Source organism: Chthonobacter rhizosphaerae, from assembly GCF_013839525.1.
Taxonomy (GTDB): domain Bacteria; phylum Pseudomonadota; class Alphaproteobacteria; order Rhizobiales; family Pleomorphomonadaceae; genus Chthonobacter; species Chthonobacter rhizosphaerae.
On the sequence record NZ_JACDIS010000004.1, the window covers coordinates 341334 to 438655 of the forward strand.

Here is a 97322-nt window from a genome sequence, read left to right on the forward strand (position 1 = left end):
GCGCATGATGGTCTCCTCGGGCGCGGTCGGTCCTAGAGCGGGCCTGTCGGCCCGCGCGGAAAAACGGGCCTGTTGGCCCGCTTTTGAAGCGGGCCCATGGAGGCTCGCGAACGGTCGGGTAGGGAATGACGGCGGCGGCGATCCGTTCCAGCGTCCGGGGGGCTCGCGGGCGAAATCCACCATGCCGCCACCCGGCCGTCTGAGGGCCGCCGTTCGGGTGAACGAATCCTTACCGGCCCGTCCCGGTCCGAGGCGGTGAAGGCGCCGGCCCATGAAGCCGTCCGCGTGCGCCGGTCAGCGGCGCGGGCCGCGGCGACGCTCCTCGGTCTCGGCCACCGGGCGGCCGGGCGGGTTGCGGTAGACCGGCAGGCTCCAGCCGTGGAGAAGCGCGCCGCCCCGGATCGCGAAAGCCGTGAGCCCGCCGGCGAGCGCCGACAGGGCGAGCGGCGCGCCCGCCTCCGCGGCGCCCACGAACACAGCCGCGCCCGCGATGGCGGCCGTGATGTAGATTTCGCGCCGGAGGAGGACCGACGGCTCGTTCGCCAGGATGTCGCGGATGACCCCGCCGAAGCAGGCGGTGAGCGCCCCGAGCATCACCGCCGGCACGGGCGGCGCGCCGGCCTCGGTGGCCTTGGCGGCGCCCATCACCGCGTAGGCGGACAGGCCCACCGCGTCCGCCCAGAGGAGCAGGCGGTAGCGCGACCAGGTCTCGTGGAAGACGTGGGCGGAGAAGAAGACCAGCGCCGCGGCGGCGACGGCCACCACCACATAGGTCTGGTCGATGATCCAGAACACCGGCAGGGCGCCGAGCAGGATGTCGCGCAGCGTGCCGCCGCCGACGCCGGTGGCGACGCCGAAGAAGCAGAAGGCCACCAGGTCGAGCTGCTTGCGCGAGGCGGCGAGCCCGCCGGAGACGGCGAACACCGCGACGCCCAGATAGTCCAGGAGCGGCAGAACCCACGCCGTCGCCATCCGCGCCCTCCCCCGCCGCCCGGGCCGTCACGACCGGAGCATAGCGCCGGCCGCCGCTCCGCGACAGCCGCCGAAAGAGGGCTCCGGCCGGGCCGGTCTCCCACCCCGGCGCCGGAGCATCCTCCGATCAAGTTGCACGACCTGATCGCCGAGAATGCTCCAGCGTCTTGAACCTTGAGCGATGTCCGGTCGACCGGACGGTTCCGTCGGGTCGGAAGGCGCTCCAGGCCGCCGTCCGTCAGACGGTCCTGTCCACCTTCGGCTCGGTCGCCTCGGCGGCCGGGGCCGCCTTCGGGCCGCCGCGACCGACGCCCACCATGGCGGGGCGCAGCACGCGCTCGCCGATCACGAAGCCGGACTGCACCACCTGCACCACCGTGCCGTTCGGCACCTCCGGGTTGGGCACCTCGAACATGGCCTGGTGGAAGTTGGGGTCGAACTTCTCGCCGACCGGGTCGATCTTGCGCACGCCGTGCTTCTCGAACGCCTTCAGAAGCTCGCGCTCGGTCATCTCCACGCCCTCCAGGAGGGCGATCACCGCCGGGCTCGCGCCGTCGCGGGCGTCCGCCGGCAGCACCTGGAGCGCGCGGGACAGGTTGTCGCCCACCTGCAGCATGTCGCGGGCGAAGCCGGCGACGGCGTAGGAGCGGGTGTCGGCCACCTCGCGCTCGGTCCGCCGGCGCAGGTTCTCCATCTCGGCGAGGGTGCGCAGGAGCTGGTCCTTGAGCCCCGCCACCTCGGCCTCGAGCGCCGCCACGCGATCGTCCGCCGCAGCCTCTGCGGCGGGCGCGTCCACGGTTTGCGGAGCGTCGGGTCGGATGTCGTCGGTCATCGTGAGGTCCTTTTGGGAAAGGCGTTCGGTTGGGACTTGGCGATCTGCCGGGGCGGCGGGCGCTGTGTCGCGCCGACAGCCGCGTCGGCTCGGGATTTGAGGGTTCCGGACGGGAAAATCAAGGCGAAGTGATCCGGCCGCGCGGCGCGCGGAGCCGATCCGGCCCGCGCGCCGCCGGGCAAGCGCCGGCCCGCACCGGTCGCCGCGGCCGCCGCCGGCCGGCCGCTCATCCCAGCAGCCGGCCCACCAGCTTGGCGGTGTAGTCCACCATCGGCACCACGCGGGCGTAGTTGAGCCGCGTCGGCCCGATCACCCCGACGACGCCGATCACCCGGGCGTCCTGGTCCCGGTAGGGCGAGACCACCAGCGACGAGCCCGACAGGGAGAAGAGCTTGTTCTCCGAGCCGATGAAGATCCGCACCCCGTCGCCCGCGTCCGCGAGGCCGAGGAGCTGGATCAGGTCCTTCGAGGTCTCCAGGTCGTCGAAGAGGAGCCGGATCCGCTCCAGGTCCTCCATCACCCGCAGGTCGTCGAGGAGGTTGGCGCGCCCGCGCACGATCAGCGTCTGGGGCCGCTCGCCCGGCACGTCCGCCCAGGAGGCGAGGCCCGCCTCCACCACCTTGCGGGTCAGGTCGTCGAGCGCCTGCCGCGCCTCCCTGGTCCGCCGCTCGATCTCGGCGCGCACCTCCGACAGGGTGCGGCCGCGCACGTGGGCGTTCAGGTAGTTGGAGGCCTCCACCAGCGTCGCCGTCGGCAGACCCGGCGAGACGTCGATCAGCCGGTTCTCCACCATGCCGTTCTCGCCGACCAGCACGACGAGCGCCCGCGCCGGCTCGATGCGGACGAACTCGATGTGCTTCAGCCGCATGTCCGACTTCGACGTCACGACGACGCCCGCCCCGCGCGACAGGCCGGAGAGCATCTGGCTCGCCTCGGTCAGCACGTTCTCCACCGTCTTGCCGGCGCCGGCGTCGCGCACCTTGGCCTCGATGGAGGTGCGCTCATCGCTCGTCAGGTCGCCGATCTCCAGGAGAGCGTCCACGAAGAAGCGCAGGCCCTGCTCGGTCGGCAGGCGTCCGGCGCTGGTGTGGGGGGCGTAGATCAGGCCGGCCCGCTCCAGGTCGGCCATGACGTTGCGCACGGAGGCCGGCGACAGCGGCGTCGTCAGCAGCCGCGCGATGTTGCGGCTGCCCGCCGGCTCGCCGGTCTCCAGGTAGCTGTCCACGATCCGCCGGAAGATCTCCCGCGACCGCTCGTCGAGGTCGCGAAGGCTTCCGGACCAGGTCTCCAAGGTCACGTGCGGTCCCACCTTCTCCTCACCCGTCGCACCCGTCCCGTCCGTGCGCCCGCCCGGGCCGAACCCGGACCCGGACCCGGACCCGAACCCGGCCCCGGTCCGGCCGGTCGTCCGCGCCCATCGGGCCGATCCTCGATTTTGCACGGAAGACCGTGCGCTTCACAAGACGGCCTTTACGCCCGAAGCCGCCCGGCGCTACAAGAGCCGCCACGTGCCCCGGGTTCCCGCGCGCGGACGCTCTCCGGCCCTCGTCCGGCCCCGTCCGCCCGCCGCCCGCCTGTTCAAGGATCCGCCCCATCATGCGTCCGTCCCGCCGCGCTCCGAACGAGCTGCGCCCCGTGTCCCTCCAGCGCGCCGTGTCGCGCCACGCGGAGGGCTCCTGCCTCGTCAAGTTCGGCGACACCCACGTCCTCGTCACCGCCTCGCTCGACGAGAAGGTGCCGCCGTGGCTGCGCGGCGGCGGCAAGGGCTGGGTCACGGCCGAATACGGCATGCTGCCCCGCGCCACCCACGACCGCACCCGCCGGGAGGCCACCTCCGGCAAGCAGTCCGGCCGCACGCTGGAGATCCAGCGCCTGATCGGCCGCTCCCTGCGCGCCGTCGTCGACCCGATCGCCCTCGGCGAGAAGCAGATCGTGATCGACTGCGACGTCCTCCAGGCCGACGGCGGCACCCGCACCGCCTCCATCACCGGCGCCTTCGTGGCCCTCCACGACTGCATCGAGTGGATGCGCGCCCGCAACATCATCCCGGCCGGCGCCAAGGTGCTGAAGGACCACGTGGCCGCCGTCTCCTGCGGCATCTACGAGGGCACGCCCGTGCTCGACCTCGACTACCCGGAGGACAGCGCCGCCGAGACCGACGCCAACTTCGTCCTCACGGGCGGCGGCGGCATCGTGGAGATCCAGGGCACCGCCGAGGGCGCGCCCTTCACCGAGGCGGAGTTCGCCGCCCTCCTCGCCCTCGCCAAGGCCGGCATCGCCGACCTCGTCGCGCTCCAGAAGCAGGCGCTCGCCTGAAGGATACCGCACCCATGACGACCCGCGTCCTCACCCGGCCCCGCCTGCTGGTCGCCAGCCACAACAAGGGCAAGATCCGCGAGCTGCAGTTCCTGTTCGACGGCTACGACCTCGACCTCGTCACCGCCGGCGAGCTCGGCCTGCCGGAGCCGGAGGAGACCGGCACCACCTTCGTGGAGAACGCCCGCATCAAGGCCCTCGCCGCCGCCACCGCGGCCGGCGAGGTGGCGCTCGCCGACGACAGCGGCCTCTGCGTCGACGCCCTCGGCGGCGCTCCCGGCGTCTACACCGCCGACTGGGCGGGCGTGCCGCGCGACTGGGACGTCGCCATGGGCCGCGTGGAGGACGAGCTCCGCAAGGCCGGCGCCCTCGATCCCGCCGCCCGCACCGGCCGCTTCGTGTCGCTCCTCTGCCTCGCCTGGCCGGACGGCCACACCCAGGAATATCTCGGCGAGGTGGAGGGCACGCTCGTCTGGCCGCCCCGCCGCGGCCCGATCGCCTACGGCTACGACCCGGTCTTCATGCCGAAAGGCTCGGCCCGCACCTTCGGCGAGATGGACGCGCAGGAGAAGCACGGCTCCGTCTGGGGCGAGGCGCGCTCCCACCGGGCCCGTTCGGCCAAGCTCTTCGCCGAGGCCGTGCTCGGCGCCATCCCGCTGAAGCCGCGCGCCGGAGCCGCGTCGTGACCCCGGCCGCCGACGCCGATCTCCTCGCCGGCATCGCGCCGGACGCCTCCGGCACCCCGGCGGAAGGTTTCGGCGTCTACCTGCACTGGCCCTTCTGCGCGGCCAAGTGTCCCTATTGCGACTTCAACAGCCACGTCCGCCACGGCGGCGTCGACCAGGAGCGGTTCACCCGGGCGCTCGTCCGCGAGATGGACGCCATGGCGACCCTCACGCCCGGCCGCACGGTCACCAGCGTCTTCCTCGGCGGCGGCACGCCCTCGCTCATGGACCCCGGCACGGTCGCGGCCGCGCTCGACGCGGTCGCCCGCCGCTGGACCGTCGCGGCCGACGCGGAGATCACCCTGGAGGCCAACCCGTCGAGCGTGGAGGCGTCGCGCTTCCGGGGCTATCGGGCGGCCGGGGTCAACCGGGTCTCCCTCGGCGTCCAGGCGCTGAACGACGCCGACCTGAAGACCCTCGGCCGGCTGCACGACGTTTCCCAGGCGCTCGCCGCCATCGAGATCGCCCGCGCCACCTTCCCGCGCCTCTCCTTCGACCTCATCTACGCCCGCCCGGGCCAGACGCCGGACGCCTGGGCGGCGGAGCTGACCCGCGCGATCGGCCTCGCGGCCGACCACCTGTCGCTCTACCAGCTCACCATCGAGCCCGGCACCCTGTTCGAGGCCATGCACCGGGCCGGCAAGCTCACCGTTCCGGACCCGGACCTCGCCGCCGAGCTCTACGAGGCGACCCAGGCCGTCACGGCCGCCGCCGGCCTGCCGGCCTACGAGATCTCCAACCACGCGGCGCCCGGGGCGGAGAGCCGCCACAACCTGGTCTACTGGCGCTATGGCGAATATGTCGGCATCGGCGCCGGCGCCCACGGCCGGATCGCCCTCCACGGCGGCCGCGCCCGGCTCGCCACCATGACCGAGCGCGCCCCGGAGGCCTGGGCGACGCTCGTAGAGGCGCGCGGCCACGGCGTCACCGCCACCGAGTTCATCGCCGGCGAGACGGCGGGCGACGAGATGCTCCTCATGGGCCTGCGCCTGAAGGAGGGCATCGACCCGGCCCGCTACGAGGCCCTCTCCGGCCGCGCCTTCGACCAGCGCCGCCTCGCCGACCTCCTCGCCCACCACATGATCGAACGCCTCCCCGACGGCCGCCTCCGCGCCAGCGACCAGGGCTGGTTCGTCCTCGACGCCGTCGTGGCCGACCTGGCGGCGTGACTTGGCGACGCGAGTTGGCGGCGTGACTTGGCGACGCGAGTTGGCGGCGCGACCGGGCGACTTGATTTGGCGGCGCGACCGGGCGGCGCGACCGGGCAACGTGACTTGGCGGCGTGACCGTGCGGCAGGCACCCGTCCGTCCGGCGATTGGCCCGTCATGGTCCGCGCAGGCGGACCACCCACGCCTTCCCCCAACCGGCCGACCGCGTGGACGGTCGGCCACAAGCCGACCATGACGGCTTTCGGTTCCGACCGAATTGGAGCACCTGGCCCTCCCCTGGGGAGCGCGCGCCTGCGCCACTCCACCCGGGAACCGTCATCCCGGCGAACGCCGGGATCCAACCGTCGCCCCCGCAACGCCACCGCAGCTCCCGTTCCCACCGTCGGCTGGGCCCCGGTTTTCACCGGGGTGACGTCACGGAACGCCCGATGGCGCTCTCACATGCTCTCGCGCGTCGCCCCACCCGGCCCGAATGCCAGGATGGTTGGCTGCTCGCCAATCATGACGGCTTTCGGTTCCGACCGAATTGGAGCACCTGTCCCTTCCCTGGGGAGCGCGCGTCTGCGCCACTCCACCCGGGAACCGTCATCCCGGCGAACGCCGGGATCCAACCGTCGCCTCCGCAACGCCACTGCCGCTCCAGTTCCCGCCGTCGGCCGGGCCCCGGTCTTCACCGGGGGAGCGCCCCGCGACGCACGACGTCGCGTAAGGCGCGACGACGGCCATAGCCCCGACGGCGCGCGCTCCGCCTGTCCCACCCTCGCCCGTCATGGTCCGCGCAGGCGGACCACCCGCGCCTTTTCCAGGCGCCCCTCGCGTCATTGGCCGGCCACGGCCCCACCGCGACGGCGGTCGTCTCCCCCGGCCCCGCCCGGCTCAGAACCCCGTGAACGCCCGCGGCGCCGGCTGCACCAGCCGGGGAGCGGCGCCGGTGACCTCGTAGACCGCGAGGCCGCGGTCGTTGGTGCCGTCGGCGTTGAACCGGAACAGGCCGTTGACGCCCGAGATGAAGCCCTCGGGGCTGGCGATCACCGAGCGCTGGAAGCGCTGGCTGCCGGCGGCGCGGACGAGGCCGGCGGCGAGCACCACCGCGTCGTAGGCGAGCGTGGCCGTCAGCGGCGGGGCCGCCCCGAAGGCGATCTGGTAGCGGCTGGCGAAGCTCTGGAAGCCGGAGATCTCAGGCGCCGGGAACCAGCCGCCCGCCAGCAGGGCGTTGCCGTAGACCGCCGGGTCGTTCCACTGGCCGGAGCCGATCATCCGCACCCGCCGGGTGTCCACGCCGGCGTTCACCAGCGCCTGGGCGATCTGCGGGGCGCTGCCCGGACCGTCCGGGATGAAGACCGCGTCGATCTGCGCCCGGTTGGCCGCCACCGCCGCCACCTTGGCGGCGAGGTCCGGCTGGGTGAAGCGTTCCACCTGGACGATGCGGATGCCGTAGCGGGCCGCCGACTGGCGGAGCGCCGCCTCGGCGAGCGTCCCGTAGGCGCCGTCGGAGATGATGGCCGCGATGGAGCGCAGGCCCGCGCTCGACGCCTGGGCCATCATCTGGCGCACCTGGTCGTCGACCAGGAAGCCCATCACGTAGACGCCCGACGAGGCGACGCTCGGGTCCGACGAGAAGGACAGCACCGGCACGTTGGCCTGGAGGGCGACCGGCCCGACGCCGCGCACCTCGGCGGCGAACACCGGGCCGAGGATGGCTTCGGCGCCCTCCGCGATGGCCGCCTGCGCGGCCGCCGCCGCCGTCTGCTGGGTGCCGCCGGAGTCCTTCACCAGCACGGTGAGATCCGCGCCGGTGAAGTCGCGGATGCCGAGGTCGGCCGCGTTGCGCATGGAGGAGGCGAGCGAGGCGGCGTTGCCCTGGGCCGTCCGCGGCAGGAGGAGCGCCACCCGCACCGACCCGGTGCCGATGGTCTCGCCGGTCGGGGCGGTCGGCTCCGGGGTGAGAAGGGTCTGGTCCGGGAACGGCCGCGAGGAGCTGGTCGGCGAGCAGCCGGCCGCCGCCAGCGCCGTGCCGCCGAGCAGCGCCAGCACGGTCCGCCGGGTCGCCGCTCCGCTCCGTCCCGCGGACGCGCCCGCCCCCGTCTCCCGTCCGTCCGCCTCGATGCGCTGCGTCTCGGTCTCGCTCGTCATCGTCACACCTGCCGTCGCCGCTCGGAATGAATGGGCCTCGTTCCGAGTGCATAGCAAAACGCGGGCGCTCTTGCAGACAAGAAATGGCTCGACAAACGGCCAGTCTGCGCCTCAAGTCGGCACCGTGTCCCCGATGCGTCGGTCCGGCCCGCGCGTCGGGCCGCCGCGGATCGTCAAGGCTCGGTCGGCCCCGCCGCCCGCGGCGGCCGGCGCTCCCGGTGGTCGCCGGCGGTCGCCGACGTACGGGGGCCGGCGGCGCGCCCGCGCGCCGTTCCCCGTCCGCCCCATCCTCTTCCGCCCATCCTCTTCCGCCCATCCTTTTCCGCCCATCCTTTTCCGCCCATCCTTTTCCGCAGTGTGTCCCCGCGAATGTCTCCCACCGACCAGCCCGCCCCGCCCACGTCCGGCTATTCCATCGACGGAACCGCCTTCCGGGCCCGCCCGATCGAGCCCGGCCTCTACGCGGTGGCGACGCCCATCGGCAATCTCGGCGACGTCACCCTCCGGGCGCTCGAGGTGCTGGCGGGCGCCGACCTGATCGTCTGCGAGGACACGCGGGTCACCCGCACGCTTCTCGACCGCTACGGCATCCGCAAGCCCATGGCGGCCTACCACGACCACAACGCCGCCCGGGAGCGGCCGAGGCTCCTCGCCATGCTCCTCGGCGGCAAGACCCTGGCGCTCGTCTCCGACGCCGGCACGCCGCTCGTCTCCGATCCCGGCTACAAGCTGGTGGACGAGGCGCTCGCGGCGGGCGTGAAGGTCATCCCCATCCCGGGCGCATCGGCGCTGCTCGCCGCGCTGGTCGCCGCCGGGCTGCCCACCGACGCCTTCACCTTCCTGGGCTTCCTGCCGCCGAAGTCGGCCGGCCGGCGCGGCCGCCTCGGCCAGTTCAGGACCGTGCCGGCGACGCTCGTCCTCTACGAGTCGCCCCACCGGGCCGCCGAGACCCTCGCCGACATGGCCGCCGTGCTCGGGCCCGATCGGCCGGGCGTCCTCGCCCGCGAGCTCACCAAGCGGTTCGAGGAGGTCCGCCGCGGCACCCTCGCCGAGCTTGCCGAAGGGGCGCTCGCCGATCCGCCCCGCGGGGAGATCGTTCTCCTCGCCGGCCCGCCGGTGGACGTCGAGGCGGCCGACGACGACCTCGACGCCCTGCTCCATGCGGCGCTCGCCACGCAGGGTCCGGGGCAGGCGGCGGCCGAGATCGCCAAGGCCACCGGACGTCCCCGCAAGGAGGTTTATGCCCGCGCGCTCGCGCTCCGGTCCGCGATCGAAAGCCCGGATTCCGATGTCGCCGACATCGGGGCCGATGTGGCCCGACAGTCGCCCGGCCCGGACGACGACACCCCCGACAGCGGCGACGGGACCGGCGGCGGCTCCGGGGACGGCTCCGGCGAGGAGGATCGGTGACCCGGCCGGACCGCGTGCGCGCCTATCGCCGCGGGCTTTTCGCCGAGGCGTTCGCCGCCTGGCTGCTGCGGCTGAAGGGCTATCGGATCATCGCCCGGCGGCATCGCACGCCCGTCGGCGAGATCGACCTGGTGGCGCTTCGCGGCCGGGTGGTGGTGTTCGTGGAGGTGAAGGCCCGCCACGACGAGACGGCCGCCGGCGAGGCCGTGACGGCGGAATCCCGGCGGCGGATCGTCCGGGCCGCGGGCGTGTTTCTCAATCGGAACAGGCGCCTTGCCGGGCGCGAGCGCCGGTTCGATGTGGTCGCCGTCCTGCCCGGCCGCTGGCCGCGCCATCACGTGGACGCGTTCCAGGATCGCGCCGACTGAGGGCCTCGGCCCATGGACATTCGGCGGCCGAGCCTTTCTGATGCCGGGACCACGTCGTCCTCGTCTCTTGTTCGGAAGCCTCGCCATGCCGCTCTCCGTCGCCGTCCAGATGGACCACATCGCCTCGATCCGGATCGCGGGCGACAGCACGTTCGCGCTCCTCCTGGAGGCCCAGCGCCGCGGGCACCACCTCTTCCACTACACGCCCGACAGGTTGGCGCTCCGGTCCGGCGCCGTGTCGGCGGCCCTGGAGCCGCTCACGGTGGCCGACGCGGCGGGCGCGCACTTCACCCTTGGCGAGGCGGAAAACGTCGATCTTTCAACAATGGACGTGGTGCTCCTGCGCCAGGACCCGCCGTTCGACATGGCCTATGTGACGACCACGCACCTCCTGGAGCGGATCCACCCGAAGACGCTCGTCGTCAACGACCCGGCACACGTGAGAAACGCGCCGGAAAAGCTGTTCGTGATGGATTTTCCACACCTCATGCCGGAGACCCTGATCACCCGCGACCCCGCGGCGATCCGGGCCTTCCGGAAGGAGTTCGGCGACATCGTCATGAAGCCGCTCTACGGCAACGGCGGCCAGGGCGTGTTCCGGGTGAAACCGGAGGACGAGAACTTCGGCTCGCTGATGGACCTCTTCACCAGCCAGTTCCGGGAATCCTGGGTGATCCAGCGCTATCTGCCGGCGGTGCGGGCTGGCGACAAGCGGATCATCCTCGTCGATGGAGAGTTCGCCGGCGCCGTCAATCGCGTCCCGGCGCCGGACGATCTGCGCTCCAACATGGTCCGCGGCGGCGCTGCCGAAACCACCCAGTTGACCGATCGGGAGCGCGAGATCTGCGAGACAATCGGGCCCGAATTGAAGCGCCGCGGCCTCCTGTTCGTCGGCATCGACGTGATCGGCGGATATCTGACCGAGATCAACGTCACCTCGCCGACCGGCCTGCGGGCCATCCGCCGCCTCGGCGGCCCGGACATCGCGGCCCTGATCTGGGATCGCATCGAGGCCCTGCGGGCCTGATCCATCCTTGCCAAATCGTCAAAAGAGGAACGGAAACCCCGCTTTCGTTCCTCTCCCGTTCTTGACGCGCCTCCGGATTAACGTCAATACTGCCTTAAATCGGGGGTTGCGGCGATGGTTGCGCGAGTCAGGACGGTGTGCTTCCAGGGCGTGGACGTCACGCCCGTGAACGTTCAGGTCCACATGGCGGCGGGCAATCCGACGTTCACGGTGGTGGGCCTCGGCGACAAGGCGGTGGCCGAAAGCCGCGAGCGGATCCGCGCCGCCCTGACCGCGTCGGGCCTCGCCTTGCCGGCCCGTCGCATCACGGTGAATCTCGCGCCCGCGGACCTTCCGAAGGAAGGATCTCACTACGACCTCCCGATCGCCCTCGCCCTCATGGCCGCCATGGGGGCGGTGCCCGCCGATGCGCTGGAAGACCTTGTTGTTCTTGGCGAATTGGCTCTCGACGGCACCCTGTCGGCGGTCTCCGGCGTGCTGCCGGCCGCGATCGCCGCCAACGGCGAGGGGCTCGGCATCCTCTGCCCCAAGGCCTCCGGCGGCGAGGCGGCCTGGGCGGACCCGGACATGACCGTGCTGGCGCCCTTCAGCCTCGTGGCGATCGTCAATCATTTCAGAGGCATACAGGTTCTGTCCCGGCCGGAGCCGCGCACCGCCGAACCCGGCGCGCCGCTGCCGGATCTCGCCGAGGTGCGCGGCCAGGAGAGCGCCAAGCGCGCCCTCGAAGTGGCGGCCGCCGGCGGCCATTCGGTGCTGATGAGCGGTCCGCCGGGGGCCGGCAAGTCCATGCTCGCCGCCCGCATGCCGTCGCTCCTGCCCCCGCTCACGCCTCGCGAACTCCTTGAAATCTCTATGATCGCGTCGGTCGCCGGCACGCTGGTGGACGGCCGCCTGTCGTCCCGGCGGCCCTATCGGGCGCCCCATCACTCCGCCTCCATGGCGGCTCTCGTCGGCGGCGGGCTGCGGGCCCGCCCCGGCGAGATCTCGCTCGCCCACAACGGCGTCCTGTTCCTGGACGAACTGCCGGAATTCCAGCCGCAGGTGCTCGACGCCCTCCGCCAGCCGCTCGAGACCGGCGACGTGGTGATCGCCCGGGCCAACGCCCGGGTCACCTATCCGGCCCGGTTCCAGCTGATCGCCGCCATGAACCCCTGTCGCTGCGGCCTCGCCGGCATGCCGGGCCACACTTGCAAGCGCGGCGCGCGCTGCGCCGCCGACTATCTGGCGCGCCTGTCCGGGCCGCTTCTCGACCGGTTCGACCTCCGGCTCGAGATCCCCGCCATGTCGGCGGCCGACATGATCGCCCCGACGCGGACGGGCGAACCCTCCGCTGTCGTGGCCGAGCGGGTCGCGGCCGCCCGCGCGATCCAGGTCGCGCGCTATGCCGCGCTCGGACGGCCGGACATCACCACCAATGCCGGCGCCAGCGCGCCCATGGTGGAGGCCGTCGCCACGCCGGACGCGGCCGGCATGCGGCTCCTGCGGGAGGCGGCCGACGTCCTCCGGCTCAGCGGCCGCGGCTTCCACCGGGTGCTGAAGGTCGCCCGCACCCTGGCGGATCTCGACGCCTGTCCGACCGTCGGCCGACTTCATGTGGCCGAGGCCCTCGCCTACCGGTCGCGGGAGGAGCTGAATGGCGCCGTCGCAGCCTGATCCCGTCTCCCGGCACCCCGTGTTTTCGCGGATCCCAACAAGGCTTTGGCAACCGTTGGGCGCTAGGCTCCGGTCGGGCCGGATGCCGTCTCCCCATCGGATCCGTCCTCGGCTGGCCCGCTCCGCGGCCGTCCGCCCGCCTGCGGTCGCGTCCGCGGTGCCGTGGCGGGCCGCGGTCCCGCCCAGGTCCGGCCGCCGTCCTTGGATCGAACGGAATGCCGCCTCGCCGATGACCGCCGCCCCTCCTTCCCGCCCCGGTCAGGTCCCGTACGACGGACCGCCGAGCGCGTCGACCGAATGGCCGGCGCCGGCCGCCGTGGCGGACGCGCCACGCGGTCCGGCAGGCTTGCTGGCCGGCCGGCTCGCCCCGGCCGCCGGCGCCGCGGCGGCCGTCGTGATGCTGGCCCTTGCGGTTCTTCTCGTCCGGGCCGGGGACATGGCCGTCGCCGCGCTCGCCGCGATCGCAGCCGCCGGTTCCCTGGCGGGTGCCACGTCGGGCGTGCTGCGGCGTGGCCGCCGAAGCTCCGTCCCGGTCGCCGCGGGGGTGCCCGAGCACGTGGAGGCGGCCGTCGACGAGGCCTGGAGCCTCCGCGACCGGCTCGACCAGCTCGACGAGATCCTGGACGGCACCGGTGACCTGGTGATCCGGACCGATGCGGACGACAGGGTGTCCTATGTGAGCCCGGCCGTCGCCGAGGTGATCGGCCGGCCCGTGGCCGACCTCGTCGGCATCCGCTTTTCCGCGCTCGCCGATCTCCTGCCGGTGCGCGGCCGCCCCGCCGCCGCCCCTGCCGTTCCTCGCCACGAGGCCGGGCCGGACGACCCCTGGCACGCCATCCGGTCGCGGCTCACCCTGACGTTCGGGGGGTTCGACGTCGCGTCGGCCGAGCCGCCGCCGCGCGATGGCCCGCCCGGGGACGAACGGCCGTCCTGGCTTGACGGCGATATCCCGTTCGAGACCCCGTCGGGCCCGCGCTGGTTCGCCTTCGCGGACCGCCCGATCCGGAAGAACGGCGCGGTCATCGGCATCCAGACCATCGGTCGGGAGATCACGGCCCGCAAGGCCATGGAGGACGCGCTCTCGGAAGCGAAGGACCAGGCCGAGGCTGCAAGTGCCGCCAAGTCCCGCTTCCTCGCCATGGTGAGCCACGAGATCCGCACGCCGCTCAACGGCGTGCTCGGGATGACCGGCCTCCTCCTGCAGACGCCGCTCACGTCCGAGCAGCGGACCTACGTGCGCGCGGTCGAGACCTCCGGCGAGGCGCTGCTTCTCCTGATCGAGGACCTTCTCGATTTCGCCAAGATCGAGGCCGGGCGGATCGACCTGCAGCCGCGACCGGTGCCCCTTGCCGAGACCATCGAGGAACTGGTTGAACTGCTGGCGCCCCGCGCCTCCGCCAAGGGCATCGAACTGGCCGCCTATGTGGACCCGTCGCTTCCGGCCGTGGTGTCGGCCGACCCGATGCGCCTGAAGCAGGTGCTGTTCAATCTCGCCGGCAACGGCATCAAGTTCACGGCGGAAGGCGGCGTCGCCATCGAGGTGACGCCGGCCGGCCCGGTACGGCCGGGGGCGCCGGTGTCCGTCCTCTTCCAGGTGCGCGACACCGGGATCGGCATCGCGCCGGACGACGCGGAGCGGATCTTCGGCGAGTTCGAGCAGGCGAACCCCGGACCGGCGCGCAGCCATGGCGGGACGGGCCTCGGTCTGGCGATCGCCCGACGCCTGGTGCGCCTGATGGACGGCGACATCCGCCTCGACACCGCCCCGGGCGCCGGAGCGTGCTTCTGGTTCGTGGTGTCGTTCGGGACGGACGCGGACGACGTGCCGGCGCCGGCGGTCCGGGATCCGGAGCCACCGCAGGCCGAAGAAAATGCGGACATGGGCGCGGCGATCGGCGCCCGCGCCGCCCAGGCCCTGCTCGCGGCGCGGTTCGGCGGCTCCCCCGGCGCCGCGGCGTTTTCCTCGCCAGGCGCGCAGCCGGCGGGCGCCGCCAACGGGTCGCTCGCGGGCCGTCGGCTCCTCCTCGTCTCGCACGCGCTGATCGAGGCGCCTCTCGTCGTCCGGCGGCTCTTCGACGAAGGGGCCGACGTGACGCTCCTGACCCAACGCGACCTGGAGCACGGCCTGTCCGGCACGTCTCCGGTCGACGCCGTCCTGCTGGACGCGGGCGCCGGCGACCCGTTCGACCTCCTCGACCGGATCCGGATGGTCTCCACGGCGCCCGTCGGGATCCTGATCGAGCCTCGTCAACGGCCGCTCCTGCCCGACCTCCAGGCTGCAGGCTTCGACGTCTATCTCGTCAAGCCCGTGCGGGCCCGCTCTCTACTTGCCGGCGTGCAGTCCCTGTTCGGCCAGCCGGTGTTCGCCGGACCGGATACCGAACCGGCTCCGGACGGCGACGGATCGGCCGCGACGCTCGCGAGGCCGCTGGAGGTTCTCCTCTGCGATGACAACGAGATCAATCTCCTGCTCGGCCGGGGCATCGTGGAGAAGCTCGGTCATCGCGTGACCAGCGCCGAAGACGGCCGGCGGGCGATCGCCGCCGTGGAACAGCGGCTGGCCGACCGGACGCGGCCGATGTTCGACGTCATCCTGATGGACCTCCACATGCCGGAGATCGACGGCGCGGAAGCAGCCAGGCGGATCCGATCGGCGCTCGCCGACGCGGACCAGGCGATGCCCGGGATCGTCGCCCTGACGGCCGATCTCAGCCCGGAGACCCGGGCCCGTTGCGACGGCCTGCTCTTCGACGGCTGGCTGACCAAGCCCCTGATGCCGGACGCGTTGCGCAAGGCGCTCCACCAGACCGCGGCGGACCCGTCGCCCTGACGGGCGCGGCACGGAACCTGGGCCCGAACATCGATGGGCCGGCATCCGGCGCACTCCCGGCTTTCGATGCGGTCGGCCTTGCCTTAGGGTCGCCGGGCAGAAAGGAGATCGCCCATGGGTTCCCCGACCCTCTTCGTCCCATTCGACCTCTCATCGATCGAACCGGAGGACGGCTCCCCCGATCCGGACCGGATCGTCAAGGGCGAGCCGCGCACCCGGACGTGGGTGGTGGAGGAGCATGACGACGGCGCCACCGTCACGGGCATCTGGGAATCGACCCCCGGGTCCTGGCGGGTCTCCTATGACGAATGGGAGTTCTGCTCGATCCTGTCCGGGGTGACGATCCTCCACGAGGACGGCGCCGTCACGCCCCATGTTCTGCGGGAGGGCGACACCTTCGTGATCCGTCCCGGCTTCAGCGGCATCTGGGAGGTGGTCGAGACCACGCGCAAGATGTTCGTGGTGCGCCTGCCCTGAACCGGCGGCCGTACCGATCGCGGCGTTGTACCGTCGGGCCGCTCGGGTCTAAAAGGGGTGTTCCGCCGTCGTCCGGCGGCGGAGGAGAAGGTTCGACATGCAATTGGACAGGATCGAAGACGCGGTGGCGGCCATCGCCGCCGGCGAGCTGGTGGTGGTGGTCGACGATACGGACCGGGAGAACGAGGGCGACCTGATCATGGCGGCCGCCCGCGCGACGCCCGAGAAGATGGCCTTCATGATCCGCCACACCAGCGGCATCATCTGCGTGCCGATGACCGGCGACCGGGCCGACCGCCTGAACCTGCCGCCCATGGTGGCGAACAATCTCGATCCGCTGCGGACGGCCTTCACGGTCAGCGTCGACTACCGGGTCGGCATGACGACGGGCATATCGGCAGACGAGCGCACCAACACGGTGCGGGCACTCGCCAACGACAACACCGCCGCGACGGATTTCCTGCGGCCGGGTCACATCTTCCCGCTGATCGCGCGCGCCGGCGGCGTGCTCACCCGCTCCGGGCATACGGAAGCCGGCGTGGACCTCGCCCAGATGGCCGGCCTGCCGCCCGTGGGCGTCCTCGCCGAGGTGGTGAACGACGACGGCACCGTGAAGCGCCTGCACGAGCTGGTGCCCTTCGCCCGCGAGCATGGCCTGAAGATCGTGTCGATCGAGGACCTCATCGCCTATCGGATCCGCACCGAGCGGTTCGCCGAGAAGGTGGTGTCCCGCGAGATGACGATCGGAGGCCTCAACGCCAAGGTCTGCGCCTATCGAACCCCCTTCGACCCGATGCAGCACGTGGTGGCGGTGTTCGGCGACGTGGCTGCCGGGGACGACGTGCCCTGCCGGATCCACCGGGAGCAGCCCGCCCTCGACCTCCTCGACCGGATGGAGGGGCAGCGGACCTGGGTGGACGCGGCGGTGGACGTGTTCAAGCGCGAAGGCGGCCGCGGGATTCTGATGTTCCTGCGCACGCCCGTGGTGGAGGACCTCCTGGACGACGCGGAACCCAAGAAGGACGGCGTGGACGGAGAGCGGCACGGCAGCGCCATCCGGCGCATGCAGCGCTGGCGTGAGATCGGGATCGGCGCCCAGATCCTGCGGGACCTCGGGATCCGCTCCATCGCCATCGTGTCCACCCGCGAGCGGAGCTATGTGGGTCTGGCGGGCTTCGGCATCGAGGTCAGCCGCACGATCATGGTGTCGGATTGAGCAAGGCGGTGGCTCGCGCCCGTCCGGGCGGCGCGCGCGGCGCCCGGACGTGAGGACGCCGCGCGGAGGGATCCCGCGCGACGTCGCCGCGTTCGCGGCGGTGGGTTCCGGCCCGGCGCTTCGAGGCGGCGCCGATAGCCTCAGGCGGCCAGCAGCTGCGCCACGAAGCGCTGGAGGCCGGCCTTGAGCTCGCCCGCCTCGCGGCCGAGGGACCGGGCCTGGTCCACCACGCGCGCGGCCGCCTCGTCGGTGGTGCCGACGGCGGAGCGCACGTCGGAGATGTTCACGCTCACGGTGGAGGTCCCCTGCGCGGCGTTCTGGGCCGACCGGGCGATCGCGCTCGTGGCGGCCGACTGCTGCTCGATCGCCATGGCGACCGAACTCACCGCCTCGCCGATCTCCCCGACCACGCCCCGGATCCGGGTGATCGCGTCCACGGCGGTGCCGGTGGCGCTGCGCATGGCGGCGATCTGGGCGCCGATCTCCTCGGTGGCCTTGGCGGTCTGGCCCGCGAGGCTCTTCACCTCGCCGGCCACCACGGCGAAGCCGCGGCCCGCATCGCCCGCCCGGGCGGCCTCGATGGTGGCGTTGAGGGCAAGGAGATTGGTCTGCTCGGCGATGGACTGGATGATGTCCACCACCGTGCCGATCCGCGTGGCGGTCGCCGAGAGGGACTTCACGATGTTGGTCGTCGACTGGGCGTGACGGTCGGCATCGCCGGCGATCTGCCCGGAGCGGCCGATCAGGTCCGACACCTCCCGGATGGACGCGAAGAGCTCGTCGGACGACGCCGCGACGGACCGGACGTCGCCGCTGGCCGCCGCCGACGCATCCGCCACCGTGCCGGAGCGTTCGCGGGCCTGCTGGGCGAGCTTCGCCATGTGGCCGGCAGACTGTTCAAGGTCGTCGGCCGCCTCGGCCACCTTGGCGACCACCGAGCCGACGCGCTCCTCGAATTCGCGGGCGAGCGACTCGGTCATGGCGCGCCGCTCGGCTTCCCGCTGGCGCCGCTCGACCTCGGCCACCTCGGCTCGCCGACGGGCCTGCTCATGGGTCATCTCGCGGATCTGCTCCACAGCCCGGGCGATCTCGCCGATCTCGTCCTTGCGATGACGCCCGGCGATCTCCTCGTCCACCGTGCCGCTGGCCATGCCGCGAAGCGCACCGGTGAGGGTGGCGATCGGGGCCGTGATGGACCGGGCCACCAGCCAGCCGAGCACCACGGTCGCGAGCGCGATCACCGCGGCGGCGAAGATGAGCGACCGCTTCATCTCGGCCGCCGCCGCGAAGGCCTCCTCGGTGGCCTGGATGGCGTAGACGGTCCAGGCCTGCCCGAGGAAGGTGACCGGCTTGCCGAGCGCCATGTGCGTCCGGCCATCCTGGGTGACCTCGACGAGGGCGCCGGCCGCGTCGCGCCCGACCTCCAGGCCGAGCTCGGAGGCGGGCGAACCGGCCTTGACCCGGCCGAGCGGCGGGTTGGACCGCAGCAGGCCGTCGGGACCGACCGCGAAGGTCTCCCCGGTCGCGCCGAGGCCGCTGCGGACGGACATGACCGTGTCCAGGATGGCGGGCGTCAGGCGGATCACCACGTAGCCGGCGCGCAGGGTCTCCTGCGCGGCGTTCATGGCGGCGTTGCTCCTGCGGAACACGGCGTGGCCGAAGAAGGCCGAGGTCTCGCCGCCGGCAGCCGCATAAGGGGCGAAATCGACGAAGCTTTCCGAGCCGTCGCCGGCTTTCAGGGCACTGAAGAGCGTCTCCAGGCCGCTGCCGGCCAGGGTGGGGGCGCTCAGGGGAGCGGCGAAGTCGGAGCGCTTGGCGACCGAGTAGATCACCCGGCCATTGGGGTCGAGCAGCAGGATGTCCGCATAGCCGCCACGCTCCATGGCGTCCACCATGGACGCGTGGACCTTGGCGTGGCGGAAGCCGTACATGGTCTTGGAGTCGCCGCCGTCGCGGGCCATGCGTTCGGCGTCGGTGCCGGAGGCGAAATAGGCCTTGGTGGCCTCGAACTCATTCGGGTTCAGTTCGAGGTTCTTCTCCAGCTCCGGCAGGCTGGAGGACACGACCGGCGTGGTCGCGAGGGTGTCGAGGTCGGCGCGGATCCGCTCCACGGTGAGCGCCAGGAGCCCGGCCCGGGCGTCGGCGGCCAGGGACAGCCGTTCGACGGCCGCCTCGTCCAAACCCTTCTGGGCGCCCATCCAGCCGATCGCCCCCATGACGGCCGCGCAACCGAGCGCGAGGCCCACCAGGGCCACGGGCAACCGCATCTTCAACGTCGACATCATGTCCCCACACCCGACGCTTGGAATTTCTATGTCGCGCCGAGTATGGGACCCGTTCCCTTGAGAAGGGCTTAATGGAATCGCGCTTTCCGATCCGTGCGCGATCTGTCGCGGCAGTCTTGTTGGTTGTAGGCGGGCTCTGGCCATGATCTCGTCGAGGATAGGCGCGCGCGACGCCTTGGATATGCCTGCCTCATACGTCAAAAAGCCGCAGCTGGCATTCACCGGCTGCGGCTTTCATCTTGATCTGTTCTTCAGCGACGATCAGTCGAGGACGCTGATCTGGACCGCTTCACGCCCCTTCGGGGTTTCGACGATCTTCATCGAGACGCGCTGGCCATCGGCGAGCGGGCCCATTCCGGCAGCCTGGAGCACCGAAATGTGCACGAACACGTCCTTGCCGCCGTCTTCGCCGGCGACGAAGCCGAAGCCCTTCTCCGGGTTGAACCACTTGACGACGCCGTCGAGCGGGATGGCGGAGGACATGTCCACGGACCGGCGCGGCGGGCGCGGGCTGCCGAAGCCGCCGCCACCACCACCGCCACCGCCGAAGCCGCCACGGTCGCCGTAGCCGCCGCCACCGCCGAAGCCGCCGGCGCGGGGCGCGGCCGGACGCGGACGGAACTGCTGCGGCTGAGCGGTGGTCTCGTCGACCTCGACGACCTTGACGACCTGCTTGCCCTTGGCGCCCTGGGCCACCTGGACCTTCAGGGTCGCGCCCGGGGGCACGCTGTCACGGCCAATGGCCTGGAGCTGGCCGATGTGGAGGAATGCGTCGCCCGACCCGTCGGACAACGACGTGAACCCGAAGCCCTTCTCCGGATTGAACCAGGACACCGTGGCGTCGACCACGGGACCTGCCGGCGGCGCACTGTCGAACGGCGACGGACCGCCGAACGAACGCGACGGACGCTCAGGCCGTATGTCGAAAGACGGCATCACGTCGTCATCAAATCCGCCGCGCCGCCGCGACGGGCGGAAGTCCTTACCCTTACCCATTCTGCTCTTCTCGTCTCCGCCAATGTAAAGCTCGGAAACGACGTCTGCGGAGCATACGTCGATCCAGTGTGTTTCCAGAGCCTTCTGCGCCGATTTCGTATTCTTTAAAGCCCGGCTTCAAACCTTGACGGGACTCAACGCCCGGGCTCGACCGCATTCCAGAACCGCTCCTACCCTATAGTCTTAGCACACTCCGGCCGCGAAGAGCCCACGGTTTTTTGAGGACTCGCCGCCACGGCGCGGTTTTTTTTGAGCTGCGCAGGCTGAAAGCGCACTCTGTGCGGCGCACCGCCTTGCATTCGCCACAGCGGACGCGATTCGGCCGGACGATTGTATGCACTTCCCGCGACATTCCTGACGCAATGATCGAACGATCGGCGGCCGCGGCGAACCTCCATGCGGCCGCCTCGCGAGAACCGGGCGGCCGGCGCCTCCGGCGGCCGGCGCCGGGGCGTTGCGCCTGACCGCTCGAGCCTCCCCGAGGCGGCGGGAGCGAGGGCCGGCGGCGTCTTTGACACCGCAGCCAAAGCCTATAGGCTGGCCGCTTCCCTTTCCGTGTCGCGAGGTTCCGTCATGTCCGTCGTCGCCATCAAACCCGGCATCAGTGACGCCGAATGGGCCGCGCGGGTGGAGTTGGCCGCCTGCTATCGCCTGCTTGCCCACTTCCGGATGACCGACCTCATCTACACCCACGCCACCGTGCGCGTGCCCGACGAGCCCGGGCGCTTCCTGATCAACCCCTATGGCTGGCGATGGGACGAGATCACGGCGTCGTCGCTCGTGAAGATCGACGTGGACGGCAACAAGGTGGAGGACCGCACGGAGCGGGTGAACCCGGCCGGCTTCACGATCCACAGCGCCGTCCACATGAGCCGCCACGACGCCGCCTGCGTGATTCATACGCACACGCGCGCCGGCATGGCGGTGTCGGCCCTCAAGGAGGGCCTGCTGCCGATCAGCCAGATCGCCATGCAGTACCACGGCCGGGTCGGCTACCACGCCTATGAGGGAATCGCGCTGGACCTCGACGAGCGCGAGCGGATCATCGCGGATCTCGGCGAGAAGCCGGTCCTCGTCCTGCGCAACCACGGCCTGCTGACGGTCGGCCGCACGGTCGCGGAGGCCTTCAGCCACATGTTCTACGTCAACCTCGCCTGCGAGGTGCAGATTTCTGCCCAGTCCACCGGCGCGGAACTGGACGTGCCGCCGCTCGCCGTGGCCGAACGGGTCGGCCGCCAGTTCGACCAGATGGCGTTCGACGACGGCGACCTGCTGCTGGAGTGGGCCGCCCACCTGCGGCTCCTGGACAAGCTGGATCCGAGCTACAGGACCTGACGCCGGCAGGGGGGCCGTCCCGGCGCTGACGGACGAAGACGGGGCGGCTCCGGATGGGGCCGCCCCTCTTCGTCGCCGACGCCGGAGTTGAGCGCGATCAGGCGGCCGCGACCTTGGCCTTCTGCCGCCGGCGCAGGATCTCATAGCCGACGGCGAACAGGATGGTGACGACGATCAGGATGAGGGCGAGGGCGTTGACCGCCGGCGTCAGGCCGGTGCGCACCTTGGAGGCGATGTAGACCGTGAGGGTCGTTTCGGTGCCGCGGGTGAAGAGCGTCGTGTTGTAGTTCTCGAACGACTGGAAGAAGGCCAGCACGGCGCCGGCCAGGATGGCCGGCCGGAGATAGGGGAACAGGATCTTGCGGAAGACCTGGGTGTGGCTCGCCCCGAGGTCGAGAGCGGCCTCCTCCAGGGTGCGGTCGAACCGCTGCAGGCGGGCGGACACCATCAGCATCACATAGGCGATGATGAAGCTCGACTGGCCGATGACGGCGAGGTGCAGACCTCCCTTCACGCCCAACCTGTCCCAGAAGACCAGAGTGGAGATACCGATGATGACGCCGGGCGTGAGCAGCGGCGAGACCATCACGGCATAGAGCAGGCTCCGGGCCCGCTTGTGCACGCCGTCGAGCAGCATGGCGGCGGCGACGCCGATCGGCACCGACACCGCGATCACGGCCGCGCCGACGATGAAGGACGAGCGCAGGCCCTGCCACATCTGGCGATCGTTCCAGAGCGCCACGAACCACTGCGTGGTGGTGCCGAGCCAGGGCGTGACGGTCGGGAAGCGGCTGGTGTTGAAGGTGGCGAACGCCATCACGGCGAGCGGCGCAAGGAGATAGAAGAAGAAGATCCCCAGATAGACGCGCATCAGCACGTCGGCGCCGGTGAGACGGTTCATGGGCGCCCTCCTCACTTGGCGATGTCGGCGAGGCCGACCCGGAACACGCGCATCACCAGCATGATGAAGCCGACGCACAGGGTGAGCAGGATGAAGGCGTAGGCGGAGCCGCGCGGCCAGTCCTGCCCCTCGAAGAACCAGACGTAGATGGTTTCGGTGAACCACCGGGTGCCGGGCGAGCCGAGAAGGGCCGGCACGATGTAGGAACTCGCCGCCAGAACGAACACCATGATGCAGCCGACCGCGATGCCGGGCTTGGCGTGGGGAATCACGATGCGCCGGTGGATCTGCCACGTGGGAGCGCCGAGGTCGCGCGCCGCCTCCACCTGGTTGGTGTCCAGGGTCTCGATGGCGTTGATGAGCGGGAACATCATGAAGAGCAGGAAGGCGTAGGTCATGCCGATGATGACGCCGCCGCTGCCGGACAGCCAGCGCACCGGCTTCTCCAGGATGCCGACGCCGAGGAGGACGGCGTTGAGCGGCCCCTGGTAGGCGAGGATGATGTACCAGGCGAAGGTGCGCAGGATCTCGTTGATCCAGAACGGGATGATCAGGAGCAGGATCATCAGGGCGGCGCGCCGGGGCGGCGCCACCTTGGCCACGTGCCAGGCGATCGGGTAGCAGACCACGAGCGAGACGAGCGTGACGAGCGACGCGCCCCAGATGGTGCGGACGAAGACCTTGAAGTCGTTCGGAAAGGTCCAGGTGGCGAGGTCGACCCCGCGGAAGAGGGCCGCGTAGTTGGCGATCGTGTAGTAGTCCTCCGGCCCGCCGCGCTTGGTGACGGGCAGGTTGGGATGGAAGGAATACTCCACCATCACGAGGGCCGGCAGGACGACCATGACCACCAGCCAGATGGCCGCGGTGCCGATCATGAAGAGGGTGATGGGCCAGCCGTAGCGGCGCAGGAGGTCGGACACCGGCCTACTCCTTCGCCATCTCGCCGGCGGCAAGGATCCGGGCGTGGGCCGGATCGAAGCTGACGGCGACCGCGGCGCCCCGGTCGAAGGCCGGGATGCGGCCGTCATTGGAAAGCTGGACCAGCATGGGCCGGCCGCCCTCCACGATCGGCTCGAGGGCCACGTTCACGAAGTTGCCCTCGAAATCCACGTGGCTGACGGGCCGCGTCACCGTGTTCGGCCCGTCCGCGCCGGCGCCGAGCCGCATGCGTTCGGGGCGCACGAAGAGGAGCACGGATGCGCCGGGAGCGAGGTCTCCCGCCACCCGTGCGCGGAGCGGGCCGGTCGGCGTCTCCACCGTGCCGACGCCGCCCGAGACGGCGGCGAGACGGCCGGCGAACACGTTGTTCTCGCCGACGAAGGTGGCGACGAACGGCGTCGCCGGCTCGTCGTAGATGGCGTGGGACAGGCCGACCTGGTCGATCCGCCCGCGGGACATGACGCCCACCCGGTCCGACATGGTGAGGGCTTCGCCCTGGTCGTGGGTGATGTAGATGAAGGTGAGGCCGGTGCGTCGCTGGATCGCCCGAAGCTCGGTGCGCATGTGCTGGCGGAGCTTCAGGTCGAGGGCGGAGAGCGGCTCGTCGAGGAGCATGACCTGCGGCTCCACCGCCAGAGCCCGCGCGATGGCGACGCGCTGCTTCTGACCGCCGGAGAGCTGCTCGATGCGCTTGTCGGCGCTGTCCGGCAGCGCGATGAGCTCGAGGAGCTCCATGGCGCGCTTGCGCCGGACGGAGCGGTCGACGCCGCGCATCTCCAGGCCGAAGGCGATGTTGTCCGCCACCGTCATCATGGGGAAGAGCGCGAGGTTCTGGAAGATGAGCGCGGTCGGCCGCCGGTTCGGGCCGATGCCGGCCATGTTCTCGCCGCCGATCAGGATCCGGCCGGCGCTCGGCTCCATGAAGCCGGAGATCATGCGCAGGATGGTGGTCTTGCCGCAGCCGGACGGACCGAGGAAGGAGAAGAACTCGCCCGCTCTTATGTCGAGGGATACGTCGTCCACCGCGGTGAAGTCGCCGAACCGCATGGTCACACGGTCGAGTTTTACATCACGGCTCATCAGTCCCCCGGCAGTCGATCGGACACACTGGACGCATCAGGTTACGCATCAGGTTACGCGGCGGGCCTGCGCGCCCAAAAAGCATGCAGTCGCCATATGGAAATCCGGCGCGCCGCCCCACGGAGAGGACCGGCGCGCCGGAGAGGAATCAGGCTCGGATCACCGCGACGACAAGGTGCGGTGAGAGATCCGCCAGCGCGGCCATGCGGGCCCGTTGCCGCTGGCGGATGTCGTCTAGCAAGGTTCAGGCCGAGACGAACTTCGTCGCATACTCGGTGCGCTTGGCGATGAACCAGGCCGGCTGCTCCGGCCACCACCACAGCTTGGAGAGCGCGTCGCCCGGATAGGCGGCTTCGAAGAAGGCCTTGGCCTCCGGCGAGAGCTTGTCCACCGCGCCCTTGGCCACCGGATTGGCGCCATAGGCGGTCGCCCACAGGGCGGCGCCTTCGGGGCTGTTGATCCAGTTCACCCAGGCGTTGGCCTGCTCGACGTTCTTGGCGCCCTTCATGAGCACGAAGTTCTGCGCCCACGCGATGGCGCCTTCCTTCGGGGCGAGGTAGCCGATCGGCAGGCCTTCCTTGGCGAGGGCGGCGGCGGACGTGTCCCAGTTGAAGCCGATCACGCAGCCGTTGGTGCGGAAGGCGCCCTGGGCCTCGTTCTCGTTGGACCAGAACTGGGCGATGTTCGGCCGCTTGGAGACGGCGAACTCCAGGACCTTGTCCCAGATGGCCACCATCTTGGTCTCGTCCGAATAGCCCTCGACGAACGGGTGCGGCAGCTGGCCCTGGGCTTCCAGGTAGCGGCCGGCGGCGGCGAGACCGGAGTGGCCGCGCAGCGTCAGGCGGCCGGCATACTTGTCGTCGAACAGGTCGCCGAGCGAGGCGGTGCCGTATTCGAGCGGCGCCTCGTCGCGGTTGAAGGTCAGCGCCTCGGTGCCCCAGATCGTGGGCGAGGCCATCAGCTTGCCGTCCTTCATGGCGGTGAGGAACGACGGCTCGATGTTGTCGGCGCCGATCTTGGCCGGGTCCCACGGCTGGATGAAGTCGTTGTCGATCCAGTTGGACAGGCGGTCGGAGGTCGGCTCGGAAATGTCGAAGTCGCCGTTGGTGGCGCCGCCGGTCTGCGCCTGGGCGAGGAACTCGTCCTGGCTGCCGAGGCCGGTGAAGTTCACCTTGATGCCGGTCGCGCCCTCGAAGGTGTCGAACACGCTCTGGAAGGTGTCGTAGCCGGCCCAGCCGAGGAAGTTCAGTTCGCCCGACGATGCGAGGGACGAGCGCACGATGGCCGGCGCCGCAAGCGCCAAGGCGCCGGTCGCGGCAGCGCCCTTCATCAGCGATCTGCGGGTCAGGCCAGTGGTGTGAGATTTCGCCATATTACGCTCCCCTTCGGCTAGGATCCGCCCGCCAGTTTCGGTTAGGCTTTTCAAAGTGGCGGGCCGACAGTGAATGCCATCCGGATATGAAAGAAAAGCGACAGAATTGACGATCCTAAACCCCGTCGTTTTCGTGCAACCGCGATGACGGGTTCGATCAACTCCGCTTGCGCTTGAAGTCTTTCAGGATTTCCCGCGCCGCGTTGTGGCCCGGGATGCCGGAGACGCCGCCGCCGGGGTGCATGGACGAGCCGCAGATGTAGAGACCGGCGATCGGCGTGCGATAGTCGGCGTAGCCGGACACCGGCCGCTGGAAGAACAGCTGGTCGGTCGAAAGCTCGCCGTGGAAGATGTGTCCTTGGGGCAGGCCGACGATCCGCTCGATATCCGGTGCGACGAGGAGCTGCGCCTCGATCACGTCGTTGGAGAAGCCCGGCGCGAACTGCTCGATGGTGTCGAACACCGTCTTCCTGAAATTCTCCTTCTCGGTCGCCCAGTCGCCGCCCTTCAGCTCGTACGGGGCATGGCCGCCGAAGAAGTTCACCACGTGCTTGCCGGGCGGCGCCAGGGTGTCGTCCACGATGGTGGGTACCACCGGCGTCAGGAACGGCCGCTGCGAGTACCAGCCGTACTTGGCGTCGTCATAGGCCCGCTCCAGGTAGTCGATGTCCGGGGCGATGTGCATGTAGGTCGGATAGGAAAAGCTCCCGATCGCGCCGTCGCGCTTCACCCGGTCGAGGATCTTGTACTGGGGCGGGCGTTCGCAGGCGACGTTCATCTTGAAGGCGGTGCCGAAGGTCCGGTAGCCCTTGATCTCGCGGATCACCTCCTCGGGCAGGTGCTTCTCGCCGACGAGGTCGAGATAGAGCGTGCGCGCGGAGGCGTTGGACGCGATCACCTTGGCCCGGTAGACGTCGCCGGCGGCGGTGGTCACCTCGGTGGCGCGGCCGTTGACGACGCGGATCTCCTTGATGTCGGCGTTCGTCACGATGGTGACGCCCTGCTCGGTGGCGGCCGAGGCGAGCGCCTTGGTGATCGAGCCCATGCCGCCCTTGATGAAGCCCCAGCCGCCCGCGCCTTCATGCTCGCCCATGATGTGATGCATGATCACGTAGGCGGAGCCCGGCGTCTTCGGGCCGGCGAAGGTGCCGATGGACGCGTAGTAGGCGAGCACCGCCATGACGCGCTCGTCCTCGAACCACTCGCGCAGGAAGTCGTAGGCCGACATGGTCATCATGTCGACGATCCGGTACATCTTCCGGCCGACCTTGCGGTACTTCCACAGGAATTCCGCCCCCTCCCGGAAGGTGCGCCAGTCGCGCCGGGCCGGATCGATCGGCGTGTCGAAGAGGATCTGCCGAACGATCCTGGTCGCCTCCTGCAGATAGGCGTCGAACGCCGGGTAGGCGGCGGCATCCTTGGCCGAGAACTTGGCGAAGGAGGCCTGGGTCTTCTTCATGTCGTCGGAGAAGACGATGTAGTCGTCGTCGGAGACCGGCGACACCATGTCGGAACAGGGAAGCACCTCCAGGCCGTGCCGCTTCAGGTCGAAGTCGCGGATGATCCGCGGGTGCAGAAGGCTCATCAGGTAGGAGAAGATGGAGGCCCGGAACCCGGGCGCGATCTCCTCCGTGACGGCGGCGCCGCCGACGATCGACCGGCGCTCCAGCACGGCCACCGTGAGGCCGGCCTTGGCAAGATAGTTGGCGCAGACGAGGCCGTTATGTCCGGCGCCGATGATGACGGCGTCGAAGGATCGGGTGGTGGGGCTCGGGACGGCGGACATGGTCAAGGCACTCCGGACGACGTGTCGGGCGATCGGATCGGGCAGGCCGCCGGGCGGCGGCCGGTGGTCGGCGTGACCGCCGGGCGGCGGCCGGTGGTCGGCGGGACCGCCGGGCGGCGGCCGGTGGTCGGCGGGACCGCCGGGCGGCGGCGGCCGGATCAGTAGGACGGGGGCGTCACGGCCCAGAGCACCACGGTCTCCTTGGACCCCGGGTTGCCGTAGCGGTGGGGCCGGGTGGACGCGAACCCGAAACTGTCGCCGGCGGCGAGCCGGTGGTGGACGCCGTCGACCACGAGGTCGAGCGTGCCGGCCAGCACGTAGCCCGCCTCCTCGCCCTCGTGGGCATAGGGCTCGTCGCCGCTGGTGGACCCGGGGGCCAGGCGGCAGAGGAGGAGTTCCAGGGCGCCGTCCAGGGAGGGCGACAGGAGTTCGTCGAAGATGCCGCCGCTGTAGTCGAGCCGCTTGCGGCCGTCCCGGCGCACCACGATCCCGTCCTCCGCCGCCGCGCCGTCGTCGCGGAAGAAGAAGCCGACGGTCACGCCGAGGGCCGTCGCGATGAGGTGCAAGGCCTTGACGCTCGGCTCCGACAGGCCGCGCTCCACCTGGCTGAGAAGGCCGATGGAGAGGCCGGTCTCCTCCGACAGGCGGGTCAGCGTCATGTCGCGGGCCTGGCGCAGCGCGCGGATCTCCGAGCCGAGACGCCGGCCGAGCGCCTCGGCGCTTTCCTGAACCTCGACCGAGCGGTCGGGGGCGGGACGAGGGACGGTCATGGTCCGGCTCCGGACCGGGACGCGGCGAACGGCACGCTCACTCGGCCGCCACCCGGCGCGGACCCGGACGCTCCAGCGCCTCCACGGCCATCCTGTCGAAGGCGATCACCGCGTGCTCCTGGGCCTTCGACAGCGCCCCGCGGGTGTAGACGCCCGCGTTCAGGTTCCGCTGCACGCCGGTGATGATGTCCAGGTCCTCGGTGATGATCTGGGCCGACCAATCCGCCGACTGCTGGTTGGCCTCGGCCTTCTCGGGGCTGACGTCTTCGAAGAAGTACCAGTTGATGTGCTTCAGCCGCCCCGGACCCATCGGCTCCACCGTCGCGATCGACGAGCCCCAGTCGTAGAGGTTCAGCATCAGGAAGGGGAAGCGGTAGAGATAGCAGCCCTGCGTCAGCCCCTCGGCCCGACCGGGCGCATGGAGGTGGAAGAGTTCGTGCTCCGGGTGGACGTCGATCGCGTAGCGGTCGATGTCGAGCGTGGCGCAGAGGCCGGGGTGCATGGCCCGGCAGTGATAGCATTCCAGGTAGTTCTCGCCGTAGGTCTTCCAGTCGACGTCGACCACCCGCTCCTTCTTGGTGAAGTAGTGCTGCTTCTCGATCGGGAAGGGCGCGGCGAAGTCGACCACCGGGCCGAGCCACTCGATCAGCGACGGGCCTTCCCGGCGGATGCGCACGAACACCAGGCCGCGCCATTCCTCGCAGTCGAGGGCGTAGAGGCCCCACTCGTCGGGGTCGAAGGTGGCGTCCTTGCCGAACTCGGCGGCCTTGTGGAGCGCGCCGTCGCGCTTGAAGCTCCAGGAGTGGTAGGGGCAGACGATCAGCTTGCCGCAGCGCCCCGCCTCTTCGCGAAGAAGCTCCGACGCGCGGTGGCGGCAGACATTGTGGAAGGCCCGCGCCTTGCCGTCGTCGCCGCGGATGACGAAGATGCTGTAGCCGGCGAGCTGGCCCGTCACATAGTCGCCCGGCTCGCGCAGACGCTCGGACCACGAGAAGAGAAGCCAGTTGGCCTCGAAGATCAGCTTGCGCTCGCGCGCGTAGCGCTCCTCGTCCCGATAGAAGGCCGCCGGCAGCGACCACTCCGCATCCCGTCCGATCCCTTCGATCATCTCACGTCCTCCCGCGCCGACCGGCGACCGTGGATTTCATGCTAATGAAAGACCGGATGGAGGCAAGCCTCTTTGTCGATCAATCGTTGCTGCACTCGCGAGCACGCTTCGGCTATGCAGCATGAACAATTGTCCGATATGGGCGACGGATGATGCCGGCCTCCACCGAACGGGGTTTCACCGTCGTGAAGGTCTCGGCGGTCACCGGTCCGCTGCCGCCTGGTCGACGAACCGCCGGATGCGCCGGCAGCCCTCCAGGAGGTCGTCGTCGTGGACCGCGAAGGAGAGCCGGACGTAGTCGACCAGGAGGTCGCTGAAGGCGGCGCCGTCTAGGACGGACACGCCCGTCGCCGCATAGAGCCGGGCCGCGAAGGCGGCCCCGGAGAGACCCGTGCGCGACACGTCCACCATCATGAACATGCCGGCGTCCGGGGTGGCGGCCCGAATCAGCGGCACCTCGGCGAGCGCCGCGGCGGCGAGATCGCGGCGGCGGCGGTAGATCGCCTTCATGTCCGCCTCGATGGCGCCGCCGCCGGCGAGCGCCGTGAGGGCCGCCTCCTGGATGAAGCCCGGCAGGCCGTAGAGCATGGCGACGGAGATGCGGGCGACGGCCTCGATCACGTCCGGCGGCGCCACCAGGAACCCGCAGCGCCAGCCGGTCATGGCGAACGCCTTGGAGAAGCTGCCGACCGACAGGAGGCGCGGCCGCAGGTCCGGCACGGAGGCGGCCGGCACGAAGGGCGCGTCGAAGGTGAGGTCGCCGTAGACCTCGTCAACCACGACCCAGAGATCGTGTTTCACCGCCACGGCGGCGATCGCCTCCAGGTCGGCCCGGGTGAACGAGACCCCCGTCGGATTGTTCGGGTTGGCGAAGGCGATCGCCTTGGTGTTCGGCCGCACGGCCGCCTCCAGCCGGCCGGCGTCGAGCCGGAACCCGGTTTCGGCCGGCTGGGTCACGTAGGTGACCGACGCTCCGGTCGCCTCGAAGGTGGCCGGATAGGTGACGTAGACCGGATCGAGCAGGAGCACGTGATCGCCCGGTTCCAGGAGCACCAGCGCCGACAGGAAGAGCGCGTTCTGGGCGCCGCTCGTCACCGCCACGTGGGCGGCGGTGACGCGGTCGCCGCTCATGCGGGCGTGGCGGGCGGCGAGCGCGTCCCGCAGCGAATCGCGGCCGAGGGTCTCGGTATAGTGGGTGTCGCCGGCCTTGAGGGCCGCCACGGCGGCGTCCACCACCGGGGCCGGCGTGTCCATGTCCGGGTCGCCCACGGACAGCACGATCACATCCTCGCCGCGGGCCTTGGCGGCCTTGGCGCGGGTATGCAGCACCCAGGCGTCGGCTCCCCGGCCGGAGGTGCGTTCGGTGATCTGCGACAAGCGGCGCGGCATGGAGGGTTCCGGGCGTGAGGATCGGCGGCGGACACGACGGTCGGCCGCGGCAAGGAGGCCGCACCGTCCCGACCCGCGGGCGTCTTGTCAACCGCCTCGCAGGCCGTTACGGCTCGCCCGGTGATCGTGCCGATGTCGGTTCTTTACGCCGCCGGCTGCGATGCGATGTTTCGCGTTCAATTTTAACGACCGCCTCGCCAGGACTTTAACCGGTCCCGGTCCAGGGTGAATGCCGTCAGTCATCCGCTCCGGAGCCGCCCGTTTCCATGTCCCGCCGCCCTCTCGTCATCACGACGGAACAGCTCACCGCCACACTCGTCCTCACCGGCCTCGGCCTGTTCGGCCTGCTGGCGGGCCTGTTGGGCACGCTCGGCGTCACGGAGCCGTTCGACAAGGTGATCCACGCGGCCTTCTTCCTGGCCATGGCCGCCACGCTCTTCTTCGTGGTGGGCCGGCGCGCGCTGCTGGCGTCGGTGCTCGCCTTCGTGGTCGGCGTCTTCGGCGAGATGGCCCAGTCGCTCACCAACGTGCACACCGTGTCGGTGCTGGACGTGGCGGCCAACGCGGCCGGCATCGCGGTCTTCCTGCTCGCGGCCTCGCCGACCACGCACGCGCGGCGCCACTGGCGCGCCCGCCGGGAGCGCCGGATCCTCGCCCACGTCTATCGCCGCGGCTCCCATCGGGGCGGCTACGCCCGCTGAAGCGCCCGCGCCGCCGGTGAGGCGACAGGATCGCCGGCCGGCGGGCGCAGGGACCGGATGACCGCTTCGGCCAGCCGCCGGTGGTCCGGCGCCGGGCCGGGCGGATCGGCATAGAGGTGCCGGTCGAGGGCCGGCAGGTCCGGGAGGGTCGCCGGGTCCAGGCGCCCCGCCCCGGCGAGGCTGGTGACCGCGGCGCGGAGCGCCACGCCGTCCCGTCGCCTCGCAGCCCGGCGCAGCAGCCGCCGCTCGCGCCGGACGACGAGGGATCGTCGCCGGCCGGCCACGAGGGCCCGCAGCGCGTCCGGCGCCACGAGCGCGAGCGCGAGGCCGAGCGTCGCCACGAAGGCCACGGCGCCGGCAAGGCCGGCGAGCATCATGGGCAAGCCGCGTCCGGCCCCCGGCGGCGCGTCCGTCGGCGCGACGATGCCGAGCGCCAGTTCGAGCGCCGCCACGTCCGGCGTCCGGTTCCCGGCGGCGAGCGCCACGGTGCGGGCCGGGATCTCCACCGTGCGCATCGCGCCTGCCGTCACGTCGTACCAGGGCATGGTCACCGCCGGCAGCGTCACGGGCCGGTCGGTGGTCGGCCGGATGTCCCAACTGTAGACGACCCGGGCGATCGGGCCTTCCGGCGCGTTCTTCACCTCCTTCAGTCGGCCCGGCCGGCGCAGCGACCGGTCGCGCAGCGCCAGTTCGCTCTCCGGTTGGACGGCCCCGAGGCCGATGCGGGTCTCCCGCTCCGGCACGCCCGGGAAAACGATGAGACCGTCCGCCTTGAGGGCCGGCGCGGGCGGGATCTGGTCGTCGAACACGCCCTCGGCCTCGATGGTGAGCGTGCGCCGGGTGGACTGGCCGACGGCGAGCCGCTCCGGCGGAACGGACCAGGCGTCCGTGACGGTGAACCGCCGTGCCGGGATCCACCACACGTCGGCCGGCGCCGGCGCCGGCACCACCTGGAGCGGCACCGGCTCGCTGAGGACGTCGATCTTCCGCGTCTTCATCTTCTCGTCGAGGATGGTCAGGTGGTGGACGAAGGGCGGGATGACGACCGTGCCGCTGCGCTGAGGGAAGACCGCGACGGTCCGCTCGAAGGCCCGGATGGTGAGCCCGTCCTCGAACACGTCGAACCAGAGGTCGCGCCCGACGCGCACCAGGCGGAAGCCGGCCTCCTTGGGATCCTCCATCTTCTCCAGCGTCACCGGCACCCTGAACCGGGCCCGCACCTTCAGGATCACCATCTCCTGGGGGCGGATCTCCGGCCCGGCGTTCTCCACGTCCACCCAGAGGCGGATGCCCGGATGGGTGGACGCGGCCGACGCCGGCCCGATCAGGCCCGTAAGGGCGAGCGCCAGGACGAGCGTGAGCGCCACGGCGGCCGATCGCGTCGTCATCACCAGTCCTCCCCGCCGGGCTGGACCGCCCGGCCCTCCTCCACGCGCCGCTTGCGTTCGGCCGCGATGCGCAGCCGCAGCCAGCGGCCCGGGTCGTCCGGGATGGCCGCGAGCCATTGCAGGGTCGCCTGGGACGCCTCGTGCCGGGCGGCCTCCTGGCGCCGCCGCCGGTCCGCCTCCTCGGCGGCGGCCGAATCGGTCGGCCCGCCGCCCTTCGCGGCCGTGCCGGCCGCATCCGTCGCCGAGCCGGACGAGGACCCCTCCCCGGCTTCCGTCTGGTCGGCCTTCGGGGTGCCGCGCCGCTCCACGTTGCCGCTGCCCGCCGCTTCGTTGGTGCTGGACCCTTCCCGGTCGCCCACCATGCCGTCGCCCATGGACGAGACCGCCGCCGCGTTCGGGTCGGACGTGTCCATCGCGCCGCTCTGGTGGTCGATCCGCGCGCCGCTGTTGGCGAGGCCGCCCGGCGGGGGCGGCCCCTTGGCGGTCGCTTCGCTCAGCATCCTCTCCACGACGGCCCGGTTGATCCGGGCGTCGCCGTCATCCGGGTTGCGGGCGAGCGCGAGGTCGTAGGCCTTGACCGCGAGGTCTAGGTCGCCCGCCCGCGCGAGGGCGTTGCCGAGATTGTAGGCGGCCTCGGGGCTTCGGGTGAGCCGGAGCTGTTCGGCCGCCTCGTCCGGGCGGCCGGCGCGCAGGAGCGCCACGCCCCGCCAGGCGGGATCGTCGAACACCCGGGCGGCGAGGTCCGGCTGGCCGGCCGCGAGGAGGAGACGGCCGAGGCGGGTCGGCCCGGCGGCGAGCGCGACGGCGCCGAGGAGGAGGAGGGTGAGGATCAGGATCGGGAGCGCGCGTCTCACGAGCGCCTCCGGAACAGGGTGAGGAGCGGCAGGAGCGCCAGGACGGCCAGCCAGCGGCCCATGTCGGCCCAGGCGAGGACGGCGAACTCGCTGCGTCCGAGCCGCCCGGCGGTGGACGCGGCGACGAGGCGCTCGATGGCGGCGGGATCGTCCGCGTCGACCAGCCGGCCGCCGCCGGCCCCGGCGAGCCGCGCCGCGGACGCCCGATCCGGGGCCGGGGCGGTCTCCGGCCGCCCGGGCGGCGCCAGGAAGACCACGTCGAGCCGATGGCCGGTGCCGGAGAGGCGCGCCGCCTCGGCGAGCGCGTCGTCCGCGATGCCGCCGCCGTCGGTGATCAGCACGAGCGAGCCGCCCGTGATGCCGGCCGCATGGAACCGGTCGGCCGCGAGCGCCACCGCGCGGGCCGGCGCGGTGCCGGCCTCCTCGATCATGTCGCCGCGGATGGTGGCGACGAGTTCGGCGAGCGCCGGTCGGTCGGCCGTGAAGGTCGCCGCCATGTAGGCGTCGCCGCCATAGACGAGAAGGCCGGTCTGCCGGGTTCCGGCCGCCTCGGCGACCTGGAGCGCCGCGAGGCGGGCCTCCGCCGGGTCGCCGCCCGCCGCCATGGAGCGGGACACGTCCATGCCGATCAGGACCGCGTCGAGGTTGCGGAAGGTGTCGTCCGTGTTCCGCTCCAGCGCCGGGCCGGCAAGCGCGACGGCCACCAGGATGGCGGCGACGAGCGCGGCGGGCGGCCGGCGGCTCTCCGTCGTCGGCACGTCGATCTGGCCGCGGATCTTCAGGGCGTCCAGGAGCGGGGCGTCGATCGCCCGCCGCCAGTCGCCGAGAACGCCGCGCGCCGTCACGAGGGCCCCGAGGGCGAGAAGGGCGAGCGGCACGACCAGCCAGAGCGGCCGCAGGAGCGCGAAGCCGTCGAAGAGCGCGATCACGGCCGCCTCCTGTCGAACACGAAGAGGGCCGCGAGGAGGAGGACGGCGGCGCCCGCCGGCCAGGGCCAGAGCGAGACCGCGACCGCCACGGACGGCGCCGCCGCCCGGCCGCCCTCCAGGGCGTCGATGGCGCTCGTCACCGCCTTCAGGTCGTCCGTGGACCGCACCCGGAAGAAGGATCCGCCGCTGACCGACGCGATCGCCTCCAGGGTGGCGGCGTCCACGAGGCTGCCGGCGCCCTCGCTCCCGGCCAGCGTCTCGGTGGTGCCGAGCGCGATGGTGTGGACCTTGATGCCGAGGCCGCGGGCGAGCTCCGCCGCCGTCTCGGCACGGACCGCGCCCGCCGTCGAGGTGCCGTCGGAGAGGAGGACCACCACCCGGCTCGGCGCCGTGCTGTCGCGCAGGCGCTTGATGGCGAGGCCGAGGCCGTCGCCGATGGCGGTCGAGCGGCCGAGGTCGCCGATGGCGGCTGTCTCCATGGCCTCGGCCACGGCGGCGACGTCGAAGGTCGGCACCGCCGCCACCTCCGCCTGCTCGGCGAAGAAGACGAGCCCGACCCGGTCGCCGGCCCGGCCGCGCAGGAAGTCGGCCGACACGGCCTTCACGGCGTCGATGCGCCGGACCGGCTGGCCGTTCAGCTGGAAGTCCTTGGCCTCCATGCTGCCGGAGAGGTCGAGCACGAGCACGATCTCGCGCCCGGTCGCCGGCAGCGCGGGCGAGGGCAGCACCCGCTGGGGACCGGCGATCGCCACCACCAGGGCGAGCCAGGCCGCCCAGGCGAGAAGCCGGTGGGTGCGGTCGCGCCTCGCCGCCGCCGCCTCGCCGGACCCGAGCGTGGCGGCGATCGCGTCCGGCACGACGACGGCGGCGGCCGCGGCCGGTCGCGGCGGCAGGAAACGCGCGGCGAGAAGCGGCAGGGGCGCCAGGAGAAGCGCCAGGGGGGACGCGAACCACTCCATCAGGGCGGCCTCCGCCAGGACCGCACGAAGCGGACGAGGGTGGGGCCGAGGGGCTCGGCCGGGCCGGCGCCGTAGAGGTCGTCCACCAGCCGGCGCCCGTGGCCCTTGGAGAAGAAGGAGGTGCGGAACAGCCGGTCGAGTTCGGCGAGCCAGGCGTCGCCGTCGAGGCGGGCCGCCGCCGGCCCGGCCACTGCCGCGACGAACCGGCGAAGAACCGCGGCCTCGGCCGCCAGCTGCTCCGGGGCCGGCAGGTCGGGCACGCGGGCGAGCGCCGCGAGCGCCTGCCGCCGGTCCGATCCGGCCCGGCCGCGCGACCGGCGGGCGAGCGCCCCGAGCGCCGTGACGAGAACCGCCAGGGCGGCGCCGAGGACGGCCGCGAAGACGAGGTCGCCGGAGGTCATGGCCTCAGGCGGCGCCGGCCAGCGGTCGGGGCGCAGCAGCGACAGCGGATCAGGCGCGCCGTCCATCGAGCCCCTCCAGCCGGAAGGCGAGATCGTCCGGCTCCGTCTCCGCCGGCACCAGGACCGCGCCGGCCCCGACCGCCCGCAGGCGGGACAGCCGGGCGTCGGCCGACAGCTTGGCGGTCTCAGCCCCGACGAGGCCGACGGCCCGCCGGCCGCTCCGATCCGCATAGGGGTAGACGCCGCGCGGCGGCTGGCGCTCGAAGGCGTCGCTGACGAGAAGGATCGTCAGGTCCACCCGGTGCAGGATTCGCGACAGCGCGTCCTCGAACCCGTCGCCCGGCGCATCGAGGCCGCTCGCCGCGACGAGGGTTCCGCCCGGCGGAAGCAGGCGCGCGGCCGTCTCCAGGGCCGGGCCGAGCGGATCGACGCCCTGACCGGCCGCGAGCGCCGTGCGGTGGGCGCGCGCCAGGGCGCCGACCACCGCCACCATGGCGCGCTCTCCCACCATCGGCTTGACGAAGACCGGCTCGCCCGGCGACAGGGCGAGCACGCCGATGCGGCCGCCGTCCGCCACGGCGGACCAGCCGACGAGCGCCAGCGCCTCCGCGGCCGCCACGGACAGGAGGGCCCGGCGGGTGCCGAACAGCATGGGCGGGCGGAAGTCCGCCACCAGCAGGGTGGTCCGCTCGCGTTCGTCGCGGAAGGTGCGCACGTGCGGCTCGCCGGTGCGCGCCGTCACGTTGCGGTCGATGTGGCGGACGTCGTCGCCATGGCTCCAGGTGCGGACGTCGTCGGTCTCGCTGCCGCGGCCGCGCCGGCGCGTGACGAACGGCCCGGGGCGCGACGACGTGCGCCGCGACGCCGCCCGGCGCGCCTCCGCCGCCAGGTGGCGCAGGCCGAGCAGCCGGTCCGGGTCCACCGCAACGCCGGGTTCCTCGAGCGCGCCCATCGCCGGCCCCTTCAGAGCGGGACGACGCGGTCGAACAGCCGCTCGATGACCTTGCGCGGCGTCTCGCCCTCGGCGGTCGCCCGCCAGGTGAGGACGAGCCGGTGCGACAGGCAGTCCACCGCGAGCGCCCGCACGTCGTCGGGCGTGCCGTGGTCGCGGCCGGCGAGCCAAGCGCGGGCCTTGACCGCGAGGGCGAGCGACAGGGTGCCGCGCGGCGACACCGGATGCTCCACCACCGGGGCGGTTCCCGTGTCGGCTGTGCCGTCGCGGGTCGCCATCACGAGACGGACGATGAAGTCCTTGAGGGCCGGCGCGAGGTGGGTGCGCATGGCGGCGTCGCGGGCGGCGTGGATCTCGTCCACCGACAGCCGGGCGACCGGCGCGGCCTGCGGCTCCACCGTTTCCCGTTCGACGAGGTCCAGGATGGCCCGCTCGGCCGCCCGGTCGGGAAAGTCCACGGTGACATGGAAGAAGAAGCGGTCGAGCTGGGCTTCGGGCAGCGGAAAGGTGCCCTCGTGCTCGATCGGGTTCTGGGTCGCCACCACCATGAAGGGATCGGGCAGCGGGTGGGTGACGCCGCCCGCGGTGACCTGCCGCTCCGCCATGGCCTCCAGGAGCGCCGACTGGACCTTGGGCGGGGCGCGGTTGATCTCGTCGACGAGGACGAGACCGTGGAAGAGCGGGCCGGCGACGAATTCGAACGAACCGGCGTCCGGCCGCCACACTGGGGTGCCGGTCAGGTCGGCGGGCATCAGGTCCGACGTGCACTGGATGCGCGCGAAGGAGGCGTCCAGGTGACTGGCGAGGGTCTTCACCGCGCGGGTCTTGGCAAGGCCCGGCGCGCCTTCGACGAGCACGTGACCGCCGGCCAGGAGCGCCACCAGGAGCCGCTCCAGGAGGGGCGTGCGGCCGACGAGCCCGCCCTCCAGGGACCGGAGCAGGGCGGCGATCCTGCCGTGAACATCCGCCTGCGCAGCCTTCGCCGTCGCACCGTCCATCGACTTCCTCCCTCGGCCGGCCCCCTCTTCGTCGCGGAGCTTCGGCGGCTGGCCCGGCCCGGACCGATCCAGGCTCAACACTAGGCCGGACGCGTGGCCAGTCACAACGGTCGAAACGGGAGCCGGGCCTGTGACAACCCGTCCCCCGTCAGATCAACGCACCAGGGTGCGCGATGGTCCCCTCGCAGCCGGCGACCGGCCGGCCGCGACTCCGGGAGCCGATTGCCAAGCGCCGCCGCGCGGCCCATGGTCCTTCCCCTATCGGGTCATCAGGAGGACGGCGGAATGGCCGACGTACGGTCCATGTGCGCGATCGGGCTCAGGGGTCAGCTCGGTCTCAACGGCTGGCTGCCCTGGGAGGGCGACCGGCGGCCGGAGTTCGTGGCCGACGTGGAGCGCTTCTTCGAGCTCACCCGCGGCCACGTGCTGATCGCGGGTCCCCGCACGGTGGCGTCGGTGCCGGACTGGGCGCGCGAGGAGCGCACCGTGGTGGAAATCCGCTCCCACATGGTGCCGGAGGAGGTGATCGCCCGGTTCAAGGGACGGCGCGTCTTCGTCGGCGGCGGGCCGTCCGTCTGGGCCGCCTACGCCCATCTGATCCAGGTGTGGGACATCACGCGCCTGCCCTACGACGGCCCGGCGGACCGGTGGTTCGATCCCGCCTGGCTGGTCGGCGGCTGACCGGCGGCCCGCGATCCGGCCGGCGAACGAAGCCCGGACCGAAAAGGCGGCAGCGGAACCGCCCGCGCCCCTCGTGACAGGACCGGCGCATCCCGGTAACGTCGCGCATCATCGATCGCGTCGAGGTGGTGCGTGACAGACAGGCCGGACGAGCGGAGCGGTTCCGACGTTCTCATCACGGGCTCGGGCGCGCCGCATGTGCCCCGCCATACCCTGGAGCAGGCGATCGGCGCGCAGATCCGCCAGCAGCGCAAGCGGCTGGAGATCACCGCCGCCGAGCTCGCCGCGGCGGCCGACATCTCGCCGGGCATGATGTCCAAGATCGAGAACGGCCAGATCTCGCCGTCGCTCTCCACCCTGAACGCGGTGGCGAACGCCCTCAATGTGCCGATCTCCGCCCTCTTCGCCACCTACGAGGAGCGGCGGGACTGTTCCTACGTGAAGGCGAACCAGGGCGTCGGGATCGAGCGCCGGGGCACCAAGGCGGGCCACCACTACCAGCTGATCGGCCATTCCCTCGGCGGGGACGTGGTGGTGGAGCCCTACCTCATCACCCTGTCGGAGGAGGCCCAGCCCTACACGGCCTTCCAGCACAGCGGCATCGAGCTGATCTACATGCTCACCGGCCGGGTGGTCTACCGACACGCGGACAAGTCCTATCTCCTGGAGCCCGGCGACACCCTCTTCTTCGACGCGGGCGCGCCGCACGGGCCGGAGGATCTCGTCGAACTGCCCATGAGCTACCTGTCGATCATCATCTACGGCAAGGACTGACCGCCCGGCGCCTGACGGTCGAGGCGCGAGGATCCGGGCGCGAGGCGAACGGAATAGGATCCGGCTGCGTTCGTTTGGACGGTGGGGGCGCTTGTCGTGGAGAACGTCATGCGTAACGCAACCATTCGAACGCTTGCTCTCGCCGCCGGCCTGGCCATGACCGCCGGCACCGCCATCGCGCAGGACAGCACGGTCACCGGCGCCGCCGGCGGGGCCGCCACCGGCGCGATCCTGGGCGGACCGGTGGGCGCGGCCGTCGGCGGGGTCGCCGGCGCGGCCCTCGGCTCGACCATCGATCCGCCGCCCGCGGAAGTCCGCCAGGTCGTCATCGACCAGCAGGCGACCTCCGTCGCCGTGGAAGGCGAAGTGGCCGTGGGCCAGCCTCTGCCGGAGACCGTCACCCTGCAGCCGGTGCCGGGTTACGACACCTACACCTATGCGATCGTGAACGAGCGTCGCGTGATCGTCGATCCGCAGACCCGCGTCGTCGTCGACGTGGTGAACTGAACCAGCCATCGATCGAAGCCGGCGGCCGGGTCCATCCTGGCCGCCGGTCGTCCTGCCCGCCGCGACGGGCGGCACGGAAAAGGCGCGGCACCGGAGTGCCGCGCCTTCGTCGTTCCTGCGGCCGGCGTCCGGCCCGCGCCGCGCGTCAGCGCTTGCGCAGTTCCTCGCCCGCGCCGCGCCTTAGCGCTTGCGCAGTTCCTCGATGGTGGAGTCGCCGCGCTGGGACTCGGTCGGGTTGACGGTGTTCTTCGGCGACACCGGCGAGACCGACATGCCGTAGCCGGCGCCGTAGCCCGACCCCATGGCGCTGTCGTTGGTGCCGACGGCGCTGGAGCCCGCGCCGTGCTGCAGCATCAGCTGCTCGGTCGCGTTACCGTTCTGCGTCGTCTCGCTCGGATTGGTGTTCTGCGCGCCGGCATTGCTCCAGGTCTGAGCAACGGAAGCAGAAGACATGCCGAGAGCAATAGCGGCGGCGAGAGTGGAAATCTTCAGAGCGGTCTTGGTCATGATTGTCTCCTTTTATATTACGAAACAACGGAGGCTCGAACCGGAGCCTCGATGTTGCAGGGACAATCAACGAGCGTGGACGATCGTTCCGGCGAACGAGATCGCGCACCGTTCACATCGAGGTCAGCCGGCCGTGAGGCGCCGGGAGCCCTCGGCGCCGGCGGACGGGCCGAACCTGCCGCGGCGCAGCGCGAGGCCCGATCAGCGATGCTCGTGGGTGCGGATCGAGGCCGGCTTCATGGCGATGGAGAAGCCGGGGTCGCGCGGGGCCCGATATCGGCCGTTCTCCACCACGCAGGGCGTCTCGAAATGCTCATGAAGGTGATCCACGTACTCGGCCACCCGGCCGTCCCAGGTGCCGGAAATCACCAGGTAGTCGATCATGGAAAGGTGCTGCACGTATTCGCAGAGGCCGACGCCGCCCGCGTGCGGGCAGACCGGCTTGCCGTACTTGGCGGCCATCAGCATGATGGCGAGGTTCTCGTTGAGGCCGCCGACCCGGGCGGCGTCGATCTGGACCACGTCGATGGCGTCGGCCTGGATGAACTGCTTGAACAGGATGCGGTTCTGGCACATCTCGCCGGTCGCCACCTTGACCGGCGCGACGCCCTCCTTGATCTGCCGGTGGCCGAGGATGTCGTCGGGCGACGTCGGCTCCTCGATGAACCAGGGCCGGAAGGGCGCGAGATCGCGCACCCAGTCGATCGCCTCGTCCACCTCCCAGACCTGGTTGGCGTCGATCATCAGCGTGCGGTCCTCGCCGATCGTCTCGCGAACGAGGCGCAGGCGGCGGATGTCGTCGGCCCGGTCGCGGCCGACCTTCAGCTTGAAATGGGTCCAGCCCATCGCCATGCCGTCCTCGCAGAGACGGCGGATCTTGTCGTCGTCATAGCCGAGCCAACCGGCCGACGTGGTGTAGGTCGGATAACCCTCCGCCAGGAGGCGCGCGCGGCGCTCCGCCTCGCCTTCCTTGGCGCGGCGGACGATGTCGAGCGCCTCGGCGCGGGTCAGCACGTTGGTGAGATAGCGGAAATCCACGAGGCCGACGATCGCCTCCGGGTCGAGATCGGCGACGAGCTGCCAGACCGGCTTGCCGGCCGCCTTGCCCCAGAGGTCCCAGACCGCGTTCACCACCGCCCCGGTGGCCAGATGCATGACCCCCTTGTCGGGGCCGAGCCAGCGCAGCTGGCTGTCGCCCGTGACGTGGCGCCAGAACGCGGCCATGTCGGCGGTAATGGTCGCCAGCGACTGGCCCACCACCCTGTCGGCCACGTGTCCGATCGCCGCGCGGGCAAGGTCGTTGCCCCGGCCGATGGTGAAGGTGAGCCCATGTCCGACCAGGCCCGGGTCGGACGTCTCCAGGATGACGTAGGCGGCGGAATAGTCCGGATCCGGGTTCATGGCGTCGGACCCGTCGAGGGCCCTGGAGGTGGGGAACCGGATGTCGTGCGTCCGGAAGCCGGTGATCGTCACGTCCTTGACCATGTCTGCCCACCTTCGTTTTTCGAGCCGGACGGCTTCCGCTTCTCAGGTAAAACGGGTATGCATCCTTGAAACAGGCCTGTCAATGAACGGCGCGGGACGGACGGCATGGATCGCAGGGAGACCGACAGCGCGGAACCGCCGGACGACGAACCGGACGGAACGGGCGACAGCCGGGATCGCCGGTACACCGCGCCCGCCCTGGAGAAGGGGCTCGACATCCTGGAACGGCTCTCCGAGGAGCGGCGCGGCCTCACCTTGAGCGAGCTCGCCGACGGGCTCGGCCGCACCAAGGGCGAGATCTTCCGCATGGTGGCCGTCCTGGAGGCGCGCGGCTTTCTCGCGCGCGGCGAGGACGACCGCCTCAGCATCACGGACAAGCTGTTCCGCATGGGCCTCAACCGCCCGGCGTACCGGTCGCTGCTCGGGGTCGCGCTGCCGCTGATGCATGCGTTCGCCGAACGGACGGGCTATTCCTGCCACCTCGCCGTGCCGTCGGAGACCCAGATGGTGGTGATCGCGCGGGTGGAGAGCGTGACGCACATCGGGTTTTCGGTCAGGATCGGCTATCGGCAGCCGCTGATGCTGACCGGTTCGGGCCATTGTCTCCTCGCCTTCATGGGCGAGCGGCGCCGGAACCGCATCCTCGACGCGGTCGAGGCCCGGGATCCGACCTTCGACCGGGCGGATTTCCTGGACACGCTCGCCCGCCTCCGGGCGGCCGGGCGCGTCCGGCGGCCGTCCGGGACGGCGGAGGGGGTGACCGACCTGTCGGCGCCGGTGTTCGACAGCGGGGAGCCGGTGGCGGCGCTGACCTCCCCCTACCTGAGGATGAAGAGCCTGCCGATCGAACCGGATGCCCTGCTCCAGGACCTGGTCGGCGTGGCGGACGAGATCACCGCCGCGATGGCGACGGACTGAGCGGGACTGGACCAGAACCAAGGCGCGCCGGCGCACGGACGCGGCCGCCGATCGAGGGAGGAGGACATCCATGGGCTTTCCGACGCGCCGCCTCGGCGGCAGCGACTGCATGGCGACGGTGCTCGGGTTCGGCGGCGCGCCGCTCGGCAACCTCTACGCGCCGATCCCGGAGGCGGTCGCGGCGGACCTCCTCGCCGGCACCTGGGACGCGGGCCTGCGCCTGTACGACACGGCGCCCTTCTACGGGTTCGGCCTGTCGGAGCGGCGCATCGGCGACTTTCTCCGCGAAAAGCCCCGGGCCGATTTCGTCGTCTCCACCAAGGTCGGCCGCATGCTGGTCCCCGATCCGGGCGACCATCCGGCCCGGCAGGCGTTCAAGTCGGCCCTGCCGTTCCGGCCGGTGTTCGACTATTCCTACGATGCGGTGATGCGGTCGTTCGAGGATTCGCTGCAGCGGCTCGGTCTCGACCGGATCGACGTCCTTCTCATGCACGACATCGGTCGGGTGACCCACGGGGACCGGCACGAGGAGCTGTTCCGGATCGCCATGGACGGCGGCGCGCGGGCCCTTACCGAGCTCCGCGACCAGGGGGTCGTCAAGGCGATCGGCCTCGGCGTGAACGAGTGGGAGGTGTGCGAGGCGGCCATGGACCACGCCCGCTGGGACACCTTCCTGCTCGCCGGCCGCTACACCCTCCTGGAGCAGGAGAGCCTCGCGTCCTTCCTGCCCCGCTGCGAGCGGGAGGGCGTGACCCTCATCGTCGGCGGCCCGTTCAACTCCGGCATCCTGGCGACCGGACCGGTGGCCGGCGCCCGCTACAACTACGAGCCCGCGCCGCCCGAAATCCTGGAGCGGGCCCGCGCCATCGAGGCGGTCTGCCGCGACCACGGCGTGCCCCTGGCCGCCGCCGCGCTCGCCTTCCCGCTCACCCACCCGGCGATCGCCAGCGTGATCCCGGGCATGGCGAACCGCGCCGAACTCGACGCCAATCTGGCGCTGATGCGCGCCACCATTCCGGCCGCGCTCTGGACGGACCTGAAGGCCGCGGGCCTCATCCGTCCGGACGCCCCGATTCCCGCCGCCGACCAGACCGCCGCGACGGCCTGAGCGAAGGAACAGACAGGATCCGACCGCACGAGACGGCCGGGCCCAGCATGAGGAGGATGACATCCATGACTGATCGACTGAAGGGCAAGACCGCCATCGTGACGGCGGCCGCCCAGGGCATGGGCCGCGCGAGCGCCCTCGCCTTCGCCCGCGAGGGCGCGCGGGTGATCGCCACCGACGTGAACGAGGCCAAGCTGAAGGAGCTCAACGGCACCGCCGGAATCGAGACGCATCTCCTCGACGTGCGCGACACCGGCGCGGTCACGGCGTTCGCCCGCGCCATCGGGGCTCCGCACGTGCTCTTCAACTGCGCCGGCTACGTGCACAACGGCACCATCCTGGACTGCGAGGAGGACGCCTTCGACTTCTCGTTCGACCTCAACGTGAAGTCCATGTACCGGACCATCCGGTCCTTCCTGCCGGCCATGATCGAGAACGGCGGCGGCTCCATCGTCAACATGGCGTCGGTGGCCTCGTCCATCATCGGCGCGCCGAACCGCTTCGTCTACGGCGCCTCCAAGGCGGCGGTGATCGGCCTCACCAAGGCGGTGGCGGCGGACTTCGTCACCAAGGGCATCCGGGTGAACGCCGTCTGTCCCGGCACGGTGGAGAGCCCCAGCCTTCACGACCGCATGCGGGCCCTCGGAGACTTCGAGACCGCCCGCCAGGCGTTCGTGTCGCGCCAGCCCATGGGACGCCTCGGCACCGCCGAGGAGGTGGCCGAGCTCGTCGTCTACCTGGCGAGCGACGAGAGCGCCTTCATGACCGGGCAGGCCATCGTGATCGACGGCGGCTGGTCCAACGTGTGATAGGGTCGCGACCCTTCGGTTCCGACGACATGCGAGGAAGAATAGAGAGATGAAGCTCCTGCGTTTTGGCGCCCCCGGCGCCGAGAAGCCCGGCCTCATGGGTCCCGACGGCCGCATCCGCGACCTCTCGGCCCACGTGACCGACATCGCCGGCGAATGGCTGACCCCGGACGGGCTTGCCCGGATCGCGGCGATCGATCCGGCGTCCCTGCCCGTGGTGGACGGGCCGGTGCGCTACGGCCCGTGCGTCGCCGGCACCGGCAAGTTCATCTGCGTCGGCCTCAACTATGCCGACCATGCGGCCGAGACGGGCGCCAAGATCCCGGAGGAGCCGATCCTGTTCATGAAGGCCACCAGCGCCATCACGGGCCCGAACGACCCGGTGATCATTCCGCGCGGCTCCGAGAAGACCGACTGGGAGGTCGAGCTCGGCGTCGTCATCGGCAAGGTGGCCCGCTACGTGACCGAGGACGCGGCCATGGACCACGTGGCCGGCTACTGCGTCATCAACGACGTGTCGGAGCGCGCCTTCCAGACCGAGCGCGGCGGCCAGTGGACCAAGGGCAAGTCGGCCGACAGCTTCGGCCCGATCGGCCCGTGGCTCGTCACCCGCGACGAGGTGGCGGACCCGCAGAACCTGAAGATGTGGCTGACCGTCGACGGCGTGTCGCGCCAGGACGGCTCGTCGAAGACCATGATCTTCGGCGTCCGCACCCTCGTCTCCTACATCTCGCAGTTCATGAGCCTGCACCCGGGCGACATCATCTCCACGGGCACGCCGCCGGGCGTCGGCATGGGCATCAAGCCGACCCCGGTCTACCTGCGCCCGGGCCAGGAGATCCGTCTCGGCATCGAAGGGCTCGGCGAACAGACCCAGACGACCGTCGCGGCCGAGTGACCGGCGGTTCGGTTCGGGCTTGAACGGGAAAGGTCGGGTTCGCGCCCGGCCTTTTTTCATGTGTCCGAGGGAGGCGCCGGGAGCCCGTCAGCGGGCCGCGGCGGATGCCCCCTGCGCCTGCCGGTCGAGGTCCACCAGCAGCATCCGGGCGCGTTCGTCGCCCGCATCGGCCGCCCTGGCGAACAGGGCGCGGGCGGCCTCCACGTCGGCCGGCGTGGTCCAGAAGGCGTAGAGTTCGCCGAGCGCCACCGCCGCCGACACCTCGCCCTCGTCGAGGGCGGAGCGGAGCCACCGCAGCGCCTCGTCCCGGTCGCGCGGCACGCCCACGCCGCGCATGTGGAAGCGGCCGAGGTTGACCTTGGCGATGGGGTGGCCGCCCTCCGCGGCGCGGCGAGACCAGGCGGCCGCCTTGGCGAAGTCCGCCTGCACGCCGTTGCCGGTCGCGTAGGCGACGCCGAGCTCGAACGCCGCCTTGGCGTCGCCCCGGTTGGCCGCCTCCTCGAGCGGCAGGAGCGGCGCGGGCGTCGACGCCCGGTCGCTCAGGGGCTCCGTCATGGTGGCGGTGTCCTGGGGCGCGCCGCGGCCGACCCGGGCCAGCTGGTCCAGGTTCCGGCGGGCCGCCTGATGGCCGTTCTCCGCCGCCTGACGGTACCAGCGGGCGGCGGCGGCCTCGTCGATCGGCCGGCCGATCCCACGCGAGTAGAGATCGCCGAGCCGCGCCATGGCCTCCGCGTCGCCCCGGGCCGCGGCGCCGCGCAGCAGCGTCTCGGCGCCGGACAGGTCCTTCTTGACCCCGAGCCCTTCCATGACGAGGACGCCCAGATGGCGCATGGCCTGGGGGTTCCCCTTCTCGGCCGCGCGCTTCAGGTAACCGGCGGCCGCCTCGTAGTCGATGCCGGTGCCGAGGCCGTACATGAGCTGCACGCCGATGGACATGAGCGCGGTGGCGTTGCCCGCCTCTGCCGCCCGGTCGAACCAGGCGCGCGCCTCCCCGTGGTCCGGCGTTCCGAGATGGCCGCCGGCGAGGAGGGTGCCGAGGCCGAGCGCCGCCTCCACATGGCCCCGGTCGGCGGCCTTGCGATACCAGAGCGCCGCTTCCGCGGGCTCGGCCGAACCACCGAGGCCGGCGGCGAGGATGTAGCCGTAGGTCGCCTCCGCGTCCCGGTCGCCGGCCCGGGCCGCCTCCTCCGCGTAGCGGCGGGCGGCCGCCGGGTCGCGCTCCAGGGTGACGCCGTTCGGGAAGAAGGCCGCGATGGCGCCGGCGCCCCCGGCGCGCCGCTGGGCCGGCGGACCGCCGGCGAGCAGCAGGACCGCCAGCTTGGATTTCGCTTCCACATGGCCGGCGTCGGCGGCGCGGCGGTACCAGTGGGCCGCGTCGGCGAGGTTGGTCACCACGCCGTGGCCGGTCTCGAACGCCTGCCCGAGCGCGAAGGCCGCGCCCATGTCGCCGCGCTCCGCGGCGATCAGATTGCGCCGCGCCTCCTCGACCGGGTCGAGCGGGCCCGCCGGCCGGCCCAGCCGAACGGCCCGAGCGATGCGCCCGCCGAGGGCTTTCAGGAAAGAGGTGCCGGTCATGGCTCGGACAGTCCCTCGTCGAGATTGGCAAGCGCGCCGTTGAGCAGGTAGGCCATGATGGTGTTGGAGCCGACCAGGATGTCGGCGGTGAGCGGCATGCCCGGCACGACCCGGAAGGTCTCCGGGGTCCGGCGCAGGCCGAGGTCGGTGATCTCGATGGTGGCCAGGTAGTAGGGCGCCGGATTGGCGCCGGCCTGGGGCGTGAAGGCGTCCGGGCTGATCGTCCGCACCCGCCCCTTGGCGGAGCCGTGCTCCACGAAGGGCCACGCGTCGAACTTCAGCTGCACCTCGTCGCCCACGGCCACGAACCCCTGGTCGCGAGCGGAAATCTCCGCCTCCACCTCATAGACCGTGTCGAGCGGCACCAGGGTTGCGAGCTTCTCGCCGGACTGGACCACCGAGCCCACCGACACGCTGCCGACCTGGAGCACGATGGCGTCCTCAACGGCCGCGAGTTCCACGAGCCCGAGCCGGCGGCTCGCCTTGGCGAGCTCCTCCCGGGCCTGGTCGAGGGCGACCTGCCGCTCGGACAGGTCCTGGGCGATCCGGGCGCGCCACTGCTTCTGGAACACGATGCGCTCGCTCTTCAGCGCCGCCAGCTCGTGGCCGGAGGCCTTGATGACGCCCTCGTTGGTGACGACGTTGCGCTCCATCTCGACGCGGCTGTCGGTGGCGACGAGCGCGTTCAGGCGGCTGCCGGCCTTCTTCTTCTCCAGCGTCTGCCGCATGCCCTCCACCTCGGCATAGATCTTCAGCCGCTCGGCGTAGAAGTCGCGGTCCCTCGTGGCGCGGGCGATGCTCGCCTCGATCGCGGCGATCTTCTCGTCGTAGCGGGAGAGCTGTGCCTGGTATTCGGCCTGCCGCGACGAGAAGAGGGCTCGCTGGGCGGCGACCTGCAGGCCGTCGCGGGTCGGCGCGTAGGCCTCGCCGTCGAGTTCGGCGGAAAGACGCGCGATCTCCTCGCCGAGGGCCGCCACTTGCTGGTCCAGGCGGGTCACGTCGGCGCTGGAGAAGGTGGGGTCGAGGGCCGCGATGAGCTCGCCCTTGCGGACCACCTGCCCCTCGCGGACCGCGATCCGGCGGACCACGGCCGTCTCCAGCGGCTGGACCACGATGGTGGGCGACTGGGCGACGACGCGCCCGCGGGCCTGCACCATGCGGTCGACCGGGAAAACCGAAGCCATCACGATCGCCGCGACCAGGGCGACCGCGATGGCGTGGAGCGTGATGCGCGCGCTGACCGGCGGCTTGCGGGCGAGGAGTTCCGCCGTGTCGGACTGGAACTCGCGGACGTCGGCGGCCGCGGTCCTCTCAAGAGCGGGTGGCAGCGCCGATGCGGTCGCCATGCTTGCCTCCCGGGCTCAGGTGTCGGTTCTGCTGGTACCAGAGGTGGCTGTAGACCTCACAGCGGTCGAGAAGATCCAGGTGGCGGCCGGCATCCAGCAGCCTGCCGCGCTCCAGGCAGAGGATCTGGTCGCAGTCGGTGAGCGACGCCAGCCGGTGCGAGATCACGATCACCGTCCGGCCCTTGGCCATGCGGCGCAGGTTCTCGTTGATCACCGCCTCGCTGTCCGGGTCGAGGGCGCTCGTCGCCTCGTCGAAGACGAGAAGCGGCGGGTCCATCACCAGGGCGCGCGCGATGGCGATCCGCTGGCGCTGGCCGCCGGACAGGTTGGACGCGTTCTCCTCGATCACCGTGTCGTAGGACCGCGGCAGCCGCTCGATGAACTCCTCGGCGCCGGCAAGCCGCGCCGCCTCGATCATCTTCTCCACGCCCGCCTCCGGGCAGCCGACCAGGATGTTCTCCCGGATGGTGCCCTGGAACAGGAAGCTGTCCTGCAGGACGACGCCCATGCGGGCGCGCAGGTGGTCGAGGTCGATCTCGCGCAGCTCCACCCCGTCGATCTTGATCAGGCCCTCGTAGGACTGGTGCAGGCCCTGGAGGAGCCGGGTCAGCGTGGTCTTGCCGGAGCCGGACCGGCCCATGACGCCGACCACCGTGCCGGGCTCCACCGAAAAGGAGATGCCGTCGAGGGCCGGCGCCTTGGCTTCCGGATAATAGAAGCGCACGTCCGAGAAGGTGATCGGCCCGCGCATCGCCGGCCGCACGCCGTTGGCCCGGCGCGGCTCCGGCGCCGTGTTCACCACCGACGCCACCTGGGCGATGGCACCCTTCACCTCCTGCACCTGCTGCAGGAGACCGGCGATTTGAACGATCGGCGCGGTGGCGCGGCCGGCGATCATCGTGAAGGCCACCAGCGTGCCGGCGAAGACCGTGTGGTCGCCCGAGATGGCCAGATAGCCGCCGAGGCAGAGCGACCCCGCGTAGATCAGCTTCTCCAGGGGGGCGAGCAGGGTCTGCGGCTGGTTGGCGAGATGCTGCATGTCCGTGGACGCGCGCACGGAGTCCGCGACGCGGCTGTCCCACTCCCGGCGCTTGCGGCCCTCGAGCGCCAGCGACTTCACGGTCCGGACGCCCTGGAGGGCCTCGATCATGAACTGGTTCTTGCGCTGCTCGGCGGCGATCACCTTGGAATAGCTGTCCGCCATCGGCCGCATGTAGACGAGCACCACGACGCCCATCAGGACCGCGATCGTCAGCACGAACCAGGTGAGCGACGCGTTCAGCATGAACATCGCCGGGATGAGGACGATCAGCGTGGTGGCGTCGAGAAGGGTTGAGAAGAGCTGGCCGGTCAGGAAGTTGCGGACCCGGCGCACCTCCCCGAGCTTGTAGGCCACGATGCCGGTGGGCGTGCGGTCGAAGAAGTCGATCGGCAGCGCGACCATGCGGTCGAAGATAATGGTGGAGACGCGCGCGTCCACCCGCGCGGTGGCGGTCGCCACCATGGACCGGCGCAGGTAGCCGAGCGTGGTCTCGAAGGCGAGGAGAACCGCGATGGCGCCCACCAGCGTGCCGAGGGTGGACATGCGGTGGTGCACCAGGATGCGGTCGATGATCACCATGTAGAGGAGTGGCGGCACCAGGGCGAGCAGGCTGAGCGCGATGGCCGCGATGCCGATGTCGCGGAAGAGCGTGCGCTCCTTCAGCACCATGCCGAGCATCCACAGGAAGCCGAACGGCCGGGTGGCCTCGTCGCCCTCCGCCCGGCGCTTGACCAGGATGGCCTCGCCGTCCCACTCGCGCTGCAGCCGCAGCCGGTCGATGGCGAGGGCCGGCGCGCCCGGCTCCAGCGGGTCGCGCACCATGATGCCGACGGACGTTTCGGTGCGGAACACGCCCTCGGCGACCACGCAGGCGCCGGACCTCAGCCGGAGGATGGCCGGGTAGGCGTTGCCGAGGGTCACCAGGTGGTCGAAGGTGAGGCGGGTTCGGCGCGCCCGGAAGCCGTTCTCGTCGGCGATCCGGATCAGCCGGCGCGGGCTCGCGGGCTCGCCGCCGTGGCGCGACCTGAGCGTGTCGAGGCCGATGTGGACGCCGAGCTTTTCGGCCACCAGCGCAAAGGCCGCCAGGGCCGTCGCGTCGCCGCCCGACCGGTACGCCTCCGGATCCCGCCCACCCATCGCCACTCTCTCGACCCTCGCCGCCGCCCTCTCGCGTCTCCCGGACTATGGTTTCCGTCTGGTTAATGGACGGTTACGGAACGGGAGCGCCGAGGCGCGCGGTAACCTGCCGTTAACGTTGAAAAATCATTGTCTTGCAATAGGTCCGAGCGGCGCCCCGGCCGGGTTCCCGCGCGGTCGCATCGGGTTTCGGGGAATGGCATGCGCCGGCGCGTGGTGATCCATTGGGGGGTGTCGAGCTTCTTCGGCTGGGGCGTCTACGGCCTCAACCTGGCGCTGCACTGGTCGAACGACCCTGCGGTGGAGCCGCTCTGCTCCTATCCGCTGAGGGACGACCAGATCGTCGTGGACCCGCTGAAAACCCGAGTTCTCGCCCGGTTCCGGGCCGAATCGGAGGGGCTGCAGGGCAGGCTCGCCGGCCTTTCCAACCGGACGGTGACGGCCGACGGGCCGGTGCTGTCGGCGCTCGGCAACGACTTCCGCACGGCGCCGCTCCGGGACGAGCTCCGGCTCGCCGGGACCCCGACGGTCGGGGTCGTGTTCTTCGAGGTGCCGCAGCTGGACGCGGAGACGGTCGAGCGGGCGAAGGCGCTGCCGTTCATCGTGGCCGGATCGACCTGGAACGAGCGGATCCTGCGGGAATACGGCGTCGCCTCGGTGCGGACCGTGATCCAGGGCATCGACCCGACCTTGTTCCACCCGGCCCCGAAGGCGGGGCTGATGCCGGGGCGATTCCTGGTGTTCAGCGGCGGAAAGCTGGAGCTTCGCAAGGGCCAGGACCTGGTGCTCGCCGCCTTCCGCCGGTTCGCGGAGCGGCATTCCGATGCGGTGCTGGTGACGGCCTGGCACAGCCCGTGGCCGCAGTTCGCCAGGACGGTGGATGTCTCCGGGCAGGCGGCGCCGGTGGTGTTCGGGCCGAACGGAAAGGTGGACGCGACCGCCTGGGCGGCGGCGAACGGCATTCCGGCGGACCAGTTCGTGGACCTCGGCGCGGTGCCGAATGCCTTGATCGCTCCGATCCTCAGGGAAATGGACGTGGCCCTTTTCCCGAACCGGAGCGAGGGCGGGACCAATCTGGTGGCGATGGAATGCATGGCGTGCGGGGTGCCGACCATCCTGTCGGCGAACACCGGCCACCTGGACCTCATCCAGCCGGACAGCTGCTATCCGCTCGCCCACCAGCGGCCGGTCTCCGGCCCCTACGCGGGGGTCGGGACGACGCCGGGCTGGGGCGAATCGAGCGTCGACGAGATCGTCGACCGGCTGGAGAAAGCCTATTCCGATCAGGAGGATGCCCGCCGCAAAGGGGCCGGCGGCGCAGCCCTGATGGCGGCCCGTCCGTGGGCCCGGACGGCGGCGGAGATGCGCGACGTGGTGCTTTCGCTCATCTGACCCGGCGGCGATTCAGCCGCCCCCGGAGGCCAAAAGGGCGGTGACATCCCGGACCGGATCGGCCCAATCGCCCTCCACAACCTGGCGGTGCAAGCGGGCTGTGGGGTACCAGGGGCTGGTCGGGCGCGCGCGCAGCCAGCGCCACTCGGCGACCGCCTGGAGGAGGATGTGGACCGGCCGGCCGAGGGCGCCGGCGAGGTGGGCGGCGGCGGTGTCGGTGGAGACGATCCGCTCCGCGATCGTCATGACGGCGGCCGTGTCCAGGAAGGCGTCCGGTCCGTCGTCGAGGTCGGGGCCGGCGTGTTCCAGGGTGAACGGCAGGCCGGCGACACGGTGGCCGGACCCATGCGCCTCGATCGCTTCGGGTGCGAGTTTCTGCAGCGAGATCAGCCGGATGCCGGTCAGCGCCGCGAGCCCGGCGAAGACCCCGAGGTCGTCGATGCTGCGGCCGCGGTCGACCGGCGAGGCCGGGTTGCCCTTGTGGACGAGGGCGACGATCCGGCGGCCGTCGTCGCCAAGACGGGCGCGCCAGCGGGCGACCCGGTCCGGCTCGGCGGCGAGATAGGGCACCCGCCGCGGCACCGACCCGAGAGTCAGTCCGAGCCGGTGCGGCAGGCTCATGAGCGGCACGACGGCATTGTGCGGGTCCGGGGCCACATCGTCGGGGATGACGTGATCGACGCCGGTGAAAGACCTGAACAGCCGGGCGAGGCGCGCCGGCACCTCCAGGGTGACCGATCCGGCCAGCGACCGGGCGAGCGGCGCGAGCCGGGCGAACTGGATGCAGTCGCCAAGCCCCTGTTCCGTATGGACAAGGAGCGAGCCCTTGAGCGGGGCGCCGTCCCAGGCGGCCATCTCGACGTGCCGGCGGCGGGACGGAAAGCCCGGCGTCTGCCATCGCCATTCGTAGTGACGCCATGCCGACGTGTCGTCGCCGAAGCGCAGGAGCAGGCGGGCCAGGTTGTAGTGCGCCTCCGGCAGGTCCGGATGGGCGGCGAGGACCCGGCGCAGGAGCGCGACCGCCTCCTCGTCCCGGCCGCGCTCGCCGTAAAGGTTTGCAAGATTGTGGGCGGCGGTGGCCGAGTCCGGATCGAGGGCGTGCGCCCGCTCGCAGGCCCGAAGCGCGCCGTCCCGGTCGCCGAGCGCCTTCAGGGCCGCCCCGTAGGCGCACCACACGTCCGCCGTGTCGTGGGCGATGTGGAGAGCCCTCCCGTAGGCCTCCGCCGCACCCGCGTCGTCCCCGGATCGGGCGAGCGCGTTGCCGAGGTTCGACCAGGCGGCCGCCATGCCGGGGGCGAGGTCCGTCGCCCGGCGCATGAGGGCGATCGCCTCGTCGAGGGCGCCCTTCGCCTTCAGGGTGACGCCGAGGAGATGGAGCGCGTCCGGGTTCTCCGGCTCGGCCTCCAGCACCTCGCAATAGGCGGCGGCCGCGGCGTCCAGCCGACCGGCCCGGTGGTCGTCGAGGGCGCGGGCGAGGCGGTCGGCGGCCGGGAACATCAGGCCGTCTCCGGACCGCCCTGGAGGAGAGCGTCGAGAGCCGGCCCGGCCGCCTCGGCGACGGCGGCCCAGTCGCCGGGCGCGGGTTGGCGAAGGAGGCGGACTGTGGGGTACCAGACGCTGTCCGGCCGGCCGGTCATCCAGCGCCAGTCCGGCGCGTGCTTCAGGAGGACGAGCGTCGGCCGCCCGAGGGCGCCGGCGAGGTGGGCGAGCGCGGTGTCGGACGTCACCACCGCGTCGGCGACGGTCAGGATGGCGGCGCTGTCCAGGAAGGCGTCCGGCCCGTCGTCGAAGCCCGGACCGGGGAGGCGCGGCCGGAGGTCCGCCGGCAGGCCGGCCAGATCGGACAGGCCGTGCTCCTTCTGGAGGCCGACGAAGCGGACCGGCGGACGGCGCGCCGCCCCGTGGCGGAGGAGCGGTTCCAGGGCGGCAAGACCCGGCGAGCGCCCCCGGTCGGCCCGCGCCTTCGGATTGCCCTGCCAGACGAGCGCCACCAGCGGCCCTTCGCCGGCGAGCCGGTCGCGCCAGCGGGCGACCCGGTCCGGGTCGGCGGAGAGATAGGGCACGTCGGCCGGCACCCGGTCGAGGGTGGTGCCGAGGAGAAGCGGCAGGCTGAGGAGCGGCGCCTGCACGTCGTGGGGCGGCACCGGCCCGCCCTGCTCGACGAAGCGGACCGGCAGGCCGCCGACGTCGAGCCCTGACAGGAGCGCCAGCAGCGGACGGCGCACCTCCACGACGAGGTCGCCGCCGCGGGCGGCCGCGAGGGCGAGATAGCGGGCGAACTGGATCTGGTCGCCGAGCCCCTGCTCGCCGTGGACGAGCAGCGTGCGGCCGTCGTAGCGGGCGCCGTCCCAGAGCGGGGCCGGAAGGGCGCGCGGCGTCATCTCGGCACCCTGCCAGCGGTATTCGTAGTCGGCGAAGCCGCCCTCAAGGTCGCCGGCGGCGAGCCGCGCATGGGCGCGGTCGATGCGGATGTCCGCGTCGCCGGGCGCAAGGTCCGCCGCCCGGTTGAAGGCGGCGAGCGCCTCGGCGAGCCGGCCGACGGCGCGAAGGGCGTTGCCGAGGTTGCGGTGGGCGACCGGCGCCTGCGGGCGGAGCGCGACGGCGGTCTCCAGCACCGGGACGGCCTCGGCCGGACGGTCGGTGTCGGTGAGGAGCGCGCCGAGGTTGATGAAGGCCTCGCCGGCTTCGGGCGCCTCGGCCACCACCTCCCGAAGCAGCGCCTCCGCGTCGCCCTCGCGGCCGAGGCGGCGGAGCGCGATGGCGGTGTTGGTGCGGAACTCCGGCGTGGCGAGGCCGCGCCGGCGGGCCGCCTGGAACAGGATGAGGGCGCGCGGATAGGCCCTTCGCTGGAGCGCGATGGCCCCCAGCATGTGGATGGCTTCGAGGGCGTCCGGATGGTCGAGGAGCACGGCCGCGTAGAGGGCGGCGGCGGCGTCCAGCCGTCCGGTCACGTGCTCGGCCACCGCGCGGCCGAACATCCGCTCGCCGCTCTCCCGCGGCGGAGCGGCCGGCGGGGCGATCCGGGGATCGTCGGTGCGCGGGACGAGGCGGCTGCGGTCGCCCTCGGCGAGGGCGGCCACCTCGGCGGCGAGGCGGCCGACGACGCCGGCCCAGGGCTCCGCCGTGCCCACCTCCGCCTCGCCCTGGCGGAACAGCCGCAGGGTCGGATACCAGGGGGAATCCGCCCTCCCCTTCAGCCAGCGCCATTCGGCATGGTGCTTCAAGACCGCGAACGCCGGGCGGCCGAGGGCGCCGGCAAGATGCAGGACGGCCGTGTCCGTGGAGACGACGACGTCGAGGTTCATCATCACGGCGGCGGTGTCCAGGAAGGCGTCCGGGCCGGCGTCCACGTCCGGCCCCAGGGTCTCCACCCGGAAGGCGCCGCCGAGCGCCTCGATCTGCTCCACGCCCGGTCCCTGCTGGAGGGCGATGAGCCGGACGCCCTCGATCGCGGCCAGCGGCGCGAACGCCTTCAGCGGCACGGATCGGCCGGCGTCGACGGCGGGGTCCGGATTGCCCTGCCAGACGAGGCCGATCCGCAGGCCGTCCGTCTCGGCGAGCCGTTCGGCGAAGCGGCGGACCCGGTCCGGATCCGGCGTCAGGTAGGGGACGGCGGCCGGAATGGTGTCGAGCCGGGTGCCGAGGAGGTGCGGCAGGCTCATGACCGGGATGGCGCCGTCGACCGGCGGCACGGGGCCGCCCTCCACGGCGACCGCGTCCACGCCCGTCGCGCCGGCGAGGAGCGCCGCGAGCCGCGGCCGGCAGCCGACCACCACACGGGCGGCGCCGCGTGCCTTCAACTCGCCGGCATAGCGGACGAACTGGATGGCGTCGCCGAAGCCCTGCTCGCAGAGGAGAAGCAGGGTCCGGCCGCGCACGTCCCGGCCGTGGAAGGCGGGCGGGCCGCCGTCGAGCCCCAGGCGCGGGCTGCGGCGACGTTCCTCGTAGGCCTTGAAGCCGGCGTCGAAGTCGCCCTCGATCAGGTGCGTCATGCCGAGCGCCATGGCGGCGTCCGCATGGCCGCGCCGGGCCGCCATGGCGGCCGTGAAGGCCGCGCGGGCGTCCGCCACCCGGTCGAGGTCGAAGAGGGCGGTGCCGAGGTTGGTGAGCGTGTCGGCGTTCGCGGGCGCGTGTTCCAGGGCCTGCCGGTAGAACCACACCGCCAGGGCCTTGTCGCCGCGCCGGCGCTCGGAGACGCCGAGGTTGGTGAGCGCGTCCACGTTGGCGGGGTCCGCGACGAGCGCCTCCTCCCAGGACCGCACCGCGCCCGCCGCGTCGCCCGCCTCGTCGAGGGCGTTGGCGAGGAGAACCTTCAGGCGGGCGTCCTCCGGCGCGAGCGCGGCGGCCGCGCGGAAGGCCTCGATCGCCTCGGCCAGACGGCCGGCGGCCTTCAGGGCCTGTGCCTCCGCCCGGCGGACGGTGGGGTCGTTCGGGCGCGCCCGGGCGGCGGCCCGGGTGAGACCCACCGCGTCGACGGTGGCGCCGCGCTGGCCGAGGAGGGTGACGAGGTTCTGGAGCGCGCCGCCGTGGGCGGGATCGAAGGCGAGCGCGGTGACGAGCGCCCGTTCGGCCTCGGCGAGGTCGCCGGCGTTCTTCAGGAGCACGCCGAGATTGGCGAAGCCGTTGGCGTCCGTGGGCGCGACCGCGACCGACCGCCAGGCGAGCGGCAGGGCCGCCGTCGCCGCCTCCCGGCTGCGGTCGGCGCTCTCGAACTGCGCGATGGCGAGGAGGTTGAGCGCCCGGGCGTCGTCCGGGTCGTGGGCCAGACGGGCGCGGTAGAGGCCGATCGCCTCGCCGTGGCGGCCGGCGGCGTGGGCCGCGATGGCGTCGTCGAGGCCCGGCGGGGCGGCCTGCAGCGCGCCGTCGTCGCGCTCCGTCTCCCGGGCGTCCACAAGGGCCGCCAGCTGGTGCTCCACGTGGGTGACGAGGCCGGCGACATCGCCGACGGCGGGCTGCCGGAACTGGCGCATGGACGGGTAGAAGGGCGAGATCTGGCCGTCGATGCCCCACCGGAAGTCGGGCACGTGCTTCAGGAGCACCCAGACCGGCCGGCCGAGGCCGCCGACCACGTGGGCCATGGACGTGTCGGTGGTGATGACGAGGTCGAGGCTTTCGGCGACCGCCGCCGTGTCCAGGAAGGCGCCGGGGCCGGCATCGAAGTCGTCGCCGAGGTCGATCAGCCGGAGCCCCGGCGGGGCGTCGGCCATCTGCTCCCGGCCGGGGCCCTTCTGGAGCGCGTAGAAGGCGATGCCGTCGACGCGGCCGAGGGGCGCGAGGGCGGCGAGCGGGAGGGAGCGGCCGGTCTCGGCCGGGGCGTTCGGGTTGCCCTGCCAGACGAGGCCGACGCGGAACGGCCGGCGCGCGCCGAAGCGCGGGGCCTCCAGGGCCTCCAGCCGGTCCCGCCAGCGGGCCACCCGGGCCGGATCGGCCGCCAGCACCGGCGGCGACGGGCGGAGCGTGTCGGGCGACAGGGCCAGCCGGTGCGGCAGCGACAGGAGCGGCACCCAGGCGTCCGCCGCCGGCAGGGGCTCGCCGTCGGCGAGGAGCGTGGGCGCGCCCTCGCCGGCAAAGAGCGGCGAGGCTTGAAGGAGCGGCTTCAGGGCCGGCTGAACCACCACCACCACGCGGGCGGCGCGCGGGCGGACCCGCTCCACCAGGCGGACGAACTGGAGCGTGTCGCCGAGGCCCTGCTCCCAGTGGACGACGAGGGTGCCGTCCGGCAGGGGCGCGCCGGTCCAGAGGGGCACGGCGGCAAGGCGCGGCGGCAGGGGGTGGCCGGGGAGTTCGAAGCGGCGCTCGTAGCCGGCCCAGCCCTCCGGCCATTCGCCGAGGAGGAGATGGGTGCAGCCGACGTTGTAGTGGAGCTCGGGACTCGAGGCCGGATCGGCGCCGCCCTGCCGCCAGAGCGCGAGGGCGGCGCGCGGGTCGCCGAGGGTGCGGACCGAGACGCCGAGGTTGAGGCGGGCGGCGGCGTTGCCGGGCTCGAGGGCGAGGAGCCGGCGGTAGACCGTGACGGCGTCCTCGTCGCGGCCGAGCTCGTGGAGGACGACGCCGAGATTGTGGAGCGCGTCCCGGTCGTCCGCGTCGACCAGGAGGGCGCGGCGAAGGACGTGCTCGGCCGCCTCGAACCGGCGCTGCAGGCTGAGCACGTGGCCGGCCTGGGCCCAGGCGGTGGCGCTCGCCGGATCGGCCGCGACGGCGCAGCTCGCCGCCGCGGCGGCCTCGTCCAGGCGTCCGGCGGCGACGAGGGCGTGGACCCGGTTGATCCAGGCGCCGACCGCCCCGGGGGCGAGCCGGGTCGCCTCGGCGGCGGCCTCCACGGCCTCCCCGGCGCGGCCGAGGGCGACCAGCGGCAGGACCAGGTTCTGCCAGAAGGCGGCGGTGCCGGGGGCGAGCGCGATCGCCCGGCGGATCAGCGGCACGGCGTCGGCGGAGCGGCCCTCCTGGTGGAGGGCGACGCCGAGGAGGTGGAGGGCGACCGGATCGTCCGGCGCGGCGGCCAGGATGGACCGGTAGACGGCGGCGGCGGCGGCGACGTCGCCGGCCGCGTGCAGGCGACGCGCCTCGGCGAGGTCGGGCCGTCCGCCCAATGCGACGGTGATCCCCATGGCGGCGCCCCCTCCCCCGATCCCGTCAGTAGGCCGCGTAGGACTTCTCTTCGACGATGGCCGAGCCGAGCGCCACGTTGATGTCCTTCTTCAGCGCGGCGCGCCGGTCATTGGTGCGGTAGACCGAGCGGGCGAGCTCCACGAAGCGGTCGCCGAAGTCGCCCGCGCGCTCGCAGTCGCGGATGTGGTCCTCGATGTCCCAAAGGGCGGTGTTGACGGCCTTCAGCTCCGCCCTCAGGCCGGTGACGGCCGGCGGCAGCGGCACGGTGGCCAGGCGTTCGGAGAGGAGCTGCAGCTCGCGGGCGACGTTGGCCCGCTTGACCGGGTCGCCGATGCGCTCGGCCTTGATCTCCAGGATGGTGATCTTGTCGATCAGTTCGCCCCAGGACACCGGGATGTCGATCATGGCTCAGCGCTCGCCTTCTGAGGCGCCGCCCGCCCGGGCGGCCTCGGCCGAACCACTCATTCAAACATGCGAAATCGGCACTGATTCGAACGCTGCACGAAGCGCCCGGCGCTTTCAAGCGAGACGGATCCGGCGGAACGCGGACGGGCCGGGGGATGATCCCCGGCCCGTCCCAGTCGCAGGGTCGATCGCGCAGGCGATCGATCAGGAGAAGGTGATGTCGCCCGCGGCGAGGGATGTGATGCCGACCAGCTTGATCTGCATGTCCGCGGTGCCGTCGCCGCCGTTGTCGATGAGGAGCGTGGTGTCGGTGCCGTCGGTGGTGAACTTCGCCTGGGCGTTCTTGCCGTCGGTCGCGAAGGTGCCGTCCTTGCCGAGGAAGCTGAACGTTCCCTTGCCGAGCGCGGTGGCGAGGTTGATCTTGTCGGTGCCGCTCGCAAAGCCCGTGATGACGTCCTCGGCGGCGGCGGTGGACTGGTCCGCCTTGGTGTAGCGGACGGTGTCCGTGCCCGAGCCGAGGGTGATGTCGTCCCCCTTGGCGGCGACGCTCTGGAAGGTGTTGGTGCCGTTGCCGAGATCGACCGTCACGGCGCCCGTGCCGGTGATCACCACCACGTCGTTGGAGGCGGAGCCGGTGATCGTCTCCACGTCCGCGAGGGTCACCGTGCCGCCGCCGTTGAGGACGACGAGGTCGGTGGTGGCGGCCGAGCCGGTGACGATCTCCACGCTGGACACCGTCATGGTGGCGGTGGAGCCGAGCGTCAGCTTGTCGACGCCGGTGCTGCCGGTGACCGTCTCGACGTTGTTCACCGTGAGCGTGGAGGCGACCGAAAGGGTGAGGCTGTCCGCGCCGGCGCCGAGATTGATGCTGGTGGCGGCCTTGTCCTTCAGGGTGACCACGTCCGCGCCGGTGCCGCCCGTGATCGTCTCCACGCCGGTGAGCGTGGCGGTCGCGCCGGCGTTGTTGAAGGTGACGCTGTCGAGACCGGCCGCGAGGTCGACGGTGACGCCCGCCGCGGCGCCGGTGAACACCACCGTGTCGGCCCCGCCGGCGCCGGTGATGGTCTCCACGTTGATGACGTTGAGGCTGTTGGTGAAAGCGCCGAGCTTGACGGTGTCGCTGCCGCCGGCGAGGTCGATCGAGATGCCGCCGGCCGCCGCCTTGAGGACGATGGCGTCCGCCCCGGCGTCGCCCACCACGGTCTCCACGTTGGAGACGGTGACGGTGTTGGCGAAGTTGCCGAGGGTGAGGGTGTCGCTCCCGGCCCCGAGGTCGATGGCGCCCCGGTAGACCGTCCCGAGGGTGACCGCGTCCGACTGGGACCCGCCGGTGATCTGCTCCACGTTGGAGATGGTGAGCGTGTTGCCGGTGGCCGCCAGGGTGAGCTTGTCGACGCCCGCGCCGAGGTCGAGGCTGCCCGCCGTGATGGACGTGGTGAGCACGACCGCGTCAGCGCCGGAGCTGCCCGCGAGGGTCTCCACGTTGGTGACCGTGTAGGTGCCCGCCGCCCCGAGGGTGAGGCTGTCGGAGCCGGCGCCGAGATCGATGGAAAGGCCCGAGCCCTTGCCGGACAGGGTGATCACGTCCGCGCCGGTGCCGCCCGCGATGGTCTCGACGTTGGCGATGGTGACCGTGTTGCCGGCGTCGGCGAGGGTCAGCTTGTCCTTGCCGGCGCCGAGATCCACGGTGCCGGAGAGCGACGAGGTGGCGGTGATCACGTCGGTGTTGGCGCCGCCGACCAGCGTCTCGACGTTGGCGATCGTCAGCGTGTTGACGAACTTGCCGAGCGTCAGCTTGTCGCTGCCGGCGCCGAGGTCGATGGTGCCGGCGGTGACGGCGCTCGCCAGGGTGACGACGTCCGAACCGGAGTTGCCGGTGAGGGTCTCCACGCCGGACACCACCAGGGTGTTGGCGACGTTGGAGAGGAGGATGGTGTCCGCGCCGGAGGAGCCGACGACGGTCTCCACGTTGACCACCGTCACGGTGGACCCGGCCGTCGTCAGGGTCAGCTGGTCCTTGCCGGCGCCGAGGTCCAGGCTGCCGCTGGTGATCTGGTTCGTCAGGGTGACGACGTCGTTGCCGGAGCCGCCGGTGACGGTCTCCACGTTGGTGAGCGTTACGGTGCCGCCCTTGGCCGCGAGCGTGATGCTGTCGGCGCCGTCGCCGAGGTTGACCGTGACGACGCCGGCCGCCCCGAGGGTGACCACGTCGGCGCCGGTGCCGCCCGTGATGGTCTCGGCGTTCGACACGGTGAGGGTGTTGGCGCCGTCCGCCAGGGTGAGCTTGTCCTTGCCGGCGGCGAGATCGATGGACCCGGAGGTGATCACCGAGCCGAGCGTGATGGCGTCGTCCTTGGCGCCGGCCACGATGGTCTCGACGTTGGTGATCGTCATCGTGTTGGCGAAGGCGCCGAGCTTCAGGCTGTCCGAGCCTCCGGCGAGGTCGATGGAGCCGCTCATGGCGGTGGTCAGGATGACCGTGTCGTTGGCCGAGGAGCCGACGATGGTCTCGATGTTGCCGACCGAGATGGTGGCGGCCTGGTTGGAGAGCACGATGGCGTCGCCGGCGCCGGAGGAGCCGATCACCGCCTCCACGTTGGCGACCGTGACCGAGGTGCCGGCCTTGCCGAACGTCAGGGTGTCCTTGCCGGCCTTGAGGTCGATGAGGCCGGCGGTGAGGACGCTGCCGAGGGTGACCGTGTCGGCGCCGGAGCCGCCCGTGACGGTCTCCACGTTGGTGACCGTCAAGATGCCGCCCTTGGAGCCGAGGGTGACGCCGTCGTCGCCGGCGCCGAGGTCGATCGACCAGTTGCCGGCGCTGCCGAGGGTGATGGCGTCGTCGCCGGTGCCGCCGACGAGGGTCTCGATGTTGGCGATGGTGACCGTGTTGCCGTCGTCGCTGAGGGTCAGCTTGTCCTTGCCGGCGCCGAGGTCGATCGAGCCGGCGGTGAGCGCGGTGGCGAGCACCACCACGTCGTTCTTGGCGCCGCCGACGAGGGTCTCCACGTTGGTGACCGTGACGGTGTTGTTGAACGCGCCGAGCTTCAGGCTGTCGGAGCCTCCGGCGAGGTCGATGGCGCCGGAGAGCGCCGCCCCGAGCGTGACCACGTCCGAGCCCGAGCCGCCGACGAGAGTCTCGACGTTCACGACCGTGACGGTGTTGCCGGCGTTGCCGAGGGTCAGCTCGTCGGACCCGCCGGCGAGATCGATGGAGCCCGTGAAGGCCGTGCCGAGGGTGACGGCGTCGCTGCCGGAGGAGCCGATTAAGGTCTCCACGTTGGAGACGGTGATGTCGGCGGCCGCGCCGAGAAGGGTGAGCTTGTCCTTGCCGGCGCCGAGGTCCACGGCTCCGGCGGTGTAGCTCGCCGCGAGCGTCACGATGTCGTTGCCGCTGCCGCTGCCGGCCAGGGTCTCGACGTTCGCGATGGTGACCGTGCCGCCCTTGGAGGAGAGCGTGAGCGTGTCGTTTCCGGCGCCGAGGTCGACGGTGCCGTTGGAGAGAGCGCTGCCGAGGGTGACCACGTCGGCGCCGGTGCCGCCAATGACGGTCTCCACGTTGGAGACCGTGAGGGTGTTATCGCCGTCCTTGAGGGTGATCCGGTCCTTGCCGGCGCCGAGGTCGATGGCGCCGCCGGTGACGACCGACCCGAGGGTGACGATGTCGTCCTTGCCGGCGCCGACCAGCGTCTCGACGTTGGTGACCGTCAGGGTGTTGTTGAAGGTCCCGAGGATCAGCCGGTCGCTGCCGCCGGCGAGGTCGATGGTGCCGGCCGTGACGGCGGTGCCGAGCGTGACCACGTCGCCGCCGGTGTCGCCGGTGAGGGTCTCCACGTTGGAGATCGTGAGCGTGTTGGCCGCCGCGAACAGGGTGAGGCTGTCGGCGCCGCCCATCAGGTCGATCTTGGTGCCGACCGCCGCCGCGCCGAGCGTGATGACGTCCGAACCGGACCCGCCGACGATCTGCTCGACGTTCTGCACCGTGGCGGTGTTGGCGAAGTTGCCGAAGGTGAGCTTGTCCGCGCCGCCGCCGAGATCGATGGTGCCGGCGGTGACCTGGGTCGAGAGGGTGATGACGTCCACGCCGGACCCGCCGGTGATCGTCTCCACGTTGCCGACGGTCGCGGTCGCGCCGGACTTGCCGATGACGAGCGCGTCGGCGCCCGCCCCGAGGTCGATGGACACGCCCTTGAAGGTGCCGTCCAGGGTGATCGCGTCATCGCCGGTTCCGCTGGTGATGACCGTGGCCAGCGGGATCGTCGCGGTGACCCCAGTGTTTCCGAAGCTGAACGTCGACACGAGCACGCCCTCCGAATGAACGGCGCGTGAAATCCGCCGGACGATCCTCCTGGACCGCCGTCGACCGAAACTCCGGTCGCGCCCCCGCCATTCCAGGGGAGAGATATAAAGATGTGCATTTAAAGACGGGTTAATGCAGGTGGGGCGCGCATCCCGCATCGTCAGTCCGCGCAGAGACCTGGAACAAGACGCAGCAAAGGTAGGATTATTGAAGCCGGCCAGCGCCTTGCGACGATGCTACCGGGGCGGCCGGAGCGCCCGGACCTCCTGCGGTCCGACGGATGTCGGTAACCGGTTGGTCACCCTGTCGGCGAAGACCCGCGGCACCGACGGAACCCGCGCGGTGCCCGGCGGGCGTGCCCGACCTTCGCCGCAGTCTGCCCCTAACAGCGGCGCGTGGCGCGTGAAAGGGACTTGCGATGATCTGGACGATCCTGATCGGGCTGGTGCTGGTGTTCTTCGTCCTCAGGGTGGTGAGGGCGGTGGTGTCGATCGTGATCGTGCTGGCGCTCGGCGCCGCGCTCCTCGCCTATGGCGGGGGCGTGCGGCTGGAGGACGTGCCCGGGCATCTCGCCGACTATGGCGTCGCGCTTCCGACGCCGGGCGAGGCGGTGCTGGCGGCGGAACGCTGGACCGCGTGCACGCTGTCGCGCGTGCAGGCGTTCAGCGGCGAGCCGGCCCGGCGGGACCCGTGGGATCCCGATCCGTGCGCGGATCCGGACGAGACGGATCCCTATGGGCAGGATGGTCCGTACCGTCCGCGGACCTGAACGGTCGCGGACGGACGGGTTCCGGACCGGCTGCGACGCACCGGTCCGGCCCGTTCATGATCAGGACCGCCGCAGACCGAAGATGCCGCGGATGAAGGCCCAAAGCGGTGCAGGATCGCTGAAGCGGGCCTTGCTGCGCAGCCGCTTGGCGACGCCCGCTCCGGTCATGGTGCCATGATAATGGCAGTCGCACAGGAGGTGATGGGCCTCGTGGGCGTTGAGCCCGAAATAGTCCATCACATCGCCGAGCCGATCGCTCTTCAGGCCGTCGGCCCTGAGCTCCGGGTCCGCGAAGGCCACAGCCAGGGGCGTATGGTCGCCGCGCGCCAGGAGCCTTTCCTCCGGCGTCAGATACTCGATCCGGTAGAGCGGGGCCATCGGCGCCTCCGCCTTCTCCAGAAGAGTGGCCCACCGCTCCAGGCGCTGGCGCTGGGTCAGCCGTACCGGCGGCGTGACCGCCGGCGTGACGTCGGCCTTGACGCGGATCTGGTCCAGGGATTCGTGCTTCATTGCAGCCTCCGAACGTGAGGCCCCCACCTGTTCCGAGACGGAGCGCGGCCACGGATCATCGCCGGGGTCGGAACTCCTGACCGTTCTCGCGGCGGGCCGGCGTGGGCGGTGCGGACACGGGCGGCGGGACGGTCTGGCCGTCTTCGGGGCCGTGCGTCGCAGGGCGGACGCGGCGGGTCGCGACGTCGGCGCGGGACACGAGAGCGGGCCGGACCCCGGCTTCGGGGGCGGGCGGGCGACTGGCACCGACACGAGGGAGTGTACAGAAACTTTCCGCGTCCGGAAACCCGGTCCACCCGCCACCTTCGGCGGCAAGGCCCGCCGAACCGGCATGGAACGGAACGCACGCGGCCCCACGGGGTTGAAGGGTCAAGTTGGACTAAAATCAAGAGTTCACGCGAAATGGCGTTGCGTTCCCTCCCCAACCGGCGTTTCGAGGCGCCCGACCGGGCGCCCATCCCGGCCTCCATGCGGGACTTCCGGCTGACCGGCGGCTTGAGGGTGCTGCTCGTCGAGGACGAAGCGCTCAACATCATCCACGTGGAAGACCTTCTGGCGGATCTCGGCCACACGGTGGTGGAGGTGGCCACCACCATGGCGGACGGCGTGGAGGCGGCGCGCCTGGTGGACGTGGACCTGGCGGTGCTCGACCTCAACCTCGCCGGCACCATGTCGTTTCCGGTCGCGCAGGCGCTGGAGCGCCGGGGCGTGCCCTTCTTCTTCCTGACCGCCTATGGCCGCTGGGGGCTGGAGGAGGCCTACGAGGGCGTGGCGGTGGTGACGAAACCGATGACCCGGACGGCCCTGCAGAACGCGATCCGCCAGACGCTGGGATCGTGATGGCCGAGACGTCGGCGCCGGCCGTCGTCGGGATGCCGGACCGGCCGGCCCCGAGGCCCCGGGCGGCCAAGTGCTTCGCGGCGCACGCTTTTTCGCTCCGATCACAACGCACATGCAGCATTGTATCATTTTGATACATAGCGTGATTTCCGTCCGCCGCGGGGCTGTGGTTCACTCTGGTCATGCTCGATTGATTTCAAGGACCTGACCAGTTAGAACCGAAAGCTGCGGCCAGTTCATTTCGTTGCGTATCGACCCTCACGAGTTTGCGGGTTTGATCACCAAGCCTCATTCCTTCCAAGTCTCCGCATTGTCTCCAGAGCGACCTCGGCCGAAGCCCTCCCGGGCTTCGGCCTTTTTCTTTGACGCCCGACGCCGTCTGGGGCCGTCCTCGCCCGACGGCCGCCTTCTTGTCGCCCGCTTGGTGAACGGAGGACGGCGCGCCGCCGGCCGCACGGGGCGGCCTTCAGGGCGGGAATCCGGGGCCGGGCCGGGCCGGGCCGGGCCGATCGGGGCCGGTGCGCGCCGATTGGGCAGCCATATTCATTCCTCAGGCAGACGTGTGGCGGTTAACGTCTCGTTAACCCTTTCGGCGCAACCTTGTCTCCTGAGCAGTGGAGGCTGTTCTCATGAGTATCGCCGACCTACCAAAACTGCCGACCGCCGTCCTTTCCTTGAAGACCTTGCCGCGAGGCTGGTATTTCCTCGCCTCGCTTCTGATTTCGGGCGCCATGTGGGGCGGCATCATCAGTTCGGTGCTGGCGATCATCTGAGTCTGCCGCAAGCCCCGGCGGAAGACGCGGCCACGCCTGGCCCCGACGAGCGAGGGCGGCATGGCCGGCGCCGGCGATCAGGTCCGGGCGTTCTGGCTGTAGAGGACCTGGACGCGCCGCTTGTAGTCGTCCGGGGTGAGGAGGCCCTGGTCCACCTTGCGGGCCTCGGCGATCGAGGCTTCCCAGAAGCGCACGTCGCCGCGGGTCATGGAATAGTTCTCCCGCTGGATCGCGTACTGCCGCCGCGCCGCCTCCTCGAAGCCGATGAGGCCGCGATCGCGGGCGATGGCGATGTCCTTCTTCTGGTCCTCCGGCGACAGCGGCCTCGCCGCCGTGGGGGCCGGCGCGCGGACGGTGGCCTGGGGGCTGGCGACGCAGGCGGACGCCAGGGCGGCGACGGCGACCGACGCGATGATTCGTGCAACGCTCATGGATATCCCTCGACTGACGCTCCGCCGTCAGGCTTCGGCGTAAGCTTCGGGAGGAAGTTCCGACGGGCCGAAACGTTCCCCCGCCCCGCGCGGCCGGTCGCGCGCGGCGCTCAGGCGGCCTGGACGGCGGGCAGGATCCGGCGGGCGAGGAGGGCGTGGAGGTCGCGCACGTAGCCGGTGCGGGCGGACGGGGAGCCGACGTCGGAGGTCATCACGGCGGTCACGCCGGCGTCCGGCACCACGTAGACCATCTGGCCGCCGTAGCCCCAGGCGTAGCGGACCGGGCGGCCGTCCACCTCGAAGGTGAACCAGCCGTAGCCGTAGCCGTGGCCGGTGTGGCGGGACGCGCCCTTCGGCTGGAACGAGGCGGCGATCCAGGCGGCGGGCACCACGCGGCGGCCGTCGATCTCGCCGCCGGTCTCGATCATGGCGGCGAAGCGGGCGAGGCCGCGCGGGGACAGTTCCATGTCGTTGCCGCCGAAATGGACGCCGGCCGGGTCGCGCGGCCAGGGCGGCACCGTGATGCCGAGCGGTTCGCCGAGCCAGTCGCGGGCGAGCGACAGGACGGACCGGTCGGTGACGCGGGTGAGCACGGTGGCGAGGATGTGCGAGTTGCCGGTGGAATAGATCATCCGGCCGCCGGGCTCGTCCTCGAACGGCCGGGACAGCGCGAAGGCCACCCAGTCGCGGCTGGCGGTCCAGCGGCCGTAGTTGGTGCCGGAGGTGGACGCGAGGCCGGAGCGCATGGAGAGGAGGTGGCCGACGGTGATCCGGCGCACGCGCGGGTCGGCGTCCGCCGGCACCCGCGAGCCGAGGAGCGGGGCGACCGGCTGGTCGACGCCCTCCAGGTGACCCCTGTCGATCGCGATGCCCACCAGGGTGGCCAGGATGGTCTTCGACACGGACTTGACGTTGACCGGCCGGTCGAGCGCCGGGCCGCGGAACACCGTCTCGGCGACGGTCCGGCCGTCCTTGGCGATGATCATGGCGCGGAGCGGCGCGAGGTCGCGGGCGGCGACGAGGACCGGCTCCAGTCGCGCCGGGTCGACCGGCGGCGGGGCGGCGGGGACCGCGGCGGCAGCCGGGGCGGCGACCGCGCGGGACGGCCCCAGGGACGGCAGGACCGACGGCAGGAGCGGCGCGGCCGCGGCGGCGGCCAGGAAGGATCGGCGGGACAGGGTCGGGCGGTCGCTCACGTGAAAGGCCTCCTCGGGTCGCCCCCAACCCGGGGATGCATGTAGGACGCCCGCACCGCCCGCGCCATGCCCCACGCCGCCGTCATGGCTTCGCCCCATCGTCCTGTCGGGCGCTGGAGCGCTGTCGGACCTGACGGAACCGTCAGGCCGACGAGACATCGCTCCGGATCGAGACCCCGGCGCCGGCCGCGGGCCCGAACGGCCAGGCGGTGCCGAAAGCCGGCTGTCCGGCGCGGGGGGCAAGGCGCGCGGCCGGCGGCTCAGCCGGTGTTGCGCAGGCCCGCCGCCACGCCGTTGATGGAGATGAGGATGCCGCGCTGGGCCTTCTCGTCCACCTGGCCGCCGCGGAACCGGCGCAGCAGTTCCACCTGCAGGTGGTTGAGCGGCGCGATGTAGGCGAAGCGGTGGGCGATGGAGCGGGCGAGCGTCGGGTTGTCGGCGAGCCGGACCGACGCGCCGGTGATGGCCTCCAGCGCCCCGGCGGTGCGGCTCCACTCCGCCTCGATGGCGGCGAACACCCGGGCGGCGAGCGCCCGGTCCGGCACCAGGTCGGCGTAGCGCCGCGCGACGCCGAGGTCCGCTTTGGCGAGCACCATGTCCATGTTGGAGAGGAGCGCCCGGAAGAAGGGCCACTCGGCGGTCATGCGCTTCAGGAGGGCGAGCCCGTCCGGCGCGTCGGCGAGGAAGCCCTCCACGGCCGAGCCGAAGCCGTACCAGCCGGGCAGCGCCACCCGGCTCTGGCCCCAGGAGAAGCTCCACGGAATGGCGCGGAGGTCCTCGATCGCCTGGGTGGCCTTCCGGGACGCCGGGCGCGAGCCGATGTTGAGGCGGGCGATCTCCGACAGGGGTGTCGCGGCGAAGAAGTAGTCGGCGAAGCCGGGGGTCTCGTAGACCAGCGCCCGGTAGGCCTTCATGCTGCGGGCGGAGAGATCGGCGGCGGCGTCGAGGAAGGCTTCCGTGGCGGTCTCCTGCCGCTTCAGGAGCGTGCCCTCCAGGGTGGCGGCCATCAGGATCTCCAGGTTGCGCCGGCCGATCTCCGGGTTGGCGTACTTGGCGTTGATCACCTCGCCCTGTTCGGTGAGGCGGATCTGGCCCTTCACGGTGTTGGGCGGCTGGGCCAGGATGGCCTGGAAGCTGGGCCCGCCGCCGCGCCCGACCGCCCCGCCGCGACCGTGGAACAGGCGCAGCGTGACGCCGGGCTTGGCCTCGAACAGGCGCGCGAGCGCGGTGGACGCCCGGTAGAGCTCCCAGTTGGAGGTGAGATAGCCGCCGTCCTTGTTGCTGTCGGAATAGCCGAGCATGATGTCCTGCTCGGCCCCGGAATTGCGGATCAGCGCCTCCACGCCCGGCAGGTCGTAGAAGGCCCGCATGATGGGCTCGGCGGCGCGCAGGTCCTCGATGGTCTCGAACAGCGGCACCACGATGAGGTCGACGACCGCATGAGGCGCCTCGACCGGATCGAGGGTGCCGCGCATGAGGCCGCACTCCTTCTGGAGGACGAGCACCTCCATCAGGTCGCTGACCGTCTCGGTGTGGCTGATGATGTAGTGCCGGATGGCGTTCGCCCCGAAGGCGGCGCGAAGCTCGCGCGCCGCCTCGAACACGGCGAGTTCGCCTTCCGCATGGTCGGAATAGCGGGCGCCGCGCACCTTGAGCGGGCGCGGATCCTGGAGCACCCGGAGGAGGAGCGCCTGCTTCTCCGCTTCCGACAGGGCCGCGTAGTCCTTCTCCACCCGCGCGGCGGCGAGGAGTTCGGCCACCACCGCCTCGTGCTTGTCGGACGACTGGCGGAGGTCCGTGGTGGCGAGATGGAAGCCGAACACCTCCACGGCGCGGATGAGCGGCTTCAGCCGCATGCCGGCGAGGGGCGCCCCGTGGTTGCGGGCAAGGGAGTCCTCCACCACGCGGAGATCGGCCAGAAGCTCGTCCGGCGCGCCGTAGGGGCGGCCCGGCGCGATGGCGTGGCGGAGGGCCTCGCCGCCGGTGAGGGCGTGGAGCGTGCCGGCGAGCCGGGCGTAGACGCCGATCAGCGCGCGGCGGTAGCGCTCGTCCTCGCGGCGGGCGCTGGTGTCGCCGGAGCGCTCGGCGAGGGCGGTCAGGTCCGGCGAGCAGCCGACCAGGATGTGGGAGACGGAGAGCTCCGCCCCGAGCTCGTGCACCTCGGTGAGATAGTGGCGCAGCACCGTCTCGCCCTGGCGCTTCAGGGCCATGCGCAAGGTGGCGGCGTTGACGTTGGGGTTGCCGTCCCGGTCGCCGCCGATCCAGTTGCCCATGCGGAAGAAGGGCGGCACCTTCGCGCCGACCTCCTCCTCCAGGGCCTCGTAGAGCTTCGGGATCTCGGTGAGGAAGGTGGTCCGGTAGTAGCTAAGGACGTTCTCGATCTCATCCTCCACGGTGAGCTTGACGAAGCGCAGGATGCGGGTCTGCCACATCTGGGCGATGCGGGCGCGCAGCATGGCCTCGTTCGCCCGCCGCTCGCGCGGGGTGGCGAGGTGTTCGCGCTCGGCGAGGAGGCCCGCGATGGCCCGTTCGGCGTCGAGCAGGCTCTTGCGCTGCACCTCGGTCGGGTGGGCGGTGAGCACCGGCGACACGGTGGCCCGGGCGAGCGCCCGCACCACCGCGTCCGGCTCCAGGCCGGCCGCCTCCAGGCGCTCGAAGGTGCGGGCGAGGCTGCCGTCCGGGTGCTCGCCCCGCGCCTCGTGGACCGCGCGCCGGCGCAGGTGATGGCGGTCCTCGGCGAGGTTGGCGAGATGGGAGAAGTAGGTGAAGGCGCGGATGACCGTGGTGGTCTCCGCCGGGCCGAGGCGGGTGAGCAGGCGGTCGAGGTCGCGGCCCGCCTCCTCGTCGGCCTTGCGCTGGTAGGCGACGCTCAGGCGCCGGATCGCCTCGATGAGTTCGAAGGCCGCCTCGCCCTCCTGCTCGCGGACGATGTCGCCGAGGATCTGGCCGAGGAGGCGCACGTCGTCGTAGAGCGGCCGGTCCTTGTCGTCTCCCGCCGGAAACCGATCGTCCTCGGTGACTGCCGCCATGCCCGTTCCTCCCGGTGTTCGCGCACCGGGCCGCCACGCAAGCGACGTGCCATGGCGGGTCAAGACCGTCCTTGGTCGCATTCGGGCGCCGGCTCGTGGGGCGTGTTGCCACAGGGGTGGGGTTCCTGCAACCGATTTGGGCGGGCGGACCTGTGAACGCGCAGTGGAGAGGCGGGCCTCTTCACCATGACCCGCGTTCATCCGCCGTTTGCGGCTTTTCGTCCGACCGCCGACCCGCTATGGAGGATCATCTGGTTTTTTGTCAGGGTGAACCCGAATGGCGCAGCAAGCGACCGTCGCGCAGTTGATCGATCTCTCCAACCGGCTGAAGTCGGCGCAACGGGCCATCATCGACACGGCGGCGCTGAGCGGCGCGATGCCGACCGAAACGTCGCTGCGCAAGATCTCCGATCTGGAAGGCGCCATCGCGGCGGTGGACGTGCTGATCCAGGAAGCCTCCGACGGGCGCTGACGCCCCGTTGCCTCCACAGCGTTACCGGACCGTGACGGCGCCGCCCTGGCGGAATAGGCGATCCGGGCCGGGCGTTTTATCTATTGCGTTCCGCATGTGTGTTGGCTTGGGACGGTCCGGTGGGACGGCGCCAGGATCTGGCGCGGCCGGCCGGCAGGTCCGGTTCACCTCGATCGGCCGGGGTTGTTGCAGCGCGTGCGCGTGACCATTAGATTAAGGTCGTATTGCCCACCCTTGGGTGATGTCGACGGGAGTGAGGCGCCTTGAAGACCGGAACTGCCAGTGCGCACATGACCGCCGAAGACGGCTCGGCCGCCTCGGCTCCATCGACCGAAGCCGACGCACCGACGTTTCCGCAGGCGATCATCGTAGCCGACGACCACCCGATCATCCGGGATTCCCTGGTGGCGCTGCTGGAAAAGCGGTTCCGCGGCATCTCCATGATGGTGGCCTGCGACTATACCGAGCTGTCCAGCCTGCTGCTGCGCAGCCCGAAGGACATCCTGGTGGTGACCGACCTGGTGATGCCCGGCATGAGCGGCCTCGACAGCCTGCGCAAGCTGTGCGACCTGGCGCCGACCGCCCGCGTGATCGTGCAGTCGTCGAACGCCGACCAGTCGATCGCCGACGCCTGCCTCAGGGTCGGCGCCCGCGCCTTCATCGGCAAGCGCGCCACCACGGGCGTGCTGGACGAGGTGATCCAGGTGGTGATGGACGGGCGCACCACCATCGTGCTCGGCGACAAGCCGTCGTCGGTGCCGAAGGCGCTCGTCGACCGCACCGCCCTCGTGGAACAGCTGACGCCCCAGCAGGTGCGCGTGTTCCAGATGCTGGGCGACGGCCTTCTCAACAAGCAGATCGCCTACAGCCTGGGAATTTCCGAGGCGACCGTGAAGGCGCACGTGAGCAAGATCCTCGACACCCTGCGCTGCAACTCCCGCAACCAGGCGGCCACGTGCGCGTCTTGGATGACGGAGCACGGGCTGATCTGAGGGAATGTGATCGACGGTGCGATCAGGGGCGGCTCGCGATGGCGGGCCGCCTTTTTTGTTGGCCGGCCTGGCGGTGGAGGGGGCCGGGGATGGTGATGCGATCGAGGGGCGGCGGGGCGTGACTGGGCTCGCCGGTCGCCGGGGTGTGCGGGGCGATGAAGGATCCCGGATCGCGCCGGAACCGCGACGGGCCCCCTCTCCCCTTGTGGTGAGGGTTGGGGTGGGGGGTGTCGGCGCGGCGGGTGGAGGCGTGGGGGTGGCGGGGTCGAGATGTGAAAGGGCGGCGGTTCACCCCCTCACCCCGGCCCTCTCCCTCAAGGGGAGAGGGGGAGTGGCGGCCGCGGCCATCGTCGTGGCGTCGTATCGGCTCCGGCTGCCGTCATCGGGGGCCGGCGCGGCCCATCGGATAGGGCATGTAGCCGACGAAGCCGGTGATCTTCCAGCGGCCGTCGCGCTTGCCGCAGAAGTAGAGCGTCTGCCAGTTGAGCGTGTCGACGCCGCCGTCGGCGCGCAGGACCTTGCCGTCGAACTTCTTGTGGGCGACGGCGACGGAGCCGTTCACGTCGATGTCGCGGAGATTGGTGGCGCGGAAGAGGGCCTCGCGGAGCGGCTCCGCGTAGGACGTGGCGGCGGTGGCCCTGGACTGGGACAGCCAGACCTCCCGGTAGGTGGCGACGTCCGGGAAATCCATGCGCCAGCTGTCCGGCAGTTCCGACCGGTGGGCGTGGAGCCCGAAGAAGCCGGCGTGGTCGAAGTCGCCGTCCACCATGGACCAGTCGCCGGCCAGGAAGGCGTCGATGTCGCGCTCGACGAGCATGGTCCAGATGGCGTGCCGGTCGGCGTCGCCGGGCGGGAAGGGATTGACGAGGGCGCTCAAGGTCAAGGCTCCTGGGCTGGTGCGGTGAGGGATGCGGGCGGCGGGGCTTGGCCGGTGCGTGTTGAACAGCGGGTCTTGAACCGCGACCGCGGCAGGCTGCGTCAGCCGACGCGGCCGCGGGCGGCCACGGGCAGCACGTCCACGACCCGGTCGCCGGAGACCAGGTGGACCACGTCGAAGAGATTGGAGACCACGCAGGCGTGGTTCGGCAGGATTCGGACCCGGTCGCCGACCGCAAGGCCGTTCGGGGCGGCGGAGAGATCGAGGAAGCCGTGCTCCTCGGAGAGCGCCGACACGGTGACGCCGGGAACCTCCACGACCGCGCCGAAGCCCGTCATGCCGAGAGTGTCGGAGGTGAGCGCCTTGGAGCCGGCGTCCACGATGGCGCGGGTGGAGGTCGGCCGGCTCACCACGGTGGTCAGAACCGTGAGGGCGCAGTCCGCCTCGGTGCCGACGCCGCGGGCGACCTGGTAGCGGTCGAGGTAGATGTAGGTGCCGGGCCGGTGCTCGGTGGCGGCGGTGACCTCGTGGGCGCGCCAGAGGTCCGGCGTGCCGCCGTTGGAGACGACGTTCGCCTCAAGGCCCGCGCGGGCGAGTTCGGCGAGGGTCTCGGCGAAGAAAGCCTGGGTCTCGTGGGGCTTGCCGACGGCCGGATAGGCCATGAGGCCGCCGAAGGCGAGGCCGTCGGCCGCGTCGATGGCTTCCGCGAGGGCGCGCGCCTCGTCCGGCGTCTGGACGCCGCAGCGGCCCATGCCGGTGTCGCATTCGACGAGCACCGAGAGCGGCCGGCCGGCGTCCGCGAAGGCGGCGGAGAGGCCGGCGACGGTGGCGGCGCCGTCGGCGGTGACCGACAGCGCCACCCGGTCGGCGAGGGCGCGGAGGCGCTTCAGCTTGTCGGCGCCGACGATGTTGTAGGGAAGGAAGATGTCGGTGAGGCCGGCGTCGGCCATCACCTCCGCCTCGCCGATCTTCTGCACCGTGATGCCGATGGCGCCGCGCTCCATCTGGGCGTGGGCGAAGAAGGGCAGCTTGTGGGTCTTGATGTGCGGGCGGAGCGGCAGCCCGTGGGCGTTGCCGTAGGCCTGCGCGCGGGCGATGTTGGCCATGGCGCGGTCGACGTCGATGACGACGGCGGGCGTGTCGATCTCGGCGAGGGTGCGGGGATGCATGGGATCAGGTCCGTCCGGATGGGGGCGTCAATCGCCGAGGGGCAGGCGCGGATCCTCCACCTTGAAGGTGTTGAGGCTCTGCTTGATGCGGCGGAGACCTTCCAGGACCTTGGGCCCGATGGTCTCGGCGGTGGCGGTCGCCAGCATGTCCACGATGGCGAGGAGAGCGTAGCGCGACGAGGTGGGCTTGTAGAGGTTGCCGTCCTCCAGGGTCTGGAAGCCGATCACCGTCTCGGCGGTGTCGGCGAGGCGGGAGTTGGGCGCCGTGACCGCCACGGTGGCGGCGCCATACTGGCGGGCGACCAGGGTGGCGTCGATCACCGACTGGGCGAAGCCGGACGTGGAGAAGCCGACCACCACCGTGCCGGGGCCGGCCATGGAGGCCCACATGCGCTGGAGCTGGCCGTCCGTGTGGGCGACGGTCGGGACGCCGAGGCGGAACAGGCGGTTCTGGAACTCCACCGCCATCATGGACGAGGTGCCGCCGGACCCGAAGGCGAGCACCTGGCCGGCGGACGCGAGCTGGCCGGCGACGGCCACGAGGGTGCTCATGTCCACCTGCGCGCGGGTGCGCTCGATGGCCGCGACGGCGGCGCCCGCCACGGTGGCGGCGATGCGCTCCTCCCGGGCGTCGCGCTCCAGGGGATCGGCGGAAAGATACTGGCCGCCGACCGCGAGCGCCTGGGCGAGGCGGAACTTGAAGTCGCGGATGCCCTCGCAGCCGAGCGAGCGGCAGAAGCGCGTGACCGTGGGCTCGCTGACGCCCGCCCGGGCGGCGAGCTCCGCGATGGCCGCCTTGGAGGCGTAGTCGACATCCTGCAGGATGAGACCGGCGAGCCGGCGGTCCGACTTGGAGCCGTCCTCGGCGCGGATGCGCAGCCGCATCAGGATGTCGATCACGTCCCGCAAGGCACCCTCCCCTTTTCCGGCGCCGCCTAGACGGGCAGGCCGGTCGCCTGGTCGAACACGTGGGTGCGGGTCGGGTCGGCGGCGACCGGCAGGATGGACCCCGGCCGGGCGGCGACCCGGTCGCGGAAGACGAGGCGGATCGGGGCGCCCTCCAGGCTGCCGTAGATGTGGGTCTCCGAGCCGGTCGGCTCGACCACGTCGACGGTCACCGGCAGGGCGGACGGCCCCTCCTCGATGCGGAAATGCTCCGGCCGGATCCCGACCTCCACCGGCCGGCCGGCGGACGACGGGTTGAGGGCGCGCGTCGGCAGGCTGAGGCCGCCGGCGGTGACGACGCCGGCGCCGTCCGGCCCTGCCGCCACGGTACCGGGCACGAAGCTCATGGACGGGGAGCCGAGGAAACTCGCCACGAACTTGGCGGCCGGGTGGTCGTAGAGCTCCAGCGGCGGGCCGGCCTGGACGATGCGGCCCTCGTTCATCACCACGATTCGGTCGGCCATGGTCATGGCCTCGATCTGGTCGTGGGTGACGTACACGATGGTGCTCTTCAGGCGCTGGTGCAGGGCCTTGATTTCGGTGCGCATCTGCACCCTGAGCTGGGCGTCCAGGTTTGAGAGCGGCTCGTCGAAGAGGAAGACGTCCGGGTCGCGCACGATCGCGCGCCCCATGGCGACGCGCTGGCGCTGGCCGCCGGACAGCTGGCGCGGATAGCGGTTGAGGTAGGCGTGGAGGTTCAGGATGCCGGCGGCCTTCTTCACCTGGCCGTCGATGCCGGCCGGCGGGTCGCGGCGGATCTTCGGCCCGAAGGAGATGTTGTCGGCGGCGGTCATGTGCGGGAAGAGCGCGTAGGACTGGAACACCATGGCGATGTTCCGCTTCTGCGGCGGCAGGTCGTTGGCGCGCCTGTCGCCGATGAGGAGGTCGCCCTCGGAGATGGTCTCCAGGCCGGCGATCATCCGCAGGAGCGTGGACTTGCCGCAGCCCGACGGCCCGACCAGCACGACGAACTCGCCGTCGGCGATCGCAAGGTCGATGTCGGTGAGGATCCGGTGGCTGCCGAAGCGCTTGCCGACGTGGCGGAGGGCGAGGTCGGTCATGGGCGTCACTCCCCGAGGATGTCGCGGATGAAGGGCACGTTGCCGGCGGTGAGGCCGGCGTCGACCGCGAGCGTCTGGCCGGTGATGCCGGAGGCGCGGGCGGAGGCGAGGAACATCACCGCCTCGGCCACCTCGGCGGGGGTGACGATGCGGCCGAGCGGATAGAGCCGCGCGAGCGCCGCCGGGATGGCGGGATCGCGGGCGATGCGGTGGTCCCAGGCGGGCGTGCGCACCGATCCGGGGCAGACCGCGTTGGCCCGGACGCCGTCGCGCCCGCCTTCGGTGGCGACGGCCCGCATGAGGCCGAGGATGCCGGCCTTGGCGGCCGAATAGGCCGGGTTGCCGTAGTGGGCGAGCGCATTGACCGAGGAGACGAACACGAAGGCGCCGGCGCGGCGCGCCCGCATGGGGCCGAGCAGGGCGTGGGTGAGCCGGGCGACGCCGGTGAGGTTGACGTCGATCTCGCGGCCGACCGCGTCCTCGTCCATGGAGGCGAAGCTTTCGCCCCGGGTCCAGCCGGCGTTCATCACCACCACGTCCGGCGCGCCGTGGGCCGCGAGGAGGTCGGCGGCGCCCGCCCGGATGGAGGCGGGATCGGCGAGGTCGAAGGTCGCGCGGCCGGCGAGCGGCAGGGGATCGAGCGACCGCCCATCCCTGTCGCAGCCGATCACCCGGGCGCCGGCCCGGCCGAACCCCTCCACGAGGGCCGCGCCGATGCCGCCGCCCGCCCCGGTGACGACCACGGAAAGGTCCTTGAAATCCATCGCGTGTCCCTGCCTCCGCGCCGCGGCGTCCGGGTGGTCCGACGGCCTGCGCCCTCGGCGGATCTTGTCTCGCGGCGCCTCATCATGGGCGCGGGAAATGTAATTTGGCAACATCAAAAAAGGACTTGTGCGGGTCCAAAACCCGCATAATGTAGGAAAGTAACAAACATCAGACCGTCCCTCCAGGGCGGCTGGAGCGCCGCGCCGACCACCGACGGGCGCTTCGACGGGGATCATCTCAAGGGACCGCCGCCGAGGAGCGGGGCCCTTTATCGTGGAGGCGACATGACCAGATCCGCTCTCTTCAAGCTCGGCCTCGCGGCCGGCCTCAGCCTCGCGGCGCTCACCGCCGCAAAGGCCGGCACCGTGCGCGTGACGGTGGCCGAATACAGCGCCAAGACCGGCCCCTACTTCGAGGAGGCCGCCAAGGAATTCGAGGCGGCGAACCCGGACACCAACATCGAGATCGAAGTGGTGCCGTGGGACGTGCTGCTGCAGAAGCTGACCACGGACATCGCCGGCGGCTCCAACGCGGACCTGTCCATCATCGGCACCCGCTGGCTCCTGGACTTCGTCAGCCAGGACGTGGCCGAACCGCTGGACTCCTACATCACCGACGAGTTCAAGGGCCGCTTCATCGAGACCTTCCTGTCGCCCTCGGTGATGGACGGCAAGATCTACGGCCTGCCGATCGCCGCCTCGGCGCGCGCCATGTACTACAACAAGGATCTCCTGGAGAAGGCCGGCGTTTCCGAGCCGCCGAAGACCTGGGACGAGCTGAAGACCGCGGCCGAGAAGATCTCCGGCCTTGGCGGCGAGGTCTACGGCTACGGCCTGCAGGGCAAGGAGATCGAGACGGACGTCTACTTCTACTATGCCATGTGGTCGTACGGCGCCGAGATCCTGGGCGAGGACGGCACCTCCGGCCTCGACGATCCGGGCGCCATCGAGGCGGCCAAGCTCTACAAGAGCCTGATCGACAGCAAGGCGACCCAGCCGGGCGTCACCTCCTACGCCCGCGAGGACGTGCAGAACCTGTTCAAGCAGGGCAAGGTGGGCATGATGATCACCGCCCCCTTCCTGTCGAACCAGATCAAGGAGGAGGCGCCGAACCTCAACTACGGCGTGACCGCCATCCCGGCCGGCCCGACCGGCGACCGGGGCACCTACGGCGTCACCGACAGCATCATCATGTTCAAGAACAGCCAGGTGAAGGACGAGGCCTGGAAGTTCATGGACTTCCTGTTCACCACCGAGCAGCGCGCCAAGTTCACGCAGAACGAGGGCTTCCTTCCGGTGAACCAGGAAGAGGCCAAGATGGACTACTACGTCAACAACGCGGACCTGAAGGAATTCACCGCGCTGCTGCCGGACGCCCGCTTCGCCCCGGTGATCACCGGCTGGGAGGAGATCGCGCAGATCACCTCCGACGCCCTGCAGAAGATCTACCTCGGCGAGGGCGACGTGGAGGCGACCCTGAAGGACGCCGCCGCCAAGGCCGACGCCATCCTGAAGCAGTAAGGCATGGAGGACGTCGGGGCCTTGCGAGGCCCCGGCGGCCGGTCGGGTGGGGTTGCTCTCCCTGGGGTCGGGCGCTTGCCGTGTTGAAGGGAAGCGCCCGGCGTCCGGGGAAGAAGACGACCCCTCCCCCGGCCTTCGGCCGGACCCTCCCCTGAGGGGAGAGATCGTTCGCCATCGGTGACCGGTCGAGGCGCTTGTCCTTGGGCCGGCGGCCGGCTGATGCGGAAGACGGTCGCTCCCGGCGGTTTTCGGCCACCTTCGCCTCAAGGGGAGGGATCGTTCGCATCGCGGCGTCACCAATCCTCGACCTCGTTTCCCCCTGACCGGACGCTCCTTCCCGTGCCGAGCCGCGCCCGCTTCCTCCCCTACGTTCTCCTCCTGCCGAGCCTCATCCTGGCGGCGGGCGTGATCTTCTGGCCGGTCGGCGACCTCCTGGAGATCGCCACCCACAACGTGAACCGGTTCGGCCAGCTGAGGGACTACAACGACTTCGCCAACTTCAAGGCGCTCATCGCCGACCCGAACTTCACGGCGGCGCTGATCCGCACGGTGGTGTGGACGGTGGCGGTCGTCGGCGGGACGATCCTGATCTCGGTGCCGGTGGCGATGATCCTCAACGAGGACTTCTACGGCCGCGACGTCGCCCGGGTGATCGTGATGCTGCCTTGGGCGGTGTCGCTGACCATGACGGCCATCGTCTGGCGCTGGGCGCTGAACGGGGAGAGCGGCATGCTGAACTCCGCGCTCCGGGGCCTCGGCATCATCGACGCCAACGTGCAGTGGCTGGCGACCGCGGGCCTCGCCTTCCCGATGCAGATCGGGATCGGCATCCTGGTCACCATCCCGTTCACCACCACCATCTTCCTCGGCGGCCTGTCGTCCATCCCGCAGGACCTCTACGAGGCGAGCGCCCTGGAAGGGGCGGGCCGCTGGCAGCAGTTCCGCCACATCACGCTGCCGCTCCTGAAGCCCTTCCTCAACATCGCGATGGTGCTGAACACCATCTACGTGTTCAACAGCTTCCCGATCATCTGGGTGATGACCCAGGGCGGGCCGGCGAACTCCACCGACATCCTGGTGACGCATCTCTACAAGCTGGGCTTCCGGATCGGAAAGCTCGGCGAGGCCTCCGCCGTGTCGGTGGTGATGCTCGCCATCCTGCTGGTCTTCACCATCCTCTACGTCCGGCTCGCCATGCGGGAGGAGGCCCGATGAGCAGGAAGTGGAAGCGCACCCTTCTCGCCTGGACGCTGCTGGCGCCGCTGGTCGTGCTGATCCTGTTTCCGTTCGCCGTGATGACCATCACGGCGCTGAAGCCCCAGGCGGAGGTGTTGAACCCGACCTGGTGGCCGAGCGAGCTGCGGCTGCGGAACTTCGCCGACATGTGGGTGGCGACGAACTTCGGCCAGGCGCTGATGAATTCGCTCTACGCGTCGGGCATCGCGACGGTCGGCGCCATCCTGGTGTCCATCCCGGCGGCCTATGCCATGTCGCGCTTCCGGTTCGCCGGGCGCGGGCTGGTGCGCCAGTTCCTGCTCGTCTCGCAGATGCTGTCGCCCATCGTGCTGGTGGTCGGCCTGTTCCGCCTGATGGCGTCGCTCGGGCTCGTGGAGAGCGTGAGCGCGGTCGGCCTCGTCTACATGGCCTTCAACATCGCCTTCACGGTCTGGATGCTGCAGAGCTATTTCGACACGGTGCCGAAGGACCTGGAGGAGGCGGCCTGGATGGAGGGGGCAGGCCGGGCCGAGACCCTGCGCCGGGTGTTCCTGCCGCTGGTGACGCCGGCCATCGCGGTGACGGCCATCTTCACCTTCATCAACGCCTGGAACGAGTTCGTCATCGCGCTGACGCTGCTGCGCCGGCAGGAGAGCTACACCCTGCCGATCCAGGTCTTCTCGCTGGTCGCCGGCCGCTACACGGTGGAATGGCACCACGTGATGGGGGCGACCCTGGTGGCGACCCTGCCGGTCGCCATCCTGTTCGCCTGGCTGCAGCGCTATCTCGTGCGCGGCCTCGCCCTCGGCGCCGTCAAGTGACGGCCGCCCTCCTCCCGCACGTATCCGGAAAAGAGAACGGACCCATGCCCAAGGAAACCTTCGGCACCTCCCACGTCCCGCTGTCGCCCGCCGTCCGGGCCGGCGACTTCGTCTACGTGTCCGGCCAGGTGCCGGTCGGACCGGACGGAACGGTGGTGGCCGGCGGCATCGTGCCCCAGACCCGGCAGGTGCTGGAGAACGTGAAGGCGGCGCTGGCGCTGGCCGGCGCCCGCCTGGAGGACGTGGTGAAGACCACCGTCTGGCTGGAGGACGCCCGCGACTTCGGCGCCTTCAACACGGTCTACGCCACCTATTTCCCGTCCGAGCCGCCGGCCCGCACCACGGTGGAGTCCAGGCTGATGATCGACATCAAGATCGAGATCGAGGCGGTCGCCTACGCTCCGAAGTCCTGATCCCGGCGCGGGCGGCCGGCCGCCCCGCCTCACCCCTCGCAGGTCTCATCCCATGCGCATCTTCACGGCGTCGCTCGCCACCGAGACCAACACCTTCTCGCCGGTGCCAACCGACCGGGCGTGTTTCGAGATGGCCTTCTACGCGCCGCCCGGACGCCATCCGGAAACGCCGACGCTCTGCTCCTCGCCGGTGCTGGCGCTGCGCCGCCGGGCCCGGGAGCGAACCGACCTGACGGTGATCGAGGGCACGTCCACCTGGGCGGAGCCGGGCGGGCTCGTCAACCGGGCCACCTACGAGGGCCTCCGGGACGAGATCCTGGACCAGTTGCGGGACGCCATGCCGGTGGACGGCGTGGTGCTCGGCCTCCACGGCGCCATGGTGGCGGACGGCTACGACGACTGCGAGGGCGACCTCCTGGCGCGGGTGCGCGCCATGGTGGGCGACGACGTGCTGATCGCCGCCGAGATCGACCCGCACAGCCACCTGACCCCCCAGCGGGTGGCGGCGTCGGACATCCTGGCGGCCTTCCAGGAGTTTCCGCACACGGACTTCTACGAGCGCGGCGAGCACGTGGTGGATCTGGCGCTTCGCGCGCTTGCCGGCGAGATCTCGCCGGTGATCGCCACCTTCGACTGCCGGATGATCGACGTCTACCCGACCAGCCGCCAGCCCATGCGGGGCTTCGTGGACCGCATGAAGGCGCTGGAGGGGCGGGACGGCATCCTGTCCGTGTCGCTGATCCACGGCTTCATGGCGGCCGACGTGCCGGAGATGGGCACCCGCATGCTGGTGGTGAGCGACGGCGACGCCGCCAAGGGGGCGGCGCTCGCGGAACGGCTGGGGCGCGAGATCATCGACCTCAGGGGAAAGACCGCCATGCCGATGCTCGGCATCGACGCCGGGATCGACGCGGCGCTCGACGCGGTCGCCGGCAAGGGCGGGCCGGTGGTGGTGGCGGACGTGTGGGACAATCCGGGCGGCGGCACGGCGGGCGACGGCACGCTGATCCTGCGCCGCATCCTGGAGCGCGGCCTGACGAACGTGGGCGTCGCCACCATCTGGGACCCGATCGCGGCGGCCTTCGCCCACGGGGCGGGCGTGGGCGCGGAGATCACCATGCGGTTCGGCGGCAAGACCTCGGCGCCCGCCGGCGACCCGATCGACGCGAGGGTGCGCATCCTCGCCGTCGCCGAGGAGGGCTGGCAGAGCTTCGGGGCGAGCCGGGTGACGCTCGGCCCGGCGACGGTGATCCGGATCGTCGGCACCGAGGTGGACGTGATCCTCAACACCAACCGGACCCAGACCTTCGAGCCGGACATCTTCTCCAACCTCGGCGTCGACCCGCTGGAGAAGGACCTGCTGCTGGTGAAGTCCACCAACCACTTCTACGCCGGCTTCTCCAGGATCGCCCGCGAGATCGTCTATGTCGACGCGGGCGCGCCCTACCCGTCGAACCCGCGCGCGACCGACTACCGCAAGCTGACGCGGGCGATCTGGCCCCGGGTGGAGGACCCCTGGTCCGACACGGGCTGATGGCGTCGGATGGGGCGCGTCTGGAATGACGTTCTCCGAATCACGGCCGTCTCACGCATTCGTGCCGGAGACGTGTACGGCTCATGCAAAACCGTTCTCAAGCCGGCCCCGTAAGCCGGGCATCGGTCAGCATCAAGCTGATCGGTTTGGGAGGTTTATGACATGTCCAAGACCCGTTCGTCGCTCGCGGTGCGCATCGCCGCCGTCGCGTTCCTCGGCTTCGCCGGCGCCGCCGTCGCGCAGGAGCCCCCGATGGTGGGCGGCGCCCCCATGCTGCCGACGATGACCATTCCGGAGAACGCCTCCAAGGCCGACAACCTGACCACGCTGGTGGCGGCGGTGACGGCCGCCGGCCTCGTGGACACGCTCGCGTCGGACGGTCCGTTCACGGTGTTCGCCCCGACCAACGACGCCTTCGCCAAGCTTCCGGCCGGCACCGTGGACAACCTGGTGAAGCCGGAGATGAAGGACACCCTGACCGGGATCCTGACCTACCACGTGGTGGCCGGGAACTACACGGCGAACGCCCTGGCGGCCGCCATCGACGCCGGCGGCGGCAAGGCGGAGCTGAAGACCGTAGCCGGCGGCACGCTGACCGCCATGATGAAGGACGGCGGGATCGCCCTGATGGACGCGGCCGGCAACACCGCCATGGTGACCCAGGCCAACGTGACCCAGAAGAACGGCGTCGTCCACGTGATCGACACCGTGCTGATGCCCAAGGCCTGACGCGCCGCCACGGCCGGCCGGGGCGGCGCCAGAGCCGCCCGGGCCGGCCGGGACCGGCGGGATCTCCGGCGCCGGTCGCGACCGTCAGGGGCAACGGGTCGTACGCCGGTCGGGCCGGCGGGTGGAGCGCCGGAGCGATGGCGCATACGGGATTCTACGGTCATCCCATAACTAAGAAGTCTTAATCGTTGACCTGCAGGATTCATGCATCTGCCGGACTCCTTGATCCGGCGATGGTTTCGGATCGTGCAGGGCCCGTAAAATGCAATTTCTGAAGAATATCGGCATCGTGACGAAGCTGGCGATTCCGGTCGCCATCCTGATCGCCGTCATGATCGCGCTCGTCGTCACCGCCGCGACCGGCATGGGCACCATGTCCGAGAGGGCAGAGCATGTGATCAACGTGTCGGCCACGCGCAAGGCGCTGCTCCTGGAGGCGATCGTCGCTGTGGACGAGGCCTCGATCCAGGAAAAGAACCTCATCATCGACGTCCGGCCGGACGCCATGGCCGGCTACAAGGCCGGCTACGACGCCGCCCGCAAACAGGCCCTCGCGGCTATGGACGCGCTCGTGGCCCTGGCGGATACGCCGGAGCGAAAGGCCTCGAACGAGCGGCTCCGCGCCGACGTGACCCGCTACCTGGAGACCGCCGACCGCAGCGTCGGCCTGTCTCTCGCCGGCCGCGCGAACGACGCGGAGACCCTGTCGCTCGGCGAGGGCCGTTCCGAGCGGAAGGCCGTGGGCGACGCGCTCGCCGCCCGCGTCGACATCCTGACGCAGGAGCTGGAGACGGCGCGCGTGGCGGCGGAGAGTTTCGCCGATTCCACCCGCAACACCCTGGTCATCAGCGCCGCCGTCGGCCTCACCGCCTGCATCGGTCTCCTCGGCTTCATCCTGATCGGGCTCGTGACGCGGCCGCTCGGCCAGATCACCGGGTCGCTGGCCCGGCTCGCATCCGGCGACCTCGACGCGGAGGTGATCGGCGCCGACCGGGGCGACGAGGTGGGCGCGCTCGCCCGCGCGCTCGCCACCTTCAAGGCGCGCGAGGCCGAGGCGCGGCGCCTCGCCGCCGCCCAGGAGGCGGAGAACGAGGCCAAGATGCGCCGGGCCAAGATGCTGGACGAGCTGACCGCCCGGTTCGAGCGCAGCGTGCGCGGCCTGACCACGAGCCTGGAATCCGCCTCCACCGAGCTGGAGGCGACCGCCGGATCCATGGCGAGCGTGGCGGACGAGACCAACCGCAACTCCACCCAGGTGGCGAGCGCCGCCCAGCAGACCTCCGCCAACGTGCAGACCGTGGCGGCGGCGACCGAGGAGCTCGCCGCCTCGGTGCAGGAGATCGCCACCCGCGTCGGCCAGTCGGGCGGCATCGCCGCCCAGGCGGTGGCGAGCGCCCGCGAGGCGGACGGGCAGGTGAAGGGCCTCGCCCAGGCGGCGGACCGGATCGTCGCCATCGTGGACCTGATCAGCACCATCGCGGACCAGACCAATCTTCTGGCCCTCAACGCCACCATCGAGGCGGCCCGGGCGGGCGAGGCCGGGCGCGGCTTCGCCGTGGTGGCGAGCGAGGTCAAGGCCCTCGCCACCCAGACATCCAAGGCGACCGGCGAGATTTCCGCCCAGATCGGCGAGATCCGCACGGCGACCGGCGACGTGGTGACGGCGATCCAGGCGATCGGCGCGGTGATCGGCCAGATGGCGGACATCTCCGGCATCATCGCGGCGGCCGTGGAGGAGCAGGGCTCGGCGACCAACGAGATCTCGCGCAACGTGCACCAGGCGGCGCGCGGCACCGAGGAGGTGACAGGCAGCATCCTGACCGTGCGGGCGAACGCCGGCGAGACGGGCGCGGCCGCAACCCAGGTGCTGTCGGCCGCCAAGGAGCTCGCCCGCCATTCCGCCGAGCTCGGCCGCGAGGTGGACAGCTTCCTCGGCGAGGTGAAGGCCGCCTGAGGGGCCACGACACGGCCGGCGGCGCCCGCACCGAACGGCGCCGCCGACGCTTCAGCATGACCGCCGGAACAAATCCGGCGGCTCCGGGTTCGACCTCCGGCACCGCTTTCCCTCCAGGTTGGCGGGCCGTTCGACAGTCGCTCCGGAGCCACCCCTTGAGCCCTAGATCCCTGCGCCTCGGCATCGTCGGTGTCGGCAACTGCGCCTCGTCCCTGGTCCAGGGGCTCGAATACTACAAGGACGCCCGCGGCAACGAGCCCATCCCCGGGCTGATGCACGTGGACCTCGGCGGCTATCACGTGGGCGACATCGAGGTGTCGGCCGCCTTCGACGTGGACGCCCGCAAGGTGGGCCGCGACGTCGCCGAGGCCATCTACGCCCGCCCCAACAACACCCACGTGTTCGCCAAGGCGCCGCCCACCGGTGTCACCGTCGCGCGCGGCAAGACGCTGGACGGGCTCGGCAAGTACGTGCGCGACGAGATCGAGGAATCCGAGGCGCCGGTCGCCGACGTGACGGCGATCCTGAAGGACACCCGCACGGACGTGCTCGTCTCCTACCTGCCGGTCGGTTCGCAGCAGGCCGCGGAATACTACGCCGAGCAGGCGCTGGAGGCCGGCTGCGCGTTCGTCAACTGCATGCCGGTGTTCATCGCGTCGAAGCCCGAGTGGGCGAAGCGCTTCGAGGACCGCGGCCTGCCGATCATCGGCGACGACATCAAGAGCCAGGTGGGCGCCACGATCGTGCACCGGATGCTCACCAACCTGTTCCGCGAGCGCGGCGTGCGGCTGGACCGCACCTACCAGCTCAACTTCGGCGGCAACACCGACTTCCAGAACATGCTGGAGCGGGAGCGGCTGGAATCCAAGAAGGTCTCCAAGACCCAGGCGGTCACCAGCCAGCTCGACATCCAGCTCGACCCGGAGAACGTGCACGTGGGGCCGAGCGACCACGTGCCGTGGCTGACCGACCGCAAGTGGGCCTACATCCGCATGGAGGGCACCACCTTCGGGGGCGTGCCGCTGAACGCGGAGCTGAAGCTGGAGGTCTGGGACAGCCCGAACTCCGCCGGCATCGTGATCGACGCGGTGCGCTGCGCCAAGCTGGCGCTCGACCGCGGCCTGAAGGGCCCGCTGATCGCGCCCTCCAGCTACTTCATGAAGTCGCCGCCCGTGCAGTTCACCGACGACGAGGCCCGGCGGCGCACGCTGGCCTTCATCGCCGGCAACGACGACGAGCCGGCCGGGGCGCGGCTTTGACGGTGGTCCATCTCGTCCGCCACGCCGCGCACGCCCACGTGGGCCGGATCCTGACCGGCCGGGCGCCCGGCGCCCACCTGGCGGAGACGGGACGAGCACAGGCCGCCGCGCTCGCCCGGCGGTTCGCCGGCGCGCGCCTCGCCGCGATCCACGCGAGCCCCCGGGAGCGGGCGCGGGAGACCGCGGAGGCAATCGCGGCGCCGCACGGCATTGCGGTGACCGTGGCGGAGGACCTGGACGAGATCGACTTCGGCCGCTGGACCGGCATGAGCTTCGACGCCCTCGAGGCGGACCCGGACTGGCGGCGCTGGAACGCCGCGCGGTCGCTCGCCCGGGCGCCGGACGGCGAGACCATGGCGGCGGCGCAGGGCCGCATGGTGCGGCACCTCCACCGTATGACGGCCGACGGGCCGGAGGGCGCGGTCGTGCTGGTCGGGCACGCGGACCCGATCAAGGCGGTGGTGGCGGCGGTGCTCGGCCTCGGGCTCGACGCGCTGCACCGGTTCGACGTGGACCCGGCCTCGGTGACGACGATCGACGTCGAGCCCCACGGGGCGAGGCTCGTGCGGCTCAACGACCGGGGTCCGGACAGCGACGGGGAGACCGGCCGGTGAAACTCGTCGTCTTCGGCCTCTCCATCTCGTCCTCCTGGGGCAACGGCCACGCGACCCTCTGGCGGGGCCTCGTGAAGGCCCTCGCCCGGCGGGGCTGGCAGGTGGTCTTCTTCGAGAAGGACGTCAGCTGGTACCGGGGCGCGCGGGACTATCACGCGGTGCCGAACGGCGAGCTCGTTCTCTACGAGCGGTTCGAGGACGTGCGGGCGCTCGCCCGGCGGCACCTCGCCGACGCGGACGTCGGCATGGTGACGTCCTTCTGCCCGGACGGCCTGGCGGCCGGCGAGATGGTGGCCGGGATGGGCCGCGGACGGCGGGTGTTCTACGACCTCGACACGCCGGTGACGCTCGCCAAACTGGACGCGGGCGAAAGCCTCGCCTGGATCGGCCCGGAGGGGCTCGCCGGCTACGACCTGGCGCTCAGCTACACCGGCGGGCCGGCGCTCGACGCCCTCACGGCGCGCCTGAAGGCGCCGGCGGCGGCGCCCCTCTACGGCCACGTGGACCCGGACGTGCACCGCCCGGCCGACCCGGACCCGGTGTTCGCGGGCGATCTTTCCTACATCGGCACCTATGCGGACGACCGGCAGGCGGCCCTGCAGGCGCTGTTCGTGGACGCCGCCCGGGCCCGGCCGGACGGGCGGTTCGTGATCGCGGGCGCCCAGTATCCGGACGACTTCCCGTGGGGGGACAACATCTTCTTCGTGCGGCACCTGCCGCCGGACGCCCACCCGGCCTTCTACGCGTCGTCGCGGCTGACGCTGAACATCACCCGCGAGGCCATGGCCCGGTCGGGCTGGTGCCCGTCCGGGCGCCTGTTCGAGGCGGCCGCCTGCGGGGCGGTGCTTCTGTCCGACACCTGGCCGGGGCTCGACCAGTTCTTCGAGCCGGGGCGGGAGATCCTGATCGCCCGGACGACGGACGACACCCTGGCGGCGCTCGACCTCTCCGCCGCCGAGCGGGCCCGGATCGCCGAGGCGGCGCGGGCGCGGGTGCTGGCCGAGCATACGTCGGACCACCGGGCCGCCACGCTGGAGAGCATCCTCGCCCGCATGGCGGATCGCCCCGCGCTGGCGGCGGGCGAACCGGTTTCTTGAGCGGCGCGTTGATCGCACGACGGTCGGAGCGGGGCGAGGACAACGGGAGGACAGGCCCATGTGGGGCATCGTACCGGCCGCAGGCCGTGGCACGCGGATCCAGCCGCTCGCCTTTTCCAAGGAACTCCTGCCCGTCGGCAGCCGGCTCGACCACGGGGTGGAGCGGCCCTGCGCGGTGAGCGAGTATCTCGTCGAGCGCATGATCGCCGGCGGGGCGGACAAGATCTGCTTCGTGATCGCGCCCGGCAAGTCGGACATCCTGGAGTATTACGGCGGCTCCTACGCGGACGCTTCCGTCGCCTACGTGGTGCAGCCCTCGCCGGCGGGCCTCTGCGACGCGCTGTTCCGCGCCGCGCCGCTGATCGGGCCGGACGAGCCGGTGCTGATCGGCCTGCCCGACACGGTGTGGATGCCGCTCGGCGGCTTTTCGGCCCTGCCGGACGATACGCTGGCCTTCCTGCTGTTCCCGGTGGAGCATCCGGAATATTTCGACGCCGTGGTGACGGACGAGGCCGGGCGCGTGGAGGAGATCCAGGTGAAGAGCCCGGACGCGCGCTCCTCCTGGATCTGGGGCGGATTCAAGATGCCCGGCCGCGTGCTCCATGCGCTGAAGGCCCTGTTCGACGAGCGGGACGGGCAGGACGAATACTTCGGCACCCTCGTGAACGCCTGGCTGCAGCGGGGCGGCGAGGCGGTGGGCGTGAAGGCGGGCGAGTCCTACGTGGACGTCGGCACCCTCAACGGCTACCGCGCCGCCCTCGGCCTCCTGGCGGAGGCGGCCCGAACCCCTTCCGGCGACGGAGCCACCGGCAGCCGCGTCGCCCTCGGCTGGCCGACCGGCCGGCCGTTCACCGGCCTCACCCACACTCCCAATCGTCCGGAATGACGCCCGTGCAGCACCTGAGCAAAGACGACATCCGCGCCCGCGTGGAGGCGCTCGGCCCCTGGTTCCACAACCTGGACCTCAACGGCGTGATGACCGCGCCCGACCACTTCCTCGGCGACTATCCGGCCGTGAAGTGGCGCCGGTTCGAGGCCGCGATCCCGGCGGACCTGACAGGCAGGACCGTGCTCGACATCGGCTGCAACGCCGGCTTCTACTCCATCGAGATGAAGAAGCGCGGGGCCGCCCGGGTGGTGGGCATCGACTTCGACGAGGACTATCTGGCGCAGGCCCGGTTCGCCGCCGAGGTGGCGGGCGCCGACATCGAGTTCCGCCAGCTCTCGATCTACGACGTGGCGGCGCTCGGCGAAACGTTCGACGTGGTGATCTTCATGGGGGTGCTCTACCACCTCCGCCACCCGCTGCTCGCCCTCGACCTGATCCACGAGCACGTGGCGGGCGACCTCCTGGTCTTCCAGTCCATGCAGCGCGGGTCCAACGAGGTGGAGCCGGTGGAGCGGGACTATCCGTTCACCGAGACGGCGCACTTCGACAAGCCCGGCTATCCGAAGATGCACTTCATCGAACACGACTATTCCAACGACCCGACCAACTGGTGGGCGCCGAACCGGGCCTGCTCGGAGGCCATGCTGCGGAGCGCCGGCTTCACCATCCTGGCCCATCCGGAGGAGGAGGTGTTCGTCTGCCGCCGCGCCGACGCCCCGACCCCGAACGCCGCCGTCTATCCCGCCCGGAGCCCGAAGGACGCCGCCCGATGATCGAAGCCGCCATGCTGTGGAACGAGCCGAACAACAAGTCGCACTGGGACCCGGAGGTGGACCCGGGCTGGGACCGGTTCGCCGACATGGTGGCGCGGGCCGGACACGCCGTGCGGCAGGCGAACGGCGACGTGACCCGGGTGCTCGGCGGCATGTCGCCGATCGACCCGCTGTTCGTCCAGAACCTCGCCGGCAAGGGCGTGATGGACGCGATCGACGCGGTGGCGGTGCACGGCTTCCCGCTCGACTGGAACCTCTGGTCGATCCACGACTGGCCGGCGAAGATCGACGAGATCCGCGCCGTCACCGACAAGCCGATCTGGGTGAGCGAGGTGGGCATCTCCACCTTCGGGGCCGACGAGGTGCAGGTGTTCGGCCTGAAGCGCACGGCGGAGCTTCTGACCGGCAAGGCGCCGCGCATCCACTGGTATTCGCTGTTCGACCTGCCGCAGGCCTGGGGCGCCACCACCCGCCACAAGGAGGCGGAGGGCTCGTCCTACTACCGGCACTTCTACATGGGCCTGATCCGGGAGGACGGCACGCCGAAGCCGTCGCTCGACCTGTTCGGCGACCTGACCCCGGAGATCGGCTTCTGCCAGTGGTTCCACTACCACGACCCGCGGCTGGACGAGGCGGTGACCTGGATGAAGCGCCTGGGCGTGACCTACCTGCGCACCGGCCTCTCCTGGGCGGACAGCTTCCGGCCGAACGCGCTCGACTGGTTCGACCGGCAGATGGACGCGCTCGGCGACTTCGACGTGACGGTGACCTTCTGCTTCACGCCGGAACATCGCGGGCTGATGCCGCACCACACCTCCGCCCCCATCGACCCGAACGAGTACGCGGACTTCTGCGCCTCCATGATCGACCGCTACGCAACCCGGCTGGGCGTGAAGCGCGCGCCCGCCACGCCGGCCGGGCCGGTGACCGTGGCGGCCGCGGTCTGACGCGGAAGGCGGGGCCGGGACGACGCGCCATGCCGCTGATCGAAGACCTCGCCAACCCGGACCGGCCGCCGATCGCGCGGCGGACGGCCCTCGTCGTCGCCCATCCGGACGACGAGGCGCTGATGCTCGGCGGCCAGATGGACCGGTTCGCCGACCTCCTGGTCGTCCACGTGACCGACGGGGCGCCGGCCGACCCGGCGGACGCCCGCGCGGCCGGCTTCGACGGGGCGGACGCCTACCGGGCCGCCCGGGCGGCGGAGCTCGACGCGGCCCTGACGCTCGCGGGCGTTCCGGCGACGAACCGGGTCGCGCTCGGCCTTCAGGACCAGACGGCCGTGCGCCACGTGGCCGAGACGGCCCTCCGGCTCGCGGGCCTCGTCGAGGCGAGGCGGATCGAGGCGGTGGTGACCCACGCCTACGAGGGCGGGCACCCGGACCATGACGCGACGGCGCTTTCGGTGGCGCTCGCGGCCCGGATCGCCGGGGCGGCGGCAAGGCCGATCGAGGTGCTGGAGGTGCCGCTCTACCGGGCGGGGCCGGACGGCGTCATGCTGGTCCGCTCGCCGGTGGAGGGGGGCGGCGCGCCCGCGACCGAGATCCGGCTCGCCGCCGCGGCGCGTTCCGCCAAGGACCGCCTGATCGCCTGCCACCGGAGCCAGGCCCGCGTGACGGCGCTCCTTGCGGGCGACACGGAGGTGGTGCGGCCGCTCGACCGGTCCGTGTTCCGCGCCGCCCCGAACGGCGGCCGCTTCCTCTACGACCAGTGGGGCCTCGGCCTCACGGGGCGGGATTTCCTCACGCTGGCCGCCCCCGCCCTCGACCGGCTGGCGGACGGCCCGGAGGACGGCTTGGAGGACGGGCCATGAGCCTCACCGTCCTCTCCGTCGCCTACCCGCTGGCGCCGGTCGGCCCCGACGCGGTGGGCGGCGCCGAACAGGTGCTCTCGCACCTGGACCGGGCGCTCACCCGCGCCGGCCACCGCTCGATCGTGATCGCCGACGGCCGGTCGGACGTGGCCGGCACCCTGGTGCCGATCCCGCCCGAGACCGGATCGCTCGACGACGCCGCCAAGGCCCGCGCCCAGGCGGCCGTCCGGGAGGCGATCGCGCGGGTGCGCGCCGGGACGGCGGTGGACCTCGTGCACCTGCACGGGATCGATTTCCCGGCCTACCTGCCGGACGACGGCCCGACGCTGGTGACCCTGCACCTGCCGCTCGACTGGTATCCGGCCGGCGCCTTCGCGCCCCGGCCGGACCTGATGCTCCACGGCGTCTCCGCGTCCCAGACCCTGACGGCCCCGCCGGAGGCGCGCCTGCTCGCCCCCATCCCGAACGGGGTGCCGGTGGACGACCTGGCCGCCCGCCACGCCAAGCGGGACTTCGCCCTCGTGCTCGGCCGGATCTGCCCGGAGAAGGGCATCCACCTCGCCCTCGACGCCGCCCGCGCGGGCGGCCACAGCCTCCTCGTCGGCGGCGAGGTCTATGCCTACGAGAGCCACCGCGCCTATTTCGACGAGGAGGTGCGGCCGCGGCTCGACCGCCGCCGCCGTTTCCTCGGCCCGCTCGGCTTCGCGCGCAAGCGCCGCCTTTTGACCGCCGCCCGCTGCCTGGTGGTGCCGAGCCTCTGCGCGGAGACCAGTTCCCTGGTCGCCATGGAGGCGCTCGCCTGCGGAACGCCCGTGGTGGCCTTTCCGAACGGCGCGCTGCCGGAGATCGTGGAGCACGGCCGCACCGGCTTCCTGGTGACCGGCGTGGAGGAGATGGCGGAGGCGATCGACGCCGCCCGATCGCTGTCGCCCGGGCACTGCCGGGCGGAGGCGCGCCGGCGCTTCTCGCTCAAGACCATGACCGCCCGCTATGTCGCCGCCTACGAAACCTTGCTGGCGCGCGACGCGGCCGGCCCGAGGGTCGCCTCATGAGCCGGCTCGCCACCGAGCGCGGCGACGTCCTCAGGACCCGCGTGCTGACGCGCCTTCAAGAGCTCGAGGCCCTGGAACCCGCCTGGTGGGCGCTCTGGCGCCGGATCGGCACCGCCTCGCCCTTCCAGTCGCCGGCCTGGCTGATCCCCTGGACGGCGGTGTTCCGGCCGGCCGAGGTGCGCGCCGTGGCGGTGTTCGACGGCGACGACCTGATCGGGCTTGCGCCGCTCTGGCGGGAGGACGGCCCCTATGGCCGGCGCCTGCTGCCGCTCGGGATCGGCATTTCGGACGACCTCGACATCCTCGTCCATCCCGCCCGGCCGGACGCCGGTCCGGCCATCCTGGACGCCCTCGACGCCATGGCGGACTGGGCGGTGCTGTCGCTGGAGGACTGTTTGCCGGACGCCGCCGCCCTCCGCCTGCGCGCCCCGCCCGGATGGACAGACGGGCGCGCCGACCAGGCGGTGCGGCCGACGCTCGCGATCGCCGGGCGCGGCCTGGAGGCGGTGCCCGCCCGCAAGCGGCGGAGCATCCGCCGCTGCCTGCGGCTGGCGGAGGCGCGCGGCCCGGTGCGGCGCACGCTGGTGGACGACGCGGGCCGCTTCCTCGACACCCTGTTCGCCCTGCACGGCGCCCGCTGGCAGGAGCGCGGGGAAGACGGCGTGCTGGCGGACGAGCGGGTGCGGGCTTTCCACCGGGCCGCCCTGCCGGGTCTTCTCGCCGCCGGCCTCGCCCGGCTGCACGAGGTGACCTTCGGCGCCACGCCGGCGGCCGTCATCTACGAGCTCCGCCACGGCGGCGTCGCGGCGCCCTACCTCGGCGGCTTCGACCCGGCGTTTTCGGCCGAGTCGGCCGGATCGCTCGCCATGGACCACCTGATCGAGACCGCCGTCGGGGACGGCTGCGCCCTGGTGGACTTCCTGCGCGGGGCGGAGCCCTACAAATACGCCTGGGGGGCCGTCGACCGGACGACGGTCCGCCGCACCCTCGGACGGGCCGGCCCGCCATGACCGACCCCGACCCGACCGCTCCCGATCTGGAAACCCGCGCGGCGGCCGTGGTGGACGCCTGCCGGGCCGGCTCGCTGGCGGGGCCGATGGCGCTGACGCGGCTGCTCATGCTGGCCGACGCGGAGGAGGACGCGCGCGGGCTCCTGTCGCGCCTTGCCGCCGACGAGCCGGACACGCCCTGCTGGCGCGATCTCCTGGCGCTCCTCGCCGCCCGCCCGACCGCCTTCGCGACCGTGAAGGGGCTTCTCTCGGCGGTGGTCCACGGCGCGCCGCGCGCGGGCGGCCCGGACGCCGCCATCGCGGCGACCGCCGCCATGTTCGACCGGGCGGTGGCGCTGTCGCCGGAGGGCGGCGTGGCGCTCTACAGCCTTGGCGACCCGACTCTTCTCGCCGCCGCGACGGACGAACTCGTCCGCTTCATGGAGGCGCAAGGGTTGCTCCGGCAGGATTACGACGTGCTGGAGATCGGCTGCGGCATCGGCCGGATCATGGCCGCGCTCGCCGGGCGGGTGCGGTCGGTCCACGGGCTCGACATCTCGCCCGCCATGGTGGCCGAGGCGAAGGCCCGGTGCGCCGGCCTCCCGAACGCGACGGTGGCGCTGACGGACGGGCGCGACCTCTCGACCCTCGACGAGGAGACCTTCGACCTGGTGCTGGCGATCGACGCCTTTCCCTATCTGGTCGATGCCGGCGGAGACGTGGTGGCGCGCCATGTGGCCGAGGCCGCGCGGGTGCTGCGGCCCGGCGGGCGCCTGCTCGTCGTCAACTACAGCTATCGCGACGATCCCGCGGCGGACCGCGCCGACTTCGAGGCTCTTGGCCGCGCGGCGGGCCTGCAGCCCCTGGCGGCGGACGATACGCCGTTCCGGCTCTGGGACGGCCGGGTTTACCTGGCCCGGCGCCCCTGACCGTCGCGGCGGCGTCTCCCGTGGGTCGCTCGCCCGGACCGCCGGACGCGGCCGGGCGCGGGGCTTGGCGTGATCCGACGCGGGCCGCCGGGCGGCCCTGGATCGCGGCCGGCGGCGGCGGCGTGTCCGGACGCCGATGGACCAGCGAGGCGCCTGTCCGGCCCAGCCCGGTCGAGGCGTTCGCGCGCCGTCAGACCGGCCGGCGCTTCCGGAGCGGCGGCTCGGGCGCGATCCGGCGGAAATCCGCGGCCTCGAGGGCCGTCCGCTTGGAACAGCGCGCGCGTCTGCCGGGTTGACGCAACCGGGCGACCCTCACTGGGAGGACATCATGGCTTCATCGAAGAAGACGGCGGACGCAGGCGAGACCAAGAAGGCCGCGGGCGACTCGAAAAAGGCCGGCGCGGGCGGGTCGAAGAAGACCGCGAGCGCGGGTGGATCCAAGGCGTCGGCGAGCGCGGACGGCTCCAAGAAGCCCGGCCGGAATGCCGGCGGGGCGATCGCGCAGCCGGTCAAGCCGTCGAAGGAACTGTCGGCCGTGATCGGCGACCAGGCGATGCCGCGCGGCGAGGTCGTCAGCAAGGTTTGGGACTACATCAAGTCCAACAAGCTGCAGAACCCGGACGACGGCCGGGAGATCATCGCGGACGCCAAGCTGGAACCGATCTTCGGCAAGAAGAAGGTCACCATGTTCGAGATGAACAAGCTGCTCTCCGCCCACCTGGAGTGACCGGAGACCCGCCAGGCGGCCCGGCCCGGAGCGGCGGGCCGCCGAAAGGCGCCCGATCGCCGGTCGGCCACGCCCCGGCCGCCCCCGCGCGGCGGCGCTCCGAACGGCGGCAACGGGCCCGGAGCATCGAGAGGCGAGGATCCGCGGCAGGTCCGGCGTTGCGGAGGCGTCGCGCCATGGACTGGCCGGGTGGATGCGCCCGGCGGGTCCGTGGACGGCACGGGCGCGAACTCGAGCGGCCCCCGGCTCGGGCGGCGGGGCCTCGTATGTTGAAAGAGGGTTCCGGCGGACGTAGGCTCGCGGGGCGAGGCCGCGTGAGTGACGCGGCCGAGAACCGGCAAGCCATTGGGGTCTGTTACAGGTCGGCGGAGATCTGTCGAGAGCTCCGATGGACTAGGGTTCGCGCGGTGGGTCGGCGTGAGTCACGCGTCCGAGAACCGGGAAGCCCTTGGGGTCTGTCACGGGTCGGCGGAGATCTGTCGAGAGCTCCGATGGACTAAGGTTCGCGCGGTGGGTCCGCGAGGTCATTTCCAGATATGGTCGAACATACACTCGCGCGATGAGCGCGGGGGCGCTATGCACGCCTGCCGGCCAATCTGAGGCAGCAACGGCCGGGTGACGTCGCGGGGGACCAGGACATGGCGGTGCTTCCGATCGTCCGGTATCCGGACAGCCGCCTGAAGACGCCTGCCGACCGGGTGGAGCGGTTCGACGCGGACCTCCGCCGTCTCGCGGATGACCTCCTCGACACGGTCCGGGCGGCGCCCGGCATCGGGATCACGGCGCCGCATGTGGGGATCGGCCTGCGTGTCGTCGTGCTCGACTTGCCGGGTGATCAGGTCCGGGCGCTCGCCAATCCGACCGTCACGTGGTCGTCCGAGGAGACGACACGTCAGGCGGAAGGAAGCGTTTCGCTGCCGGGCATCGTCGACGAGGTGGTGCGGCCGGAACGGGTGCGCGTGGCGTTCCAGGATCTAGACGGCCGCGACCATACCCTGTCGTCCGACGGTCTCCTGTCCGTCTGCCTGCAGCACGAGATCGACCAGCTCGACGGCGTCTTCTGGCTCCAGCGCCTGTCCCGCCTGCGCCGCGGCCGCATCCTGAAGCGGATCGCGAAGGGAGACGCGTGAGCGTACCCACGAAGGCGCTCTCCCCTCTCGCCGGACCGCGCCGCACCTTCCGGGCCCCAACCGTCCGGGTGCGCTTCAGGCGCACCCTCCACGCATTCGTCGGCCGCCCCCGGACAGGGTGCGCGTCCGGTCATCATGGCAGCCCCCTCCCCCGCGCCGTCATGGTGCGCGTCTGGCGCACCATCCACGCATTCGTCGGCCGCCGCACGACGCGCCGCCGCCTTCTGTTTGCCGGGCGGGTCCGTGCGTTCCGAGGCCCGAACGCACGAAAGC

At 71.6% G+C, this 97322-nt stretch carries 84 protein-coding genes (1 of these 84 only partly in view); 44 read left to right on the plus strand and 40 right to left on the minus strand.

Translation table 11 applies throughout. The annotated features are described in order from the left end of the window. From HND91_RS09665 to hrcA, 4 genes are all read right to left on the minus strand, one after another. Positions 1-6, minus strand: partial view of a PRC-barrel domain-containing protein gene (locus tag HND91_RS09665; protein ID WP_181706345.1) — the 5' portion only. Its footprint begins 531 nt before the window's first position; 6 of the gene's 537 nt are visible here — the first part of the coding sequence; the start codon lies at positions 4-6; the stop codon falls past the left edge of the window. 288 nt (positions 7-294) lie between these two features. After that, the gene (locus HND91_RS09670) at positions 295-972 is read right to left on the minus strand and encodes a trimeric intracellular cation channel family protein (RefSeq protein ID WP_181706346.1); all 678 of its coding nucleotides are present in this window, start codon (positions 970-972) and stop codon (positions 295-297) included. A 238-nt stretch (positions 973-1210) separates the two neighbouring features. Further along, the gene (gene grpE, locus HND91_RS09675; protein ID WP_181706347.1) at positions 1211-1804 is read right to left on the minus strand and encodes a nucleotide exchange factor GrpE; all 594 of its coding nucleotides are present in this window, start codon (positions 1802-1804) and stop codon (positions 1211-1213) included. Between the two features lie 226 nt (positions 1805-2030). Next, complete coding sequence (gene hrcA / locus HND91_RS09680) at positions 2031-3101, minus strand: heat-inducible transcriptional repressor HrcA (RefSeq protein WP_181706348.1); 1071 nt, start codon at positions 3099-3101, stop codon at positions 2031-2033. Between the two features lie 299 nt (positions 3102-3400). On the opposite strand from hrcA, the gene rph reads away from it, so the two are divergent. The 3 genes from rph to hemW are packed head-to-tail and all read left to right on the plus strand — an operon-like array spanning position 3401 to position 6014. Further along, on the plus strand, positions 3401-4120 hold the full coding sequence (gene rph / locus HND91_RS09685; protein ID WP_181706349.1) for a ribonuclease PH: 720 nt from the start codon (positions 3401-3403) through the stop codon (positions 4118-4120). A gap of 14 nt (positions 4121-4134) precedes the next feature. After that, entirely contained in the window at positions 4135-4806 is a 672-nt protein-coding gene (locus HND91_RS09690) for a non-canonical purine NTP pyrophosphatase (protein ID WP_181706350.1), read from the plus strand. After that, a complete protein-coding gene (hemW, locus tag HND91_RS09695) occupies positions 4803-6014 on the plus strand; it encodes a radical SAM family heme chaperone HemW (RefSeq protein ID WP_181706351.1) in 1212 nt (403 codons plus the stop codon). The genes HND91_RS09690 and hemW overlap by 4 nt, the downstream gene beginning before the upstream one ends. A gap of 877 nt (positions 6015-6891) precedes the next feature. On the opposite strand, the gene HND91_RS09700 is transcribed toward hemW, so the two are convergent. Then, on the minus strand, positions 6892-8148 hold the full coding sequence (locus tag HND91_RS09700) for a penicillin-binding protein activator (RefSeq protein WP_181706352.1): 1257 nt from the start codon (positions 8146-8148) through the stop codon (positions 6892-6894). Between the two features lie 369 nt (positions 8149-8517). On the opposite strand from HND91_RS09700, the gene rsmI reads away from it, so the two are divergent. The 7 genes from rsmI to ribB all read left to right on the plus strand — a co-directional run bounded on the left by rsmI (position 8518) and on the right by ribB (position 17129). Next, positions 8518-9558 carry a 16S rRNA (cytidine(1402)-2'-O)-methyltransferase gene (gene rsmI / locus HND91_RS09705; protein WP_181706353.1) on the plus strand — a complete coding sequence of 347 codons (1041 nt, stop codon included), beginning with the start codon at positions 8518-8520 and terminating at the stop codon, positions 9556-9558. Then, positions 9555-9926: a YraN family protein gene (locus HND91_RS09710; RefSeq protein ID WP_181706354.1), complete on the plus strand. Its 372-nt coding sequence runs from the start codon at positions 9555-9557 to the stop codon at positions 9924-9926. Before rsmI ends, HND91_RS09710 begins: the two co-directional genes overlap by 4 nt. An 85-nt stretch (positions 9927-10011) precedes the next feature. Next, positions 10012-10953, plus strand: coding sequence for a glutathione synthase (gene gshB, locus HND91_RS09715; protein ID WP_181706355.1), 942 nt, complete (start codon positions 10012-10014; stop codon positions 10951-10953). A 114-nt stretch (positions 10954-11067) separates the two neighbouring features. Further along, a complete protein-coding gene (locus HND91_RS09720; RefSeq protein WP_181706356.1) occupies positions 11068-12606 on the plus strand; it encodes a YifB family Mg chelatase-like AAA ATPase in 1539 nt (512 codons plus the stop codon). A gap of 346 nt (positions 12607-12952) precedes the next feature. Then, complete coding sequence (locus HND91_RS09725) at positions 12953-15436, plus strand: ATP-binding protein (protein ID WP_181706357.1); 2484 nt, start codon at positions 12953-12955, stop codon at positions 15434-15436. A gap of 114 nt (positions 15437-15550) precedes the next feature. Then, complete coding sequence (locus tag HND91_RS09730; protein WP_181706358.1) at positions 15551-15913, plus strand: cupin domain-containing protein; 363 nt, start codon at positions 15551-15553, stop codon at positions 15911-15913. 97 nt (positions 15914-16010) lie between these two features. Further along, positions 16011-17129: a 3,4-dihydroxy-2-butanone-4-phosphate synthase gene (ribB, locus tag HND91_RS09735; protein ID WP_181706359.1), complete on the plus strand. Its 1119-nt coding sequence runs from the start codon at positions 16011-16013 to the stop codon at positions 17127-17129. A gap of 140 nt (positions 17130-17269) precedes the next feature. Here the strand turns inward: ribB and HND91_RS09740 are convergent, their stop codons facing one another. Further along, complete coding sequence (locus HND91_RS09740) at positions 17270-19414, minus strand: methyl-accepting chemotaxis protein (protein WP_181706360.1); 2145 nt, start codon at positions 19412-19414, stop codon at positions 17270-17272. Positions 19415-19675: 261 nt separating this feature from the next. Beyond that, the gene (locus HND91_RS23040) at positions 19676-20263 is read right to left on the minus strand and encodes a cold-shock protein (RefSeq protein WP_343057258.1); all 588 of its coding nucleotides are present in this window, start codon (positions 20261-20263) and stop codon (positions 19676-19678) included. A 720-nt stretch (positions 20264-20983) separates the two neighbouring features. Between HND91_RS23040 and HND91_RS09750 the strand changes: the two genes are divergently transcribed. Then, positions 20984-21745 (plus strand): class II aldolase/adducin family protein, encoded by a 762-nt coding sequence (locus HND91_RS09750; RefSeq protein ID WP_181706362.1) that lies wholly within the window; start codon positions 20984-20986, stop codon positions 21743-21745. A 97-nt stretch (positions 21746-21842) separates the two neighbouring features. On the opposite strand, the gene HND91_RS09755 is transcribed toward HND91_RS09750, so the two are convergent. The 8 genes from HND91_RS09755 to HND91_RS09790 form a co-directional block, all read right to left on the minus strand. Beyond that, positions 21843-22646 (minus strand): ABC transporter permease, encoded by an 804-nt coding sequence (locus HND91_RS09755; protein WP_181706363.1) that lies wholly within the window; start codon positions 22644-22646, stop codon positions 21843-21845. A gap of 11 nt (positions 22647-22657) precedes the next feature. Beyond that, complete coding sequence (locus HND91_RS09760) at positions 22658-23566, minus strand: ABC transporter permease (RefSeq protein WP_343057260.1); 909 nt, start codon at positions 23564-23566, stop codon at positions 22658-22660. Between the two features lie 4 nt (positions 23567-23570). Further along, positions 23571-24665 carry an ABC transporter ATP-binding protein gene (locus HND91_RS09765; RefSeq protein ID WP_181706364.1) on the minus strand — a complete coding sequence of 365 codons (1095 nt, stop codon included), beginning with the start codon at positions 24663-24665 and terminating at the stop codon, positions 23571-23573. Between the two features lie 244 nt (positions 24666-24909). Next, positions 24910-26037, minus strand: coding sequence for an extracellular solute-binding protein (locus HND91_RS09770; protein WP_181706365.1), 1128 nt, complete (start codon positions 26035-26037; stop codon positions 24910-24912). Positions 26038-26194: 157 nt separating this feature from the next. Next, on the minus strand, positions 26195-27823 hold the full coding sequence (locus HND91_RS09775; RefSeq protein WP_181706366.1) for a phytoene desaturase family protein: 1629 nt from the start codon (positions 27821-27823) through the stop codon (positions 26195-26197). Between the two features lie 158 nt (positions 27824-27981). Continuing rightward, complete coding sequence (locus HND91_RS09780) at positions 27982-28593, minus strand: cupin domain-containing protein (protein WP_181706367.1); 612 nt, start codon at positions 28591-28593, stop codon at positions 27982-27984. Between the two features lie 37 nt (positions 28594-28630). Then, positions 28631-29701 (minus strand): aromatic ring-hydroxylating oxygenase subunit alpha, encoded by a 1071-nt coding sequence (locus HND91_RS09785; RefSeq protein ID WP_181706368.1) that lies wholly within the window; start codon positions 29699-29701, stop codon positions 28631-28633. A gap of 201 nt (positions 29702-29902) precedes the next feature. Further along, complete coding sequence (locus HND91_RS09790) at positions 29903-31090, minus strand: pyridoxal phosphate-dependent aminotransferase (protein WP_181706369.1); 1188 nt, start codon at positions 31088-31090, stop codon at positions 29903-29905. Positions 31091-31356: 266 nt separating this feature from the next. Between HND91_RS09790 and HND91_RS09795 the strand changes: the two genes are divergently transcribed. Beyond that, positions 31357-31791, plus strand: a complete 435-nt coding sequence (locus HND91_RS09795; protein WP_181706370.1) for a VanZ family protein — start codon at positions 31357-31359, stop codon at positions 31789-31791. On the opposite strand, the gene HND91_RS09800 is transcribed toward HND91_RS09795, so the two are convergent. Genes HND91_RS09800 through HND91_RS09830 form a run of 7 tightly spaced genes read right to left on the minus strand, consistent with a single transcriptional unit; the run spans position 31779 to position 38272 of the window. After that, positions 31779-33179, minus strand: coding sequence for a BatD family protein (locus HND91_RS09800; protein ID WP_181706371.1), 1401 nt, complete (start codon positions 33177-33179; stop codon positions 31779-31781). The two genes, HND91_RS09795 and HND91_RS09800, sit on opposite strands and share 13 nt — an antisense overlap. Further along, positions 33179-34033, minus strand: coding sequence for a tetratricopeptide repeat protein (locus tag HND91_RS09805; protein ID WP_181706372.1), 855 nt, complete (start codon positions 34031-34033; stop codon positions 33179-33181). Before HND91_RS09805 ends, HND91_RS09800 begins: the two co-directional genes overlap by 1 nt. Further along, complete coding sequence (locus HND91_RS09810) at positions 34030-34962, minus strand: VWA domain-containing protein (RefSeq protein ID WP_181706373.1); 933 nt, start codon at positions 34960-34962, stop codon at positions 34030-34032. Before HND91_RS09810 ends, HND91_RS09805 begins: the two co-directional genes overlap by 4 nt. After that, positions 34959-35921: a VWA domain-containing protein gene (locus HND91_RS09815; RefSeq protein WP_181706374.1), complete on the minus strand. Its 963-nt coding sequence runs from the start codon at positions 35919-35921 to the stop codon at positions 34959-34961. Before HND91_RS09815 ends, HND91_RS09810 begins: the two co-directional genes overlap by 4 nt. Next, entirely contained in the window at positions 35921-36388 is a 468-nt protein-coding gene (locus HND91_RS09820) for a DUF4381 family protein (protein WP_181706375.1), read from the minus strand. The genes HND91_RS09815 and HND91_RS09820 overlap by 1 nt, the downstream gene beginning before the upstream one ends. After that, a complete protein-coding gene (locus tag HND91_RS09825) occupies positions 36372-37274 on the minus strand; it encodes a DUF58 domain-containing protein (protein ID WP_181706376.1) in 903 nt (300 codons plus the stop codon). The genes HND91_RS09820 and HND91_RS09825 overlap by 17 nt, the downstream gene beginning before the upstream one ends. 11 nt (positions 37275-37285) lie before the next feature. After that, the gene (locus HND91_RS09830) at positions 37286-38272 is read right to left on the minus strand and encodes an AAA family ATPase (RefSeq protein WP_181706377.1); all 987 of its coding nucleotides are present in this window, start codon (positions 38270-38272) and stop codon (positions 37286-37288) included. Between the two features lie 285 nt (positions 38273-38557). Between HND91_RS09830 and HND91_RS09835 the strand changes: the two genes are divergently transcribed. The 3 genes from HND91_RS09835 to HND91_RS09845 all read left to right on the plus strand — a co-directional run bounded on the left by HND91_RS09835 (position 38558) and on the right by HND91_RS09845 (position 40234). Further along, entirely contained in the window at positions 38558-38953 is a 396-nt protein-coding gene (locus tag HND91_RS09835; RefSeq protein WP_181706378.1) for a dihydrofolate reductase family protein, read from the plus strand. A 132-nt stretch (positions 38954-39085) separates the two neighbouring features. Further along, positions 39086-39727 carry a helix-turn-helix domain-containing protein gene (locus tag HND91_RS09840; RefSeq protein WP_181706379.1) on the plus strand — a complete coding sequence of 214 codons (642 nt, stop codon included), beginning with the start codon at positions 39086-39088 and terminating at the stop codon, positions 39725-39727. Positions 39728-39835: 108 nt separating this feature from the next. Further along, on the plus strand, positions 39836-40234 hold the full coding sequence (locus HND91_RS09845; RefSeq protein ID WP_181706380.1) for a DUF1236 domain-containing protein: 399 nt from the start codon (positions 39836-39838) through the stop codon (positions 40232-40234). A gap of 180 nt (positions 40235-40414) precedes the next feature. Here HND91_RS09845 and HND91_RS09850 read toward each other — a convergent pair whose 3' ends face one another. Further along, positions 40415-40741 carry a hypothetical protein gene (locus tag HND91_RS09850; RefSeq protein ID WP_181706381.1) on the minus strand — a complete coding sequence of 109 codons (327 nt, stop codon included), beginning with the start codon at positions 40739-40741 and terminating at the stop codon, positions 40415-40417. Positions 40742-40942: 201 nt separating this feature from the next. Continuing rightward, complete coding sequence (locus HND91_RS09855; RefSeq protein WP_181706382.1) at positions 40943-42226, minus strand: L-fuconate dehydratase; 1284 nt, start codon at positions 42224-42226, stop codon at positions 40943-40945. Between the two features lie 105 nt (positions 42227-42331). Here HND91_RS09855 and HND91_RS09860 point away from each other — a divergent pair, with 105 nt between their 5' ends. The 4 genes from HND91_RS09860 (at position 42332) to HND91_RS09875 (ending at position 45959) form a co-directional block, all read left to right on the plus strand. Then, complete coding sequence (locus HND91_RS09860) at positions 42332-43144, plus strand: IclR family transcriptional regulator (protein WP_181706383.1); 813 nt, start codon at positions 42332-42334, stop codon at positions 43142-43144. Positions 43145-43214: 70 nt separating this feature from the next. Beyond that, positions 43215-44252 carry an aldo/keto reductase gene (locus HND91_RS09865; RefSeq protein ID WP_181706384.1) on the plus strand — a complete coding sequence of 346 codons (1038 nt, stop codon included), beginning with the start codon at positions 43215-43217 and terminating at the stop codon, positions 44250-44252. A gap of 65 nt (positions 44253-44317) precedes the next feature. Continuing rightward, positions 44318-45061, plus strand: coding sequence for an SDR family oxidoreductase (locus HND91_RS09870; RefSeq protein WP_181706385.1), 744 nt, complete (start codon positions 44318-44320; stop codon positions 45059-45061). Positions 45062-45110: 49 nt separating this feature from the next. Then, positions 45111-45959: a fumarylacetoacetate hydrolase family protein gene (locus HND91_RS09875; protein ID WP_181706386.1), complete on the plus strand. Its 849-nt coding sequence runs from the start codon at positions 45111-45113 to the stop codon at positions 45957-45959. Between the two features lie 87 nt (positions 45960-46046). On the opposite strand, the gene HND91_RS09880 is transcribed toward HND91_RS09875, so the two are convergent. Genes HND91_RS09880 through HND91_RS09890 form a run of 3 tightly spaced genes read right to left on the minus strand, consistent with a single transcriptional unit; the run spans position 46047 to position 51059 of the window. After that, positions 46047-47534: an SEL1-like repeat protein gene (locus tag HND91_RS09880; RefSeq protein WP_181706387.1), complete on the minus strand. Its 1488-nt coding sequence runs from the start codon at positions 47532-47534 to the stop codon at positions 46047-46049. Then, the gene (locus tag HND91_RS09885) at positions 47531-48880 is read right to left on the minus strand and encodes an HlyD family type I secretion periplasmic adaptor subunit (RefSeq protein WP_181706388.1); all 1350 of its coding nucleotides are present in this window, start codon (positions 48878-48880) and stop codon (positions 47531-47533) included. The genes HND91_RS09880 and HND91_RS09885 overlap by 4 nt, the downstream gene beginning before the upstream one ends. Further along, positions 48846-51059, minus strand: a complete 2214-nt coding sequence (locus HND91_RS09890; protein ID WP_181706389.1) for a peptidase domain-containing ABC transporter — start codon at positions 51057-51059, stop codon at positions 48846-48848. The genes HND91_RS09885 and HND91_RS09890 overlap by 35 nt, the downstream gene beginning before the upstream one ends. 201 nt (positions 51060-51260) lie before the next feature. Here HND91_RS09890 and HND91_RS09895 point away from each other — a divergent pair, with 201 nt between their 5' ends. Continuing rightward, positions 51261-52451: a glycosyltransferase family 4 protein gene (locus HND91_RS09895; protein ID WP_181706390.1), complete on the plus strand. Its 1191-nt coding sequence runs from the start codon at positions 51261-51263 to the stop codon at positions 52449-52451. A 12-nt stretch (positions 52452-52463) separates the two neighbouring features. Here the strand turns inward: HND91_RS09895 and HND91_RS09900 are convergent, their stop codons facing one another. From HND91_RS09900 to HND91_RS09915, 4 genes are all read right to left on the minus strand, one after another. Next, positions 52464-53948, minus strand: a complete 1485-nt coding sequence (locus HND91_RS09900; RefSeq protein ID WP_181706391.1) for a tetratricopeptide repeat protein — start codon at positions 53946-53948, stop codon at positions 52464-52466. Further along, entirely contained in the window at positions 53948-59059 is a 5112-nt protein-coding gene (locus HND91_RS09905; RefSeq protein ID WP_181706392.1) for a tetratricopeptide repeat protein, read from the minus strand. Before HND91_RS09905 ends, HND91_RS09900 begins: the two co-directional genes overlap by 1 nt. A 25-nt stretch (positions 59060-59084) precedes the next feature. Next, the gene (locus HND91_RS09910) at positions 59085-59465 is read right to left on the minus strand and encodes a DUF6165 family protein (protein WP_181706393.1); all 381 of its coding nucleotides are present in this window, start codon (positions 59463-59465) and stop codon (positions 59085-59087) included. A 204-nt stretch (positions 59466-59669) separates the two neighbouring features. After that, positions 59670-63761: a beta strand repeat-containing protein gene (locus HND91_RS09915; protein WP_181706394.1), complete on the minus strand. Its 4092-nt coding sequence runs from the start codon at positions 63759-63761 to the stop codon at positions 59670-59672. Between the two features lie 419 nt (positions 63762-64180). Between HND91_RS09915 and HND91_RS09920 the strand changes: the two genes are divergently transcribed. After that, entirely contained in the window at positions 64181-64531 is a 351-nt protein-coding gene (locus HND91_RS09920; protein ID WP_181706395.1) for a hypothetical protein, read from the plus strand. Positions 64532-64591: 60 nt separating this feature from the next. On the opposite strand, the gene HND91_RS09925 is transcribed toward HND91_RS09920, so the two are convergent. After that, positions 64592-65041: a hypothetical protein gene (locus tag HND91_RS09925; RefSeq protein ID WP_181706396.1), complete on the minus strand. Its 450-nt coding sequence runs from the start codon at positions 65039-65041 to the stop codon at positions 64592-64594. A gap of 402 nt (positions 65042-65443) precedes the next feature. Between HND91_RS09925 and HND91_RS09930 the strand changes: the two genes are divergently transcribed. Together HND91_RS09930 and HND91_RS09935 are read left to right on the plus strand one after the other, a co-directional pair. Next, positions 65444-65881: a response regulator gene (locus tag HND91_RS09930; RefSeq protein WP_210272640.1), complete on the plus strand. Its 438-nt coding sequence runs from the start codon at positions 65444-65446 to the stop codon at positions 65879-65881. 629 nt (positions 65882-66510) lie between these two features. Next, entirely contained in the window at positions 66511-66654 is a 144-nt protein-coding gene (locus HND91_RS09935) for a hypothetical protein (RefSeq protein WP_181706397.1), read from the plus strand. 77 nt (positions 66655-66731) lie between these two features. On the opposite strand, the gene HND91_RS09940 is transcribed toward HND91_RS09935, so the two are convergent. The 3 genes from HND91_RS09940 to ppc all read right to left on the minus strand — a co-directional run bounded on the left by HND91_RS09940 (position 66732) and on the right by ppc (position 71310). Next, on the minus strand, positions 66732-67085 hold the full coding sequence (locus HND91_RS09940; protein WP_181706398.1) for a hypothetical protein: 354 nt from the start codon (positions 67083-67085) through the stop codon (positions 66732-66734). A gap of 110 nt (positions 67086-67195) precedes the next feature. Beyond that, positions 67196-68281, minus strand: a complete 1086-nt coding sequence (locus tag HND91_RS09945; protein ID WP_343057268.1) for a serine hydrolase domain-containing protein — start codon at positions 68279-68281, stop codon at positions 67196-67198. A gap of 260 nt (positions 68282-68541) precedes the next feature. Beyond that, a complete protein-coding gene (gene ppc, locus HND91_RS09950; protein WP_181706400.1) occupies positions 68542-71310 on the minus strand; it encodes a phosphoenolpyruvate carboxylase in 2769 nt (922 codons plus the stop codon). Positions 71311-71587: 277 nt separating this feature from the next. Between ppc and HND91_RS09955 the strand changes: the two genes are divergently transcribed. Continuing rightward, positions 71588-71782, plus strand: coding sequence for a hypothetical protein (locus tag HND91_RS09955; protein WP_181706401.1), 195 nt, complete (start codon positions 71588-71590; stop codon positions 71780-71782). A 290-nt stretch (positions 71783-72072) separates the two neighbouring features. Next, on the plus strand, positions 72073-72774 hold the full coding sequence (locus HND91_RS09960; RefSeq protein ID WP_181706402.1) for a response regulator: 702 nt from the start codon (positions 72073-72075) through the stop codon (positions 72772-72774). 379 nt (positions 72775-73153) lie between these two features. Here the strand turns inward: HND91_RS09960 and HND91_RS09965 are convergent, their stop codons facing one another. The 5 genes from HND91_RS09965 to HND91_RS09985 all read right to left on the minus strand — a co-directional run bounded on the left by HND91_RS09965 (position 73154) and on the right by HND91_RS09985 (position 77590). Beyond that, a complete protein-coding gene (locus HND91_RS09965) occupies positions 73154-73591 on the minus strand; it encodes a hypothetical protein (protein WP_425485434.1) in 438 nt (145 codons plus the stop codon). Between the two features lie 161 nt (positions 73592-73752). Further along, positions 73753-74820: a D-TA family PLP-dependent enzyme gene (locus HND91_RS09970; RefSeq protein WP_181706404.1), complete on the minus strand. Its 1068-nt coding sequence runs from the start codon at positions 74818-74820 to the stop codon at positions 73753-73755. Positions 74821-74847: 27 nt separating this feature from the next. Further along, positions 74848-75729, minus strand: a complete 882-nt coding sequence (locus HND91_RS09975; RefSeq protein ID WP_181706405.1) for a MurR/RpiR family transcriptional regulator — start codon at positions 75727-75729, stop codon at positions 74848-74850. Between the two features lie 26 nt (positions 75730-75755). Further along, positions 75756-76826 carry an ABC transporter ATP-binding protein gene (locus HND91_RS09980; protein ID WP_181706406.1) on the minus strand — a complete coding sequence of 357 codons (1071 nt, stop codon included), beginning with the start codon at positions 76824-76826 and terminating at the stop codon, positions 75756-75758. A gap of 5 nt (positions 76827-76831) precedes the next feature. Then, the gene (locus HND91_RS09985; protein ID WP_181706407.1) at positions 76832-77590 is read right to left on the minus strand and encodes an SDR family NAD(P)-dependent oxidoreductase; all 759 of its coding nucleotides are present in this window, start codon (positions 77588-77590) and stop codon (positions 76832-76834) included. A 285-nt stretch (positions 77591-77875) separates the two neighbouring features. Between HND91_RS09985 and HND91_RS09990 the strand changes: the two genes are divergently transcribed. The 19 genes from HND91_RS09990 (at position 77876) to HND91_RS10080 (ending at position 97049) form a co-directional block, all read left to right on the plus strand. Continuing rightward, the gene (locus tag HND91_RS09990) at positions 77876-79111 is read left to right on the plus strand and encodes an ABC transporter substrate-binding protein (RefSeq protein ID WP_181706408.1); all 1236 of its coding nucleotides are present in this window, start codon (positions 77876-77878) and stop codon (positions 79109-79111) included. A 339-nt stretch (positions 79112-79450) separates the two neighbouring features. Then, positions 79451-80326 (plus strand): carbohydrate ABC transporter permease, encoded by an 876-nt coding sequence (locus HND91_RS09995; RefSeq protein ID WP_343057271.1) that lies wholly within the window; start codon positions 79451-79453, stop codon positions 80324-80326. Continuing rightward, on the plus strand, positions 80323-81147 hold the full coding sequence (locus HND91_RS10000) for a carbohydrate ABC transporter permease (RefSeq protein WP_181706410.1): 825 nt from the start codon (positions 80323-80325) through the stop codon (positions 81145-81147). Before HND91_RS09995 ends, HND91_RS10000 begins: the two co-directional genes overlap by 4 nt. Before the next feature lie 44 nt (positions 81148-81191). Continuing rightward, positions 81192-81560, plus strand: a complete 369-nt coding sequence (locus HND91_RS10005) for a RidA family protein (RefSeq protein WP_181706411.1) — start codon at positions 81192-81194, stop codon at positions 81558-81560. Between the two features lie 52 nt (positions 81561-81612). Next, a complete protein-coding gene (locus tag HND91_RS10010) occupies positions 81613-83094 on the plus strand; it encodes a M81 family metallopeptidase (RefSeq protein ID WP_181706412.1) in 1482 nt (493 codons plus the stop codon). Positions 83095-83256: 162 nt separating this feature from the next. Beyond that, positions 83257-83823, plus strand: coding sequence for a fasciclin domain-containing protein (locus HND91_RS10015; protein WP_181706413.1), 567 nt, complete (start codon positions 83257-83259; stop codon positions 83821-83823). A 262-nt stretch (positions 83824-84085) separates the two neighbouring features. Then, entirely contained in the window at positions 84086-85777 is a 1692-nt protein-coding gene (locus HND91_RS10020) for a methyl-accepting chemotaxis protein (protein ID WP_181706414.1), read from the plus strand. A 155-nt stretch (positions 85778-85932) separates the two neighbouring features. Further along, positions 85933-87036: an inositol-3-phosphate synthase gene (locus tag HND91_RS10025; RefSeq protein ID WP_181706415.1), complete on the plus strand. Its 1104-nt coding sequence runs from the start codon at positions 85933-85935 to the stop codon at positions 87034-87036. Positions 87037-87038: 2 nt separating this feature from the next. Next, positions 87039-87650, plus strand: a complete 612-nt coding sequence (locus tag HND91_RS10030) for a histidine phosphatase family protein (RefSeq protein WP_181706454.1) — start codon at positions 87039-87041, stop codon at positions 87648-87650. After that, positions 87647-88747: a glycosyltransferase family protein gene (locus tag HND91_RS23045; RefSeq protein WP_181706416.1), complete on the plus strand. Its 1101-nt coding sequence runs from the start codon at positions 87647-87649 to the stop codon at positions 88745-88747. The genes HND91_RS10030 and HND91_RS23045 overlap by 4 nt, the downstream gene beginning before the upstream one ends. A gap of 58 nt (positions 88748-88805) precedes the next feature. Further along, positions 88806-89633, plus strand: coding sequence for a nucleotidyltransferase family protein (locus HND91_RS10040; RefSeq protein WP_181706417.1), 828 nt, complete (start codon positions 88806-88808; stop codon positions 89631-89633). Between the two features lie 5 nt (positions 89634-89638). Continuing rightward, positions 89639-90409, plus strand: a complete 771-nt coding sequence (locus HND91_RS10045; protein ID WP_425485430.1) for a TIGR04290 family methyltransferase — start codon at positions 89639-89641, stop codon at positions 90407-90409. Next, complete coding sequence (locus tag HND91_RS10050; RefSeq protein ID WP_181706419.1) at positions 90406-91356, plus strand: glycoside hydrolase 5 family protein; 951 nt, start codon at positions 90406-90408, stop codon at positions 91354-91356. Before HND91_RS10045 ends, HND91_RS10050 begins: the two co-directional genes overlap by 4 nt. Before the next feature lie 29 nt (positions 91357-91385). Continuing rightward, complete coding sequence (locus tag HND91_RS10055) at positions 91386-92222, plus strand: PIG-L deacetylase family protein (protein ID WP_181706420.1); 837 nt, start codon at positions 91386-91388, stop codon at positions 92220-92222. Continuing rightward, on the plus strand, positions 92219-93274 hold the full coding sequence (locus HND91_RS10060; RefSeq protein WP_181706421.1) for a glycosyltransferase: 1056 nt from the start codon (positions 92219-92221) through the stop codon (positions 93272-93274). The genes HND91_RS10055 and HND91_RS10060 overlap by 4 nt, the downstream gene beginning before the upstream one ends. Then, positions 93271-94284, plus strand: a complete 1014-nt coding sequence (locus HND91_RS10065; protein WP_181706422.1) for a GNAT family N-acetyltransferase — start codon at positions 93271-93273, stop codon at positions 94282-94284. The genes HND91_RS10060 and HND91_RS10065 overlap by 4 nt, the downstream gene beginning before the upstream one ends. Continuing rightward, a complete protein-coding gene (locus HND91_RS10070) occupies positions 94281-95192 on the plus strand; it encodes a class I SAM-dependent methyltransferase (protein ID WP_181706423.1) in 912 nt (303 codons plus the stop codon). The genes HND91_RS10065 and HND91_RS10070 overlap by 4 nt, the downstream gene beginning before the upstream one ends. Before the next feature lie 328 nt (positions 95193-95520). Beyond that, on the plus strand, positions 95521-95919 hold the full coding sequence (locus tag HND91_RS10075) for an SWIB/MDM2 domain-containing protein (RefSeq protein ID WP_181706424.1): 399 nt from the start codon (positions 95521-95523) through the stop codon (positions 95917-95919). 638 nt (positions 95920-96557) lie between these two features. After that, positions 96558-97049 (plus strand): peptide deformylase, encoded by a 492-nt coding sequence (locus HND91_RS10080; protein ID WP_181706425.1) that lies wholly within the window; start codon positions 96558-96560, stop codon positions 97047-97049. The last annotated feature ends 273 nt before the right edge of the window (positions 97050-97322 follow it).

What these genes read in the sequence shown, in the direction of transcription:
- HND91_RS09875 (WP_181706386.1), top strand. Translation starts at nt 45,111, where the DNA reads ATGAAGCTCCTGCGTTTTGGCGCCCCCGGCGCCGAGAAGCCCGGCCTC.
- HND91_RS09740 (WP_181706360.1), bottom strand. Translation starts at nt 19,414, where the DNA reads ATGATGTCGACGTTGAAGATGCGGTTGCCCGTGGCCCTGGTGGGCCTC.
- HND91_RS09765 (WP_181706364.1), bottom strand. Translation starts at nt 24,665, where the DNA reads ATGAGCCGTGATGTAAAACTCGACCGTGTGACCATGCGGTTCGGCGAC.
- HND91_RS10080 (WP_181706425.1), top strand. Translation starts at nt 96,558, where the DNA reads ATGGCGGTGCTTCCGATCGTCCGGTATCCGGACAGCCGCCTGAAGACG.
- HND91_RS09970 (WP_181706404.1), bottom strand. Translation starts at nt 74,820, where the DNA reads ATGCATCCCCGCACCCTCGCCGAGATCGACACGCCCGCCGTCGTCATC.
- HND91_RS09980 (WP_181706406.1), bottom strand. Translation starts at nt 76,826, where the DNA reads ATGACCGACCTCGCCCTCCGCCACGTCGGCAAGCGCTTCGGCAGCCAC.
- HND91_RS09905 (WP_181706392.1), bottom strand. Translation starts at nt 59,059, where the DNA reads ATGGGGATCACCGTCGCATTGGGCGGACGGCCCGACCTCGCCGAGGCG.
- HND91_RS10040 (WP_181706417.1), top strand. Translation starts at nt 88,806, where the DNA reads ATGTGGGGCATCGTACCGGCCGCAGGCCGTGGCACGCGGATCCAGCCG.
- HND91_RS09925 (WP_181706396.1), bottom strand. Translation starts at nt 65,041, where the DNA reads ATGAAGCACGAATCCCTGGACCAGATCCGCGTCAAGGCCGACGTCACG.
- HND91_RS09820 (WP_181706375.1), bottom strand. Translation starts at nt 36,388, where the DNA reads ATGGACGGCGCGCCTGATCCGCTGTCGCTGCTGCGCCCCGACCGCTGG.
- HND91_RS10075 (WP_181706424.1), top strand. Translation starts at nt 95,521, where the DNA reads ATGGCTTCATCGAAGAAGACGGCGGACGCAGGCGAGACCAAGAAGGCC.
- HND91_RS09845 (WP_181706380.1), top strand. Translation starts at nt 39,836, where the DNA reads ATGCGTAACGCAACCATTCGAACGCTTGCTCTCGCCGCCGGCCTGGCC.
- HND91_RS09795 (WP_181706370.1), top strand. Translation starts at nt 31,357, where the DNA reads ATGTCCCGCCGCCCTCTCGTCATCACGACGGAACAGCTCACCGCCACA.
- HND91_RS10015 (WP_181706413.1), top strand. Translation starts at nt 83,257, where the DNA reads ATGTCCAAGACCCGTTCGTCGCTCGCGGTGCGCATCGCCGCCGTCGCG.
- HND91_RS09850 (WP_181706381.1), bottom strand. Translation starts at nt 40,741, where the DNA reads ATGACCAAGACCGCTCTGAAGATTTCCACTCTCGCCGCCGCTATTGCT.
- HND91_RS10000 (WP_181706410.1), top strand. Translation starts at nt 80,323, where the DNA reads ATGAGCAGGAAGTGGAAGCGCACCCTTCTCGCCTGGACGCTGCTGGCG.
- HND91_RS09930 (WP_210272640.1), top strand. Translation starts at nt 65,444, where the DNA reads ATGGCGTTGCGTTCCCTCCCCAACCGGCGTTTCGAGGCGCCCGACCGG.
- gshB (WP_181706355.1), top strand. Translation starts at nt 10,012, where the DNA reads ATGCCGCTCTCCGTCGCCGTCCAGATGGACCACATCGCCTCGATCCGG.
- HND91_RS09770 (WP_181706365.1), bottom strand. Translation starts at nt 26,037, where the DNA reads ATGGCGAAATCTCACACCACTGGCCTGACCCGCAGATCGCTGATGAAG.
- HND91_RS09700 (WP_181706352.1), bottom strand. Translation starts at nt 8,148, where the DNA reads ATGACGAGCGAGACCGAGACGCAGCGCATCGAGGCGGACGGACGGGAG.
- HND91_RS09690 (WP_181706350.1), top strand. Translation starts at nt 4,135, where the DNA reads ATGACGACCCGCGTCCTCACCCGGCCCCGCCTGCTGGTCGCCAGCCAC.
- HND91_RS09730 (WP_181706358.1), top strand. Translation starts at nt 15,551, where the DNA reads ATGGGTTCCCCGACCCTCTTCGTCCCATTCGACCTCTCATCGATCGAA.
- HND91_RS09885 (WP_181706388.1), bottom strand. Translation starts at nt 48,880, where the DNA reads ATGGCGACCGCATCGGCGCTGCCACCCGCTCTTGAGAGGACCGCGGCC.
- HND91_RS09880 (WP_181706387.1), bottom strand. Translation starts at nt 47,534, where the DNA reads ATGACCGGCACCTCTTTCCTGAAAGCCCTCGGCGGGCGCATCGCTCGG.
- HND91_RS09755 (WP_181706363.1), bottom strand. Translation starts at nt 22,646, where the DNA reads ATGAACCGTCTCACCGGCGCCGACGTGCTGATGCGCGTCTATCTGGGG.
- HND91_RS09870 (WP_181706385.1), top strand. Translation starts at nt 44,318, where the DNA reads ATGACTGATCGACTGAAGGGCAAGACCGCCATCGTGACGGCGGCCGCC.
- HND91_RS09835 (WP_181706378.1), top strand. Translation starts at nt 38,558, where the DNA reads ATGGCCGACGTACGGTCCATGTGCGCGATCGGGCTCAGGGGTCAGCTC.
- HND91_RS09785 (WP_181706368.1), bottom strand. Translation starts at nt 29,701, where the DNA reads ATGATCGAAGGGATCGGACGGGATGCGGAGTGGTCGCTGCCGGCGGCC.
- rph (WP_181706349.1), top strand. Translation starts at nt 3,401, where the DNA reads ATGCGTCCGTCCCGCCGCGCTCCGAACGAGCTGCGCCCCGTGTCCCTC.
- HND91_RS10070 (WP_181706423.1), top strand. Translation starts at nt 94,281, where the DNA reads ATGACCGACCCCGACCCGACCGCTCCCGATCTGGAAACCCGCGCGGCG.
- HND91_RS09825 (WP_181706376.1), bottom strand. Translation starts at nt 37,274, where the DNA reads ATGGGCGCGCTCGAGGAACCCGGCGTTGCGGTGGACCCGGACCGGCTG.
- HND91_RS09780 (WP_181706367.1), bottom strand. Translation starts at nt 28,593, where the DNA reads ATGACCGTCCCTCGTCCCGCCCCCGACCGCTCGGTCGAGGTTCAGGAA.
- HND91_RS09830 (WP_181706377.1), bottom strand. Translation starts at nt 38,272, where the DNA reads ATGGACGGTGCGACGGCGAAGGCTGCGCAGGCGGATGTTCACGGCAGG.
- HND91_RS09670 (WP_181706346.1), bottom strand. Translation starts at nt 972, where the DNA reads ATGGCGACGGCGTGGGTTCTGCCGCTCCTGGACTATCTGGGCGTCGCG.
- HND91_RS09815 (WP_181706374.1), bottom strand. Translation starts at nt 35,921, where the DNA reads ATGGAGTGGTTCGCGTCCCCCCTGGCGCTTCTCCTGGCGCCCCTGCCG.
- HND91_RS09985 (WP_181706407.1), bottom strand. Translation starts at nt 77,590, where the DNA reads ATGGATTTCAAGGACCTTTCCGTGGTCGTCACCGGGGCGGGCGGCGGC.
- HND91_RS09860 (WP_181706383.1), top strand. Translation starts at nt 42,332, where the DNA reads ATGGATCGCAGGGAGACCGACAGCGCGGAACCGCCGGACGACGAACCG.
- grpE (WP_181706347.1), bottom strand. Translation starts at nt 1,804, where the DNA reads ATGACCGACGACATCCGACCCGACGCTCCGCAAACCGTGGACGCGCCC.
- HND91_RS09940 (WP_181706398.1), bottom strand. Translation starts at nt 67,085, where the DNA reads ATGAGCGTTGCACGAATCATCGCGTCGGTCGCCGTCGCCGCCCTGGCG.
- HND91_RS10050 (WP_181706419.1), top strand. Translation starts at nt 90,406, where the DNA reads ATGATCGAAGCCGCCATGCTGTGGAACGAGCCGAACAACAAGTCGCAC.
- ribB (WP_181706359.1), top strand. Translation starts at nt 16,011, where the DNA reads ATGCAATTGGACAGGATCGAAGACGCGGTGGCGGCCATCGCCGCCGGC.
- HND91_RS09910 (WP_181706393.1), bottom strand. Translation starts at nt 59,465, where the DNA reads ATGATCGACATCCCGGTGTCCTGGGGCGAACTGATCGACAAGATCACC.
- HND91_RS09775 (WP_181706366.1), bottom strand. Translation starts at nt 27,823, where the DNA reads ATGTCCGCCGTCCCGAGCCCCACCACCCGATCCTTCGACGCCGTCATC.
- HND91_RS09865 (WP_181706384.1), top strand. Translation starts at nt 43,215, where the DNA reads ATGGGCTTTCCGACGCGCCGCCTCGGCGGCAGCGACTGCATGGCGACG.
- rsmI (WP_181706353.1), top strand. Translation starts at nt 8,518, where the DNA reads ATGTCTCCCACCGACCAGCCCGCCCCGCCCACGTCCGGCTATTCCATC.
- HND91_RS09990 (WP_181706408.1), top strand. Translation starts at nt 77,876, where the DNA reads ATGACCAGATCCGCTCTCTTCAAGCTCGGCCTCGCGGCCGGCCTCAGC.
- HND91_RS10005 (WP_181706411.1), top strand. Translation starts at nt 81,192, where the DNA reads ATGCCCAAGGAAACCTTCGGCACCTCCCACGTCCCGCTGTCGCCCGCC.
- HND91_RS10010 (WP_181706412.1), top strand. Translation starts at nt 81,613, where the DNA reads ATGCGCATCTTCACGGCGTCGCTCGCCACCGAGACCAACACCTTCTCG.
- HND91_RS10020 (WP_181706414.1), top strand. Translation starts at nt 84,086, where the DNA reads ATGCAATTTCTGAAGAATATCGGCATCGTGACGAAGCTGGCGATTCCG.
- HND91_RS10055 (WP_181706420.1), top strand. Translation starts at nt 91,386, where the DNA reads ATGCCGCTGATCGAAGACCTCGCCAACCCGGACCGGCCGCCGATCGCG.
- HND91_RS09750 (WP_181706362.1), top strand. Translation starts at nt 20,984, where the DNA reads ATGTCCGTCGTCGCCATCAAACCCGGCATCAGTGACGCCGAATGGGCC.
- HND91_RS10060 (WP_181706421.1), top strand. Translation starts at nt 92,219, where the DNA reads ATGAGCCTCACCGTCCTCTCCGTCGCCTACCCGCTGGCGCCGGTCGGC.
- HND91_RS09960 (WP_181706402.1), top strand. Translation starts at nt 72,073, where the DNA reads ATGACCGCCGAAGACGGCTCGGCCGCCTCGGCTCCATCGACCGAAGCC.
- HND91_RS09920 (WP_181706395.1), top strand. Translation starts at nt 64,181, where the DNA reads ATGATCTGGACGATCCTGATCGGGCTGGTGCTGGTGTTCTTCGTCCTC.
- HND91_RS10065 (WP_181706422.1), top strand. Translation starts at nt 93,271, where the DNA reads ATGAGCCGGCTCGCCACCGAGCGCGGCGACGTCCTCAGGACCCGCGTG.
- HND91_RS09890 (WP_181706389.1), bottom strand. Translation starts at nt 51,059, where the DNA reads ATGGGTGGGCGGGATCCGGAGGCGTACCGGTCGGGCGGCGACGCGACG.
- ppc (WP_181706400.1), bottom strand. Translation starts at nt 71,310, where the DNA reads ATGGCGGCAGTCACCGAGGACGATCGGTTTCCGGCGGGAGACGACAAG.
- HND91_RS09855 (WP_181706382.1), bottom strand. Translation starts at nt 42,226, where the DNA reads ATGGTCAAGGACGTGACGATCACCGGCTTCCGGACGCACGACATCCGG.
- HND91_RS09900 (WP_181706391.1), bottom strand. Translation starts at nt 53,948, where the DNA reads ATGTTCCCGGCCGCCGACCGCCTCGCCCGCGCCCTCGACGACCACCGG.
- HND91_RS09720 (WP_181706356.1), top strand. Translation starts at nt 11,068, where the DNA reads ATGGTTGCGCGAGTCAGGACGGTGTGCTTCCAGGGCGTGGACGTCACG.
- HND91_RS09965 (WP_425485434.1), bottom strand. Translation starts at nt 73,591, where the DNA reads ATGCTCGTCGAGCGCGACATCGACGCCTTCCTGGCCGGCGACTGGTCC.
- HND91_RS09935 (WP_181706397.1), top strand. Translation starts at nt 66,511, where the DNA reads ATGAGTATCGCCGACCTACCAAAACTGCCGACCGCCGTCCTTTCCTTG.
- HND91_RS09800 (WP_181706371.1), bottom strand. Translation starts at nt 33,179, where the DNA reads ATGACGACGCGATCGGCCGCCGTGGCGCTCACGCTCGTCCTGGCGCTC.
- HND91_RS09895 (WP_181706390.1), top strand. Translation starts at nt 51,261, where the DNA reads ATGCGCCGGCGCGTGGTGATCCATTGGGGGGTGTCGAGCTTCTTCGGC.
- HND91_RS09955 (WP_181706401.1), top strand. Translation starts at nt 71,588, where the DNA reads ATGGCGCAGCAAGCGACCGTCGCGCAGTTGATCGATCTCTCCAACCGG.
- HND91_RS09790 (WP_181706369.1), bottom strand. Translation starts at nt 31,090, where the DNA reads ATGCCGCGCCGCTTGTCGCAGATCACCGAACGCACCTCCGGCCGGGGA.